A 115,343-nucleotide genomic window follows, 5' to 3' on the forward strand; every position below is an offset into this window, starting at 1 on the left:
GGCGACCGATACCTTCGGGTGTCGGTCGCCGTCGGTTTTCCGGGGCTAACCCTCGGCGAGATAGCGCTCTACGGTTTCGACCTTCGAGGTCATGCCGTCGGTGACGCCAGGACGGATGTCGGCCTTGAGCACGAGGCTGCAGCGCGGGGCGGCGGCGAGGACGGCGTCGGTGGCCTGTTTGACCACGGGCATCACCTCGTCCCATTCGCCCTCGATGGTGGTGAACATGGCGTCGGTGTGGTTGGGCAGGCCGCTGGCACGGACGACGCGGACCGCCTCGGCGACGGCACGGCCGACGTCGACGCCGGTGCCGAGTGGGGTCACGGAGAAAGCGATGATCATACGATCAATACTGCACATGTGATCGAGTGAATCGCGCGCCGACGCGCACGCGCGGAGCCGGGCCGATTACCCTCTATCGGGTGGCGATATCCAAGGTCGAGCGGCTGATGAATCTGGTCATCGCGCTGCTGTCGACCCGGCAGTTCCTGACCGCGGAGCGGATCCGGGACAGCGTCGCGGGATACGAGGATTCGGCCAGCGACGAGGCGTTCAGCCGAATGTTCGAACGAGACAAGAACGAGCTGCGTGACCTGGGCATACCCCTGGAGATCGGGCCGGTCGGCCGGTACTCGTCGGTCGAGGGTTACCGGATCAACCGCGACGCCTACGAGCTGCCCGAGATCGACCTGAGCGACGAGGAAGCCGCCGCGGTCGCGGTGGCCGTGCAGATGTGGGAATCGCCGGAACTGGCCGCCGCCGCGGACGGCGCCCTGCTCAAACTGCGTGCCGCCGGGATCCACGTGGAGACCGACGCCGCCGTCGCCTCGGTGCCCGCGGTTCCCGCGCGCACCCGCGGCTCGGAACCGGTGCTCGGCAAGCTGCTCGCCGCGATCGACGCCGGCCAGGCCGTGCGATTCGAGCATCGCGGCGCGATCAACGCCCCGTATCTGATGCGCGATGTCGAGCCGTGGGGCGTGGTGACCCGGCACGGCCGCTGGTACCTGGTCGGACACGACCGCGCCCGCGACGCGGTCCGCAGCTTCCGGCTGTCCCGGATCGGCGATGACGTGACCGCCTACGGGCCGGAGAACGCGGTCAGCAAACCGGACGGTATCGACTTGCGCAAGATCGTCGACCAGGTCACCAGCTCGGCCCCGGTCAGCGGCACCGCCACGGTCTGGGTGGCCGACGGCCGCGGCCGGGAACTGCGCCGCATCGGCCAGGTCACCGGCGAACGCACCATCGGCGGCCGGGTCGGCGCGGTGGTCGAGCTGCCGGTCCGCTCGCGCGACTGGATCGCCCGCCTGATCACCGGCCTCGGCCCGGACGCGGTCGTGCTCGCTCCGGAAGAGCTGCGCACCGATGTCGTCGCCCGGCTGCGCTCGGTCTTCGACCGGACGGAGGTCACGGCGTGAATTCCCGGCTCTCCGTTCGGCTTTCGCGCCTGCTGAACATGATCCCGTACTTCATCGCGCACCCGGGCATCAGCGCCGCCGAGGCCGCCGCAGATCTCGGCGTGACCAGCAAGCAGCTGATGAGCGACCTCAACCAGCTGTGGATGTGCGGCCTGCCCGGCTACGGCCCCGGCGACCTGATCGACCTGTCGTTCTCCGAGGAGAGCATCGAGGTCACCTTCTCCGCGGGCATCGACCGTCCGCTGCGCCTCACCTCCACCGAGGCGACCGCGCTGCTGGTGGCGCTGCGCTCGATCGTGGACATGCCCGGCATGGTCGACCCGACCGCCGCGCACGCCGCCATCGCGAAGATCGAATCGGCCATCGTCGGCGGTTCCGCCGCCGAACCCGACCACGCCCGGACCCCGCCGCCGGAGGCCCCGGCCGTCGCCACGGTGCGTTCGGCGCTGGCCAGGCAGCGCGCGCTGCGCCTGGTCTACTACTCGGCCAGCCGCGACGTCGTCACCGAACGCGTCGTCGATCCGATCCGGATCGTCCTGGTGGACAACATGAGTTACCTGCAGGCCTGGTGCAGGCAGGCCGAGGGCGTGCGCCTGTTCCGGTTCGACCGGATCGAGGCCGCCACCGAACTCGACGAACCGGCCCGCCCGCCCAGCCACGCCACCGAGGAGTCGGCCGCGCTCGACCTGTTTCAGGACGATCCCGCGGTTCCGTTGGCGCGCTTGCGCATTCACGGCGACTACGCTTGGGTTCTGGACCAGTACCCGATGCATCGGGTCGCGGTGAACGCCGACGGCAGTCTGGAGGCGACCATGCGGTTCGCCACCCTGGACTGGATGGCCCGGCTGCTACTCGGTTTCGGCGCGGGCGTCACCGTGCTCGGCCCGGCGGAACTGGTTGCCGCGGTGCGCGAACGCTCGAACGCCGCATTGGCCGCGTACGCCGCGGCCGGATTCGAGGAGGCCGGGTGAAGAGTCGGGTGATGGTGGTCGGCGCGGGCAGCATCGGCCTGTTCGTCGGCGGCAAACTGGCCGTGGCGGGCGCCGACGTGACCTTCGTCGGCCGGCCGCGGATGCTCGACGAGATCTCCGCGTCCGGCCTCCGGCTCACCGACCTCGACGGCGGCGACGACTCGCTGCCCACCGGTCGCTTCCACACCGCCACCGAACCCGACGATGTCGGCTCGGCCGATCTGGTCCTGGTCGCGGTGAAATCGGCGGCGACCGCGGACGCGGTGCGCGAGCTCACCGGCAAGATCCGCCCGGGCACGGTGGTGCTGAGCTTGCAGAACGGCATCGGCAACGACACGGTCATCCGGGAGATCCTGCCCAACTGCGTGGTGCTGGCCGGGATGGTCATGTTCAACGTGGTGCACCACCCGGGCGGCCGGTTCCACCGCGGCACCCAGGGCGGCCTCGCCGTGCAGGATGATCCTGGTCTCACCCCGTTCGCCGGAATCTTCGAGCAGGCCGGCCTCGCGCTGCGCCGCTACCCCGACCTGCGGCCCGTGCAGTGGGCCAAGCTGCTGCTGAACCTGAACAACCCGATCAACGCGCTGTCCGGGCGGCCGCTGCGCGAGGAACTCGCCGACCGCAACTATCGCCGCTGCCTGGCGCTGGCCCAGCGGGAAGCGCTCGCGGTGATGAACAAAGCGCGAATAACCCCCGCCCGCCTGACCCCGCTGCCGCCCGCCGTGATGGCCCGGCTGCTGACCGTGCCGGACGGCGTGTTCCGGCGCGTTTTCGGCCGGGTGCTGGCCGTCGACCCGATGGCCCGCTCGTCCATGGCCGATGATCTCGAACTCGGCCGCAAAACCGAAATCTCTTGGCTCTGTGGGGAAATCATCGGTCTGGGGACGATGGTCGGGTTGCCCACACCGGTGAATCAGCGGCTGATCGAACTGATCGTCGCTGCCGAGCAGGGCGACCGGCGGACCTGGACCGGAGCCGAACTGTACGAACAACTGCGGGCCGCGCACGCGAGCGCCCGTTGAGAGAGTCGTCACCACGCGGCGCAACGCCGGGCCAACCCGGCCGGAGGGTGCGTTCGCGCACGTCACCCTCCGGTAGCATCAGAACCATCACCAGTCTTGGGAGGTAATAATCATGGGCAGTCTGAGCATCTGGCACTGGCTGATCATTGCGGTCGTTTTCGTGATGTTCTTCGGTGCCAAGCGGATGCCCGACGCGGCCCGCAGCCTGGGTCGGTCGCTGCGCATCTTCAAGAGCGAGGTCAGTCAGATGCAGAACGAGGGCAAGGAGTCCGACCACGCGCCGGCCGCTCCGGTGCAGCAGCCCGCGCAGCAACTGCCTGCCGCACAGCCGGTGACCCCGTCGGTCACCCAGCAGCCCCAGCCGCAGGCCGAGCCGAAGACGCTCTGAGCGCGATGCTCGTCCCGGGGTGAGTAGGTTCTCACTCCGGTAGAAGTGCGGTCGCCGCGTGCGTCCGCCAGCGCGTTCAGTTGCCGAGCTTCCGACCCAGGGGCAATCACCAGCCATGCGAATCCCGTTCGATCCCCGGCAGAGCAAGCGCCGGACCAACCCCGACGGCACCATGTCGTTGGTCGAGCATCTCCAGGAACTGCGCTACCGGTTGCTGGTCTCGATCGCGGCGGTCATCGTCACCACCGTGCTGGGGTTCATCTGGTACGAGTACGGGTTCCTCGGCATCGAGAGCCTCGGCGACATCCTGCGCGGGCCCTACTGTTCGCTGCCGGACTCCGCGCGTGCCGCGATCAGCCCGGACGGCTCCTGCAAGCTGCTGGCCACCGCGCCGTTCGAGCAGTTCACCCTGCGCCTGAAGGTCGGCATGACCGCGGGCATCGTGCTCGCCGCGCCGATCTGGCTCTACCAGCTGTGGGCGTTCATCACCCCCGGCCTGTACGCGAAAGAGCGCAAGTACGCGGTCGGCTTCGTCTCGACCGGCACCGTGTTGTTCGCGACCGGCGCCGCGCTCGCGTATGTGGTTGTCGCCCACGCCTTGAGCTTCCTGCTCTCGATCGGCAACAACGTCCAGATCACCGCGCTGAGCGGTTCGCAGTACTTCGGCTTCATCATCCAGCTGCTGGTCATCTTCGGCGTCAGCTTCGAAACCCCGCTGCTGATCATCGGATTGAACCTGATCGGGGTGCTCACCTACGCCCGGCTCAAGGCGTGGCGGCGCGGAATCACCTTCGGGCTCTTCGTCTTCGCGGCGATCGTGACCCCGCAGGACCCGTTCTCCATGCTGGCGCTGGCGCTCGCGCTGACGGTGCTGTTCGAGGTGGCGATCCAGTTCTCCCGGATCAACGACATCCGCCGGGCGCGTAAGGAAGCCGAAGACCTGGCCGCGCTGTCCGACGAAGAGGCGTCCTCGATCACCGGCCCCGATCCGATCGACCCCGCCGACTCGCTGGTGACGCCCCCGGATAAAACCGGGCGCTCGATGTCGGACTACTCCGATACCCTCTGACGGTGACACATCACCGGTCGCATACGGGCGAGCTTGCCAAGTTTTCCACCGAGCTGAAGTTCAGCCTGGATCCCTTCCAGCGCACCGCCTGTACGGCACTCGAAGACGGACACAGCGTCCTGGTATGCGCGCCGACCGGAGCCGGTAAAACCGTCGTCGGCGAGTTCGCCGTGCACTTGGCGCTGGCCGCAGGCGGAAAATGCTTCTACACCACGCCGATCAAGGCGCTGTCGAACCAGAAGTTCGCCGACCTGACCGAGCGCTACGGGCGCGACAGCGTCGGCCTGCTCACCGGCGACCAGTCGATCAACCCCGGCGCGTCGGTGGTCGTGATGACCACCGAGGTGCTGCGCAACATGCTCTACGCGTCCTCGGACGCGTTGCAGGGGCTGTCGTTCGTGGTGATGGACGAGGTGCACTACCTCGCCGACCGGTTCCGCGGCGCGGTGTGGGAGGAAGTGATCCTGCACCTGCCGCAGGACGTGAAGCTGGTCAGCCTGTCGGCGACGGTCAGCAATGCCGAGGAGTTCGGCGCCTGGATGGAAACCGTGCGCGGCGACACCGCCGTGGTGGTGGACGAGACCAGGCCGGTGCCGCTGTGGCAGCACGTGATGGTCGGGCGGCGGATGTTCGACCTGTTCGACACCGATTCCACCGACCAGAAGGTGCTGGTCGACGAGGATCTGGTCCGGTTCATCCGGCAGCGGGAGGCCGCCGACCGGGCGAACAGCTGGGATCGGCCGCGGCACGGTCGCGGGGGACCGCGGCGCGACTTCCGGCCGCTGCCGCGACCCGAGGTGCTGGCCAAGCTGGACGAAGAGGGCCTGCTGCCCGCGATCACCTTCATCTTCAGTCGCGCGGGATGCGATGGTGCGCTGGCCCAGTGCCTGCGGGCGCGGCTGGATCTGAGCCGGCCGGAGGATCGCGACGAAATCGACGCGATCATCGAGAAGCACACCGGTGATCTGCCCAAGGCCGATCTGGAGGTGCTCGGCTTCTGGCAGTGGCGCGAGGCGGTGCATCGCGGATTGGCCGCACATCACGCGGGGATGCTGCCTGCGTTCCGGCACACCGTCGAGGAACTGTTCGTCAAGGGGCTGGTGCGGGCCGTATTCGCTACGGAGACACTGGCTCTCGGCATCAACATGCCCGCGCGGACCGTCGTGCTGGAGCGATTGGTCAAGTACAACGGCGAGTCGCATGCCGAGCTCACCCCCGGTGAGTACACCCAGCTGACCGGCCGGGCCGGACGTCGCGGCATCGACGTCGAGGGCCACGCGGTGGTGCTGTGGCAGCCGGAGGTCGACACCAGCGCGGTCGCCGGCCTGGCCTCTACCCGGACCTATCCGCTGCGCAGTTCGTTCAAGCCGGGCTACAACATGTCGATCAACTTGATCGACCGAATGGGTTCGACCGAATCCCGGGCGCTGCTGGAGCGTTCGTTCGCGCAGTTCCAGGCCGATCGCTCGGTGGTCGGGCTGGTGCGCGGCATCGAACGCAACGAGGCCCAGCTGCGCAAGCTGCGCAGCCAGCTCGGCGGCGCCGAAGGTGGCTTCCTGGAATACATTTCGCTGCGCGAGCGGATCAAGCAGCGGGAACGGCAGATCGAGCAGCAGGGCCGCTCGGATCGGCGCGGGGTCGCGGTCGCCGCGCTGACCGCGTTGCGCCGCGGTGACGTGGTGGCCATCCCGTCCGGCCGGCGCGCCGGGCTCGCGGTCATCCTGGAACCCGATGCGACGCCGGGGGATCCGCGGCCGCTGGTGCTCACCGAGGACAAGTGGGCCGGCCGGGTTTCGGTGGCCGACTTCCCGGTGCCCGCGGAGACGCTGGGGCACATGCGGTTGCCGCGCCGGGTCGACCACCGGACCGCGCAGACCCGTCGCGATCTGGCTTCGGCGTTGCGCAGCACCGGAATTTCCGCGCCGGGCCGCCAGCGCCGGGGCAAGCGGGCTGCCGCGGCCGACGATCGGGAATTGTCCACCTTGCGCCGCAGTCTGCGCTCGCATCCGGCGCACACCCGCGCCGATCGCGAGCAGATGTCGCGCATCGGCGAGCGCTACAACCGGCTCGAGCGCGAAACCGAGACCATGCGCCAGAAGGTTGCCGCCACCACGAACTCGCTGGCCCGCACCTTCGATCGGATCGTCGGGCTGCTGGAGGAGCGCGGGTTCGTGCACGAGTCCGAGGTGACCGCCGACGGACGCAGGCTCGCCCGGATCTACTCCGAGAGCGACCTGCTGGTCGCCGAATGCTTGCGCCAGGGGCTGTGGCGCGGGCTCGGACCGGCCGAATTGGCCGGTGTCGTCTCGATTCTCGTGTTCGAATCCCGCCAGGACGGTGGATATCTCGGCGTCACCGGCCCGACCGAACCGATCCGGCGGGCCATCGGCGAGACCATCCGGGCCTGGTCCGAACTGCGGACCGACGAGTCGCGGCACAAGCTGCCGCCGACCAGGGAACCGGACCTCGGCTTCGTCACCGGCGTGCACAAGTGGGCGCGCGGCGACGGGTTGGCCGAGTCGTTGCTCGCCAGCGGCGATCAGTCCGCGCCGCTGTCCGCGGGCGATTTCGTGCGCTGGTGCAGGCAGGTGATCGACCTGCTCGATCAGATCCACGGCAGCGCCGACGATCCGGAGGTCGCATCGACCGCCGCGAAGGCGGTGCGGGCGATCCGGCGGGGTGTCGTCGCGGTGGACGCCGCGTAGCGGATTCGATTGTGATTTGATTTCTTTCGCGTACCGACCGTGGCAGAGGACTCGAGTTATCCGACCGTTCCCACGCGGGGGCTACCGTGTGTACAACGATGCGAGTGGAGGCAACCAGATGAGCGGCCCGTTTGGACCCAGCGAACCCGGGGAGGGACGCAACGATCCCACCCAGCAGTGGGGTGGACAGCAGGCACCCGGCGGGACCCCTCAGTGGGGTGGTCAACCGCAGACCCCGGCGTCGGCGCAGCCGACCCAGCAGTGGGGCGGCGGTGACCAGCAGCCGCCGCAGCAGCCGTGGGGTGGTCAGCCGCAGCAGCCCGCGCAGCCGCAGTGGGGGCAGCAGCCCGCGCCGCAGTGGGGGCAGCAGCCCAGCCAGCCGAGCCAGCCGCAGTGGGGTCAGGCCCAGCAGCCGCAGGATTGGCAGCAGGGTCAGCAGCCGCAGTGGGGGCAGCAGCCGCAGTGGGGCGGGCAGCAGCAAGCGCCGCAGCAGGGTGGCGGCAAAGGAAAAGGCCTGCTCATCGGCCTGGTCGTGCTGGCCCTCGTGGTCATCGGCGCCGTCCTCGCCCTCGTGCTCCTGCTGACTTCCAAGGACAAGCTGGACCAGTCCGCCGTCCAGGACGGCGTCAAGAAGGTCCTCACCGACTCCTACGGCATCCAGGATGTCAGCGACGTCTCCTGCCCGTCCGGCCAGGAAGTCAAGGTCGACGCGACCTTCGACTGCAACCTCAAGGTCAGCGGCGAAGCCAAGAAGGTGACCATCAAGATCACCCGCGATGACGGCACCTACGAGGTCGGCCGCCCGAACTAGCCCCAGGCCTCGCTCGAACACTCCGGTCGGCCCACCTAGGTGGGCCGACCGTTGTTTTACCCGCGCGCCTGCCGCAGGACTCGCGCGCGGCGACGCTGCGCACGAGTCGTCTTGCCGCGCATGGAATTGCTGGCAATTTCAGCCGCGGCACGGCATTTTGGCCGCTGCCCGCGAAAAGGTGCGCGGGGTCAGGCGGTGCGCGTGGCGAGGGCCTTGATGAGGCGGGTGATGGGGCTTTCCGCGTTGTAGGCGGTGGCCAGTTCGCGGAGGCGGTCTTCGTCCGCGGGGGTGGTGGGGAGTGTGTCGGGGCGGGAGAGTTTCACGTCGGCGTCGCAGACCACCCGGACGACCGGAGCCGCGGCCTTCAAATACTCTTCTGCCGCACGGAGTTTCGCGCGGATGCCCTGGGCTAGGTCGGCCTCGGGGTCTTCGACGGCGGCGACAAGTGCTTCCAGGGAACCGAATCGGGTGATCAGCAGCGACGCGGACTTCTCGCCGATGCCCGCGACACCGGGCAGGCCGTCGGAGGCGTCGCCGCGGAGGGTGGCGAGGTCGGCGTAGGCGCGGCCCGCATTCTCCAGCGGCACACCGTATTTGGCAGACACCTCGGCCGGGCCGAACAGCTCGGCCTTGGCCAGTCCGCGGCCCGCGTAGAGCACGCGCACCGGCGGCTCGGGGGTATCGCGGACGAGTTGCAGCAGATCGCGATCGCCGCTGACGACCACCACTTCGTCGGTGCTCTCCCGGGTGGCGAGCGTGCCGAGCACGTCGTCGGCCTCCAGTCCGTCCGCGCCGCCGGTCGCGATCCCGGCCGCCTCGAGCACCTCGAGGATCATGTCGACCTGCGGGGTCAGCGTGTCCGGCACCGTCTCGGCACCCGGTCCGGCATCCGCGGAGGTGTCGAGCCGGTGCGCCTTGTACGACGGCACCAGTTCGACCCGGAAATCCGGCCGCCAGTTCAGATCGAGGCACACCACCAGCCGGCTCGGCGAATGCTTGGTGATCAGCGACGCGACCATGTCGGTGAACCCGCGCAGCGCGTTCACCGACCGCCCGTCCGGCGCGGTGATCTTCTCGGGGATCGCGTGGAAGGCACGGAACCACAGACTCGCCCCGTCGAGGAGCAACAGCGGTCCACCGGAAGTCGCAGCAGAAGTCACGGGCTGAGGCTACCTCCCGGCTCCGACAAACCCCGGACGATCTGCCCGAGGAGGGCGAGCCGTGGTGCGCACAGCTCGCGGCCGCCGCAGCAGCGCGGTGGGCGAAGACGGTGCGGATCTGCGAAGCGAAGTGGGGGCACTCGGGTTCGTCCGAGCGGGTCGGACAGGTAACGTCGGACGAATGAGCTCGCATACGGATTCCAGGTTCGCGGCGGACATTTACGGGGAGCGATTGGAACGGGCGGTGCAGCTGATGCGGGCCGCCCATCTGGACGCCCTGTTGATCACTCCGGGCCCGGATCTGCGCTATCTGATCGGGTCCGCCGCCGAGTCCTTCGAGCGGTTGACCTGCCTGGTTATCCCCGCCGACGGCGCGACGCCGTCGGTCGTCATCCCGAAGCTGGAGCTGGCCTCGCTGGCGGGTTCCGCGGCCGGTGAACTCGGCCTGCAGGTTCTGGACTGGGTCGACGGCGTCGATCCGTACGGCGTGGTGAAGTCCGCGCTGCACGTCGGCTCGCGCGTGGCCGTCGCCGACGCGATGCCCGCTCTGCACCTGATCCCGCTGGCCGAGTCGTTCACCGGTCTGCCCGCCTCCGCCACCCCCGTGCTGCGCGAGTTGCGCATGATCAAGGACGCCGCCGAGATCGACGCGCTGCGCCGGGCCGGCGCCGCGATCGACCGGGTGCACGCGCGGATGAGCGAGTTCCTCCAGGTCGGTCGCACCGAGGCCGAGGTCGGCGCGGACATCGCCGCCGCCATCGTCGAGGAGGGTCACACCGAGGCCGCGTTCGTCATCGTCGGCAGCGGCCCGCACGGCGCCGACCCGCACCACCACGACTCCGAGCGGCGGATCGAATCCGGCGACATCGTCGTCATCGACATCGGCGGACCGGTCAACCCCGGTTATTACTCCGACTCGACCCGCACCTACGCCCTCGGCGAGCCCGACCCGAAGCGGGCCGCCCGGTTCGCCGTGCTGGAGCAGGCCCAGGCCGCGTCGGTGGCCGCCGTCCGCCCCGGCGTCACCGCCGAGTCCGTCGACGCCGCCGCCCGAAACGTGTTGAAGGAGGCCGGTTTAGGCGAGGCCTTCGTGCACCGCACCGGACACGGCATCGGCCTGTCGGTGCACGAGGAGCCCTACATCGTCGAGGGCAACGACCTCGTCCTGCAACAGGGCATGGCGTTCAGCATCGAGCCCGGCATCTACTTCCGCGGCGACTGGGGCGCCCGCATCGAAGACATCGTCGTGGTCACCGAGGACGGATGTGAATCCATGAACCAGCGGCCGCACGGGCTGACGGTCCTGTAAGCCGAACCCGGAAACGCGCTCGCTCGAGTCCGAGCGGGCGCGTTTTCGCGTCTACTGCGGTTGAGCTGAGCCGTTGTCGGCCGGTGGCGCATTCAGGGTGGAGCTGGACAGGATCCGCTGGACCTGGATCGCGATGACCACCCGGGTCGGGTTCTCGCGGGGAACCCGGTAGCGCCCCGCGTAGCGCTCGACCGCCTCGGCGACGGAATCCGGATCATCGAGCACGGTGGCCGGTCCTTCGAGCGTGAGCCACCGCCGCCCCTCGACCTGACTGACAGCGGCATAACCACCTCGGCGCACATTGCGCACCTTCGTCGATCCGCCATCGGTGATCACCCGCGCAATCCCGGCCTCCGGATCCCACGTGAACCCCACCGCCACAACATGCGGTGTCCCATTGGCGCGCAACGTAGTCAACGTCGCAAGGTGCCGCTCGGTCACGAACTCGAGCGCACCGGTCGAAAGCTCCACGATCTGCGTCGGCATCCCCCGACCGTAGCGGTTGCCCGTTGCACACCCACAGGGACGCCGCGCCCGCCGCACCGGACGCCCCTGTATGGGCGGCAAATGTCGAACGAGTGGGACACCACGGTGGCAACGCCCGAGGATCCCGCAACGGTGTCCCGCTCGCTGAGTCGCGGCGTGCTCAACGGGACTTCACGGTGGTCGCACTCGCGTTTTGGCCCGGTGGTGTCCCGCTCGGTAAGTCGTGGTGTGGTCAAAGGGACTTCATCGTGGTTGCACTCGCGAAATGGCGCGGTGGTGTCCCGTTGGATCGCAGCGGTGGTTGCACTCGGGCGCAACGACTCCGGTCGCGGTGCCGCTTGTCGAGTCGGGAATGAGTGGCCCACGACAGTGACAAAGTGCGGGTGTCTCGCGGTGGCGTCCCGCTCGCTGAGTCGTGGCGCGTGCAACGGGACTTCACGATGGTGGCGCCTGGGGAATGGCTCGGTGATGGCCCACTCGGTGAATCGCGGCGTGCTCAACGGGACTTCACGGTGGTCGCACTCGCGATTTGGCTCGGTGGTGATCCAGTCGGCAGGGGACGGCGGTTGAACTCGGAAGCGATGACTCCCGTCTCGCTTGGTCGCGGCCGTTCTCGGTGCCGCCAGTCGGATCGGGAACGAGTGCCCACCGTGGCGGTAGAACGCGGGAGGTCCCGCTGTGGAGTCCCACTCGGTGAGCCGCGGTGTGGCTAACGGGACTTCACGGTGGTCGCACTCGTGTTTCGGCCCGGTATTGTCCCGTTCGGTGAATCGGGGCGTGGCCAACGGGGCTTCACGGTGGTCGTGCTCATGGTTTGGCTCTGTGGTGACCCGCTTGGTGAATCGTGGCGTGGTCATTGGGGCCTTCACGGAGGGTGCACTCGGGTAGGGGGCGGTGGGGTCCCGTTGGGCGTGGGGTGTGGTGGGTGGGCGGGGGTGGAATGACAGACTTAGGGCATGGGATTGCGCGGGATTGCGGAGGGGACGGTGCTGCTGCTCGGCGGGCGCAGCGAAATCGGGCTCGAGGTGGCGCGGCGGCTGGCGCCGGGGCAGGTGGTCATCCTCGCGGCGCGGCGTAGCGGGGACCTGAGCGAGCAGGTCGCGGCGTTGACCGAGGGCGGCGCGGCGGCCGTGCACTGCGTGGAGTTCGACGCCGACGACACCGCCGCCCATCCGGCCTTCCTGGAGAAGATCGCGTCCGAATACGGGCAGATCGGCGTGGCCGTGCTCGCGTTCGGCGTGCTCGGCGATCAGGCGCGGGCCGAACAGGACCCGGCGCACGCGATCGCCGTGGTGCAGACCGACTACGTAGCCCAGGTCAGCGTGCTCACCACCCTCGCGAATCTCCTTCGCGCGCAAGGAGAAGGACAGCTCGTCGTCTTCAGCTCGGTCGCCGGCGTGCGCGTCCGCCGAGCCAACTACGTCTACGGATCGGCGAAGGCCGGCCTCGACGGTTTCGCCAGCGGACTCGCGGATGCGTTGTACGGCACCGGCGTTCATCTCCTCCTGGTGCGCACCGGCTTCGTCATCGGCCGGATGACCGAGGGCATGGACCCGGCCCCGTTCTCCAGCACACCGGACCAAGTCGCCGCCGCCGTGGTCAAGGGACTGCACAAGCGCGCCGGAGTCGTCTGGACGCCCCGCATCCTCCGCCCGGTGTTCTTCGGCATGCGTCTACTGCCCCAAGCGATCTGGCGCCGGATGCCCCGGTGAGTGTCCGGCCGGGAGGTTCGGGCCGGGCAGGGCGCGAGTCTGCGCCGATGAACGGTGGGGCGCTGGACGCGCTCCGAGGTGGGTCGCGATGACGGGTTTGTGGTCCGGTCCGCCGGTCGTGGTGGTCGGGATCGGGGCTGACGGGTGGGAGGGGCTCGGACGGTCGGCGCGGGAAGCGATCGCTACTGCCGAGGTGGTTTTCGGGTCTGCGCGGCAGATTTCGCTTGTGCCGGAGCATGATTCGGTGGGGGAGCGGGTGCCGTGGCCGTCGCCGTTGGTGCCTGCGCTGCCTGGGTTGTTCGAGCGGTACGCCGGGGCGCGGGTGTGCGTGCTGGCCAGCGGGGATCCGATGTTCTATGGGATCGGGGTGACGTTGGCGCGGTTGCTGGGTGCGGAGTCGCTTCGGGTGTTGCCGCAACCGTCGTCGGTTTCGCTGGCGTGCGCCAGATTAGGGTGGGGAGTCGCGGAGACGCCGGTGGTCAGCGTGGTGGGACGCGCGTTGGAGACGGTGATTCCGGAGTTGGCCGATGGTCGGCGGGTCATGGTGCTCAGTGCCGATGAACAGACGCCGGGCCGGCTTGCGGAGTTGCTGGGGCGCAATGGGTTCGGCGGTTCGGCGCTGACCGTGCTGGAGCAGTTGGGTGGTCCGGCGGAGCGCGTCGAGGCGGGCATTGCCGAGCAGTGGCAGCGTCCGGCCGGCGATTCGCTGAACATCGTCGCGATCGAATGCGTCGCCGACCCGGACCACATTCGTGCGACGCGACTGCCCGGCCTGCCGGACGAACTGTTCGCCGGCGACGGTCAACTCACCAAGAACGAGGTGCGCGCCCTGACCCTGGCCGCGCTGGCCCCGGCCCCCGGCGAACTTTTGTGGGATATCGGCGGCGGCTCGGGCAGCATCGCCATCGAATGGTGCCGCACCCACCCCACCTGCCGCGCAATCACTTTCGAACGTCTCGAACACCGACGGCAGCAAATCATCGATAACGCGACCGCGCTCGGCGTCCCGAACATCGTGGTGCGCGGCGAGGCCGCCGCAGAGCTGAGTCAGGCGGTGGAATTGCCGCCCACCGAGTCCTCCGCTCCCGACGCCATTTTCATCGGCGGCGGACTCACCCAGCCTGGCCTATTCGAGACATGTTGGTCGCACCTGCGACAGGGCGGCCGGCTCGTGGTGAACGCGGTGACCGCGGAATCCGAATCACTGCTGCTCAGCTGGGCGGCCGCACACGGCGGCACATTGCGGAAATTCCAGATCTATCGCGCGGAGCCGCTGGGATCTTTCACGACCTGGCGCCCGCAACTGCCCGTCACGCAATTTTCAGTTGTGAAACTGCACAGTGCGGACCCCCGAAATGAGGTCCACGAATGAAACGGGTTCACTTCTGCGGGTAGGGTCGGGGCCGAGTTCCGGTCATGATCGGAGATCCGGTTCCTGATGGGGAGATAGATGAAATACAAGAAGTTCGCCGCCACCGCCCTTCTGGCCATCGCCGCCACCGGAGTCAGCGCGGGCACCGTGTACGCCGCGCCCACGCCGCCCGCCGCGCAGGATCAGACCGCCGCCGTCCCGTCCGTCAAGGGCGAGGACCAGGGCGTCAGCTACGCGTTGCAGCTGGCCGACGCGGGCAAGTCCGTCGTCACCAGCGTCACCGGCGGTGCGTTCAGCCTGGCCGCCGACAAGCAGTCGGTCACCCTGACCAACGCCGCGGGCCAGACCGTCACCAGCATCCCGCTGACCCAGCCGGTCAAGGGCGAGCAGGTGGAGATCGCCGCCGCCATCGCCGACGACGCCAAGCAGCTGACCCTGACCCCGAAGGTCGCGCCGAACGCGAACGCGCCGGTCGCCGCCGAGTTCATCGGCGCGCAGGACTGGTTCTTCGCCGAATTGCAGCGGGCCTCGCTCGGTGCGCTGGTCGGCGGATTGATCGGCGCCGCAGTCGGAATCCTGTTCTTCGGCGTCGGGATCCTGCCCGGTGCGGTGCTCGGCGCGATCATCGGCCTCGCCGTCGCGGGCGGGCCGTCGCTGCTGAACGCGGGCATCGCCTACTTCAGCGGCCAGCCCTGAAAACCCTGATTCTGGGCGGTACCCGGGAAGCCCGGGAACTGGCCGCCATCGCTGCCGGCGAGCGAGGATTCGATATCGTCTCCTCGCTCGCCGGTCGCGTTCGTGACCCCTTGCTGCCGGTCGGCGCGGTGCGCGTCGGCGGTTTCGGTGGGGTCGAGGGACTGCGGAAATGGCTGGTGGACAACGGGATCGACACCGTGGTCGACGCCACCCATCCGTTCGCGGGCATCATCAGCGCGAATGCCGCTGCGGCCGCGGCGGATCTGCGCTTGCCGCTCGTGCAGCTGCGGCGGCCCGGCTGGTTGGAGCAGCACGGCGATCGGTGGATTCGGGTACCCGATCTCGCCGCCGCGGCGAAGACCGTTGCGGAACTGGGGAATCGGATCTTCCTGACCATCGGCCGTCAGGGCGTCGGTACCTTCGCCGGACTGACCAGCCAGTGGTTTCTGATCCGCGCCATCGATCCACCAGCGGGCACGCTTCCGCCGCAGCACGAATTACTGCTTGCTCGTGGACCTTTCGCGATCGAGGAGGAGGTCCAGCTGCTGGTGGACCGCCGCATCGATGTGCTCGTCACCAAGGACAGCGGCGGCGATCAAACCGATGCCAAGCTGACCGCCGCCCGCCGGGCGGGACTGCCCGTCGTCATGATCGACCGCCCCCCGCTTCCCGAGGGTGCGGCGATCATGGAAAACGTTGCGCAGGTATGGGACTGGCTGAGCTCAGCTGCCGAGTAGCTCGGGCAGGCGATCGAACCAATCGAGCACCGCGCGTTCGTAGCCGATGCCGAAATCCAGGGTGGCGCGGGCGAAGGCGGGCAGGTCGGTGGGGTCCTCGTCGAGGTACTTGCTGAGCCGCGTCTGGTGAATCTCCCGGTTGGCGGCGATGATTCGATCGAGGTGCGGGCGATCGAGGTGGTCGCCGAAGGAGAGCGTCAACAGCAGTGGGAAGCGGATGTTCTCGCCGCCGGGGTCGCGAGCGATCCACTCCAGGAACACTTCTCGTCCGGCATCGGTGATCAGGTAGGGCGTGCGCTCGCGGGCGCCCGGCGCGCCCTTTTCGACCAGGCCGGCCGCGTCCATCGAGGCGAGTTCGCGGTAGACCTGGCTTTGCGTGATCGTCCAGAAGTCCCCGATGCGGTCCTGGGCCTTGGCCACCAGGTCCCAGCCGGACATCGGTCCTTCGTGCAGAAATCCGAGCAGCGACGCGGCCGTGGAGTTCAACGGCTTGCGGCTGGTCGCGGTGTTCGTCAACCGACTGCTCCCTTCGCCTTCAACCTTCCATAATGGAATGTTATACGAACGTGCGCCGGATCGGCGGCCGGCCTACTTTCCGGCCAGCTGGTCGAGACGGGCCAGCACCAGCGCCATGCCCTCTTCCAAGCGCGCCTGACCCAGGCGCAGTTCGACGAGGTCTTCCTCGATCTTCTCGGTCCGCTCCTCGATCCGGTCGATGCCGTCGAGCGCTTTCCTGGTGAGTGCCGCGAGTTCGCTGAGGACGTCACCCTGCTCGTCGAGTGCTTGTTCGCCGGCGGTGGCTCGGGCCTCCAGGGCTCGGGCGCGCAGCGTCAGCTCCGACAGTGTCGCGGCCAAGATCCCTCCAATCGTCAGTGCGTCAGGAGATCTTACGCGTCGGGCGAGGGTGCGTCGCCTGTGCGTGCGTAGCGTCGCGAGGTGTAAACGCGGACCCCCTGGTCGGTTTCCACTGCCGCCGTGGTCGACGCGCCGATGATCAGCAGGGTGCGCATGTCGACCTCGGCCGGGTCGAGTTCGCCGAGCTGCACCACCCGCACGGACTCGGTCGGGCCGCCCACGTCGCGGCCGACCACCACGGGCGTGTCCGGCTTGCGATGCTCGAGCAGCAGGTCACGCATGGCGCCGACCTGCCAGGTGCGCTGCGAGGAGGCGGGGTTGTAGATCGCGATCGCCATATCGGCGGCGGCCACGGCGGAAAGGCGTTGGGCGACAACCTCCCACGGCTTCAGGCGATCCGAGAGGGAGATCATCGCGTAGTCGTGTCCCAGCGGCGCGCCGACCCGGCTGGCCACCGCGTTGGCCGCGGTCATGCCCGGCAGCACCCGCACCGGCACGCCGCTCCACTGGGGATCCGTGGCCTCCTCGAGTACCGCCGCCGCCATCGCGAACACGCCGGGATCGCCTGATGAGACGACCACGACCCGCGCGCCTCGGCTGGCCAAGTCCAACGCCATGGCGGCGCGCTCGGACTCGACGCGGTTGTCGCTGGCGTGCCTGCGCTGGCCGGGGCGTTCGGGAACCCGGTTCAAGTAAGTCGTGTAACCGACGAGATCCGTTGCGTCAGCGAGTGCTTCGTGCACCTCAGTCGTCGTCCACTCGGTCGCACCGGGGCCGAGTCCGACGACGACGACCTGACCGGGAAGGTTGTCCGGTGCGGCTTTCCGGTCGGCAATGCTGCCTTGGGCGTCGGGCTGGTCGGCGGCACCGTTTTCTGGCTGTGTGGCGAGATGTTTTGCTGCTGAGCGGGATTCGTGGGTTTTCGAGTCCTGGTACACCGCAGTAGGTTCTGCTTTGGCGCGGGGGAGCGGGGTGGTCGGCGTCGGGCCGGGGACGAGCGTGATGGAGAAGTAAGGGACGTCCGCGTCGTCGACGTCGCCCGCGCGCATGACTCGCTGGCGAGTGCTGCTGGCGCGTTCGATGTAGTACGCGTCATCGAGCCGGCCGGAGTCCGAAAGAGCTTGGCGCACACCGGGGTAGGTGCGTCCGAGCTTCATGATGGCGGCGGCCTCGGTGTCGCGGAGCCGGCGGGTGAGTTCGTCGACGGGCATGGTGCCCGGCAGGATGGTCAGTACCTGTTCACCCTCGACCAGCGGGGTGCCGAGCGCCGCCGACGCCGCGCTCACCGAGGTGATGCCCGGAATGATCTCCGCCTCGAACCGATCGGCCAACCGCCGGTGCATGTGCATGTAGGAGCTGTAGAACAGCGGGTCACCCGCGGCGAGCAGCGCCACCGAACGCCCTGCCGCCAGGTGCCCGGCCAGTCGCTCGGCCGCCTGCTCATAGAACTCATCGATCGCACCCTGATAACCGCCGGGATGATCGGTGGTCTCGGTAGTCACCGGATAGACGAGGTGTTCCTCCAACTGCCCGGCTCGCATGTACGGCGCGGCAATCCCTTTGGAGATGCTCCGCCCATGCCGTGCGCTGTGGAACGCGATCACATCGGCCTGGCCGATGATCCGCGCCGCCTTCACCGTGACCAGCTCGGGATCGCCGGGGCCGAGCCCGACACCCCACAACTTCCCTGGCGCCGTTCGTGATTCGCTTGCCGCGGGCTCAGGAGTGTTCACCGGCAGCGCATCTGAACCGTCGATCGATGGCGCGATAATCGTGTCGTTCGTGCTGCTGTCAACGCGCACGGCGCGGTCAGCGCCAGACTGCATACCGTTCGTCATTCCTGTTCGCTCGCAATCGCATTCAGCGCCGACGCGGTGATCGCACTGCCACCCCGTCGGCCGCGAACGGTCAAATACTCGATAGCACCGAAATCGATCAGCGCATCCTTGGACTCCGCCGCACCGATGAAGCCGACCGGAATACCCAGGATGGCAGCGGGGCGAGGAGCGCCCGCGTCGATCATGTCGAGCAGATGGAACAACGCGGTCGGCGCGTTCCCGATGGCGACGACGGCACCGCCGAGATGTTCCCGCCACAGCTCTAGCGCCGCCGCGGAGCGCGTATTGCCCAGCGTCGCAGCGAGTTCCGGCACCCGCGGATCGGTGAGCGTGCAGAGCACCGGATTGTCGGCAGGCAACCGCTTACGCGTCACCCCGGAGGCGACCATGTTCGCATCACACAGAATCGGCGCCCCCGCCCGCAACGCCGCCCGCGCCGAAGCCACCACGCCCGGCGAAAACGCCACGTCCTCGGCCAGATCCACCTGACCGCAGCCGTGGATCATCCGCACCACCACCTGCGCCACGTCCGGCGGAAATCCGCTGAGATCCGCCTCGGCGCGGATCATCGCGAACGAGCGCCGATAGATCTCGGCCCCGTCGGTGAGGTAGCTGGCGCGCACGTCGGACATGCGCTCCACCCTAAGAGGTGGGTTCCCGGCCAGGTCGGCGCGGGTCGCCGGAGGATCCCGCCGGCGTTTGCGGCAGCGATCAGGTGCGGGGGCGTTCGAGGATGCGGGACATGACGATCGAGCTGCGGGTGCGGCCGACGCGGGCGTTCTCCCGGATGCGTTCGACGGTGACCTCGATTTCGGCCATGTCGGTGGCCATGACGTGCACCAGGGCATCGGCCTCGCCGGCGATCGTCCACACGCCGACGATCTGCGGGATCGGTTCCAGGGTGCGGCGCAGTTCGGCGGGGGAGATGTTGTCGCGGTAGTACACCTCGACGTACGCCTCGGTCTTCCAGCCCATCGCCGCCGGGTTCACCAGCGCGGTGAAACCGGTGATCTGCTTGCTCGCGACCATCTTGTCGACGCGCCGTTTGACCGCGGGTGCGGTGAGCCCGACCGCGCTGCCGATTTCCTGGAACGAGGCCCGTGCCTGTCTGAGCAGGTGCTCCAGAATCCGCCGGTCGATGTCGTCCACGTCACACCTTCCTCTGTGCTACGCAATGATTCGATGTTCCGGGGCCCAAATGCGCAACGATTCGTTGTTCCTGGCGCAATAGTAGGCGAATTACCGTCGTGTGAGCAGCAAGTTCGCGCCGACCCACCGGGAGACACGTTGACCTCCGTAGCCACGCTCCGCGCCGAGTCCACCACCCGTAAGCCGTCGCCGCGACGGTTCGTCATGTGCCGTCCGGACTACTTCGACGTCACCTACTGCATCAATCCGTGGATGGATCCGGACGCACCGGTCGATCCCGCCCTCGCCCTGTTGCAGTGGGAAACCCTGCGCGCGACCTACGAGGAGTACGGGCACAAGGTCGACGTGGTGCCCGGCGTCCCCGGCCTGCCCGACATGGTGTTCGCGGCCAACGGCGGCCTCATCGTCGGTGACCGCGCGATGTCGGCCCGGTTCACCCACGTCGAGCGGGCCGCCGAGGGCCCGGCCTATCACAACTGGTTCGCCCAGCACGGCCTCGCCGGACTGGTCGACGCCCAGGAGATCAACGAGGGCGAAGGCGACTTCCTCCTGGTCGGCGACCGGATGCTGGCCGGCATGGGCTTCCGCAGCTCGCCCGCCGCGCACCAGGAAGTGGCGCAACACTTTTCCCGCGAGGTGGTGTCCCTCGAGCTGGTCGACCCGCGCTTCTACCACCTCGACACCGTCCTGCTGCCCCTCGACCCGACCACCATCGCCTACTTCCCCCCGGCCTTCAGCCCCGCCAGCCAGGCCGTGCTCACCGACCTCTATCCCGACGCCATCGTCGCCACCGACGCCGACGCCGAGGTCCTCGGCTTGAACGGCGTCTCCGACGGCCTCAACGTCTTCCTCAGCGACAAGGCCACCGCCCTGTCCGAAGAACTGCGCGCCCGCGACTACAACCCCATCGGCATCGACATGTCCGAGCTCCTCAAGGCCGGCGGCAGCGTCAAGTGCTGCACCCTGGAAATCCACGAGTAGCCGCTTCTCCCAACGGGACACGGTCGCGGCGAGCCGCCACCTCCGCGACCGCATCCCGTTGATCACGGAAACGCCCGGTGGTGCGCAGCGTTTCCTGACCAACGGCACATGGTCGCGGCCCGCTGCCGGGCGCCGCCGCCACCATGTGCCGTTGACCATGAACACCGACGGATCCTGCGTCGCGCCGGACGGCGGCTCGCTCTTACGCGCGCTCGGCGTCAAAGCTGCGGAGCATGACTTGCCTTCGCGCCCTTTTCATTCCGCGTTCCGGTGGCGTGTCGAGCGCATGGCCACTTTCCGCCCGATGTCGGTCAGGTCGGTCGTTGACTTCAGAGACCGCCGGCGAGCACGACGTCGATCGGGGTGCCTCGGAGTGGTCGCAGCCGCTACCTTCGTGGGTTGTTGCTGCATATGCAGATCCGCCAAATTGGCTGCTCCACAGTCGGACTGGCAAGGTTAGGGCGTCTTCGTTGAGGGCTGGCGATGGTCAAATTCGGTGGCCACGACGTCAGCGACGGTGCCTGGGGGTGGTCGCAGCCTCTAACTTTCGTGGGCCGATGCTGTGTGCAGATGCGTCAAATCAGCGGCCCTGCAGTCGGGCTGGCGAAGGTCGGGTGTCTACGTCGAGGACTGGCGGTAGCCGGATTCGGTGGCTATGACGTCGGTGGCGGGGGTTTGGGGGCGGCCGCAGCGGCGGTCGCAGCCGGACCAGTGTTGGCGGCCTGCGACGGTTAGTTCGTTTGCGGGGAGTATTGGGATGTCTTGGTGGGTGCGGGGATTGGGGGTTGGGGGGAGGACTCGGCCGGATTCGACGGCGGCGGTTGCGTCGGCGCGGACGTCGGTGAGGGACTTCGCGCAGCCTGGGCGGCCTGCGCAGGCGCTGACCTGGAGCCAGGGGGAGTTGGCGTCGAAGATGAGGTCCATGGGGGCCAGTACTCGGACGACTTGTTCGGCGGTCCATTCGTCCAGGTCGGGGAGGACGAGGCTGCGCCAGGGGGTGATGAAGACGGGGCGTTCGACGGCGGCGATGAATTCGGCCGTGCGGGCGGGGAGGGAGCCGAGGCGGACACCGGCGCCCAGGGCGACCAAGCCGTTGTCCTGGTCCAGCCAGCCGATCGGAATATTCTGGGCCGCAGTGAGTTCCACACGATCGGCGGCGCGGTTGAGGCCGAGTAGTTCGGCGACCTGATCGGCCCCGTTCTCGATTTCGTGCAGCCGCCACCGGCCCGCCTCGTCACCGCGCAGGTCGAGGAATCCGTGTGCGGCGGCGAGCATGACATCCACCGCGTCGGCCGCCGAGATCCGAATACCGGAATCACGCCCGGCCAGTATCAGGGCGAATTCGTCTGTCCCCGTGGCATGTACGCCGATATCGCCGCCGAGACCACTGACGTCCCCGCGCCCGTCGTCCAGCGTGAACAACACCCGCCCAGGCAACTCGGCCAGTCGCGGACCGGCCAGCAACCCGGCATCGAGGACCGGAACCAGCCCGTGCACATCCGCCGAACCACCGATCCGTCCGGACAACGGCGACGCGACAATATTGCGCACCCGCTCGTGACTGTGGCTCGGCAGCAACCCCGCCGCCTCGAGCCGCCCCGTCAACTCACCCGCGTCCCGCACCTGCCGCAACTGAATGTTCCCGCGCGACGTCAGCTCGATATTCCCGTCCCCGAGCTCCCGCGCCGCCTCCGCCAACACCACCAACTGCCCCGGCTTCACCTGCCCACCGGGCACCCTGACCCGCGCCAACGGCCCATCAGCCGCCTCATGCAGCCGCAGCACACCGGGACAAGAATCCGGAACCCGTCGAGTCATAGTCCAACCAGGGTACGTACTGGCATCCGCGCACGTGTCAGCGCGGCGATTCGGTGTGCGGGAAATAAGAAGATGTGCGGCTGTGGGGCGATCGCTAATGTGAGACATATGTCTGAAATCTCTACCCTGGCAGATCGGCTCGCGATCATCGATGTGGTCACCCGGATGTTCGTCTACACCGATCAAGGCCGCTGGCAGGACCTGGTCGACGCGGTTTTCACGCCGAAGGTCGATTTCGACGGCGGGTTCGGCGGGCCGGTCGGCGAACGTGACGCCGCCGACATCGTCGAGGACTGGAAGGTCGGGCTCGGCGATCTGGACGAGGTCCATCATCAGTCCGGTAACCATCTGATCGATCTGGCCGACGACACGGCCACGGTGCACGCCGACGCGATCGCCGTGCACGTGAAGAACTCCGCTACCAACGGCAAGACCCGCACGTTCGTCGGCAGCTACGACATCGCCACCGAGCGTACCCCGAATGGTTGGCGGGTCAACAAGTTCCACTACCACCTCAAGGTCATCGACGGGAACGCCGACTTGACCTGACCTGGTCGCGGTCGCATCGGCACTCACTCCGGGCGCCGACGCGACCGCGCATTCGTCCGCTTTGATGCTACCGAACCTGCCGCGAGCCGATTCGACTCCGACTGTCGCGCAGGCTCATCCGAATCGAATTCCGACATGGGCCCTGACCGATCGGGTCAGCGCTCACCGGCCACGCTTGTCGCCGCCAGCTCCGGCGTCGGACCGTCATCCACGCTTCCCCGAGCCCGCCCCGGCACCCAAATACCAACGAGCACAGCCGCACCGAACGCCAAATACCCCAGCGCAAGGCAAGACTGCTGCGCACCATGAATGAACGCCCCTTTGGCGAACTCGACCAGCGGCTGCGCCTGCGGCCCCACCCGATCGGCGACTTGCAATGCCGCAGCGAGCGAATCGGACACCGGCCCACGCGCCGCCTCGGGCAGCCGGGGGAGCGCGGGCGCGATCCGATCGGAATATCCCGCGGCAAGAATGCTGCCCGCCACCGCAATCCCGATCGCGGCCCCGATCTCCCGAGCCGCATCGTTGACCGCCGCTGCGACACCGTGCTTTTCGACCGGCGTCCCCGCGATGATCGCGGCAGTCGCCGGGGCAGTGCACATTCCGAGCCCGGTGCTCATCACCAGCAACGGCCACAGCAGATCGAAATAACTACTGTCGACGGTCAGCCGGGACACCGCGATCAACCCGGCCCCGAGCACAACCAGCCCGGCGAACGTCGGCAACCGCAACCCGACCCGCTCGGCCACCCACGGCGCGACCGCCGAAATCGCCACCAGCGGAACAACCATCGGCGCCATCGCCAACGCCGACACCAACGGCCGATACCCGAGAATCAACTGCAAGAACTGCACCAGCAGCATGAAAACCCCGAAGGTGACCAGGAATTGGACGGTCACCGACATCGTCCCCGCCGCGAATCCACGCCTGGCGAACAGCCGGACATCCAAAAGCGGATGCGCGACCCGGAATTCGACCACGGTGAAGATCCCCGCCGCGACCACCCCGCCGACGAACGCCGCGATCACCAACGGATCCGCCCACCCCCGCGCGGGCGCTTCGATCGCCGCCACCACGATCAACCCGACCGCCGCCGCCGACGTCACCGCACCCCACAGATCCAGCGCAGGCCGCTCCTGATCGACCGATTCGGGAATCGTGCACCCGGCGATCATCAGCACCACCCCGGCCACCGCCATGGCAAGAAATATCGACACCCACGACCACCGCTCGAGCAGCAACCCCGATCCGACGATCCCGAGCACCGCGCCCGCCCCCGCGACCCCGGCCCACAGCCCAACCGCATTACCCCGCCGCGACTCCGGAAACCCAGCGGTCAGCAACGACAACGTCGACGGCATCACCAACGCCGCGCCCACCCCGGCAACCGCCCGCGACCCGATCAACCAGCTCGGACTGTCGAAAACCAGCGGCGCGGCCGAAGCCAACGCGAACACGAACAACCCGACGACCAGCACCACCCGCCGCCCATACCGATCCCCGAGCGCCCCCGCCGGCAACACCAGGCAGGCCAACGCCAACGTGTACCCGTCCACGATCCAGGTCAGCTGCTGCTGCGACGCACCGGTAGCCGTCGCGATCTCCGGCAACGCCGTATACAACGCCGCCATCGACGCGACCACCAACGCCACCGCGGAACAGGAGAGCCCCAGCATCCACCGCTGGGCCGCGGACAACCGCTCGGAATCCATCGAGCCCTCCTGACGTAACAGAACTACCAGTATCGCTACGCTACTATCAGTAGCATAAGTCTGGTGAGTGGCGATAGCCCCGGCAGAAAAGGAATGCTTCGACCCATGACCCCGACAGAGGACGTCGACCCGCGCAAGGTGCGTTCCCGCGCCCGGCTGCTCGACGCCGCGGCCGCGTTGCTGAAATCCGGTGGCGTCGAGGCGGTCACCATCGAGGCGGTGACCCGCGCCTCCAAGGTCGCCAAAACCACGCTGTACCGGCATTTCGACAACGCCATGCACCTGCGCGCCGCCACCCTCGAACGCCTGCTGCCGCCGGTCATCGACGCGCCGCCGGCCGGGCCGCTGCGCGACCGCCTGATCGAATTGCTCAGCAGGCAAGCCGAAGTCGTGAACGAGGCGCCGCTGCAACTGTCCACTCTCGCCTGGCTGGCCACCGGCACCGAGCACGGCGACACCGGTCCCGCGCTGTCGTCGCTGCGGCATCGACTGCTCCAGCAGTACCGCCAACCCTTCGACGACCTGCTCGACACCCCCGAAGTCCGCGCCCAGCTCGGCGAATTCGACCTCGAACTCGCACTCACCCAACTGGTCGGCCCGATCGTGTTCGCCAAACTGATCGGCATCGAGCACGCCACCCCCGCCGACTGCGTCCGCATCGTCGACGACTTCCTCGCGGCCCGCGCGGCGACCGCCTGAACCGACCCGCGCGGCACGGCAGGTAGCATCTGCATGCTCGGCGGGCGACGAGGAAACCGGTGGAAATCCGGTGCGGTCGCGCCACTGTGAAAAGCCAGACCCTCTCCGCTGAGCAGCAACCCCGATGGGCGCGTAACCCGAGGAAGGCCGTCACCTGTGATTCTGCTGCTGTCCACGTCCGACACCGATCTGCTGAGCGCCCGCGCGAGCGGCGCCGAGTACCGGTGGGGCAACCCCGCTCGACTGCTCGTGGACGACCTGCCCGCGCTGCTCGACGGCGCCGATCTGGTGATCGTGCGCATCCTCGGCGGCAAGCGCGCCTGGGAGGACGGTCTCGACGCGATCCGGGCCAGCGGCATCCCGATGGTCGCGCTCGGCGGCGAGATCGCGCCGGACGCCGAGCTGATGGAATGCTCGACCGTGCCCGGCGGTGTGGCCGCCGACGCGCACAACTACCTGGCCGCCGGCGGATCGGAAAACCTGCGGCAACTGCACAACTTCCTCTCCGACACGGTCCTGCTCACCGGCCACGGCTTCGAGCCGCCGGTGCAGCTGCCGAGCTGGGGTGTGCTGGAACGGGTTTCGGCCGAGCCGATCGCCGATCAGCCCACCGTCGCGGTGATCTACTACCGCGCACAGCATCTCGCCGGGAACACCGGCTACATCGACGCCCTCTGCCACGCGATCGAGGCCGCCGGCGCACGCGCACTGCCGCTGTACTGCGCCTCGCTGCGCACCGCCGAGCCGGAACTGCTTGCGACACTGCGCCAAGCCGACACCCTGGTGGTGACCGTGCTCGCCGCGGGCGGCACCAAGCCCGCCACCGCCTCGGCCGGCGGCGAGGACGAGGCCTGGGACGTCGGCGCGCTCGCCGACCTGGATGTGCCCATCCTGCAAGGCCTCTGCCTGACCAGCGGCCGCGCCCAGTGGGCGGCCAACGACGACGGCCTGTCCCCGCTCGACGTCGCGACCCAGGTCGCCGTCCCCGAGTTCGACGGCCGGATCATCACGGTCCCGTTCTCCTTCAAGGAGTTCGACGCCGACGGCCTGTCCACCTACGTCCCGGACGCCGAACGCGCGGCCAGGGTGGCCGGCATCGCGACCCGCTACGCCCGGCTGCGGCACATCCCCGCCGACCGCAAGCGCGTCGCGCTGATGCTGTCCGCCTACCCGACCAAGCACGCCCGCATCGGCAACGCGGTCGGCCTCGACACCCCCGCCAGCGCGATCCGCCTGCTCACCGAAATGCGCACCGCCGGTTACGACCTCGGCGCACCCGGCGAGATCCCCGGCCTGGACGAGCAGGACGGCGACGCGCTCATCCACGCGCTCATCGCCGCGGGCGGCCAGGATCCGGACTGGCTGACCGCGGAACAGCTGGAGGGCAACCCGATCCGGATCAGCGCGGCGGCCTACACCGCGTGGTTCGACACCCTGCCCGAGGATCTGCGCGAGGCCATCGTCGAGTCCTGGGGCCCGCCGCCGGGCGAGCTCTACGTGGACCGTTCCGCGGACCCGAAGGGCGAGATCGTCATCGCCGCACTGCGTTTCGGCAACGTCGTGCTGATGGTGCAGCCGCCCCGCGGATTCGGCGAGAACCCGGTCGCGATTTACCACGACCCGGATCTGCCGCCCAGCCATCATTACCTGGCGGCTTATCGGTGGCTCAGCGCCCCTGAAGGTTTCGGCGCCGACGCGATGGTGCACCTCGGCAAGCACGGCAACCTGGAGTGGCTGCCCGGCAAGACGCTCGGCATGTCCGCCTCCTGCGGCACCGACGCCGCCCTCGGCGACCTGCCGCTGATCTACCCGTTCCTGGTCAACGACCCGGGCGAAGGCACCCAGGCCAAGCGCCGCGCGCACGCCACCCTGGTCGACCACCTGATCCCGCCGATGGCCCGCGCCGAAAGCTACGGCGACATCTCGCGTTTGGAGCAGCTGCTCGACGAGCACGCCAACATCTCCACCCTCGACCCGGCCAAACTGCCCGCCATCCGCCAGCAGATCTGGACGCTGATGCGCGCGGCCAAGATGGACCACGACCTCGGTCTGGCCGAACGCCCGGATGAGGACGTCTTCGACGACATGCTGCTGCACGTCGACGGCTGGCTGTGCGAGATCAAGGATGTGCAGATCCGCGACGGCCTGCACATCCTCGGCCAGGCGCCGGCGGGTGAGAGCGAGGTCGACCTGGTGCTTGCCATGCTGCGCGCCCGCCAGCTGTGGGGCGGCGAGCGGAACGTGCCCGGCCTGCGTGAAGCGTTGGGGCTGGACGAATCCGGCACCGAGGTGCGCGGTCGAGTCGACGTCGTGGAGAGCCAGGCGCGGGGCCTCGTCGCCGCGCTCCAGGCGGCCGACTGGTCGGCGGAAGCGGTCGACCGACTCGTCGACGAGTTCGCCGGCGCACTCCTCGCCACGGCCGGCTCCGGATCCGCCGCACAGTCGTCCGCGGCCGCGCACGCCGACCTCGCCACCGCGGACGCGGTCCTGACCACCGACCCGCGGCTCGCCGACGTGCGCGCCGTACTCCGTTTCGCCGCAACCGAAGTCGTCCCGCGCCTGCGCCAGACCACGGTCGAGGTCGACCGCGTCCTGCACGCCCTCAACGGCGGCTTCATCCCCGCGGGCCCCAGCGGTTCACCGCTGCGCGGCCTGATCAACGTCCTGCCGACCGGCCGCAACTTCTACTCCGTCGACCCGAAGGCCGTCCCGTCGCGCCTGGCCTGGGAAACCGGTCAGGCCATGGCGGATTCGCTGCTGGAGCGGTATCTGGCCGATCACGGCGAGTACCCGCGCTCGGTGGGCCTGTCGGTGTGGGGCACCTCGGCGATGCGCACCTCCGGCGACGACATCGCCGAAGTTCTTGCGCTGCTGGGCGTCCGGCCGGTGTGGGACGAGGCGAGCCGCCGGGTCACCACCCTGGAAGTGATCTCGCTCGACGAATTGGCCCGTCCGCGTATCGATGTCACGGTGCGCATCAGCGGCTTCTTCCGTGACGCCTTCCCACATGTCCTCGCCCTGCTCGACGACGCGGTGCGGATGGTCGCCGAGCTCGACGAGCCCGCCGAGTCGAATTACGTTCGCGCGCATGCCGAGGCCGACCTGGCCGAGCACGGCGACGCCCGCCGCGCCACCACCCGCATCTTCGGTTCCAAGCCGGGCACCTACGGCGCGGGCCTGTTGCAGCTCATCGATTCGAAGAGCTGGCGCACCGACGACGACCTCGCGCAGGTCTACACCACCTGGGGCGGCTACGCCTACGGGCGCGACCTGGACGGCGCACCCGCCGCCGACGACATGCGCACCGCCTACCGCCGAATCGCGGTGGCGGCCAAGAACACCGACACCCGCGAACACGACATCGCCGACTCCGACGACTACTTCCAGTTCCACGGCGGCATGGTCGCCACCGTGCGCGCGCTCACCGGCAAGAACCCCGAGGCCTACATCGGCGACAGCACCCGCCCGGACGCGGTGCGCACGCGCACGCTCTCCGAGGAGACCTCCCGGGTCTTCCGTGCCCGCGTGGTGAACCCGCGCTGGCTCGAGGCCATGCGCAGGCACGGTTACAAGGGCGCGTTCGAGATGGCGGCGACGGTCGACTATCTGTTCGGCTACGACGCCACCACCAACGTGGTCGCCGACTGGATGTACGAGAAGCTCGCGGAGAGCTACGTTTTCGACGAGGTGAACCGCAAGTTCATGGAGCAGTCCAACCCGTGGGCGCTGCACGGCATTGCCGAGCGGCTGCTGGAGGCCGCCGAGCGGGACCTGTGGGAGCATCCGGAGCAGGCGACGCTGGATCGGTTGCGTCAGGTCTACTTGGAGACCGAAGGGGAATTGGAATAGCTCGAAAATCAACCCCCCAATTATTGGGGGAGTTCGAATTACCTGATCTTGCAAGGCAATTCGATCTACCGAATTCTCTCGACAACTCTCTCGCCAAGGGAGCATGATCGAGGGTGTTCCATGGCCGTTTTCGGGGAAACGCCAATCGAATCGGTTAGATGATTGGAAAGCCTTATGAATATCAGGAAATTCGTAGCAACCGCGGTGCTCACCATTGCCGCTACGGGCGTCGCGGCCGCCACCGCGCACGGTCAGGCCGAAGTGGCCGACGCCGCGTTCAACGGCGTCGATCACGGTGTCGCCTACACGGCGGCGGTCGCGCCCGACCACTCGAGCGCGACGCTCACGCTGGCCTCCGGCACGTTCGTGCTGACGCCCGATCAGGGCGTCTCCGTGCTGGCGCCGGACGGGTCGGTGGTCGCCACCGTGCCGACCACGATGCAATCGGTGTCCGGTCAGCAGGTGCGGGTCGCACCGGAAGTGAACGCCGCCGCAACCACTTTGACGTTGACGCCGGCCGGTGCGGCCAGCCCGGAGCCGGGTGCGCCGCAGTTCATCGGTGATGCGGGCACCACCGTGGCCGGGGTGTTGATCGGCTGTGCGATCGGGTTCTTGATCGGTCTGATCTTCGCCATTATCGGGGCCATCCCCGGCTGCATCATCGGCGGAATCATCGGTGGCATCGCGGGCGCCAACCAGCCCTAGCGGGGAATTACGAAAGTGACCGCCCGGCCGCGATCGGCGTATACCGCCGGTCCGGTCGGCTTTCGCTTTATCGGCGAATTATGCTGCGCCGGTGTTTCATCGAGGACCGGCCGCCCGGCGGAATCGCTCGGCGGTCGCCAGCAGCTGGTCGGCCAGTTCGGGGGCGTCCAGCACCTCGAACTCGACATCGGCCAGCGCGAGGTAGTACGTGAGCAGTTGCGGCGAATCCGAACCCACCTGCACCACACAGTGTTCCGGCCCGTCCGGCTCGACCGTCACCGCCGCCGGAAGCCGCGCCCGGATCTCCTCGGCCGGCGCGGCCATCCGCACCGCCGCACGATAACGCCAGGTCGCCGCGCCCACCCCGCGCTGCACCCGCTCGGCGATCTCCGCCTCCGGCACCTCGCGCGGCGTGAACCGCGGGCCGTTCGGCGTTTTCGGCGTGATCCGATCCACCCGGAACGTGCGCCAATCGCCGCGTCCGGGATCCCACGCCGCCAGATACCAGTGACCGCGCCAGTGCACCAACCGATGTGGCTCCACATCGCGACGCGCCGGTGTGCCGGAATGTGATTCGTAGTCGAACCGCAATCGCTCGCTCGCGCGGATCGCGCCGGCGACCGCGGTGAGCACGGCGGCGTCGACCGTCGGCTTGCCTACCCCGGGCACGTGCACGGTCGCGGAAGTCAACGCCTGCACCCGATTACGCAGTCGCGACGGCAACACCTGCTGCAACTTCACCAGCGCCCGCACCGAGGTCTCCTCGATCCCGGTGACCGCTCCGTTGGCGGCGGTGGCCAGCCCGACCGCCACCGCGACGGCCTCGTCGTCATCGAGCAGCAGCGGCGGCAACGCGGAGCCCGCGCCGAGCCGATAGCCGCCCGCCACACCGGGAGTGGCATGCACCGGGTAGCCGAGGGTCCGCAGTCGCTCTACATCGGTGCGCACGGTGCGGGTGGACACCCCGAGGCGCTCGGCCAGGACCGGCCCGGTCCAATCACGATGCAGTTGCAGCAGCGACAGCAGCCGGAGCAGTCGCGCGGAGGTCTCCAACATGCGTCGATCATCGCAGCAATCGCGGAAGAGAGCCTTCCGCGATGGTCCGGGGTGCCGGCTTCGCGCTCAGCCGACGACGGCGTTCATGATCGTGCCCGCGCTCGTGGCGACCACCCCGCCGATCATCGCCCCGGCGATCATCTTCGGCGAGTCCAGCGGGCCGCCCTGCCACTTCTCCCACGCGAAACGTCCACCGGCGTAGGTGATTCCGCAGACCCCGGACAACAGCACCAGCCAGGTGAGGTAGCGAACCATCTGCAAGATCTTGTCCGAGACCGGCGGCGCTTCCGGGGTCGGATTGCCGATCTGGGCGAGGAGGGCGTCGTGCACAGCGAAGATGACCATGAATACGCTCGCTTCGGGGTCGATGTGGCGGCCGCTCGAGCCGCCACTGGCGCGTTGTCTGGGTGATAGCCATGCTTGTACCGGACAGTATGTGCGGCGCCGACGATTTCGTGGAGCGTACGGAAGAACCTGTCTGGAATGTCCGATCAGCGGTGTGGGCGCACGGATTCCGGCCGCGCCGGGACGTTCACCGTGGCATCGGTGAGGTGCGCGAGCACGAACGGAACGGCCACCGTTTCGAATCCCTGCGGAACATCGAGCACGGGATGCACATTCACCTCGAACACCGCGCCGCCGCGTTCGGGCACCAGATCGACGCCGCCGAACGGTAGCCCGACCGATGCTGTCGCCCGCACCGCGAGTTCGCGGAGATGCTGGGGGAGGACGTCGGGCGCGAGCACGGTCGAGATCGCGCCGCGTGATTCGTTGCAGGGGGCGTCCGGGTCGGTCTGGACGTGCTCGCACACCCGCAGCACCCGCTCGCCGAGCACGACGACGCGGTATTGATGGCGTCGGCCGTGTTCGTCGAAGTTGTGCGCGTCGCGGGTGAGCAGCCAGCTGCTGCCGATGCGCCGGTAGTGCTCGCACGCCGCGTGCAGTCGGGCCGCGGTGGTGATGTGGAAGACGTCGCGTCCGCCGAAGCCGACGGCCGGCCGGGCCCACACGTTGCGGCCGAGCCGGTCGAAGGCGGTCAGGGCGGTGGCCAGGGTCGGGCGATCGAGCACGAGCGACTCCGCCTGGGCGATGCCCGCGGCGCGGAAGCGATCGACCGTGTGCCGCTTGTCGGTGGCATTTCGCCACGCCTGCGCGTCGGCGCCGAGGCAGGGAATGCCGCTACGGGCGACGTCGGCTTGAAAACGGGTGAATCGACTCCGATCGTGCGGCGGTATCTCGTAGACGATGAGCACGGACGGCTGCACGTCGAGCGCTTCGGACGGGATCACGAGCCGGCCGTCGAGTCGCAACGCGCCATCGCCGCCGTCGTAGAAATGTCGCGCGTCGAGAATCAGCGGTGCGGCGCCGGTGACCAGTTCGACGGCGCGGGCGAGCTGAGCCGAACTGCCTTCGGCGGAGCTCTGATCGGTCATCACCACGACGTCGCTGCTACTTGGCATCGTGCATCACGTCCTGCGGCCGGGGCGAATCCACTATCGAGACAGTGTCACTCCGCGACGCTGCGGTGACCACGGCCGATGCCACACCGGCCTGATCGTTACCATACCGGACCTTCGGCTTGCCGAAAGCTATTCGGCTGCAACCGAAGTCCGGGATCACCCCGGATCAGGAACGCGCCACCCGGAATCCGACGTCGTCCAGGCGCAGCGTCGGGTGACTGCGCCGGCGCACCGAGGCGCGGCAGCTCCAGTGCTCGTCGAACCAGCCGCCGCCGCGCAATACCCGGTAGGAGCCGTAGATTTCGGCGTCGTAGATGTCCCAGCACCAGTCCCAGGTGTTGCCGAGCATGTCGTGCAGGCCCCACGCATTGGGGCGCTTACCGCCGACCTCGTGCACGTGTTCGTCGGAATTTCCCCGGTACCAGGCGATTTCGTCGAGTTCGCCGTAGCGCGGTCCGGTGCTGCCCGCGCGGCACGCGTGCTCCCACTCGGCCTCGGTGGGGAGCCGGTAGCCGTCGGCGGCGTCGTCCCACGCGGCGTTCTCGTCGTCGAGCCGATACGCGGGTGTCAGGCCCTCCTGGGCCGACAGGGCATTGCAGAACCGCAGCGTGTCCCACCACGAGACGCTGTCGACCGGCAGCCGGTCGCCTCGGCTGCTGCTCGGCCGCTGCGCGGTGACCTGCTCGTACAGCTCCTGTGTGACCGGGACCGCCGCCATCCGGAAGGGCGCGACCTCGACCGTCCAACTGCGCTGGGTGCGCCGATCCGACAGCGTCACCGTTCCCGCCGGGATGGTGACCAGCATGGTCAGGCTCGCGTCTCGGAGACCGGCTCGTCGTGTTCCAGCACGGGCCGCACCGGATCGGGGAACACGAACTTGCGCATCGCCCACCAGCGGAAGACGGTGGCCAGCAGCGTGCCGATGATGGTCGCGCTGACGAAGTCGGCGATGTTCTCCACCACCACCGACACGTGCGGGGTGCGCAGCTGGAACAGGTAGCTCGACACGGCCAGCGGCAGCTGGTTGATCACCATGCCGATGCTCGCCACCAGGAAGAACAGCGCCGCTTCGTGACGGCGCTCACGTCCGCCGCGCGCGGTGAACGCCCACTCGCGGTTCAGCACGTAGGAGACCACGGTGGCGATCAATACCGCGACCACGTTCGCGGTGACCGGCTTGCCTTCCAGGACAGTCCATTTCAACCCGAAGAAGAGCACCATGGTGGTGACGAAGGCGATTGCTCCGACGGTCAGGAATTTCAGCAACTCCGCGTTCCGCACGAACACGGACAGCATCCGGCTCGGCACGCGAGCGGCGACGATCTGGGCCAAGAACATCGGGACAGGCTATCCGAGGGGCAACTCGGCAGTAGCGGGCGGACCGTTGCCGGGCGGCGGCCCGGCGGCGAATTCTTGGTGCGCGGCAGGTGACGACGAGCGGAACAGTTTGGGCACGTTCCGGCGGCGGCGTTGCTATTTCGTTATCTGCGAACGACTTTCGGACGGCGATTCCGGTGCAAGCAGGTCGGTTCACTGCTAGTACAGATGCACGGGCACGCATGCGCACCGTGCGCGGCGTTGCTCGGTGCGCCGAACGGCCGGAAGTATGAAAGCCTCATGTATCGAGGCCGGGGCCCAGAGGAAATCACTCGGACATCGGTCGGCACGACGGCAGGGGCTTCAGCTATCAGCTGAGGCCCCCGCAGTGTTCCAGGACACAGTTAAATGCCCGGCCCGCGCCAATATTCGGGGTCGCGTCCGTAATCGCGAGTGGTGTACGCGCGGTCCCAGGGTGCGTCCGGGGCGAGTAATTCACGCCACGGGGCCACTTCCACGTAGAGGACGCGCATGGCGTTCAGCGAGCCGTAGTGCAATGCGGGGCCGTCGGTGGTAACGGCGTCGTCCGGCACCGCGACCTCGAAGTTGCGTTCCAGGGCGGCGCGCACGGTCGCCTCGATGCAGACATTGGTTTGCACGCCCGCGACGACCAGCCGGTGCACGCCGAGGTTGCGCAGTAGCGGCTCCAGTTCGGTGTAGGCGAAGAAGCTGTGCCGGGTCTTGGTCAGGACCAGATCGCCCGGCTGGGGTGCGACGGCGTCCATGATCTGGGCCTTCCACGCCTGATGCTCGCCGGACAGCTTCGGCACCAGATGCCTGCGCTGCTGTAGATGGCGGCGCGGGCGTGGTCCGGTGCCGACCAAGCCGGTCTGAGCCGCGACCATGCGGGAGTAGATGACGGGGAAGTCGCTGCGCCGGGCCTGGGCGGCCAGCGCGGCACATTCGCGGACCACCTCGTCGAGGCGCCAGATCGGCGGCCAGCCGAGTGCGTCGCGGACGCCGTCGTCGGCGATGTAGGTGTTCTGGAGGTCGAGCATGAGGACCGCGGTCTCGATCATCGGTGTCCTCCGCGTGCGTCGAGGGAGCCCTTTCTTCGAGGGTAAGGACTGCGCGGTGGGTGAGGTCGGGAAACGGGGCGATCAGACGCCGGGCGGCGCTTGCGAAGGAGCGCACGGGATTTGGCGCGGTGTGCCCGGGTCGAGGGCGTGCAGGGCGAGCGCGGTGACGGTGGGGTCGACCGAGACGGAGAGGTGGCCGGCTCGGTTCACCGGGCAGATGTCCTGCAGGACAATATTTGTCGCGTTCGGGGCCGGGCGCATGCCGCTGGTGTAGGGCTGGACCTGGATGTCGGTGGTGGTGACGATGTTGGTGTAGAGCACATTCGGTGCGTAGACGTCGCTGGCCTGGAGCCGGTTGATGAAGTCGGAGCCGGTGCGCAGGTCCGCGCAGGCGGCGCAGGTGGGATCGAGTGCCTGGTAGACGTCGCCGGGTACGCCCAGGATCGACAGCGGGGAATCGAGCGGTTCGGTGATCGCCGTGCCGTTCCAGATCGGCGCCAGATTGATCGACTGGTCGACGGCCGAGGCGCCGCCGCGGAACTGGAGATAACCGGCGCTGACCAACGTTCCCTCGGACCAGCTGAGCAGGTCCACTCGCTCGGTACTTGTCGCGGCACGTACTCGATCGGCGAATTGCTTCAATTCCGAACTGGATTCGTCGATCGGCGCGCGACCGCCGATGCCCGCGGCGATTCCGCGGTCGGTCGGATAGACGCCGTAGGTGAGCGCGAAGACGCAATAGCCTTCGTTCGCGAGCAGGGGAGCGAAGGTCTGCCAACTGTTTTCGCCGTTGCCGCTGAGGCCGTGCACCAGCACGACCGGTCGCGGGTGCGCGGCCGACGGGACGCAATTCCAATTGTTCGCTCCCGGTGGTGCGCCGGGCGGTGCGGTGGTCACGCTCGCGGAAACCATGGCGGCCAACGAATATGGGACCGGTAGTGGGTCGGCGGACGCGTTGCCGAGGGCCAGTGGGAGGGTGGCGACCACCGCCGCGGTGACGACCATTGTTCGACGCAGCACTGCTTACTTCCTTCGGTAGCGATTTCGGGATCGTTGGCGCTCAGGCGTATTCGACGGGTGCGCCGATTTCGACGATCACGCCGTTCGGGTCGCGGACCACGGCGACTCGTTGTCCCCATGGACGGGTCGTCGGCGCCAGCGCGCTGTGCGCGCCCGCCGCGAGTGCGTTCCGATAGGCGTCGTCGACGTCGGCCGTTTCGAGGAACACCCGAAAAGCGTTGGCGGGCCCTGGTTCCGCGAAGTCCTCGATCTTCCTCCAGTGTTCGATGGTGAGGCTCGGCGCCGAGGGACCCGGCGTCCACACACCCCGCCCGAGCACCACGAACGTGCCGTCCGGATCCGCGAACACCGGCCCCAATCCGAACGCCTTTTCATAGAACGCCGCCGTCACATCCACGTCGTCCACCATCAGCGTCACTCCACCGAAGTGCATAGGTCTGCTCCTCTAGAGAATCTTCAGCTATTTGGTAAGAATGATTACCATATAGTAGCTGTGATGGATTTCCCAGAGTTTCGGCGAACAGATCGAGAAGGGCGGATCGCGCGGGGGGTTACCCGATCGGCAGGTTCGCCAGCGCGGCGCCCATGCCCAAGATTCCGGCACCGAGCAGGGTGCTGACCACGCCTCGGCGCAGGCCGAGTAGCCAGCCTGCCGCGAGGGTGAGCACGCCGAACTGCCACATGTGGGTGAGTGCCGCCGCCAAGAGAACGGTCGACCCGCCGATTGCGCCGATCACCGCCGGCCCCGCCCCGTCGAAGAATGCCTGAACCGTTGCGCTGGATCGCAGCCGCTGAAAATGCGGCGCACCGACGACCACGAAAAGAAACGAGGGCGTGAACGCGAGCACGGCCGCCAGCAATCCGCCGGCGATTCCGCCTGCGGCGTAGCCGACGACCGCGACGGTCTGCACTACCGGACCCGGCGTGATCTGCCCCAACGCCACCGCATTGAGGAACTGGGCGTTGGTCATCCAGTGATAGTGATTCACCGCGTCGGCCTGCATGAGTGGGATGATCACAAACCCGCCGCCGTAGGACAGCGCACCGACTTTCACCGCCACCCACGCCAGCGCCCCCATGCCGGTCAGGCTCACCGGCGCGAACGTGAGCAGGGCCGGCAGTTGCGGAGCGCGGTCGGACCGCAAACGAGTTCGGACCCAGACCTCGATCGCCCCGCAGCCGATCAGCACCAGCACCAGCCATGGACCGAGCACAATCGTTGCGGCGCCGCCGAATACGAGATAGGCGGTCCATCGCAGCCGTTGACCGGGCCGGTCGGCGCGGGCCCGGCTGGCCGGGATCAGCCCGATGGCGGCGTGCGCGGCCACCGCCGCGACCGCAGCCCCCGCTCCGGCGGCCGCGCCGGTCACCCACCGCGGCGGAGTGCCGGACAGGAACAGTGTGGCCAACCCGAGGATCAGCACGAGCCCGGGAACGATGAAGCACAACGCGCCGACGACCGCCCCGGACACGCCCCGCAGGCGCCACGCGCAAAAGATCGCCAACTGGGTGGACGCCGGACCGGGCAGCAGATTCGTCGCCGCGATGCCGTCCTCGAATTCCGTTGCGCTGAGCCACTTCCGCTCGGTCACGCACAGCCTGCGCAGGAGCAGGATATGGGTGGGTGGCCCGCCGAATCCGATGCACCCGATCCGGGTCCACTCCCGTGCGATCGTGCCCAGCCCCACGCGTTGCGGCCGGTCGTCGACCGGGCGATCGGGATCGGTGCTGTTCATCCGATCCCGTCCGCTGATTCCATCAGGCCTCCTTGGCGGCGACGTCGAGGTAGCGCTGAAGATACAGCGGCCAGCCCGCCTCGTTGTCGACGCCGGAGCGGACCGCCTCCCATCCCTCGCCGTGGCGTTCGATGTTGCGGTGTTCGAGGTCGACGCGGGTGCGGTCCGGGCCTTCGGCGGTGAACGTGACTTCCACCTCGCTGGTCTTGTCCGGATCGGTCTCGATCTCCCAGCGGGCGTTGATATCCCAGCTGAACACCAGTCGATTCGGTGGGTCGTAGGCGAGCACCCGGGCCCAGCGACACTCGCTGCCGTCCTCGCCGCGGTCGTAGATGTGTCCGCCGACGCGCGGCTCGAACACCGTCTCGGCGATCGGGGAGGAGAGCAGGTTGTGCTCGCGCGGCTTGATCGCGTCGAACCGTTCGACGAACACCGCGAACGCGCGCTCCAATGGCGCGTTGACCATGACCTGCTGGTGCACCGGTTCGGCTTGGATATGAGTCATGACTTCTCCTGAATGTTGCTCGACCGCCTGTTGATACGTTTCGAGGGCGCGTCCCCAGAACCGGTCGAGCTGAGCGCGCAACGCGCCCATTCCCGCCGGATTCAGGTAGTAGATCCGCCGAGTACCGACGGCCTGGTCCAGAACCAACCCCGCGTTCTTGAGCACCTTCAAATGCTGCGAAACCGCAGGCCGGCTGATCGGCAACGCACCAGCGAGCTCCCCAAACGCCTGCGGCCTCTCCGCCAGGCGCTCCAAAATCGTGCGCCGCATCCGATCAGCAAGCGCACCCCATTCATCTCCTGCTCGGTAAGTATCTACGAACCGTAAGCCAACGCTTACCGAATGAGGTTGTCAAGACTTCCGGGGCCTGGAATGGGCAATTTGCAGGAGGTTCTGTATTGCGGAAGGAAATCTTCCGCAATGCCCTGGAGGGTGTTTCTCATGACGAACACAGCGATCCGCCCCTTCCGTATCGACATCCCGCAGGCCGAGATCGATGAGCTGCGTGCGCGATTGGCGCATGCTCGGCTGCCGCACGTGGTGCCGGGGACCGAAGACGATTGGGGGCGTGGCATTGCGCCCGGGTACCTCGCGGAGTTGGCGGAGTATTGGCGCGACGGGTTCGACTGGCGGGTGCAGGAGGCGAAGCTGAATGCCTATGACCAGTTCGTGACCGAAAGCGATGGGCAGGCAATTCATTTCTTTCATGTGCGGTCGGCGGAGGTGGGGGCGGTGCCGCTGTTGATCACGCACGGGTATCCGGGGTCGGTGGTCGAGTTTCTCGAGCTGATCGGGCCGTTGACGGATCCGGTTGCGTACGGGGGTGATTCGGCGGATGCGTTCCATGTGGTGATTCCGTCGCTGCCGGGGTTCGGGTTCTCCACGCCGTTGGCGTCGACCGGGTGGGAGCTGGCGCGGACGACGGATGCGTTCGCGGAGTTGATGACTCGGCTGGGGTACGAGAAGTTCGTGGCGCAGGGCGGGGATGTCGGCGCGGGGGTGACCGGGCGGTTGGCGGCGGTGTATCCGGAGCGGGTGATCGCGACGCACGTCAACAGTGATCGAGGCACGCTCGGGTTGGTGGGGGAGCAGTTGCCGATGCCGGACGGGCTGACCGACGAGGAGTTGGCGGCGATCAAGGAGGCGCAGGTGCGGTGGTCGGACCAGAAGGGTTATCTGGTGCTCCAGACGACGCAACCCAACGCGATCGCCGCCGCGTTGACCGACTCGCCGATCGCGCAGTTGGCGTGGATCGCGGAGAAGTTCCAGGTCTGGACCGATCCGGCGCGGACGGGCGGTGAAGCGGTGGATCGCGACGTCCTGCTGACCAATATCAGCATCTACTGGTTCACCCGCAGTGGTGCCTCGGCCGCCCAGTTCCTCTGGGAGACAGCTCATTCGGGTATGGACTGGGTCATGCCCTCCGGAGTGCCGCAAGGGTGGGCGGTGTTCAATACGAGCCCGCTCATGCGCCGGGTGATGAACCCCGGCGGGTCCATCGAGCACTTCACGGAGTACGCCGAGGGTGGGCACTTCGCCGCGTTGGAGACGCCGCGACTGTTCCTCGAGGATGTCCGGACGTTCTTCCGCGCGCATCGAGGTTGAGTCACGAAGGACGCACTACGCGCCGCGAATACGCCGCGGCGCGTAGCCCGCATTTGTGCCCACGGACGGATGTCCGGCCGCATTCCGCGGCCTACCGTTCTCGCTATGACATGGAATGAGCTGGGCGCGAGCAAATTCGTGCTGCTGACGACCTACAAGAAGGACGGCACACCGGTGGGCACGCCGGTCTGGGTCGCGCCGGACGGCGACCGGATCGTCGTGTGGACCAACCCGACGACCTGGAAGGTCAAGCGCATCCGCCGCAACTCCGACGTGACGCTGCAATCCTCCGATGCCCGTGGTCGTCCCAAGGCCGGCGAAGCGTTCACCGGCACCGCGATGGTGCTCGACGCGGACGGCACGCAGCGAGTGCGCGACCTGGTCTCGCGCAAGTACGGAATCATCGGAACGTCACTCATCAAGCTGCACAAGCTGTTCCGCGGCGCCGACGGCTCCATCGGCCTCGCCATTACCCAACAGCTGGACTCCGTCGAGTAGCGACCCACTCCCACGAGTCCATCGCGTCGAAAACCTGCACCCACTCGGGGATCTGCACTCGCTTCAGGAGCCTAGAGGCAGTGCAGATCCCGAGAGTGGTTGCGGCTCAGGCGGATTCGGCGAGGCTGGCGGCGCGCCAGGTGTCGGCGAGGTCTTGGAGGGGGAGGTCGAGGGTGAGGCTCAGGGCGACGACCGTGCCGAAGGCGGGGGAGGGGAGGCGGCCGGTCTCGATCTTGCGCAGGGTCTCCGGAGAAATGCCTGCCGAGCGGGCGACCTCGATGAGGTCGCGGTCGGCGCGGGCGGCACGCAGGGCGGCGCCGAGGCGGCGGCCGGCGTCGATCTGAGCCGGGGTCAACGGGAGACGGACCATGCGATCAGGGTATTGGCGGTATTTAAATACCGCAAGCTAGCAGATAAACATGGGCATACGTAGATATGCGCATCAATCTATGCGCTCGAAATCGATCTCAACGCGCCGCACCCGTTGAGCGGGCTGAACTACCTGCCAGGATGGCCCGGGTTGGTATTAAAATACCGAATCGGCTACGTTGGTATTTTAATACCGAGATGGGAGTGGTCACATGGTGGAACTGAAGACGCCGGCCGAGATCGAACGAATGCGGATCACGGGCCAGTTCGTGGGCGAGGTGCTGGGGGAGTTGCGCGAACTCGCCCGCATCGGCGTGAACCTGCTGGAGCTGGAAGCGCACGTGCGCGAACGGATCAAGCAACGCGGCGCGCAATCCTGCTACTGGGACTACTCGCCGTCCTTCGGCCGCGGACCCTTCCGTAACACCGTCTGCCTCTCGGTCAACGACGCTGTCCTGCACGGCCTTCCGTTCGACTACGCCCTGCGCGACGGTGACGTGCTGACCATGGACCTGGCCGTCGGCATCGATGGCTGGGTCGCCGACGCGGCCACCACCATCGTGGTCGGCACCGCTGCGGAAGAAGACCTCCGCCTGATCCGCGCGACCGAGGAAGCGCTCGCCGCCGCGATCGCGGTCGCGGTGCCCGGCAACCACATCGGCGACATCTCCGCCGCGATCTCCGCCGTCGCCCGCGACTACGGCTACCCGGTGAACATGGAATTCGGCGGGCACGGACTGGGCCGCACCATGCACGAGGACCCGCACGTCGCCAACCACGGCCGCCCGGGCCGCGGTTACCGCCTGCGCCCCGGCCTGGCCATCGCCATCGAACCCTGGTTCGCCCGCACCACCGACCGCATCGTCACCGACCCCGACGGCTGGACCCTGCGCTCCGCCGACGGCTCCCGCACCGCCCACTCCGAACACACCGTCGCCATCACCGACGACGGCCCCCAGGTACTGACCAAGGTGGGATGAGTTCCGAATGTCCGAATAACCGACACCCGGATACGCTGACCTCATGACGAACACACTGGGGGCAATCGGCAAGGCCGATTACGTTCTGCTGACCACCTTCCGGAAAGACGGCACCCCCGTCGGCACCCCGGTCTGGGCCGTCGCGAACGCCGACAAGCTCTACGTGTGGACCGTCACCGACAGCTGGAAGGTCAAGCGCCTGCGCCGCAACCCCGACGTCACCGTGCAACCCTGCAACGTCACCGGCAAAACCCGCGGCGAAGTCGTCGCCGGCACCGGCCAGATCCTCGACCAGGCCGGCACCGACCGCGTCCGCAAACTCCTCATGCGCAAATACTGGCTCATGGGCCCCATCACGATCCTCGGCAGCAACCTCCGCCGCGGTAAAAAGGGCACCATCGCCATCGAGATCACCCTCGCCGCTTGACCTAGGTCGCCTGGCTCACCGAGGACATGTGGAAATCGGGGATGCGCAAGGGCGGCATAGCGGTTCGGGTGAACCAGTCTTTCCACTCGCGGGGGAGGGTGGTCTGGGTGGCGCCTGCTTCGGTGACTCGGCGGAGCAGGTCCAGGGGGCTCTCGTTGAAGCGGAAGTTGTTGACCGCGCCGGTGACTTCACCGTTTTCGATGAGGTAGACGCCGTCGCGGGTGAGGCCGGTGAGCAGCAGACTGGCGGGGTCGACCTCGCGGATGTACCAGAGCGTGGTGAGGAGTAAGCCGCGTTCGGTGCGGGCGATCATGTCGTCGAGGGTGGCGTCGGAGCCGCCGGCGAGCAGCAGGTTGCCGCCGGGAACCGTTGCGGTGGCACCGAATTCGGCGGCGGTGGCGCGAGGGTAGACGAGCGACTCGATGACGCCATCGCGTACCCAGTCGACGCGCTCGGCGGACAGTCCGTTGTCGAACACCGACATCGCTTGCGACGACGCGGATGTCGCGACGAACGGACGGTACTCGAGCCCGGCCGCGGTCGGGTCGGAGTACAGCGTCAGCGGAATGTCGGTGAGCCGCTCGCCGATTCGAGTGCCGCCGGCCCGGGAGAACGCGGTGTGCCCTTCGTGCGCGCCGCGCCCCTCCATCTCCCAGTGCAGGTAGATCATGAGATCGGCGACGGTCGAAGGCGGCATGAGGGTTTCGTACCGGCCTGCGGGCAGCTCGACCTTTCGCTTCGCCCAGTCCAGACGCCGGGACAGTTCGGTGAGCAGCCCGGGCACGTCGACATCGGCGAAGTCGCTGGTGCCTACGCCGACCCACGCGCTGGCGAGATCGCTTCCCGCGCCGCGCTTTCCGTTGATCTCCACCGAACCGGTGGGCTGCACGAACCGACGCCGCAGTCCCGTGGAGGTACCGAGCCAGGTGGTGTGCACGGTGTGATGCGCGAACCCGTAGAGCCGATCACTGCCGTCGAATCCGGTGGACAGCCCGCTGGCGAGATCGGTGAACACCTCGATCCCGGTGCTCCCCGGCGCGGCCGCCCAATCGTCAACGGGCGCATCCGGTTCCAGCAGCGGCATCGCGTCCCTGGCGGGTTCGGCGGTGCGCGCCGCCTCCTCGCTGCGCCGCACCACCGCCTCGATCTCGGTGGGATCGACGCTGGTGGACCCGATGGTTCCGACCCGCGCCGAATTCGGCCCGTCCCGGAAGATCGAGACAACGGCCCAGTCCCGCGACACCGACGACCCGTTGGTGGTCATCGAATTCCCGGCCCACCGCAGCGACGCGTCGTGCGCGTCGGTGACGATCACGATCGCCTCATCGGCCCGGGACAGCGCGAGCGCCCGCTCGACGACCTCGCCCGCAGCAATAACGGTCTGCACGGTCACTGGCCCGCCTCCGTCCGCGTGTTGAGAATGTTGATGCCGCGTACCAGCACCGACGGGCACCCGTGACTGACCGCCGCGACCTGCCCGGGTTGCGCCTTGCCGCAATTGAACGCGCCGCCGAGCTGCCAAGTCGACGGTCCGCCAACGGCTTCCATCGCGCCCCAGAAGTCGGTGGTCGTCGCCTGATACGCCACGTCGCGCAGCTGACCGTCCAGCTTCCCGTCCCGAATCCGGAAGAACCGCTGCCCGGTGAACTGGAAGTTGTAGCGCTGCATGTCGATCGACCACGACTTGTCGCCGACGATGTAGATCCCGTTGTCCACCCGCGCGATGAGTTCCGCGGTGCTGGTGTCGTTTTCGGGATCGGGTTGCAGCGAGACGTTCGCCATCCGCTGGATCGGCACGTGGTGCGGGGAGTCCGCGTAGGAGCATCCGTTGGACCGATCGAGGCCGAGCCGCGGCGCGAACACCCGATCGAGCTGGTAGCCGACCAGAATGCCGTCGCGCACCAGGTCCCAGCGCTGCCCGGCGACGCCCTCGTCGTCGTAGCCGACGCTGGCCAGCCCGTGCTCCTGGGTGCGATCACCCGTGACGTGCATGACCGGCGTGCCGTACTTCAGCGTCCCCAGCTTGTCCGGAGTCGCGAACGAGGTACCGGCATAGGCGGATTCGTAGCCGATGGCGCGGTCGTACTCGGTGGCGTGGCCGATGGATTCGTGGATGGTCAACCACAGGTTGGTCGGATCGATCACCAGGTCGGTCGGGCCGGGGGTGACGGTGGGCGCCTTGACCTTCTCGGCGAGCCACTCGGGGATCTGCGCGAGTTCGCCCTGCCAATCCCAGGTTCCGTCGGCGCCGGTGACGAACTCCCACCCGCGCCCGACCGGCGGCGCCAGCGTGCGCATGGTCTCGAACACGCCTGCCGAGGAATCGACCGTGGTCGCCTCGAGGATCGGGTGCAGCCGGACGCGCTGCTGGGTGATCGACGAACCCGCGGTGTCGGCGTAGAAGGTCTGCTCCTTCACCTGCAACACCGACGCGGTCACGTGATCCACCCCGTCGGACCCGGCCAGTCGTCCCGAATAATCCTGGAGCAGGGCGACCTTGTCGCTGGTCGACACGGTGAACGGGTCCAGGTCATAGGCCGAGACCCAGCGCACGTTGTCGTAGATCGGCTCGTCGGCGAGTTGTACCCGCTCGCGGTTGAGCGCGCGCAAGGTCGTCGCCACCGTCACCGCGCTGCGCGCCACCTCGACCGCGGTCTCCGGCGTCAGCGCGGCGTGCGAGGCGAAGCCCCAGGTGCCGTCGACGATCACCCGGACCGCGAAGCCGAGCTCCACGTTGTCGCTGATCGACTCGACCCGCCCGTCGCGCAGCCGGATCGACTGGGTGACCAGCCGATGCACCCGCAGGTCGGCATGTTCGGCGCCCGCCGCCCGCGCCGCGGTCAACGCGGCTTCGGCGAGCGCGGCCAGTGGGAGGTCGAGGAACTCGGCGTCCACATCCTTCGAAGTCGCGATGCTCACCCGGTCCAAACTAGTCGGTTCCGTCGAGCGCGGTTGCGCCCGCCCGCATTACACGCCGTGCGAGTTTGCACCGTCTGCAATCCCGCATGAAATGCCCAGCGGCACAGGGTGAAAGACCCGTGACGGGCCCCGGGAACGGCACGCGCGAAACCGCCGCCTACCGCGTCTGCCTCGCGAAATGCCGTACTGTGCCCGCCGTGCCGCCATCCGCCCTTCGTGACCGCAAACGCGAACGTACCCGCCGAGCCCTGCTCCAGGCAGCCGTAGAGCTTTTCGAGACGAGAGGCTACGAAGAGACCACGGTGGCCGACATCGCCGCGGTGGCCGATGTGGGGACTCGCACCTTCTTCAACTACTTCGCCAGCAAGGAAGAGCTACTTTTTCCGGAGACCGACGAGCGGGTGCGGGCCGCGGTGGCCGCGATCGGCAGCCGGCGACCGGGGGAGCGGCCGGTCGAGGTGCTGCTCCGGGCGTTGCGCGCGGCCGGCGACAATCCCGGTGAGCATCTCGTCGACGATCTGAACGCGCGGATCGCCGCGTTGCGCGCGCAGGTTTCGCGCACGGTGCCGTCGGTGAGTGGCCGGGCCGCGCACGCGCAGCTGGTCGCGCAGCGCGAGATCGCCCGTCAGCTGCACATCGCGTTCCCGAACGAGCTGGACGAGGTCGGCGCCGCGGCGCTGGTCGGTGCGGTCGTCGGCGCGGTGTCGGGCGCGCTGACCGTGTTGTTCCAGCAGCCGATCAACGGCGCGGAGGACGGGGAGCGGCTGCACCGGCGCATCCACGAGACCACCTCGCGGGTGCTGAAGCCGTGGCTGGCCTCGCAGGTCGAGACCCGCGGCTGATCAGCCGAACTGCTGCCAGCCCAGCCGCAGCACCATCCCGATGACCACCACCAGCAACACGACGCGCACGAACTTCGCGCCGTTGCGCAATGCCATGTGCGAGCCGACGATCGCGCCGGCGATGTTGCCGACCGCCATGGCCGCGCCGAGCGCCCAGATGATGTGGCCGGTCGCGCCGAAGAAGATGAGCGCGCCGATATTGGAGCCGCAGTTGATCACCTTCGCCATCGCCGCCGCGCGGACGAACTCGGTGCCGAGCAGAGTGGCGAAGGTGATGATCAGGAAGGTGCCGGTGCCCGGGCCGAGCAGTCCGTCGTAGAGGCCGATCAGGCCCGCGGCCAGCGCGATGGTGAGGATGAACTTGCGCCGCGTCGGCGGGTGCGTGGCCAGGGTGACGCCGATCGACGGCCGCAGCGTGACGAACACCGCGACCGAGACCAGCACCACCATCACGATCGGGACGAACAGCTCGCGATCGATCAAAGACACTGCCGCAGCGCCGATTCCGGCCGTGACCGCCGCGATCGCCGCCGCCGGCAGCAGGACCCGCCAGCGCAGCGGCACTTTCCGGGCGAAGGTCACCACCGAGGCGCCGGTGCCCGCGACCGCGGCCAGCTTGTTGGTGCCGAGCGCGGTCTGCGGCGCGATCGTCGGCGCGACCAGGAACAGCGTCGGCAGAATGATCAATCCGCCGCCCCCGACCACCGCGTCCACCCAGCCCGCGGCCGTCGCCGCGGTCAACAACACCACCCAATCACCGATCTGCACACCGGCCACCCAACCAGACTGGATGTCCGATACCAGACAGCAGTCCAGTATCGCCGCACCACTTCTGATTTCCCGCACCGAAAATCGCATGCAAATTTCGGTGCGGGAACTCAGAAGTGGTGCGGCTGCGTGGGTGTTGTCGCTGGTCGCTTTAGGGTGGTCGACATGCGTCGGTTCAGTTTGTGGCTTCGGGGGAAGCCCATCGTTGCGGATTCGATGCTGGCGCTTGTTTTGCTGGTGCTCGAGGTGCTCGGGCTGACCAATGCGGAGAACAAGGCTGCGGCGGCGGCGATCGGGATCTTCATTCCGTTGCCGATCGTGTTCCGGCGGGTGTATCCGCGGGCGATGGCGGTGGCCACGCTGCTGCTGTCGTTCACCGTGACCGCGGTGCAGTATGTGGTGGACGACGAGAAGGTCGAGCACATCACGCTGTTCAGCCTCGGCATCATGCTGTACACGCTGGTCGCCTATGTCGGGCGGCGCGAGGGGCTGTGGTTCGGGGCGGGGCTGGTGGCCGACAGTGGGCTGTCGACGGCGGCTGGCGTGGTCAGCCCCAGCGATCTCATCTTCACCGCGATGTTCTTCGCCCTGTGCTGGACGCTGGCCGAATTCATCGGCGCGCGACACGCTTACGACACCGAGGTCGCGGCCCGGCTCGCGGTCGCCGACTACGACAAGGAGCGGCGCGCGCACGACGCGGTCTCCGCCGAACGCACCCGCATCGCGCGTGAGTTGCACGACGTGGTCGCGCACGCGGTCAGCGTCATCATCGTGCAGGCCGACGGCGCGCGCTACGCGTTGCGCCGCGACCCCGATGCCGCCGAACAGGCGCTCGGCACGATCGCCGGCACCGGCCGCGAGGCGCTGCGCGAACTGCGCCGGACCGTCGCGCTGCTGCGCACCGAACACGCCGCCGACCAACTGCCGCAGCACGGCACCGCCGGTCTGGCCAAGGTGGTCGAGATGATGCGCGGCACCGGCCTGGCCGTCGAACTGGAACTGACCGGCGAACTGGACGACATCGCCCCCGAGGTCAGCCTCGGCGTGCACCGCATCGTGCAGGAATCGCTCACCAACACCCTGCGCCACGCGGGACCGCACCCGAAGGCGTGGGTGCAGGTCCGTCGGCGCGACACCGACGTCACCATCGACATCACCGACACCGGCGGCGTCCCCCTCGACGAACCCGCCGTCCGCATCAAGGGCGGCGGCATGGGCCTGGTCGGCATGCGCGAACGCATCGCGGTCCTCGGCGGCACCCTGGAAACCGGCCGTTCACCCGACGGTGCCTGGCGCGTCCAAGCCACCATCCCCTTGGAGCCTGGTCTCCCGGAGTAGGCGCTCCGCGCGTGTAGCGCATGTATTTGCCTGGTGCGTACGAAATTGTCGGCTGGTTCGTGCGCGGCTGGCGAAATGGTGCGCGGCGGGCCGGGTGAGGCGCGGGGGCGGGCACGTTAGATTAGGGGCGTGCCGATCACCGTTCTCGTTGTGGATGACCAGGAACTCATGCGTATGGGGCTGAAGATGGTCCTCGGAGCGCACCCGGACATCGAGGTGATCGGGGAGGCGGCGAACGGGGCGGCCGCGGTCAGCCGGGCGGCGGAGTTGCGGCCGGACGTGGTGTTGATGGACGTGCGGATGCCCGTGGTGGACGGGGTCACCGCGACCATGCGGATCGTCGAGGCCGGGCACGGCTGCCGGGTTCTGGTGATGACCACGTTCGATCTCGACGAGCACGCGCTCGGCGCGTTGCGGGCCGGTGCGAGCGGGTTCCTGTTGAAGGACACGCCGCCGGAGGATCTGATCTCCGCTATCCGCAGCGTCGCGGCGGGGGATGCGGTGGTGTCGCCGAAGGTGACCAAGCGGCTGCTGGATCGTCTCATTGCCGAGGATCCGGCGCGGATGCGTGATCCGGGGGTGCTCGATGTGCTCACCGCGCGCGAACGGGAAGTGCTGGAGCAGATCGCCGCTGGTCGTTCGAATGCCGAAATCGCCGAGCAGCTCTACCTTTCCGAGGCGACGGTGAAGACACATGTGGGCCGGGTGCTGACGAAACTCGGTCTGCGCGACCGGGTTCAGGCCGTGGTGCTGGCGTATGAGACCGGGCTGGTCCGTCCCGGCGGCTGAGCTACCGCTCGAGCCAGATCTGAGGTCGCATCCGCTTGGTGCGGCCTCTTTCGTTGATTGGCCAGCCGATAAATCGCCCTGAACAGGGGTTTCTGCACGTTGTGACCCAACGAACATGTTCGTAACGAACATGTTCGTTATAGTGAACTCATGCCGACAGAGCCACAGAAACCGCGTAGCCGCCGTGAACGACCGGCGAAACCCGCGCTGACCCGGCCCGGCATCATCGCGACGGCCATTCGGTTGATGCGGGCCGAAGGTCTGGAGCGAGTCACCATGCGCCGCCTCGCGGCCGAGTTGGATACCGGACCCGCCTCGCTCTACGTGTACGTCCGCAACACCGCCGAACTGCACGCCGCGGTCCTCGACGACATGCTCGCCGCCGTCGATCTCGCTCCGGTCGACGCCCCGGGCGACTGGCAGGGCCGGCTGGTCCAGTTGCTCACCTCGTACACGATGGTGCTCTACGAGAACCCCGGCCTCGGGCAATCCGCGCTGGTCGCCCGCCCGTCCGGCCCCGGCTACCTGAACCTGCTCGAAGCGATCCTCGCGCTGCTGAACCAGGGCGGCCTGCCCGACGACCGCGCGGCCTGGCTCTGCGACGTCCTGTTGCAGTACGCCACCGCGAACGCCGCCGAACACGCCACCCGGGACCGCGGCACCGACCTCGAACGCGACACCGACGCACTCGTCGCCGCCATTCGCACCGCCTCGGCCGAAACCCACCCCAGGATCGCCACTTTGGGCGACGAACTGCTGTCCGGCCCCGGCTCGGACCGCCTCGCCTGGGGCTTCCATCTACTCATCAACGGCGCAGTACACACACCGCGCCCCACCCGTTAGGGGAATGCCATGTCGCAACACCATCCCATCGCCGTGATCGGCGCCGGCCTCAGCGGTCTCGTGCTCGCCCGCATCCTGCACGTGCACGGAATATCAACGGCCGTCTACGAACTCGACGCCGCACCGGACGCCCGCAACCAAGGCGGCATGCTCGACATGCATGTCGAATCGGGTCAGGCCGCACTGCGTGCCGCGGGCCTGTTCCAGGAATTCCGCGCGCTCGTGCATGTCGGCGGCGAGGAAATGCACATCATCGACAAGCACGGCAACGTCCGCATGCAGGCAGACGGCGGCGACGGCGACCGGCCCGAGATCGACCGCAACGACCTGCGTCGCTTGCTGCTGAACTCGTTGCCCGACAATACGATTCGCTGGGGCGCAAAGGTAGTCGACGCGCGTGCCCTGGGCGACGGACGGCACGAAGTCACCCTCGCCGACGGCACCACCTTCACCACCGACCTGCTGATCGGCGCGGACGGCGCCTGGTCCAAGATCCGCCCGCTGCTGTCCACTGCCACCCCGGCCTACACCGGCATCTCCTTCGTCGAGTGCGACTTCCCCGACGCCGCCACCCGGAACCCGGCCGTGGCCGAATTGGCCGGCGGCGGAATGATGTTCGCCCTCGCCGATCGCAAAGGCATGCTCGGCCACCGGGAAACCGACGGTTCCGTGCACACCTACGTCGCCTTCGCCGCGCCGGCGGACTGGCTGGACAGCATCGACTTCACCGATACACCGGCGGCCAAAGCCCAAGTCCTGCAACACTTCCAGGACTGGGACGACCGACTCCGCGCGCTGATCGCCGACGCCGAGGGCCCACTCGTTCCGCGCCTGATCCACGCCCTGCCGATCGGCCACAGCTGGGACCGCGTCCGCGGCGTGACCCTGATCGGCGACGCCGCCCACCTCATGTCACCGTTCGCGGGCGAAGGCGCCAACCTCGCCATGCTCGACGCCGCCGAACTCGCCGCTGCGCTCGTGAACTATCCCGATCTCGAGCAGGCCCTGCGTGCCTACGAAGAACCCCTCTTCCCCCGCAGCGCCGAACTGGCCACCGAATCCGCCGCCAACCAGGACCTGATGTTCGGCCCGGACGCGCTGGACAAGCTGCTGGCCCAGATGAGTTCCTACGGTGAACCGGCGGCCTGAGCAGGATCTCAGCGGGCTCTCAGGCGGATTCGGGAGAAAATTCGCGCCGCCGGGCGTTGCACAGGGTAGATCGTCCGAAAGGATCGCCATGCCCGCCCTAGTATTCGTCCTGTACGTGATCACCGAGATCATCGCACTGGTCGCCGTCGGCCAGTGGCTCGGTGTGATTCCCGCCATCCTGCTGCTGATCGCCGGATCCGCCGCGGGCATGCTGCTGATCGGTTCGCAGGGCCGGCGCGTGTTCGAGCAGTTCCGCCGCGCCGGCCGCGGCGAGATCCCGCCGGGCACCGCGGTCGCCGACGGCGCGCTGGTCGCCGCGGGCGGGTTCCTGATGTTCGTGCCCGGCTTGGTCACCTCGCTGTTCGGCCTGTTGCTGCTGTTGCCGCCGACGCGGATGCTGGTGCGGCCGGTGGTGGCCGCGTTCGCCGCGCGCCGGATCGGCAAGATGGCCGCGGCGATGCCGTATCGCGGCGTGGTGATCGACGGTGGCGAAGTCGTCGACGGTGTCGTCGTGCAGCAGTGGTACGACGACGGCCAGGGCAACGCTCGCCGCGCGATTACCAAGCCATAGTTTCGCTATTACCAACGGGTAGTAAAGGCGCGCGGGCGCGCTAGGGATTCCGTGCGAAACAGGGCTATGGTGGCGCGATGGCCACCGAGCAACTCACCATCACGGTGAGCGAGGAGCTAGCCGCAGCGGTCAAGAAAGCCGCGGCAGCTGCCGGACAGTCGATTTCTGGTTTCACCGCGGCGGCGCTGCGGTTGGAGCTCATCGCCGTCGAAGCAGGTTGTCGGTCCGGCTCGCACCTAGGTGCGAGCCAGTTCGCCGAAGTGATGACGGTGCTGGCGTGCCTTGAGGACACGGCCCCGTATCCGGTATTGAACGGCTGACCTGAAAGCCTGAATCCGGCATACGGCAGACTGGTCTCTCGTGAGAACCCAGTTGCTGATCGGCGGTCGTTTCTACAGTTCCAGTTCCCCCGACGCGACAGCGATGGCGGTGACCGACGGAACCGTGGTGTGGCTGGGCGCCGAGCAACCGGGGCGTGCGCTGCATCCGGATGCCGAGATCATCGAACTGGACGGCGCGTTCGTCGCGCCGGCCTTCGTAGATCCGCACGTGCACGTCACCGCGCTGGGACTGAAACTCACCGGACTCGACCTGTCCGTGGCGCGTTCGCTCGAGCATTGCCTGACGCTGCTGCGCGACTTCGCCGCGGCCCGCCCCGACGGCGCCATCCTCGGTGACGGCTGGGACGAGACCACCTGGCCCGAAGGCCGCCCGCCCACGATCGAAGAGATCGACAAGGCCGCGGGCGGTCGGCACGTGTACCTGTCCCGGGTGGACGCGCACTCGGCCGTGGTGTCCTCGGCCCTGCTCGACGCCATGCCGCAGGTAACCACCGCCGACGGCTACACCCGCGGCGAACCGGTCCGCGCCACCGCGCACCACCTGGTCCGCACCACCGTGCTCGCGGAACTCGATCGGGCACAACGGGATCGAGCCAGAACCGCCGCGCTGGACCACGCCGCCGCGCACGGCATCGTCGCGGTGCACGAATGCGCGGGCCCGGAAATCTCCGGCCGCACCGACATTCGCGAACTGCTCGACTTCCGGCACGGCGTCGAGGTGCGCGCCTACTGGGGCGAGGCGGTCGGCAGCGCTGAGGAAGCCCGCGCCCTGATCGCCGAACTCGGCGTGCACGCGCTCGGCGGCGACCTGTTCGTCGACGGCTCCATCGGCTCCCACACCGCGTGGCTGCGCGACCACTACGCCGACGCACCGGGCACCGGCCGCGCCTACCTCGACGCCGACGCCATCGCCGCGCACGTCCGCGCCTGCACCGAAGCCGGCATCCAGGCCGGCTTCCACGTGATCGGCGACGCCGCCATGGACGCGATCATCGCCGGATTCGACCGGGTGGTCGGCGAATTCGGCGGCCCCGCCGTCGCCGCCCGCGGCCACCGCGTCGAACACGCCGAACTCCTCGACGCCGACCAGATCGCCAAACTGGCCTCCTGGGGTGTAATCGCCAGCGTCCAACCGGGATTCGACGCGGCCTGGGGCGGACCCGACGGCATGTACGCCGCCCGCCTCGGCGCCGACCGTGCCGCCACCCTGAATCCCTTCGCCGCCATGGCCTCCGCGGGCATCTCCCTGGCCATCGGCTCCGACGCCCCGGTCACCCCGCTCGACCCGTGGTCCGCCGTCCGCGCCGCTGCCAACCACCACACCCCCGGCCATTCCCTCTCCCCGCGTGCCGCTTTCGCCGCCGCCACCCGAGGGGCCTGGCGTGCAGGCGGCGTCCGCGACGGCATCGCCGGCACCCTCGTCCCCGGCGCCCCCGCCTCCTACGCCATCTGGGACGCCGACGACCTAGTCGTCGCAGCAGCAGCCGACACCGTCCAACGCTGGTCCACCGACCCCCGCTCCCGCGTCCCCGGACTCCCTCCGCTGACACCGGATTCAGCCCTGCCTGCTTGCCTGCGCACCGTCCACCGGGGAACCACCATCTATGAAGCGTGACCGCTCCGCCCAGCTGCCTGGGGTGCGTCGCGAACCTCCGGCCTTCGGCAATGTTCCGACGGGACGCGAGTGGGCCATTGCGGACACTGGTGGGCAGGCCGCAGCACGCCCGAACGAAAACAGCGGAGGGTTGACCGCGTGGGTGTCGGACTTACCGCGGCATAGCGATGCGACCGAATTCGTCGGTGCGACAACGGTCATCGTCAGCGCTGGTTCGACGGACCTCGGGGAAGCCAGTGCTGGTGGGCACGCCGATGGAAGCTCGAGCGAGGGCCGTGCGGGGTTGAGCGCGTGGGCGCGGGATATACCGCGGCACAGCGGTGCGGCCGAATTCGTCAGCGTGACACCGGTCGTCGTCGGCGATGTGTCGATGGGCCGTGCGGCGGCCGTTGTGAGTGCTGGTGGACAAGCCGAGAGCTCGGGCGAAGGCCGTGCAGAGTTGAGCGCGTGGGCGCGGGACTTATCGCAGGGTAGTGGTGCGGCCAAATTCCTGGTCGTCGTCGGCGGAGTGTCGACCAGTCGTGTGTGGACCATTTCGGGCGGCGATAGGCGTTCGGGAGCGGCATCGATGCGAGGGCGAGTTGGGCTGCGCGGCTATCGAATTCGCCGGGATCGGCGTGACATTGCAACACCGGGGAATCGCGGCGGACGCCGCTCTATCGCATGGGAAGGCGACCACTCGTGGTGCGTGAACGACTCTCGGCTGTGGTGAGCCGGTATCCGGTGCTGTGGCGATCTGTCGCGGCGATTGTGGCCGGGCTCTTGCTGTTCGGGAGTTTCCCGCCGCGGCCGTGGTGGTTCCTTGCGCCAGTGGGGATTACGGTACTCACGCTGATCGTGCGGGACTGCGGGCGGTTGCGCAGTGGGTTCGGGTATGGATTCCTAGCTGGGCTGGCGTTTTTCGTTCCGTTGTTGCCGTGGACCGGGATCTATGTCGGGCCGGTACCGTGGCTGGCGTTGTCCACGGTATGCGCGGTGTACATCGGGCTGTTCGGGCTGATGTCGCGGCTGGTGGGCCGGTTGCCCGGTTGGCCGCTGTGGGTGGCTTTGGCGTGGGCGACGGCCGAATGGGTGCGGTCGAGTTTTCCGTTCGGCGGATTTCCGTGGGGCCGTTTGGCATTCGGGCAAGCCGACGGATGGTTCCTCTCGCTGGCCTCGATCGGTGGCGCACCGATGGTCAGTTTCGCCGTGGCGCTCACCGGAACCGGTGCGGCGGCACTGATTCTGGCCGTGCGATCGGCGCGCGCGGGTGCGTCCGCGACTACGCCAGTCAGCTCGGATGGCGTCGGCCAGAAGCCGCACGGTGCCGCTTCGACGGAAGACGCATCGATGCGGGGTAGCGCCGCCGAGAGTGTGGACAACCCCTCGGCAGCGGCCGATCGCGATTCATCGGATGCGCGTCGCGCCGTGGCCGATCAACGGCGCGCGTCCACTCCGCGAACCGCGTTCGCCACCGCCGCAGCGGCTTTGATCATCATGCCGATCGCCGGTCTGCTCCTGAGCACGACGCTGCCCGACCCGGACCAGGGCGACCGCACGATCACCGTCGCCGCGATCCAGGGCAGCGTTCCGCGTCTCGGTCTCGACTTCAATGCTCAACGCCGTGCCGTCCTGGACAACCACGTCCGCCGCACCAAGGAACTGGCCCGCGCGGTGGAAGCGGGCCAGGCGAAGAAGCCGGATGTGGTGATCTGGCCGGAGAATTCGTCCGATATCGATCCCCTGCGCAACGCCGACGCCGCCGCGATCATCACCGAGGCTTCCGAGCAGATCGGCGCGCCCATCCTGGTCGGTGCGGTGCTGGTGAACAGCGATCGCACCACCACCAACTCCGTCATCGTCTGGAACGGCGCGGCGGGTCCGGGGGAGCGGCACGACAAGAAGATCATCCAGCCGTTCGGCGAGTACCTGCCGATGCGCTCCTTCTTCCGCCTGTTCTCCGAATACGCCGATCGCGCCGGATATTTCGTGCCCGGCCACGGCGACGGCGTGGTGCGCGCCGACGGCGTCGACATCGGCGTCGCGACCTGCTACGAGGTCGCCTTCGACCGCGCCTTCGAGGACGCGATGCGCGCGGGCGCCCAGCTGCTCACCGTGCCGACGAACAACGCGACCTTCGGCGACAGCGAGATGACCTATCAGCAGCTGGCCATGTCCCGGATCCGGGCGGTCGAACACGGCCGCGCCCTCGTCGTCGCGGCCACCTCCGGGGTGAGTGCGATCATCGCCGCCGACGGCAGCGTGGAGCAGGAGACGCCGCAGTTCATCCCCGCCGCTTTGGTCGCCGATCTGCCCCTGCGAACCAGCAACACCGTCGCGACTCGGGTCGGTCCGGCGCCGGAGCGCGTCTTCGTCGCGCTGACCGTCGCAGCGTTGGTGGCCGGGGTGGTGGTCCGGCGTCGGCGCTCTCGAACCGAGGAGACGACCGACCGGAACGCCGAGATCGGACAATCCGTCTCCTGACGGCGGCGATACCAGACCGGACACCCGGTATTTTCTGTGGCATCTGTAGCCGAATTGTGATGTAGCGCAATATTCGCCGAGTCGCGTGGGGTACGCGGGCGTTTTCTTGTCGCGTCACCTATCTTCCTGGCGTTTCCCTCGTGCAATGCGCCCAAATCGCCCAGTTCGCGACGATGTAGCTGCCAAAATCACGACCCGCCAACGGCGTTGGATGTGAAACAAATCCAACTCGTCGGCAATCCGCCCGTTCTAACGCTCCGAATCTAAAGGCGTAGATCACGTCCGTGGTCGGCGCCTGCGCGCCGGCCGTGTGGCGATGCACGTGGAGTTGCTTCAACAGCTGCGGAACGGAGTGATTGATGAGTTCATTGGCCACGGATCGCGTCGACCAATGTTCATCCGGCGAATTTTCGGCACAACCGTTCGTTTTGTCGCCGGCGCAAACGGCGCTCTGGTACGCGCAGCGGATTCGCCCGGATGTGCCCTTGACCATCGCCCAGTACGTGGAGATCCACGGCGACCTGGATGTCGGGCGGCTGCTCTACGCCATCGAACGGTTCGGCGCGGAGACCCAGGTCGGGCAGGTGCGCCTGCGCGAGATCGACGGAATCCCGCATCAGCTGGTCGATTCCACCCGCAGGCCCGGCTGGGCGCGGGTCGATCTGCGCCACGAGGCCGACCCGCACGCGGCGGCGATGCGCTGGATGCACGAGCACGCCAGCACACCGACCGATCTGGAACGCGACCCGCTCAGCACGAATGTGGTGCTGCGGACCGGGGATTCGGACTACATCTGGTACGCCCGTGCCCATCACATCGTGATCGACGGCTACGGCGCGATGAACGCGCTCACCCGCACCGCCGAGATCTACACCGCCCTGGAGAACCACACCGAGCCGGTCGCTTCCCGGGCGATGCCGCTCACCGAGATCTACGCCGACGAGGTGCGCTACCGCGACACCAGCCGGTTCCGCGCGGACCGCGACTACTGGCTCGAGCAGCTGGCCGGAGCCGGCGAGCCGATGAGCCTCAGCGGCGTCACCGTCACCGCGGCCAGCCACGACGTGGGCCGGCGCACCGCCACCGCGGTGCTCGACGACCGCGCCCAGTCCGCGGTGGACACCGCGACCGCCGAGTTCGGCACCGCCAACTCGGCGCTGTTCGTCGCGGCGCTGGGCGCGTATGTGCGCTCGGTGACCGGCAATCCGGATGTCGTGCTCAGCCTGCCGGTCTCCGCGCGCACCACGGTCTCGCTGCGCCGCTCCGCGGGCGTGATCTCCAACGTGGTGCCGATCCGGTTGCGGTTCACCCCCGAGACCACCGTCGCCGACGTGGTCAAGGCCGCCGAACTCCAGATCACCGGCGCGCTGCGCCACCAGCGCTACCGCCACGACGACATCCGCCGCGACTGTGGCTACTCCCGCGACGCCCGCGGCTTCTTCGGCCCGATGGTCAACATCATGCTGTTCCACAACGAGCTGAAGTTCGGCAACCTGGTCGGCTCGCTCAACGTGCTGGCCACCGGTCCCGTCGAGGACCTGTCGGTCAACCTGTACAACGGCGTCGGCAACCGCATCCACGTCGACTTCGAGGCCAACCCGCGGCTCTACAGCGAGACCGAGGTGACCACCCACCACGACCGCTACCTCGATTTCCTCACCCGCTTCCTGACCGCCGCGCCGGACACCCGCGCGGAGACGCTCACCGCCATCACCGCGGCCGAACGCACCCGGGTCCTGCACGACTGGAACGCGACCGAGACCCCGCCGCACACCGGCACCCTCGCGAGCCTGTTCGCCGAGCGCGTCGCGAGCTGCCCCGACACCATCGCCCTCGAATTCGGCGACGAGGCACTGGCCCTCCCGTCGCCCGACCACCACCCCTCGATGAGTCCCTGCGGGACGCTGACATATCGCGAACTCGACGACCGCGCGAACCGCCTCGCCCGCCTGCTCATCACCCGCGGCGCGGGCCCGGAGCGGGTGGTCGCGCTGTGCCTGCGCCGCAGCCTCGATCTCGTCGTCGGCATGTACGCGATCGTCAAGACGGGCGCGGCCTACCTGCCGCTGGATCCCGAGCATCCGGCCGAGCGGATCGAGCAGATCGTGCGCCAGGCGGCACCGGTCTGCGTGCTGACCGCCGACCGCGACGAGCTCACCCTGCCGGTGAACCGGCTCGCCGTCGACACCGTCGACCTGTCCGGCCACTCCGGCGCCCCGATCACCGACGCCGACCGCACCTGCGCGCTGCGCGCCGACCACCTCGCCTACGTGATCTTCACCTCCGGCTCGACCGGCAAGCCGAAGGGCGTCGGCGTCACGCACGCCGCGATCGTCAACCGGCTGCGCTGGATGCAGCACGAATACCCGCTCGACCACACCGACGCGGTCTTGCAGAAGACCCCGGCCACCTTCGACGTGTCGGTCTGGGAGTTCTTCTGGCCCTTGCAGATCGGTGCGCGCCTGGTCGTCGCCGAGCACGACGGCCACCGCGACCCCGGCTACCTCGCCCGGCTGATCACCGAAAAGCGGATCACCACGGCGCATTTCGTGCCGTCCATGCTGTCGGTCTTCGTCACCGACACCGACGTGCGCGGCTGCACCGCACTGCGCCAGGTGTTCTGCAGCGGCGAAGCACTGCCCGCCGCGACGGTCCGCGACTTCCATGCCGCGTTGCACGCCCCCGCCTTGCACAACCTGTACGGCCCGACCGAGGCCGCGGTCGACGTCACCTACTGGCCGTGCCCGGCCGATCCGACGAGCGTGCCGATCGGCTCGCCGGTGTGGAATACCCAGACCTACGTGCTGGATTCGCACCTGCGCCCGGTTCCGCCCGGCGTCGTGGGTGAGCTGTACCTGGCCGGTGTGCAACTGGCTCGCGGCTACCTCGGCCAGCCGAGGCTGACCGCGGATCGCTTCGTGGCCAACCCCTTTGCGCCCGGCGTCCGCATGTACCGCACCGGCGACCTGGCTCGCTGGCAGCTCGCGACCGGCCGCCCCGGCGTGCTGGAATACATGGGCCGCAGCGACTTCCAGGTCAAGATCCGCGGCCTGCGCATCGAGCTCGGCGAGATCGAGGCGGCGCTGCTGGCCGACGATCGGGTGGCCAGGGCGGTCTGCGTGGCCCACACCGGACGCAACGGCGACGAACTGGTCGCCTACGTCGTCGCGGTGCCCGACGCCGAGGAGTACCGCCCGGCGGTGCCCTCGGCCGGCGCCCCGCACCCGGTGTCCCGGATCGACACGGCCGCCCTGCTGAACACGCTGCGCCGCACCCTGCCCGCCTACATGGTGCCGTCCGCGCTGATGGAACTCGACGAGCTGCCGCTCAGCGCCAACGGCAAGATCGACCGCAAGGCGCTGCCCGCGCCCGCGGTGGGCGCCCGCTCGAACAACAGATCGACGGCCGAGCCGCGCACCGAGGTGGAGCGCGTGCTCGCCCGCATCTTCGCCGAGGTGCTCGGCACCGACGACATCGGCGTCGAGGACAGCTTCTTCGACCTCGGCGGCAACTCGCTCATCGCCGCCCGCGCGGTGGCCAGGATCAACGCCGCCCTCGGCACCGGACTGACCATCCGCGACCTGTTCGAGGCGTCCACCATCGCCGCGCTCACCCAGTGCTTCGCCACCCACACCACCGACGTCGCCTCGCCGAAACTCGTTGCGGCCGAACGCCCGGAGCGGATTCCGCTCTCGCTCGCCCAGCAGCGGCTGTGGATCCTCAACCGATTCGCCGAACACGCGGCCGCCTACAACATGCCGCTGGCCGTGCGGATCGAGGGTGCGCTCGACGTCGAGGCGCTGCGCGCCGGCCTGGTCGACGTGATCGAACGGCACGAGAGCCTGCGCACCACCTTCCCGGAGTTCGCGGACGGTCCGTGCCAGCTGATCCACCCGGCCGCCGAGATCCCGCTCACCCTCGATCCGATCGACGCCACCGGCGCGGACGTGGCCGCGCTGGCCACCGAATTCGCCGGGTACGGTTTCGATCTGCGCATCCAGGCCCCGGTCCGGGTGGCGCTCTACACCACCGGACCGGACAGCTGGGTCTTCCTGCTGGTGCTGCACCACATCTGCGGTGACGGCTGGTCGATCGCCCCGCTGGCCAGGGACCTGATGACCGCGGTGTCCGCGCGCACCGAGGGCGGCGCACCGCAGTGGACCCCGCTGCCGGTGCAGTACGCGGACTTCGCGCTGTGGCAGCGCGAGCTGCTCGGCAACGAATCCGATCCGGCCAGCGCGCTGAGTGGTCAACTGACGCACTGGCGTTCGGCGCTGGCCGGGCTGCCCGACCAGCTCGACTTGCCGCTGGACCGCCCGCGCCCGCTGCGCCGCGCCACCACCGGCGGCCGGGTCGAATTCACCATCGCCCCGGAAATCCGCCGCGCCGCAGGCGAACTGGCCGCCACCCGGGGCGTGAGCATGTTCATGGTGCTGCACGCCGCGCTGGCCACGCTGCTGTCCCGGTTGTGCGCGAGCACCGACATCGCCATCGGCACGCCGATCGCGGGCCGCTCCGATCCGGCGCTGGACGAGCTGGTCGGCATGTTCGTCAACACGCTGGTGCTGCGCACCGAGGTCGATCCCGCCGCCGGCTTCGACCGCATGCTCGATGTGGCCCGCGAGACCGATCTCAACGCCTTCGCCAACGCCGATGTGCCGTTCGAGCGGCTGGTCGAGGTGGTCAACCCGGAGCGCTCCGCCGCCCGGCATCCGCTGTTCCAGGTGATGCTGTCCTACGATCGCGCGCCCGACCTGCGGGTCGAGCTGTCCGGCGTGCAGGCCGAGGTGCTGCCGATCGTCTCCGACATCGCCAAGTTCGACCTGCAACTGGTCGTGCACGACGACACCTCCGACGGTCCGCTGACCGCCGAATTCGGCTATGCCACCGATATTTTCGACAGCTCGACGGTCGAGTCGTTCGCCCGCCGGTTCGTCGCCGTGCTGAACGCGGTGGTCGCCGCGCCGAGCATGCCGATCGGCGATCTGACCATCCTGGACCGCCGCGAACTCGCCAACCTGGTGCCGATCGCGGGTTCCCCGGCCGAGCCGTTCAACACCCTGGCCCGGCTGCTCACCGACACCGCCGAGCGGCTGCCGGACGCGATCGCGGTGCGCTACCTCGGCATCGACACCAGCTACCGCGAGCTCGACGAGACGTCGAACAAGCTGGCCCGCGCGCTGATCGAGCACGGCGCGGGCCCCGAGGTGGTCGTCGCCATCGCGCTGCCCCGCGGCCTGGACGCCATCACCGCGGTCTGGGCGGTCGCGAAAACCGGTGCGGCGTATGTGCCGATCGATCCGGGCTACCCGGGCGAGCGGATCGCGCACATGATCACCGACTCCGGCGCGCTGCTCGGCCTGACCGACGCGGAATGCCTTGCGGCCATGCCGGAATGGCCCGCGCCGCGCGGCAGGCACCGCAAGCATCAGGTCGACTGGCTGGTGCTCGGTTCCGACGAACTGGCCGCCGAATGCGTTGCCTACTCGACCGATCCCATCACCGATGCCGACCGGCACCATCCGCTGTGCACGGTGCACCCGGCGTACCTGATCTACACCTCGGGTTCGACCGGCACCCCGAAGGCGGTGATCATCACCCACGCCGGGCTCGCGTCCCTGGCGCACGAGCAGATGCACCTGTTCGGCGTCTCGGATTCGGCTCGGACACTGCACTTCTCGTCGCCGAGCTTCGACGCGTCGGTGCTGGAACTGCTGCTCGGTTTCGCCGCGGGCGCGACCATCGTCGTGGCTCCGGCCGGCCTCTACGGCGGCACCGAACTCGCCGCGTTCCTGCGCGACGAACGAGTCACCCACGCGTTCGTCACCCCCGCCGCGCTGGCCACCGTGCCGACCGCGGGGCTCGACGAGCTCGAGGCGGTCATCGTCGGTGGCGAGGCGTGCTCGGAGGAACTGGTCGAGACCTGGTCGGTCCAGCACCGCATGCACAACATGTACGGCCCGTCCGAGGCGACCGTCGCGGCCACCGCCACCGGTCCGATGGTGCCGGGCCGCCCGGTGCCGCTGGGCAGGCCGATCCGCGGCATGCGGCTGTTCGTGCTGGACGGGCGGCTGCATCCGGTGCCGCCGGGCACGCCGGGCGAGCTGTACCTGTCCGGCCCCGGCCTGGCGCGCGGCTATCACGGCCGATACGGCCTTACCGCGCAACGGTTCCCGGCCAACCCGCACGGCCGGCGCGGCGAGCGCATGTACCGCACCGGCGACCTGGTGGTCGTCGAAACCGGCGGACAGTTGCGCTTCCTCGGCCGGGCCGACGATCAGATCAAGATCCGCGGGTTCCGCATCGAACTGCGCGAGATCGACCACGTGCTGCGCGAGCATCCGGGCGTGAGCTTCGCGCTGACCATCGTGCACACCGACGAGCAGGGCCAGCCGCGGCTCGCCTCGTATGTCACCGCGGACCAGCCGGTGGAGGCCGCGGCGATCATCGAGACCGCGCGGCAGCGGCTGCCCGGATACATGGTGCCCGCCTCGGTCATCGTGCTGGACGAGCTGCCGGTCACGCCGGCGGGCAAGCTGGATCGAAAGGCGTTCCCGGAACCCGTTTTCGCCGCTCTCGGTTCGTCGCGCGCGCCGGGCACCGATCTGGAGTTGCGCGTCGCGGGCGTGTTCGGCGACATCCTCGGCCGCCCGATCACCGGCGCGGAGGACAGCTTCTTCGACGTCGGCGGTAACTCGCTGCTTGCCACCCGGCTCGCCGCGGCGCTGCACGCGGAGTTCGGGGTGGACCTGCCGGTACGGGTGATCTTCGAGGCGCCCACCATCGCCGGCGTCGCCGAGCGGCTCACGGAAGCGCCCCGGACGCAGCGGTTGGCGCTGGCTGTGCAGACCACGCGTCCGGGACGCATTCCATTGTCGCTGCCGCAGCAGCGACTGTGGTTCCTCAATCGATATTCTCCCGAATCGAGCGCATATAACATCGCTTTCGTTATCCGAATCGCGGGTGATCTGGATGTCGCGGCCCTGCGGGCGGCGCTCACCGACGTGGTCGAGCGGCACGAGGTGTTGCGCACGGTCTTTCCGGAGGACAACAACGGGGCCCAGCAGTCGGTGCTGCCGACCTCGCGCGCGCTGCCGACGATCGATCCGATCGACATCGACGACGCGGGCGCGGCGGCCGCACTGCGCACCCTCGCGCACACCGGCTTCGATCTCGTGCGCGATACTCCGCTGCGAACGACGTTGCTGCGCACCGGATCCGAGCGCTACCTGCTCGGCATCGTGGTGCACCACATCGCCGCCGACGGCTGGTCGCTCGGCCCGCTGACCCGGGACCTGGCCGCCGCGTACGTGGCGCGGCACGAGAGCGCCGCACCCGCCTGGGCGCCACTTCCGGTGCAGTACGCCGACTTCGGGCTCTGGCAGCGCGCCGTCCTCGGCGACGAGAACGACCCGGGCAGCCTCGCGGGCAACCAGCTGGCCTACTGGCGCACCGCGCTGGCGGACCTGCCCGACGAACTGCCCCTGCCCTACGATCGGCCGCGCCCCGCGGAACCGACGCAGCGGGCGGGCACGGTGAAATTCACGGTGCCAGAACCTGTCCAGCGCGCGCTGGCCGACCTGGGCAAAGAGCAGGGCGTCAGCATGTTCATGGTGCTGCGCTCGGCGCTTGCCGTGCTGTTGCGCACCGTGACCGGCGGCCGCGACATCGTGATCGGCACGCCGGTCGCGGGTCGCACCGACACCAAGCTCGACGAGCTGGTCGGCATGTTCGTCAACACGCTGGTGCTGCGTTCGGACGTCGATCCGGACCGCACCTTCGCGGGCCTGCTGCGCGCCGATCGGGACACCGAGCTGGCCGCGATGGCGCACGCGGACATCCCGTTCGAGCGCATCGTCGAGGAATTGGGCCGCGAGGCACGCAGTTTCGGCCGCCATCCGCTGTTCCAGGTGGCGTTGAGCGTGCAGGACGGACCCGTCCCGGTGCTGGAACTGCCGGATCTGGCGTTGCGCGCCGAGGAACTCGACATCGCGCTGGCCAAGTTCGACCTGGAGCTGCGGGTCGCGCACATCGGCTGCGACGCCGGGCCGGGCGAACCCGGTCAAGCCTTCGAATTCGTTTACGCCGCCGAGCTTTTCGACGAGTCGACGATCCACACCCTGGCCGACCGGTTCCTCCGGGTGCTCGCGGCGGTCACCGCCGATCCGCGAGTCCTGGTGCGCGACATCGACGCTCGCACCGAGCGGGAGCGGCGCCTGTTCGCCCCGGCGACCGGCGGCGCGACCATGCCGCAGTGCACGTTGTCCGCGTACTTCACCGCCACCGCGCACATGCATCCGCAGCGCACCGCGGTGCAGTCGGGCACGACAACGCTGACCTACGCGGAAGTGGATCGCCGCTCGAATCGGCTGGCCCGGGCCCTGCTCGCGCGGGACATCGGCATCGGCGACCGGGTCGCGCTGGGACTCACCCGATCCGTCGAGTCCGTCGTCACGCTGCTCGCGGTGGTCAAGTCCGGCGCCGCGTTCGTGCCGGTCGACCCGAACTACCCGGCCGACCGAATCCGGCACATGCTCAGCGACGCGGGCTGCTGGGTCGGCGTCACCGTCACCGAGCACGCCGACCGGCTGTACGCGGCCGCCCTCGACGGCCCGTCGACCGACTGGCTGCTGCTCGACGAACCCGGCTTCGTCACCGAACTCGACACCTACGACGACGCACTGGTCGACGATCTCGACCGGCTGTGCACCATCGAGGCCGCCGATCTCGCGTACCTGATCTACACCTCCGGCTCCACCGGAAAGCCCAAGGGCGTCGCGGTCACCCACGCCGGACTGTCCAACTTCGCCGACGAGCTGCGCGACCGCATGCGGGTCGACCGCGAGTCGCGCACGCTGCACTTCTCCTCGCCGAGCTTCGACGCGGCCATGCTCGACCTGCTGCTCGCGGTGGGTTCCGGCGCGGCCATGGTGATCTGCCCGCCGGAGGTCTACGGCGGCGACGAGCTGGCCGCGCTGCTGGAACGGGAGCGGATCACCCACACCTTCCTGACCCCGGCCGCGCTGTCCACCATCGACCACGAACGCTGGCCGTTGCCGCACCTGCGGGCGCTGATGGTCGGCGGCGAGGCGTGCGCGCCCGACCTGGTGGCCCGCTGGGCGCCGGGACGGGCCATGTTCAACGGGTACGGGCCGACCGAGACGACCGTCGTCGCCACCATCGCGACGCTGACCGCGGACCGGCCGGTCACCATCGGCACCCTGGTCCGCGGCGCGCGGGCGCTGGTATTGGACGAGCGGTTGCGTCCGGTGCCGGTCGGCGTGCCCGGCGATCTGTACCTCGGCGGACACGGCGTGGCGCGCGGGTACTTCGACCGATTCGGGCTCACCGCACTGCGTTTCGTCGCCGACCCGTACGGACCGGCGGGCGCCCGGCTGTACCGCACCGGTGACGTGGTGCGCTGGAACGGGGCCGGCGAACTCTGCTACCTCGGCCGCAGCGACCATCAGGTGAAGGTGCGCGGCTTCCGCATCGAGCTCGGCGAGATCACCGCCGCGCTCGGCGAGCATCCCGGAGTGCGGTTCGCGCACACCGAGGTTCGCCAGATCGCGGGCGCGGATCGGATCGTGTCCTTCGTCCAAGCCGCCGACGAGCACGCGGGTGTGGATGTGGAGGCGGTGCGCGCCCATCTGGGCGCGCAGTTGCCGTCGCACATGGTGCCCACGAGTATCACTGTGCTGGAACAGATTCCGCTCACCCCGGTCGGCAAGCTGGACACCGCCGCGCTGCCCGAACCGCAGCTCGTCGCCGACGTCGCCGCGCGGGCGCCGCGGACCGAGTCCGAACGGCTGGTCGCCCGGGTGATGGCGGATCTGGTCGGCGTCGATGCGGTCAACGCCGACGACAGCTTCTTCGACATCGGCGGAAACTCGCTGCTGGCAACGCAACTCGTCGCCCGGCTGGCCGCGGCGACGAATATCCGCCTCGAAGTGCGCACCGTGTTCGCCGCGCCGAAGGTGGCCGCGCTCGCCGCGCTGCTCGACTCCGGCCCGGCCGGCGCGGACGCGCGTCCGGCGCTGGTGCGCCGCCACCGGCCCGAGCGGATTCCGTTGTCGGCGGCCCAGCGCCGGCTGTGGTTCCTCAACCGGTTCAACGGATCCGGCGACGCGGCCGAGCAGACGGCGGGCGCCTACAACGTGCCGGTCGTGCTGCGGATGAACGGCAAGCTCGACGTCGACGCGCTGGTCATGGCGCTGCACGCGGTGCAGGCCAGGCACGAGACCCTGCGGACGGTGTTCCCCGAGACCAACGGCGAACCGGCCCAGCAGGTGCTCGATCTGGCCGCCGCGGCAATCACGCTGTTCGTCGCGACGGTCACCCCGGCCGAGGTGGACGATGCCGTACGCCGGTTCGCCGCACCGGGATTCGACCTCGCGGGCATGGTGCCGATCCGGGCCGCGCTGATCTCGGTCTCGCCCGACGGCGACACCGGCGTGCAGAACCCGGCCGAGGTGTCCGACGAGCACGTGCTGGTCCTGGTGGTGCACCACATCGCCATGGACGGCTGGTCGCTCGAGCCGATGGCGCTCGACGTGGCCACCGCCTACCGGGCGGCCTGCGCCGGACGGACGCCGGAGTGGTCCGAGCTCACCGTCCAGTACGCGGATTACACGCTGTGGCAACAGGACACGCTCGGCGCCGAGAACGACGCCGACTCGGTGCTGAGCCGGCAGCTCGCCTACTGGCGGCGCACCCTGGACGGCAGCCCCGAACTGCTCACCGTGCCCGCCGACCGGCGGCGTCCGCCGCTGCCGTCCTACCGCGGCGGACTGGTCGAATGCGCGGTCGACGCGGCGACCCACCGGGAGCTGCACACCGTCGCGACCAGCAACAACGTCAGCATGTTCATGGTGCTGCACGCCGCCTTGGCGGTGCTGCTGCACCGGATGACCGCGACCGACGACATCACCGTCGGCACGCCCATCGCCGGGCGCGGGCACCCCGCGCTGGACCGGCTGATCGGCATGTTCGTCAACACGCTGGTGCTGCGCACCCGGATCGATCCGGACGCCAGGTTCACCGACCTGCTGCACACCGTCCGCGACACCGACCTGGACGCGTTCGCGCACGCCGACGTGCCGTTCGAGCGGCTCGTCGAGGTGCTGAATCCGGCTCGCTCGCAAGCACATCACCCGATGTTCCAGGTGATGCTCTCGGTGCAGAACCAGCCGGTGCGCGGCCTCGATCTGCCCGATCTGCGGATCGAGGCCGCCGATGTGGACACCGGGATCGCCAAGTTCGACCTGCAATTCACCCTCACCGAATCGCAGACGCCGGAACGCGATCCGGCCGGCATCACGCTGTCGGTGAACTACGCGAGCGATCTGTTCGACGAGCAGACCGCGCTGCTGCTGGGCACGCGACTGGTCCGGCTGCTCACCGCCGTCGCCACGAATCCGACCACCGCGGTGGGGGACCTGGAGCTGCTCGATCCCGCCGAATGGTCCGGGCTGGCTCCGGTGCGCGGTGCGGAGGCCGATCGTCCGGTCGCCTTCGCGGAGGTGTTCGAGGCGGCGGTGAACGTCGACCGCAAGGCGATCGCGTTGCGCACGCACGACACTCAGGTCAGCTACGACGCGCTCGACCGGTGGACGAACCGGCTGGCGCGGGTGCTGATCGGGCGCGGCGTCGGGCCGGAAACGCTGGTGGCGCTGGGCATTCCGCGCTCGGTCGAATCGGTGGCGACGGTGCTCGCGGTGGCCAAGGCCGGCGCCGCGTTCGTGCCCGTCGACCCGCTGTACCCGGCCCACCGGATCGAGCACATGCTGTCGGATTCCGGTGCGGCACTGGGCATCACGCTCGGCGACTACCGTGCCGAGCTGCCCGGCGGCGTCGAGTGGATCGTGCTGGACGACGTGCGCTTCCGCGGGCTGGTGCTCGACTCGTCCGACGCGCCGATCGCCGCCGCGGAGCGCAACGCACCGCTGCGGATGGACAACCCGGCCTACGTGATCTACACCTCCGGCTCGACCGGCACGCCGAAGGGCGTGGTGGTCACCCACGGTGGCCTGTCCAACTTCGCCGCCGAGACCGCGCAGCGCTTCGACGTCCGGCCGGGTAGCCGCGTATTGCATTTCGCGACACCGAGTTTCGACGCGGCGATGCTCGACCTGCTGTTCGCACTCGGCGGCGCGGCGACCCTGGTGATCACGCCGCCCGGCGTGGTCGGCGGGGACGATCTGGGCCGGGTGTTCATCGACGAGCGGATCACGCACGCGTTCATCACCACCTCCGCGCTCGGCACGGTCGACCCGTCCGGGGTCACCGAGCTGCGGCACGTGCTGGTCGGCGGCGAGGCGCTGCCGCCGGATCTGGTCACCCGCTGGGCGCCGAACCGCAACCTGTACAACGTGTACGGGCCCACCGAGACGACCATCGTCACGGTGATCGGCCAGCCCCTGACACCGGGTGGTCCGATCACCATCGGCGGCCCGATCCGCGGGGTCAGCGCGACCATCCTGGACACGCGCCTGCACCCCGCACCGGTCGGCGTCACCGGCGAGCTGCATCTGTCCGGTGCCGCGCTGGCTCGGGGCTATCACAATCGGCCGGGTCTCACGGCGCAGCGGTTCGTCGCGAACCCGTACGGCAAGCCGGGAGAGCGAATGTACCGCACCGGCGACCTCGTGCGCTGGTGGTCCGGGACGGGTTCGCTGGCCGCGGGGCGCAGCACGGGCTCCGGACGCGAGATCGAGTACGTCGGCCGCACCGACCATCAGGTCAAGATCCGTGGCTTCCGTATCGAACTCGGCGAGATCGACGCGGCGCTGTCCAGGCACGGCGCGGTCGAGTTCGCCACCACCATCGGGCATCGCACACCGGCCGGAACCACCGCGCTGGTGTCGTATGTGAAGGCGCGCAACGGGGTCACCGCGGCCGAGCTGACCGAGCACGTGGCCGAGCTGGTGCCGAATTACATGGTGCCGCAATCGATCATGCTGCTCGATCGGGTGCCGCTCAGCCCGGTCGGCAAGCTGGACCGAAAGGCGTTGCCGGAACCGGTGTTCGCCGCCGCCGAGGGCTACCGGGCGCCGTCCACGCCGACCGAGTCGGCGCTGTGCGCGGCGTTCGCCGCGGTGCTCGGCCTGGAATCGGTGGGTGCCGACGACGGGTTCTTCGAGCTCGGCGGCAACTCGCTGCTGGCCACGAAAGTGGTTGCGCAGGTGCGGGCCAACGGTCTGGACCTGCCGGTGCAGCTGATGTTCGGCGAGGCGACCCCGGCCGCCATCGCCGCCCGGCTCGACGGTGCCGGCGCGGGCATCGCGGCGGCGCTGGGTCCGGTGCTGCCCATCCGTCCCAATGGTGCTGCGGCGCCGCTGTTCTGCATCCATCCCGCGATCGGGCTGGCCTGGTGCTACTCGGGTCTGCTCGCGCACCTCGCGCCGGACCGTCCGGTGTACGGGTTGCAGGCGCCGCACGTCGCGGGGGAGGACGGCTTCGCCTCTATCGCCGAGGCCGCCGGACAGTATGTGGCCCATATCAAGTCGATCCAGCCGGTCGGGCCCTACCATCTGCTCGGCTGGTCGCTCGGCGGGCTGATCGCGCACGAGGTCGCGGTGCGCTTGCAGGACGCCGGCGACGAGGTCGCGCTGCTGTCGATGATGGACAGCTACCGGCTTTCCGATGCCTGGCTCGAGCACGCGATCCCGAGCGTGGCCGAGATCATCGAGGAGTTCGGCGGCGGCCGGCTCGACACCCCGATCGACCCGGCGATGAACCTGCGCGACGCGGCGGAACTGCTGCGTTCGCGGCCGGGACCGTTCGCGGCGCTCACCGTCGAGCACCTCGAACGGCTCTACGCCGGCTACACCAACGGCACCCTGCTCGCGCACGGTTTCCGGCCTCGGGTTTTCGACGGTGACGTGCTGTTCTTCACCGCCGCCGCGGACGAGATCAACCGGGCCGATCCGGAACGCCGCGCGGCCGCGTGGCAACCGTTCGTCACCGGCGCGATTGATGATCATGAGCTGCCGTGCAGGCACTCGGCGATGACCGCACCCGAATCGCTGGCCGCGATCGGTTCGGTCTTACGCCGCCGGCTCGACGGTGATCCCGAGCTGCCGACGATCAAGCGGAGCAAGAACGGCTCGCGATCCGACAAGCCTGCCATCGGGATCAGGAAGAAGGAGAAGCAAAGGTGATGCAGGGGTCCGCCGACAGACCGGCCGCGACAGCGGCGCTCGGGGAGGTAAACCAGTGAGCTTGGCAGTAGAGGTCCACGGCCTGGTGAAGAGCTACGGCAAGATCCGGGTACTGGACAACATCGACCTGCACATTCCGACCGGCACCGTAATGGGTCTGCTCGGGCCCAACGGTGCGGGCAAGACGACGACGGTTCGCATCGTTACCACGCTGCTCAGCCCGGACGCCGGCTCGGTCCGGGTGGCCGGGGTGGACGTGTTGCGCAATCCGGGTGCGGCGCGGCGACGGATCGGGCTCTCCGGTCAGTACGCCGCGGTGGACGCGAACCTGTCCGGATACGAGAACCTGCGCATGGTGGCCCGGCTGTACGGGATGTCGCCGCGGCAGTCCACCGTGCGCGCGGTGGAGTTGTTGAGCGCGTTCGGCTTGGAGCACGCCGCAGACCGCCGGGCGGGTACCTACTCCGGCGGTATGGCGCGACGGCTCGACCTGGCCGGCGCGCTCGTCGCCCGGCCCGCCGTGGTGGTGCTGGACGAGCCGACCACCGGGCTCGACCCGCGCGGGCGGCTCGACATGTGGCGCGTCATCGGCGAACTCGTCGACGACGGCACCACCGTGCTGCTGACCACGCAGTACCTGGAGGAAGCCGATCTGCTCGCGGATCGGATCACGGTGATCGACCGCGGCCGGGTGATCGCGCGCGGATCCGCGGACGAGCTGAAGATGTCCATCGGCGGTGACCGGCTCACCGTCACCCTCGCCGCCGGGCAGGACGTGAAACCGGCGCTGACCGTGCTCGCCCAGATCGGCATCGGCGAGCCGAGCCACGAGGCGGACACCAACGAGGCGTCGATCGTGGTCGGCGACGGCTCGCGCACCATGGTCGAGGCGCTGCGCCGGCTCGACGACGCAGGCGTGTGCGTGGTGGACGCGAACGTCCATCGCCCGAGCCTCGACGACGTATTCCTTTCGCTCACCGGCACTTCGGCCCGTGATTCGGCCGAGCGCCAGCCAGAAACCGATGATGTAACAGAGGAGATTCTCTCGTGACTGCCGTGGTCGAAGCGCCGAAAAAGCAAGTGGCTCAGCTGGATTCCGGGCCACAGTTTCGGATCTTCCGGGACAGCGCGATTGTCGCGCATCGGAACCTGCTGACCATTCTGCGGGTGCCGACGTTGCTGGTGACCGCGACGATCCAGCCGCTGATGTTCGTGTTCTTGTTCGCGTATATCTTCGGTGGGTCCTTGGGCGGTAGCCAGTATCGCGAGTTCCTGCTGGCCGGAATCTTCACGCAGACAGTGGCTTTCAACGCGGCCTTCACCACCGTCGGGCTGGCCAGTGACTTGCAGAAGGGCATCATCGATCGGATGCGCACGCTGCCGATGTCGCGGCTGGCGGTGCTGATGGGGCGCACGTTGTCCGATCTGGTGGTGAATGTGCTCAGCGTCGCCGTCATGGTCGGCTGCGGGTATGTGGTCGGCTGGCGGATCAACGGCGGAATCGGCGACGCCGCACTGGCTTTCGGGGTGATCCTGCTGTTCGCCTTCGCGATGTCCTGGGTCGGTGCGCTGACCGGTCTGCTGTCGCCGAATGTCGAAGTGGCGCAGAGTGCGGGCCTGATCTGGCTGTTCCCGCTGTCGTTCATCTCGTCGGCGTTCATTCCGGGCCAAACCCTTCCGGGTCCGCTGCGCACGATCGCCGAGTGGAATCCGATCACCGCCGTTTCCGCCGCGGGGCGCAAGCTGTTCGACAACGACGCCCCGCCCGCGTTCGCGCACCCGACCGGGTGGGCGGCCGATCACTGTGTCGGATATGCGATCGGCTGCTCACTCGTCATTCTGGCGGTCGCCGTTCCGTTGGCGTTGCTGCGCTACCGGAAGGTGGCCAGCCACTAACCCCGGATCGCCCGGAACAGCGTTTCCCGTGCGGCCTGTCCCTCGGGTATCGGTGCGGCCATCCAGATGTGGATCATCTGCGGGGCCTCGTGGTACTCGAGCCGGGTGCCGGTGAACGACATGGCCGCGAATTTGCGAGCCTGGCAGTTCAGGATGTCGTGGGTGCCGCTGAACATGAGGATGTGGCCGAGGTTGTCGTTGTCGCCGAGCATCGGGCTCACGCGGGCGTCGGTCACGTCCAGATCGCCGCAGTACAGGCTGCCGAAGTAGCGGCACCCCTCCGGGCTGAGGAACGGGTCGAGCGCATCGATCTCCGCCATCTCCGGGTCGCGGTAGCGGTTGTCGAGCACCGGCACGATCAGCGCGGTCAGGTGCGGATTCGGCACCCCGCGATCGCGCAGGATCTGCGCCGCCGACAGCGTGATCGTCGCGCCGACGGAGGTGCCGAGCAGCGTCACCCGCTCGGGACCCTCGTCGGCGATCAGCTTCGCCGCGATGTCCGCGATCATGTCCGGGATGACCTCGCCGGTGCCCTCGGGCGCCAGCGGATACAGCGGAATGACCAGGCGCGCCCTGGTTTCGGTGATCACCTCCGCGCATTCTCGCCAGCTGTCCGGCGACATCCGCAGCACGAAACCACCGCCGTGGGTGTATAGGACGGTCCGTTCGGGCTCCCGATCCCGCTCGGTCGCCGTGTACACGACCCAGACATTGCCGCGCACATCGGTGCTGACCTCGGTACCGACCGCGAACTGCTCGGTGAACTCCGCCGGGGGTTCCTTCGCCATCGGAAACTGCCGCGTCATCTCCACCGCGGCCGTCGCCGCCTCGACCGTCACCACCAGCTGCTTCACCCCCGACTGCCAGGTCTGCTCGGCGAACTCCCGAGCCTCCGGGCTCACATCTATCTCCTGCGCCATTCCCTTGCCTCCCCACGCGTACTGCGACGATCCGGTTGGTCGCGCCAGACCCTTAGTACCCCGGCCGATCTCACCCGAACCCCCGGGCCGCCGACCGGGTACGCGAAAGGCCGCCGGCATCTTTCGATGCGGGCGGCCTTTTCGGCTGTGCGACCTAGACGCGGCGGCGGGTCTTGAGCAGGTCGAGGCGCTCCTTGAGCAGCTCCTCGAGCTCTTCCTTGCTGCGGCGCTCCAGGAGCATGTCCCAGTGGGTGCGCGGGGGCTTGACCTTCTTCGTCTCGACGGTGGTGCCCTCGATCAGCATGCCTTCCTGACCGTTGCGGCAAAGCCACGTCGGAGGGATTTCGGCGTCGTCGGCGAACGGGACGTCGAACTCTTCACCGTTGTCGGTGCGGTACCGGGCGATCCGACGTGGAGCCAGGTCGTGGTCGCGATCGGTCTCGTAGCTCACCGCTCCGAGCCGACTGCCCCGGAGTACGCGATCTGCCATGGTGTGCCTCTCCCTGTGTGCTCGAGTCTTGTTGCTGCGACCGTACGAGCGATTGCTGCTCGCTGGACCTTATGTGCAACGAACGGGCCTGCGCCGATAGTTCCCGACGGGCCGCGGAACCGTTCCATTGTAGTGCCAACGGCGCGCCGACCTCGCCGCGCCCGGCGTCGGGCGGTTCCCGGGGTCGCTGAGCGGGTTCCGGGCGGCGAGCGATTAAGGTTCTGCGTCATGTCGCGCCGCTTGCTGTCCCGCTAGGGGGTGTGTTCCATCTCTGATCGTCGTCACTCTCGCCAGCTGTCCTGCCTGTGGTGCGGGCGGGAGATCGTGGAGTCCGAGGCCGGGCGTCGTCGCCGGTACTGCCGTCAATCCTGTCGCCAACGCGCCTACGAGCACCGCAACAGTCTGAAGGGGACCGGCATCCCCGACGACTCCGTCGTGCTCAGCGCCCAGGAGGCCGCCGACCTGGCCGACCGCTGGTTCGCCGCCCGCTGCGCCGCGGAGGATGTCGCCATCGCCATCGAGGAGGGCGCGAGCCCGGATGAGCTGGCGATGCTGGGCAAAACGTTGCTCGAGCTGACCAGGGACGCCGAACGCCTACGTTGATCGGCGTGTGCGGACCGGGTCGGCTCGGTGCAGGGGAGTGGGCTCTCGGTGGAGGATCGGGTCTGCGGTGATCGGCTCGCGGTCCATGGTTGTGCGGGCTCGCCAGTAGACGAGGCCGAGCAGTGCCACGACGCCTGCGGTGAGACCGGCGAAGGCGGTCAGCGTGGTGGCGTCGGGGTGGACCAGCGACTGGGCGCGCATTGCCTGGGTGAACACGATGGCCAGCAGGCCGGTGTAGCCGAGGGCGAGGACGCCGATCACCGCGGCGCGGGTGCGTTCGGCTCGCAGCCAGGGGTAGCGCGGGGCCAGCCAGGCCAGGACGACGACGGCGAGCAGCAGCACCTGGATGCCGTGCAAGCCGATGAAGTGCGGGACGCGCAGGTCGCCGCCGATGGTGCTCCAGTGCGTGATCGGCATGCCCGGAGCGGCGTCACGGGGCGACAAATCGCGGCCGGCCTGGTCGATCACGGTATGCCCGGCGACCAGCTCGACCACATTGCCGTCGGCGTCGCGAACCAGTTGCTTGCCGGTGAAGCCCATCAGATACCCGAGCATCATCCCGACAACCGCCAGGAACAGTCCGGCGTGGATCGCCCGCGCGGTCGGCCGATCCACCAGCCGCTGCCAGGACAGGATCAGCACGATGACCAGGTTCGCCAGGAACAGCCCCGGCACGCCGGACTGGAACACCTGCTGCCCGATCTCGTTCCACGCATCGGTCTCGTTGTTGAAATGGCTGAACGTGCCGCGCGCGGCCTGCACCGCGATGAACCCGACATCGAGGATGCCGGTCACCGCGAACACCGTCCCGAGCCACCAGGTCACGCGACTTCCCTTGTGCGGCAACGACAGCAGCCAAGCGAGCGTGAGCCCGTACAAAGCGAACGCGAGCCCGAACTTCATCGGCTTCAACCAGACCGACTCACCGAGCAGCATACGATCGTCGACCACCATCGCCACCAGCGAGAACACGACCAGCCCGGCCATCGTGAACGACATCCACTTCAACGGCCGATGCAACCGCGAGGCAGCCCCAGCGACCGCGCCGCTGCGGCGATGCCGCGCCGAAGACCGATTCTCGAGCGCGGCGAAATGTGTTGTAGGCATGCTCCGAAGGTAGAAATCCGAACCCCCGGAACACGTCCCGCCGCAGCGCTATTCGCGTCTAGTACCGGAGTACTGAGCCGCCGCCGGTCTCGTCCGACGAACCGAGATCCCCCACCTCGCCGACGCGCCCCATACAGCCGCACGCCTTCTGACCCTTCGCACCCCGACGCGCCGGACTGACACGCGTGCGTATGTCAAAACCCGTGCGGCTGTCGACCGATCAGATGGCGGGGAGGCTGGTGTCCGGGAACGAGTGGTGTTCGTGGGAGACGGTCCAGCGGCCGTTTTCTTTGCGGAGGCCGAGGGTGAGGCGGAGGCGGCGGGCCGGGTTCTTGGCGAAGTCTTCGGCGGTTCCGCAGAGGAGCAGGGCGTGGGCGAAGGCGACGTCGGTGCCTGCGGTGACGTCGAGCGAGACGATCTCGAAGGTCGCGCCCTGCGCCTGCCACTCGAAGAAGCCGGGCCAGGCGGCCTGGTAGGCGTCGATGCCGCGCAGGCCCTCGTCCGGCGGCGGCACATCGAACATCACGATGTCAGGGGCGTGATCGGCGAGGACGGCGGCCAGGTCGCCCGCGTGCACGGCGGCGGCCCACCGCTCGATCAGAACCCGGATCGTCTTCTCGTCGTCCGACATCGTTCATCGTCCCTTCATCTGGCGCCTCACCAGTACGTTCGGCATCTAGTGAGCCTGCCGAAAACGCGCATGGGGCGCAATGGATTCCGCATCATGTGTGATTTATCCCGATGATTACCCGCCATCTGGGCTCGCGTCGGCCCCGAATCCGCAGGTCGCGACTCGATCCCGGCGTTCGCCGCAACGCCGGGAACTTCGCCGGACGAGAGGATTCGCCGAGAAGGCCGGAGGGATTCGCCGAGGAGACGGGCGATTCGCCGGGAAGGCCGGGGCAGTGGGTCAGGCGCGCACGGGAGCCGGGGCGAGCGTGGAGCGCTTACGGCTGTACCCGAAGTACACGATCAGCCCGACCGCCACCCACACCGCGAACCGCACCCAGGTCAACCCGTCCAACGTCGTCGCGAGCAGCACGCACCCGACGAGCGCGAGCACCGGAACCACCGGCACGAACGGCGTCCGGAACGGCCGCTCCCGCTCCGGCTCGGCCCGGCGCAACACCAGCACGCCGACGCACACCACCGCGAACGCGGACAGCGCCCCGATGTTCACCAGCTCCACCACGATGTCGATCGGCAGCAACCCGGCGATGGTCGCGCAGAACACCCCGAGCAGCAGCGTCAGCCGGACCGGCGTGGACCGCTTGCCGGTCTGCGCGAAACCGTAGGGCAGCAATCGATCCCGGCACATCGCGAACGCCAGCCGCACCTGTGCGTAGACGATCATCAGCAGCCCCTTGGTCAACGCGATGACCGAGGCGATCACGATGACATTGCCGATCCAGCCGATCTTCAGCCCGCCGAACGCGGTCGCGATCGGCGCCCCGTTGTTCAGCGACGCGAACGGCGCGATCCCGGTGAGCACGGCGCTGACCAGCGCGTAGAGCACGGTCGCGATGAGCACCGTGCCGATGATGGCGAACGGCACGTCCTTGCGCGGGTTGCGCGCCTCCTCGGCCGAGGCCGCGACGACGTCGAAGCCGAGGAACGCGAAGAACGCGATGGCCGCGCCGCCGACGATTCCGCCGAATCCGAAGGGCGCGAACGGAGTCCAGTTGTTCACGTCGATATGCGGCGCACCGACCGCGACCACCAGCACCAGCACGCCGATCGTCACCCCGACGAGCACCTTGGTGATCCGCGCGGTCAGTGACACCTCGAACACCAGCACGGCGACGATCACGCAGATGATCAGCACCGCAGGCAGATTCACGATCCCGCCCTCGCTCGGACCCGCCGCGATGGCCTTGGGCACGGTGATCCCGAAGATCGAATCCAGCGCCGACACCGTCGTCCCGGACCAGCCGATCGCGACCGCGGCGCCCGCGATCACGAACTCCAGCAACAGATTCCACCCGACCAGGAACGCGGGCCCCTCACCGAGCGTGGCATAGGTATAGGTATAGGCGCTGCCGGACACCGGCACCATCGCCGCGAGCTCGCTGTAGCAGAGCGCGACCAGCACGCACACCGTTCCGGCCAGCAGGAACGACAGCACGATCGACGGCCCGGCCTTCTCCGCCGCGGCCACGCCGGTGATCACGAAGATGCCCGCGCCGACAATCGTGCCGACCCCCATCGCCGTGAGGTCGATGCGCCCGAGTCTGCGCGCCAGCTGGGGCGCTCCGTCGGTGGTCGCGGTGTCGGGCAGGCGGCGACGCCATCGCTGGGCGGCTGGGGTGGTCATGACTCCCTTATGAGCTCGACTAGAGGGCCGGCCGGGGAGCCGGACCACTAGATCATTCTCATCGAAGTGAGTCAGTCACCGTTAACTGGGTGCAACTGGGTATCGCGCACCGTCCGCGTTCCCGCACCCGAACTCGCAGGTGAAGCCGTGTGCGGGAACCCGAAGGCACATCTGGGTCAGCTGCTCGACGACGCCGCGAAGGGGGTCGCGACCGGCGCGGCGGCCGGTCGGGACGGGTGACTCCACAGCCCCTTGCGCTCCAGGATCGGCAGCACACCCTCGCCGAACCAGTACGCCTCTTCCAGGTGCGGATACCCCGACAGAATGAAGTGCTGGATGCCGAGCTTCGAGTACTCGATCAGCCGCTCGGCCACCTCGGCGTGCGACCCGACCAGCGCGGTGCCGGCCCCGCCGCGCACCAGCCCGACCCCGGCCCACAGGTTCGGCGCGATCTCCAGCCGATCGGTGCTGCCGCCGTGCAGCTCCGACATCCGCCGCTGCCCTTCCGACTCGCTGCGCGCCAGGCTCGCCTGCACCCGCTCGACATCGGCCGGGTCGATGCCCTGCAACAGCCGATCCGCCTCGGCCCACGCCTCCTCGGAGGTGTCGCGGCTGATCACGTGGATGCGCAGGCCGTAATCGAGGACGCGGCCCTGGTCGACGGCCAGCCGCCGAATCCACTCCAGCTTCCGGCTCACCGCGAGCAGCGGCTCGCCCCAGGTGAGGTAGGTGTCGGCGTAGCGGGCCGCGACCGGTCCGGCCGGCGCGGACGAACCGCCGAAGAACACCGGCGGAATCGGATCGGGCCGGTTGCTCAGCAGCGCGTCGCGGACGTGAATGTGCTCACCCTCGAAGGTGATCGGCTCGTGCGAGTTCCACAGCTCCTTCACCACGTGCAGGAACTCGCCGGTGCGCGCGTAGCGCTGTTCCTTGTCCAGGAAGTCGCCGTAGGCCTGCTGCTCGTGCGGCTCGCCGCCGGTCACCACGTTCAGCAGCAGCCTGCCCTGCGAATGCCGCTGGAAGGTGCCCGCCATCTGTGCCGCCAGCGTCGGGCTGACCAGGCCGGGGCGCAGCGCGACCAGGAACTTCAGCGTCTCGGTGGTGTCCACCATCATCGCCGTGGTGAGCCAGGCGTCCTCGCACCAGGCGCCGGTCGGGGTGAGCACCGCCTCGAAGCCGTTGTCCTCGGCGGCCGCGCCGATCTGGTTCAGGTAGCGCAGCGTCGCGGGCCGGTCACCGGACATGAAGGTGCCGTGCCCGCCCGCGACCAGGCCGCGCGAATCGCCGTAGGTGGGCAGGAACCAGTGGAAGGACAAAGTCATGAAGCCAACTCCTTAGGCCGGGGGATACAGGTCGTTGAAGCGGGTGTCGGTGTAGTCCTTGATGTCGACCTTGCGCGGGATGAGCCCGGCGTCGGCGAACGCGTCCGCGACGCCCTGCTCGGCGGTGATGGTGGCGGCGTCGAGCGGATGGTCTTGGTACGGGCCACGTTTGACGACGGTGAGGATGACGTCGTAGGGGAGTCCGGTCAGCTCGGCGTAGGTCTTCGCCCACTGCTCGGGGTGCGCGTTGACCCAGACGTGCGCCCGGGCGATGCGGGCGAGCAGGTCACGCAGGGCGGCGGAGGTCGCCTTGTTCTCCAGCGCCTTGGCGCCGGCCACATAGAAGGCATCGCCGGTGACATACCCGTTGCCGTTCACCAGGATTCGCGCGTTCGCCTGCTGCTCGGCCTGCGCGGTGTAGGGGTCCCAGATGGCCCAGGCGTCGACCCGGCCGGTGGACAGCGCGGCCAGCGCGTCCGGCGGCTGCAAGTACTGCGGTTCGATCTGATCCCACTTGATGCCCGCCTTGTTCAGCACCGCGAGCAGGTGATGGTGCGCCGAACTGCCCTTGGCCACGGCAATCTTCTTGCCGCGCAACTCTTCCGGGCTGCGCAGCGGCGAATCCTTGGGCACCACGACGGCTTGTCCCTCGATGCCGGCCCGGTAGCCGCTGACGATCTTGATCTGCGACTTGGCCGCGGCCGCGAACACCGGCGGGGCATTGCCGACGCCGCCGATATCGACCGCGCCGGCGTTGATCGCCTCCAGCATCGGCGGGCCGGACGGGTACTGCGACCAGGTGATCTTGTACGGCGTCTTGTCCAGCTCGCCCGCGGCGGTGAGCAGCGCTTGCAGCCCGGTGCCCTTCTGATCGCCCGCGTGCAATGTCACCTGGGACAGGTCGATCGAACCGTCGGGGCGGACCGCCGCGTCCTCGGCCTTGTCCGACCCGCAGGCCGTGCCGACCGCCACGACCAGTGCGAGAGTCGTTGCGAGCAGCAGCCTTCTGGCTTTCATTCGGTTCCTTCCGGTGCTACGCCCAGTTCGGCGAGCAGTGTGTTGCGCAGGGAGAGCAGTTGGGCATGGTCGTTGCGGCGCGGCCGCGGCAGGTCGATGCGCGACTCGTGGGCGATCCGGCCGTCGCCGAGCACCAGCACCCGGTCGGCCAGCCGCAGCGCCTCGTCGACGTCGTGGGTGACCAGCAGGACGCCGGGTTCGCGGCGCTGCCACAGATCGATGACGAGACGGTGAATGGTGATGCGGGTCAACGCATCCAGGGCGCTGAACGGCTCGTCGAGCAGCAGCAGATCCGGCTCGCGGACCAGCGCGCGGGCGAGGCTGGCGCGTTGCGCCTCGCCGCCGGAGAGGGTGAGCGGCCAGGCATTCGCGCGCTCGGCGAGGCCGACCTCGGCGAGCACGGCACGGGCGGCGGCCTTCGGATCGTCGTGGCGCAGACCGAGAAATACGTTGGCCAGCACGCGTTTCCACGGTACGAGGCGCGGTTCCTGGAAGGCGACGGCGATGGTGCCTTGCGTGTCGAGCTCGCCTCGAACGCCACGATCGAGACCGGCCAGCGCGCGCAGCAAGGTGGACTTGCCCGACCCGCTGCGACCGAGCAACGCGACGAATTCGCCTGGCGCGATGTCGAGATCGAGTCCGTCGAGCACGCGGCGACCGTCGAACTCGCGGACCAATCCGCGTACGCGCGCGACCGGCGTGATCGGCTCATCGGTCGAAGTTGTTGCGGCCGGACGACCCTCGACCCGGTTCGCGGAAGTCGCCACGACCGAGCCGTTTTTCGCCGCGGCGGCCCGCGTCTCCGCCCGGTCGTCGATCAGCTCTTCGGTAATCACTGTCCCAGGAATCCGCGTCGCCATGCCAGCGCCTTCCTCTCGATCAATCGAACGAACGCATCGGTCAGCAGACCGAGCACGCAGTACACGAGCAGGCCGACCACGATGACGTCGGTGCGCAGGAACTCGCGGGCGTCGTTGATCAGAAAACCGAGCCCCGCATCGGCATTGACCTGCTCGGCCACGATCAACGCCAGCCAGGCGATGCCGAGCGACTGGCGCAGGCCGACCAGGATCTGCGGCAGCGCGCCCGGCAGCACAATGTGCCCGATCACGGCGATCCGGCCGAGCTGCTGCACCTGCGCGAGCTCGGCGAGTTTGCCGTCCACGCCGCGGATTCCGGCGAAGGTATTGAGATACAACGGAATCGCCACGCCGAACGCGACCAGCACCACCTTCGGCAGCTCGCCGATGCCGAACCACAGGATCAGCAACGGAATCAGGCCGTAGAACGGCACGGTCCGCAGCATCTGCATCGGCGGATCGACGACGTACTCACCGATCGTGCTCAGTCCGGCGAGAATCGCCAGCCCGATGCCCAGCGCGGCGCCGATCACGAACCCGGTCGCCGCCCGGCCCAGCGACACCGTGATCGCTTCCTGCAACGTGCCTGCGCGCAGCAGGTCACCCGTGGTCTGGACAATCGTGATGGGCGAAGCCAGAAGTCGTTCCGGCAGTACGCCGGTCGCGCTGGCCACCTGCCACGCGATCACCAGGACCAGCGGGCTGACCACCCGTAACCACGATTTGCGCGGCCGCCACCGAGCCGCCGACCGAACCCGAATCGGTGTCGGCTCCACAACAATTGATGACACGCGACACCTCGGGTTGGGGACAGATCTGCGCAGCGCCAGCGAGCACGCCGCAGTCCTCCATGCTGTGCGCCCGGCGCGGTGGAGTCACCGTTTCAAACCAGCACGGTTTTAATTGGGTGTTCGCCCGTCAGCATGTTTCCAGCAACCGGGACTAGACGTAACCTCGGATAACACGTAACCTCGACAGGAGTTCTCGGTCGAAGGTGATCGAGGCGTGACCAGACGAAACGGATTCCTCAATGACGCGGCATGTCGACGTACTGATCATCGGCGCCGGCCTCTCCGGTATCGGCATGGCCTGCCACCTCACCCGCGAGCAAACCGGGCGCAGTTACGCGATCCTGGAGCGCCGCACCGCGATCGGCGGCACCTGGGACCTGTTCCGGTACCCCGGCATTCGCTCCGACTCGGACATGCTCACCTTCGGCTACGGCTTCCGCCCCTGGATCGGCACCAAGGTGCTCGCCGACGGCCCGCACATCCGCCAGTACGTCGAGGACACCGCCGTCGAATACGGCGTCAAGGAGCACATCCACTTCGGCCGCAAGGTCACCACCGCCCGCTGGTCGAGCGAGGCGGGCAGCTGGACGGTCGAGGCGCTCGACGAGCAGACCGGCGCCGTCGAGACCTTCACCAGCAACTTCCTCGTCGGTTGTACCGGCTACTACGACTACGACAACGGCTTCCGCCCGGAATTCCCCGGCGAGGCCGACTTCGGCGGGCAGATCGTGCACCCGCAGCACTGGCCCGAGGGGCTCGACTACCGCGGCAAGCGGGTCGTGGTGATCGGCAGCGGCGCCACCGCGATCACCCTGGTTCCCGCGATGAGCGAGGACGCCGCGCACGTCACCATGCTGCAACGCTCGCCCACCTACATCACCGCGCTGCCCGCCGACGACCCGGTCGCGGTCGGCCTGAAGCTGGCCCGGGTGCCCGCCAAGCTGGCTTACCGGACCGGTCGTGCGCGCAATATCGCGTTGCAGCGCGCCAGTTTTCAGCTCTCCCGCACCAACCCCGCCGCGTCGAAGAAGGTGCTGCTCGGCGCGGTGCGGATGTGGCTCGGCTCCGATGTCGACATGAAGCACTTCACCCCGTCCTACGATCCGTGGGATCAGCGGTTGTGCGTGGTGCCCAGCGGCGACCTGTTCAAGGTGCTGCGCAGCGGCAAGGCGTCCATCGTCACCGACCGCATCGAGTCCTTCACCGAGACCGGCATCCGCCTCGCCTCGGGCGAGGAACTGCCCGCCGACCTGGTGATCAGCGCGACCGGCCTGCGCGTGCAGATGCTCGGCGGCGCGACCCTGGAGGTGGACGGCGAGCCGGTGGTCACCCGCGACCGGGTCGTCTACAAGGGCGCGATGCTCGACGGCGTGCCGAACGCGATGATGGTGCTCGGCTACACCAACGCCTCCTGGACACTCAAGGCCGACCTCGCCGCCGAATACTTCTGCCGCGTGCTCAACCACATGAAGTCGGGCGGCTTCACGAAAGTCGTTGCGGTGGCTGAAGAAGGCGACAAGGCCGCCGAGTCGGTCATGGGCGGCGCGCTCACCTCCGGCTACATCCAGCGCGGCGACGCGGTCATGCCCCGGCAGGGCACCCGCGGGCCGTGGCAGGTCATCAACAACTACTTCCGTGACCGGAAGATGCTCCGCAAGGGCCCGATCGAGGACGGCGTACTGAGCTTCACCCGGACCGCCGACGGATCCAAGGATCGCCCGCTGGCCGAGACCCGCACCGCCTGAGCCGCACACTGCCTGATTTCCCGCACACGTAATCGCATGCGATTACGTGTGCGGGAAATCAAAGGGCGTGCAGGTTCAGGTAGAGGTTGAGCTGGGTGGCGGCGTTGAGCATGGCCAGGCCCTGCTGGGTGAGTTTTCGCTGCCAGTCCGTCAGCGCTGCGGCCAATGCGTCTGTGCCGCCGGCGGTTCGGATCTGCTGGATCACCGTGCGGATGTGTCCCAGGGGGTAGCCGCCGCGCCGGAGTAGGTCGGTGAGGTGGGCGTCGCGGAGATCGCTTGCGCTGTAACGGCGATAACCGGTGGCTGGGTCGCGTGCGGGGGCGAGGATGCCTGCGTTCTCCCAGTTGCGCAGGGTTGCCGGGGTTACCCGGAGTTGGTGCGCGAGTTCGCCGATGGTTCGCGTTTCGCCGGATGAGTCTGCGACGGTGGGGGATTCGGCCGTCAGGTGCGCGACCGCTTTCCGCACCGTATCGAGAGTCTCTCTGTCCCGCAGTAATTGGCTGTGGCCGCGATCGATGGTCACCAGCACGCCCTCGACTCCGTTGTCGTGGAGTGCGTTCATGATCTGGCCGCTCGCTGCGTGCCCATAGGCCGGGATCAGTGCGAGGTAGGTCCGTAGCGCCGCCGCATGCGCCTCGGTGTAGATCCGGTAGCCGCTCGCGGTGCGTTCGGCGGGTGGGATGCATCCGTCCTGCTCATAATTGCGTACGGCTTGGGTCGAGAGGCCGTGCTCGCGCGCTAGGTCGGCTGGTCGCAGGGTATTCACTGGTTTGAGACTTTACCGGAGCGTTGAGCGGTCAGTATGCACGAAAGTCTCAACCGTTCTTTCAACGATATGATTCAGACACATGAGTCAGAACATTCGAGACTTCGTGCCCACACCATGTGACCTGGTAGCTCTGGGCGAACCCACGCACCAGGAACCGGCTTTCCAACTGGTCCGCAACGAACTGTTCGCGCAACTGGCCGACCTCGGCTTCCGCTCGATCGCCTTGGAAATCGACCGGGTCGCCGCGCTCGCCGTGAACGATTTCGTCCAGGCGGGCATCGGCACCTTCGAGACCGTGATGAGCGAGGGCTTCTCGCACGGCTGGGGAAAGCTGGAAGGCAACCGGCAGTTGGTCGGCTGGATGCGCGACTACAACGAGCACCGACCGCCGGAAGAGCAACTGACCTTCCACGGCTTCGACGGGCAAACCGAGAACACCACCGCTCAAAGCCCGCGACGCTACCTCGAATACGCCCGCGACTACCTGCAATCCGACGTCGACTTCGCGAGTCTGCTTGGTGACGACGAACTCTGGCAGCGCGAGGAGGCAATCCTGGACGCCACCAAGTCGATCGGCGCTACGCCCGAGGCCGGCCAATTGCGTTCGATCGCGTACGACCTGCTCGGCTCGCTCGAACGACGCGCACCAGAACTGATCGACAGCACGTCACACGCCGAGTGGCAAAGGGCCAGAACGTATCTCACCGCGGGCATCGGTCTGCTCCGCTACCATCGGCAGGCCGCCCGGCAACTCGACCTGGACGCCCGGATATCGCTGCTGTCGTCCACCCGGGACGCGATCATGGCCCGGAACCTCCTCGACATCCGCGGGCTCGAGGCCGGTCGCGGCGGGACGCTGGCGCACGCGCACAACTTCCACCTGCGGCGGCACCCCGGCACCATGGAGGTCGCCGGCATGGTCCTCGACTGGGTCGGCGTCGGCGCCATCGTCGGCGCGCTGTGGGGTGAGCAGTACACCTTCATCGCGGGCAGCCTGGGGCGCAGTGCAGGTCTGGAGCTGTCGGCGCCCGAGCCGGATACGTATGAGGGTTCGCTGCAAAGTCGAATCAGCACTTGGGGTTTGGCGTCCGCCGCCACGCTCGAAGGCGCTCGGATGCGGACCGGCACCACCCCGGAGAAGGGATACTTCCCGCTCGATCGCGCGACGCTAGATACCGCGGACACGGTCCTGCACATCGGCGACAGCTCGACTGTCGCGCCTAGTCGGATTGCGGGTTGACCTGAAGTCCATCGACAATGAGATCGAGGATGCGGGCGGCCCGTTCGGCGCCGCCGTTCTCGGGATTGATCCGCCAGAGAACGCTGAGCTGGAGCAGTACATCCTCGGGATCGAGGTCGGGTTTGAGTGTGCCTGCGGCGACACCTTGTTCGAGCAGCGCGCCGATCGCCCCCACGAACGGCCGGTAGTACTCGTCGTCGAGCCCCCCGTTGGTCGCCGCGTGAATGACCTCGGCGACACCGTATTTCAGCTGTCCGTATCGAGCGACTTCGTCCAACCATAGTCGCAACGCGGTCAGCGGCGGATGTCTGTCCCGTAGCGTCGGCGCCAGATCGATGAGTTCCTGGATGTCGTGCCGGTAGAGCGCGACTATCAGTGATTCCCGATTCGGGAAGTGCCGGTACAGCGTCCCGATGCCCACCCCGGCCTGCTTGGCGATCGCCGTCAGGGACGTGCCGCCGGACACGGTGAACGCGTCCCTGGCGGCGACGAGGACGCGTTCGCGATTAGTTCGGGCATCAACTCTGGCCTGCTTCGGCGTGTCCACCAATGTCGGCGCTCCATCCATACACACTGTGCCCATACCCAAACTTTGCTAAACGGAGGGCCCTCCGGTACGCTCTCGGGCAATACCGGAGGGGTCTCCGTTTCATTCTCGCACAAGCGTTCCGAACACATTGGAGGACGACGATGGGTGAGTTGGTTCTGGTAACCGGGGGGAGTGGCTACGTAGCGGGCTGGTGCATCGTCGAGCTGCTCGAACGCGGTTACGACGTGCGCACGACCGTGCGTGGCAGAGACAAGGAGGCGGCCGTCATCTCGGCCGTGTCCACCGCGGTAGACCCGGCCGGCCGGTTGACCTTCGCCATCGCCGACCTGACCTCGGACGACGGCTGGGACGCCGCGGTCAAGGACGTCGACTACGTGCTGCACGTCGCCTCGCCGCTCGGCCGCAACGCCGACGACGTGGACGCGCTGATCGACGCGGCCCGCGGCGGCGCGCTACGCGTGTTGCGCGCGGCCACCGCGGGCGGGGTCAAGCGCGTGGTGCTGACCTCGGCGGCGAACGCCTCCAGCCCGTCGTCCTACGCGACCGACGGCATCACCGACGAGACGCTGTGGACCGACCCCGAGGATCCGACGCTGATCCCGTACCGCCGGTCCAAGACCCTCGCCGAGCGCGCGGCCTGGGATTTCATGGCCGACTACGACGGCCCGACCGAGCTGACCACCATCCTGCCCGGCGCGGTCTTCGGCCCCATCCTGACCACCAGCACCACCGGATCCGTCGACATCGTCGCCCGCATGGTCGGCGGCAAGCTGCCCGGCGTCCCGCGCATCGGACTGGAAATCGTGGACGTCCGCGACCTCGCCGACATCCACATCCGGGCGATGACCGAACCCGCCGCCGCTGGCGAACGCTTCCTTGCCACCGGCGAATTCATGTGGATGCGCGACATGGCCCGCACCCTGCGCGAGGGCCTCGGCCAACGTGGCAAGCAGGTCTCCACCCGCCAGCTGCCCGACTTCGCGGTCAAGCTCGCCGCCCGGCTCAGCGACGCGTCCCTCGGCGAGATCGCCCCCGCCCTGGGCCGGCGCAACCGGCACAGCACCGACAAGGCCAAACGCATCCTCGGCTGGGCCCCCCGTCCCGCCGACCAGGCCGTCCTCGACTGCGCCAACAGCCTGATCGAACACGCCGCAGCCTGATCACCGCCCCCGCTCACCTCGTAGCCGCCCCTACCTGACATCGCCTGCAGTGTTGACAGTTTCGGGCGGCTCCCGTGGAGCGCTGATGCGCTGATACGCGCCGCGCAGATCGACCAGTGTGATGAGATCGCTGGCAAGCAGCCGATTGGTCACCGTGATGATGCGCCCATTGACATGCGGGCGACGGTTGAACTCCGCTTCGACCGTCGCCCGCGTCAGGGTGAAACACTCAGTGAGATCAAAGTTTTCATCGAACGTAACCACCAGCACAATGTCGTAGTCGCTGTCCCGAATCGCACTCAGATTCCGCCGCCGACCAGCAGTCCGCCGCGTGCCCTTCACCTGAATCCGCTCCCCACCAGGCGTGCGGATATCCCACCCTTTCTGACTGAATGATCCCCGCTCGCCACCGTAATGTTCGTACGCGATGGACTCCGCAAGATCCCCCACCGGATTGTTGTTCGTCCGCACCAGACCGCGCGCATTCAACTCCGCCATGGTCCCCGCCCACAGCCGAAGCAACTCCGGCACAGCACATCCGGTGAGATCGACATCCACCCCGGAAGTCTAGATACCACCCACCCCGACCCGGTCCATCAAAGACCACCCCCGAACGGGACTCGGCCGACCACCCCTCTCCGACTCGCCTCCATCATGTCCCGCTCGATGCCACATCGTCCGCCGAGCGGGACATGACGGAGGGCCTTCGCGCGATTCGCTTCAACTATGTCCCATTCGGTGCTGCATGCCTCCCCGAGCGGGACCTGGCTGAGGACCCTCTCGGGATCGCCGCACCGACGTCCCGTTCGGTGCAGCGCGCTTCCGCGATCGGGACCCGGCGGAGTGCATTCTTGCGATTCGGCTCAGCGGGGTCCCGTTTGGTGTTCGCCCGGGTTCCGAGCGGGACTTGGTGGAGCGCCTCTTGCGATTCGCATCCGCCCCGTTCCCTTCGATGCCCCAAGCTCCGGTGAGCGGGACCTGGCGGCGGGGACTCCTGCGATTCGTCGCAGCCACGTCCCGTCCGGTGTTCAGTCTGGACGCGACTTCCTTCTGGCGGGACGTAGTCGAGGGCGGTTGGCTTACTCCAATTCTGTTCGACGCGCGGCTGAAATGCGGGAGAAAGTGTTGGCAACGCACGTTTTCTGACACTCCGTCCGTCGACCGCGTGCCCTCGATCGGGGACCTGGCCGAGCGTCCGTCGTGACTAGCCTCAACGGCTTCCCGTTCGATGCCGCAAGCTCCGCCGAGCAGGACGTGTCGGAGGGTATTCGTGCGATTTGCCTCAGCGAGGTCCCGTTCGACGCCGCATGTCTCCGTGAACGGGACCTGGTGGAGCGCCCACCCGGGATTCGGATCGGCGAGGTCCCGTTCGGTGCCGCGTGCCTCCGTGAGCGGGACGTGGTGGAGTGCATTCCTGCGATTCGCCTCAGCTATGTCCCATTTGTTGTTCGCTGGGTTCCGAGCAGGACCTGGAGGAGTGGGGCTATGCGATTCGCTCGAGGGAAGGTCCCGTTCGGTGTTCGGCCGGGCTGTCCGTTCGTCGGGCGGGATATGGCGGGAGTGCGCCCTCCTGATTCGGCTAGGGGATATCCACCCCGCGCAGTCGGCATGCGGGTGCAAGGTGTGGGTGCAGCACTTTCTCCGATACTCCCTTCCGTCGACCGAATGCCCTCGAGTGGGACCTGACTGAGCGCCTGCTCGCGAAGCTCCGCCGAGCGGGACATGGTGGCGGAGACTCCTGTAATTCGCCTCAGTTAGGTCCCGTTCGGTGTCCAGTCGCGTCCCGAGCGGGACATGGCCGGGCGTTCTTTCGCTATTCGCCTCCGCCAAGTCCGTTTGGTGTTCCGGCGGTCGGTCGAGCGGGACTTGGCTGAGTATCCTCGCCCGATTCGTCTAAGGGATGTCCCACTTGACGCGCAGTGGACATGCGGGAGAGGCGTAGGTACCGCACAGTCTCCGACCCTCCAGCCGTCGACCGGGCACTCTCGAGTGGGACCTGGCTGAGCGTCTGCTCAGGCTTCGCCTCCACCGTGTCCCGTTCGATGCCCAGTCGCGGCCCGGTCGGGACCTGGCTGAGCGGCGTCTCGTGATTCGCCGCAACCATGTCCCGTGCGATGCCGAGTGCCTTCGCGGGCGGGACTTGGCGGAGGGCATTCTCGGGATTCAGCTCAGCGAGGTCCCGTTTGGGGTTCGCTCGGGTTCCGAGCGGGACGTGGTGGAGGGCTCTCTTGGGATTCGTTTCAGCCATGTCCCGTTCGGTGGTGCGCGCTTCGCCGAGCGGGGCTTGGGTGAGCGCTCTTTCGCGAATTGCTTCAGGTGTGGCCCGTTTGGTGTTTGGGAGGCTGGCTGTTCGGTGAGGGGCGTGGTGGAGGGGGTTCTGTGGGTCGGGTCGGGGATGTGCTGGGGGATGGGTGGGTGGGATGCGGGAGACTGGCGGGATGCGCGTGGTGGTGGTTAATCGGGGTGAGGTGGCGGTTCGGGTTTTGCGGGCTGCGCGGGAGTTGGGGTGGGGGACGTTGGCGGTGTTCACTGCTGAGGAGCGGGACGCACTGCATGTTCGGTTGGCGGATGACGCGGTGCAGCTTTCCGGGGTGGGGGCCGCGGCTTATCTGGATGTCGCAGCCGTGGTGGCGGCTGCGCGGAAGGCCGGGCCGGGGGCGTTGGTGCATCCGGGGTATGGGTTTCTGAGTGAGAGTGCCGAGCTTGCTTCTGCTTGTGCGGCGGCTGAACTCGTGTTCGTGGGGCCGGCGCCGGATGTGTTGCGGACCTTCGGCGACAAGATTGCGGCGCGGGCGGCGGCGGAACGCGCGGGGGTGCGGGTGTTGGCGGCTACCTCGAGTGGTGCGGGGGTTGCCGAGATCGCGGAATTGTTTACCGCGCATCCGGATGGGGTGATGGTGAAGGCGGCTGCCGGGGGTGGTGGGCGTGGGATGCGGGAGGTGCGGGAAGCGGGATCGCTGGAGGAGGCGTATGAGCGGTGCCGGGCGGAAGCATTGGTGGGGTTCGGGGATGACACCGTCTATGCGGAAGCACTGGTGGCGGATGCGCGGCATATCGAGGTGCAGGTGGTGGCGGATGGGGAACGTGCCATTGCGCTCGGCGACCGGGATTGCAGCGTGCAGCGGCGGCATCAGAAGCTGATCGAAGTGGCGCCCGCGCCCGATCTTGCTGCGGCGCTTCGGGAACGGCTGCACGATGACGCGGTACGTCTCGCGGAATCAGTGGGGTGTCGCGGCGTGATCACCGTCGAGTTTCTCGTGCGCGGTGGCGAGGCGTGGTTCCTCGAGGTGAACCCGCGACTACAGGTCGAGCACACCGTCACCGAAGAGGTGATGGGTGTGGATCTAGTCGCGATCCAACTGGATCTGGCCCAAGGACGCACTCTCGCGGAACTCGAATTGCCCGCAGGCACACCACGTGGCTACGCCGTGCAGGCGCGAGTGAACGCCGAAATCGTCACTGCGGGTGGTGATGTGTTGCCCAGCACCGGCACTGTCACGCAGTTCGCCGCACCGACCGGCGTCGGCGTGCGCGTCGATACCGCCGCTTACACCGGTATGCGGCAAGGGGCACAGTTCGATTCGCTGCTGGCCAAGGTGATCGCCCGCGGCCCCTCGTACTCCGCCGCACTGCGCCGTTGTTCGGACGCGTTGGCCGAAACCGTGGTCGTCGGAATCGATACGAACGCGGCACTGCTGCGGGCGGCACTGGACGAGCTGTCCACCGGGACTACTATCTCGACCGAGTGGTTCGAACAGAATCTGCACGAACTCGTCACCCGGGCAATCGATTACGCGCCCGCACCGCACCTCGAACCGGCCACCGCCGCGGTCCCGGAATCCATCGACCTCCAAGACGATGAACAGACCCTCCGCTCGCCCATGGGCGGCACCGTGGTCAGCCTCGTCGAACCCGGCACCGTCGTAGCGGCGGGCGCCGAGGTCGCCGTCCTGGAAGCCATGAAGATGCAGCACGTGCTGCGCGCCGAACAACCACTGCTCATCCGGCGGCACGTCGCGGCACCCGGCGCAACGGTGGATCCGCATGCGCCCCTGCTGATCTGGACCGAGGCGGACCACGACGGAACCGTCGCCGATATCGCGGCCGTCGACCTCGACGCCGTCCGCCCGGACCTGGCCGAGGTGCGCGACCGCCATCGCATCGGCCTGGACGAGGCCCGCCCCACCGCCGTCGCCAAACGCCACCGGCTGGGCCGGCGCACCGCCCGCGAGAACATCACCGACCTCGTCGACGACGACAGCTTCGTCGAATACGGCGCCCTCGCCGTCGCCGCCCAGCGCCTGCGCCGCAGTCCGGAAGACCTGATCGCGAACACCCCCGCCGACGGCCTGATCGGCGGCGTCGCCACCGTCAACGCCGACCGTTTCGGCCCCGACCACACCCGGGTGGTCGTGCTCTCCTACGACTACACCGTCATGGCAGGCACCCAGGGCTACCGCGGTCACGCCAAGACCGACCGCATGCTGGAAATGGCTGCCACCCAATGCCTTCCGGTGATCTTCTTTACCGAGGGCGGCGGCGGTCGCCCCGGCGACACCGACACCGGCGGCATCTCCGGCCTCGATTTCACCACCTTCCACACCATGGGCGCACTGTCCGGCCGAGTCCCGTTGATCGGCATCGTGTCCGGCCGCTGCTTCGCGGGCAACGCCGCCCTGCTCGGCATGTGCGACGTCGTGATCGCCACCCCCGACGCCAACATCGGCATGGGCGGCCCCGCCATGATCGAAGGCGGCGGACTCGGCGTCTATGCCCCCGAGGACATCGGCCCGATCGAGGTCCAGCGCCGCAACGGCGTCGTGCACATCGTCGCCACCGACGAAGCCGAGGCGGTTCGCATCGCCAAGCGCTATCTGGCGTATTTCCAAGGCCCGGTGGACGATTGGACCGCGCCGGACCCGCGCCTCGCCCGCCACGTGATCCCGGAGAACCGGCTGCACGCCTTCGACATCCACGCCGCCATCGAAGCCGTCGCCGACGTCGATTCGGTGCTCGAACTACGCCCCGACTGGGCCGTCGGCATCGTCACCGCCCTGATCCGCGTCGAGGGTCACCCCTACGGCCTCATCGCCAACAACTGCCACCACCTCGGCGGCGCCATCGACGCCCCCGCATCCGAGAAACTCGGCAGCTTCCTGCGCCTGTGCGGAGCACACGATCTGCCGATCGTCTCCCTCTGCGACACACCGGGTTTCATGGTCGGCCCGGACGCCGAAAAAGACGCCACCGTCACCAAGTTCAGCCGCCTCTTCATCGACGCCGCCGCACTCTCCGTCCCCTGGGGCACCGTCATCCTGCGCAAGGGCTACGGCCTCGGCGCCCAAGCCATGGCCGCCGGCTCCTTCCGCGCGCCCCGTTTCGTCATCGCCTGGCCCACCGGCGAAATCGGCGGCATGGGCTTGGAAGGCGCTGTCCGCCTTGGCTTCGCGAAGGAACTCGCCGCCATCGAGGACCCGGTCAAACGCCAGGAGGCCTTCGACAACATGGTCGCCCTCGCCTACACCACCGGCAAAGCCCTGACCGCCGCCACGTTGCTGGAACTGGACGACGTCATCGACCCGGCCGACACCCGCCGTTGGATCCGCACCCTCCGCTGACTACTGAAGCGCAGTTTCCAAGGCGTCCACCAGGTTTCGGGCACGGAGGTCCACCGCACCTTCGACGATGTAGTTGGTGACGTAAGCGAAGGCGAGGTTGCGTTCGGGATCGGCGTAGCCGAGTGAACCGCCGCGCCCGGGGTGGCCGAAGGTGTTCGGGCCGCCGAGGGTGAGGTCGGCGATGGGCAGCATGAATCCGGTGGCGTAGCGGTCGGGGAGCATGATGACCCGGTCGATGCCGCTGGTCTGTTCGCGGATGGCGGCGGTGAGGGTTTCGACGGTGAGCAAACGCTTTCCGTCGACCTCGCCGACCAGTGACGCATACAACCGGGCCAACCCGCGAGCGGTGCCGATACCGTTGCTCGCCGGTATTTCCGCGGCATGCACTGCGGGCGAATTGAAGTCGATGTCCGGCGGGTCGGTGATCTGAAAGGCCCGGTTCGCCAACGACTCCGGGTCCCGCATCGCCGCGACCATCGGCCGCAACTGCTCCGGGATCAGCTTATCCGGCACCGAATCCAGGTCCGGCTTCGGCGCGAACACCAACCGGCTGACCCGATCCCGTTGCGCCGCAGGCAAACCGATGAAGAAGTCGACGTCATACGGCCCGGCGATCTCCTCGGCCAGGAACTGCCCGACCGTCCGCCCGGTGATCCGGCGGATCACCTCGCCGACCAGCCAGCCGAAGGTACGACCGTGATAACCGTGATCGGTGCCGGGCGTCCAGTTCGGCGTCTGCGCGGCGAGCGCGTCGACCATGGGCGTCCACGCCAGCGCGTCGGCCAGCGGCACCGGCTTGTCGATCGCCGCGAGCCCCGCCTGATGCGTCAGCAACCAGCGCACCGGAATCTCGCCCTTACCCGCGGCCGCGAACTCCGGCCAGTACCGTGCGACGGGCGCATCCAGGTCGAGCAGCCCGCGCTCGACCAGCAGCTGCGTCGCCGCCGCGACCACCCCTTTGGTCGCCGAGTAGACCAGTTGAAGCGTGTCGCGCTCCCACGGCCGCCCGGCGTCCGGATCAGCGAGCCCACCCCACAGATCGACCACCGGCCGCCCGTCCAGATACACGCACACGGCCGCCCCGATATCGCCCTGATCTGCGAAGTTCGCGGCAAACGCGCCCCGTACCGCCTCGAATCCAGGTGCCACCGTTCCGTCGATCGTCATGAACCCCAGCATGTCATGCGCCCACCCGGCGTCGCATCGAACTTTTTTCCGGATGTCCGAGAATGGTCAGCAGCGCCGACGTTCCTGATGAGCGCCACCACCGCGGTGCCGCCAACCCAGAGGAGTTGCGATGAAATACATGATCCTGAGCTTCGGCTCGCAGCAGGACTACGACGGCATGGCAGGCAAAGCCACCGGCAAACCCGCGTGGACCGCCGACGAATTCACCGCGATGGTCCAGTTCATGACCGACTTCAACAAGAGCCTCGAGGAGTCCGGCGAACTGGTCGAGACCCGCGGACTGGCCGAGCCGGTGCACACCCGGCGGATCGGCGGCAAGGGCGGCGCGTTCGTGACCGACGGACCGTACGCGGAGACCCAGGAGGTGCTCGCCGGCTACTGGATCGTCGAGTGCGAAAGCTTCGACCGCGCCACCGAGATCGCGGCCCGGCTCGGCACATGCCCCGCGCCCGCCCACCTCGCCGACACGGCCTACGCGGATGTGCGGCCGATCGCCGAGGCGGCGGCCCCCGAGTTCGGCTGAGATGCCGAATCACCCGGTGGCGGACCTGCTGCGCGTTTCCGCGCCGCAGGTCCTCGCCGCGCTCGTGCGCCGCTACGGCCACTTCGACACCGCCGAGGACGCGGTGCAGGAAGCACTGCTCGCCGCTGCCACGCAATGGCCCGGCCAAGGCATCCCCGACAACCCGCGCGCCTGGCTGATCACGGTCGCGTCCCGCCGACTGACCGACCTGCTGCGCAGCGAGCAGGCCCGCAAGCAGCGCGAGGAGACGGCCGCTCGATGGGTGCTCCCGCAGGACTGGCTGACCCCGCCCGCCGACCGGCAGCCGACGGACTCCGACGACACCCTGATCCTGCTGTTCCTGTGCTGCCACCCGGCATTGTCGCCGCCGTCGCAGGTCGCGCTCACCTTGCGCGCGGTCGGCGGCCTGACCACCGCCGAGATCGCCCGCGCCTTCCTGGTCCCCGAACCGACCATGACCAAGCGCATCAGCCGAGCGAAGAAAACGATCAAGGACAGCGGCATCCCGTTCGCGCCGCCCGCCCTCGGCGACCGCGACGCCCGCCTCGCCGCGGTGCTGCACGTGCTCTACCTGATCTTCACCGAGGGCTACGCCGCCACCTCCGGAACGAGCCTGCACCGCGGCGAATTGTCCACGGAGGCAATCCGGCTCACCCGTCTGGTGCATCGGCTGCTGCCCGACGACGCCGAGGTGGCCGGCCTGCTCGCGCTGCTGCTGCTCACCGACGCCCGCCGCGAGGCGCGCACCGGACCCGGCGGTGAACTCGTCTCGATGGAAGACCAGGATCGCAGCCGCTGGCACGCCGAGTTCATCACCGAGGGCGTCGCACTGATCACCGCGTCGCTGCCGCGCGGCGTCCCCGGCCCGTACCAACTCCAGGCCGCGATCGCCGCGCTGCACGACGAGGCGCCGAGCTACCCGGACACCGACTGGCCGCAGATCATGCTGCTCTACGAACGCCTGCTCGCCCTCGTCGACAATCCGATGATCGCGCTCAACCACGCCGTCGCGGTATCGATGGTCCGCGGACCGCACGCGGCAATGAAACTCGTCGACGACCTGGCAGCCGACGGCCGCCTCGCCGACGACCACCGCCTGCACGCGGTACGCGCCCACCTGCTGGAAACCACCGGCGACACCGCGTCCGCCCGCGCCGCGTATCTGCTTGCCGCGCAGCACACCACGAGCATCCCGCAGCAGCGTTACCTGCGCGCCCGCGCCGCCCGCCTGCCGGGGGAGACCTGCGGCTGAACCTGTCGGTGCCGCCCGGAATACTCGACCGCGGTCGCCCCACGAATCGTCACCAGGAGGATCCGCATGCCCCGCGAGCTCGAAGACCTGCCCTACGCGCGCCACCTCGCGGCTTGGGAGGGTGAGCTCGAGCCCGAGGGTGACTACGACTGCGTGCACCTCGACGGCGCCGAACTTGACGACGTCGACCTGCAGAACGCCCGCTTCAGCGAATCCGCCCTGACCGCACTGGCCTTCAATCGAGGCAGCCTGCGGCACACCAGATTCGTCGACGTCTGGCTGCGCAACGTCCGCTGGATCGGCACCGAACTCGCCGACACCGGCTGGCAGGACGGCGAGGTCATCGCCGGCGCCATGTCCGGCGTCGACCTGGCGGGCTCCCGCCTGCGCCGCGTACGTTTCGAAGGCTGCAAATTCGACTCGGTCAACTTCCGTACCGCCCAGCTCCGCGACGTCACCTTCGTCGAATGCGTCCTGCGCGACTGCGATTTCGGCGACGCCACCCTCACCAACGTCACCTTCCCTGGCTCGACCTTGGAAAGCATGATCATGAACCGGGTGAAGCTCACCAAGGTAGACCTCCGCGGCGCCCGAGCCCTCGACATCACCGACGGCCTCGACTCCCTCCGCGGCGCCACCATCGACAACGGTCAACTCATGGAACTGGCCCCCGCCTTCGCCCGCCACCTCGGCATCGTCGTCCGAAACTCTTGATGACCTGGGGTAATGTTTCGCTGAGCGTCGAGTTCGATCGTCCGGCTCCGAGCAGCGAGGAGACCGACCCGTGCAAGCTCTGCGAATGCCGGCCCTGGTCGCCGCGGCGGCCCTGCTGGTCGGTGGATGCTCCGATGACGAGTTCGACTATCCAGGCAACGGTCAGCGCGACGCGTTCTATGCCCAACCGGTCGAGTGGCTACCCTGCGTGGAAAGTGAACCGAGCGACTGGTTCCCGGACGTACGCGCGGACGACCGCAGGTGTGCCCGCATACTCGCGCCGTTGAGCTATCGCGCCGCCGGCCGGTTGGCTCCGGATGCGGGGTTGACGGTCTCCCTCGCTGTCGCCCGGCAGCCCGCCGAGGCCGCGAAACACGGCACGCTGCTGCTGATCAGCGGTGGCCCCGGCGGACCCGGGCTATCGATGCTGGACATGGCGTTCCCGGAACAGATCCGCCGCCACTACGACATCGTCTCCTACGACCCGCGCGGCGTCGGTCGCTCGGCACCGCAGATCAGATGCGACCCCACCGAGGTCGACCTCACGGAGGAACAGGATTCGCCGGCTGCCACCGAAGCGGCGCGGAGCGAGTTCGTCTCCTCGTGTGTGCGCGGCACCGCCCCGGAAGTGCTGGCGCACATCGGTTCCGACGAGGCCGCCGATGACATCGACATCCTGCGTGGCGTACTCGGTGAGCCGCAGCTGAATATCCTTGCGGCGTCTTACGGCACGCAGGTCGCGGCGATGTACATCGACCGCTACCCGAACGGCTATCGCGCCGCCGTGCTCGACGGCGTTGTCGATGTCACCGAGAACAGCACCCAGATGCGCGTAGGACAGGAGAAGGGCTATCAGGAGACCTTCGATCGGGTGGCCGCCTTCTGCGTCGACCGCTATCGCGCGGAAGGGCACCCGGAATGCCCGTTCGGGGACGATCCGGCTCAGGCGGAGAACGTCTTTCGGGGCGTTCTCCGCGACGTGAAGGAACACCCGGTCGCCGCAGGCGCGGCACCGGCGGTGGAACCGAGCGACATCCTGCGGGCATTGATTGCGAGCTACCTCTGGCCCGAAGGGTGGGCACCCTACCTCGATGCCCTGGGTGCGGTCCGGCACGGTGACGGCGCACCGATGCGCCGACTGGCCGACGCGGAGACCGGATTGAATTATTGGACCTCGGGCATGGAGGAAAATGCGCTCGCGGCGATCACCTGCGCCGACGTCGCGGACCCGACCGACGACCGGGCATCGCGGCAAGCCGACGAGGCGGCCATGTACGACGCCGCGACCTACGACGACTACACGCCGCGTCCCGCCGAGTTTCCCCTCGGCACCTGCGATTTCTGGCCGTTCGCGGGGACGGCCAAGGCCTTCCGGCCGCATCGCGCCAACGGTTCGGCGCCGGTGCTGTTCGTCGGCACCAGGCACGACCCGACCACTCCGCTGCGCAATGCCGAGCGCATGGCGAACTATCTCGACAGCCCGCTGCTGACGCGCGAGGGTGACGGGCACACCTTCGTCTTCAATGACGTCAACCAGTGCATCGACGGCCTTGTTGTGCGCTACCTCGGCGATCCGTTCTCGGCGCGAAATGCAGTGTGCCAGTAGCGGTCAAGCGCCGGCGCGGGCGATCGTTGCGGCTACACCGTCGAGGACCAGATCCAAGCCGAACTCGAAATCATCCTGGCTGGGGTCGGGTGTGGCGGGTGGCGGCGCGGATTCGAAGAGGCCGGAGCCGAAGAGTTCGGCGGCGTCCGGAAACAGTTCGGGGTCGACCAGGCGCGCCATGTGCCGGGCGTAGTTGCGGTTGGTTTCGGATTCGTCGAGACCGGTTGTGCGCCTGCCCTGTTCGAGTTGCTGGGCGAGGAGGTCGGCTTGACGGACGTAGCCGCTGACCACCATGACGACGCCGACCTTCGTGCCCGGATCGAGGCCGGTGGGACGGAGGGCGCGTAAGCCCGCGTCCATCCAGCAGATGGTGCTGGGTCCGCTCGGCGGGCCGGAGATGGGCAGCTGGGTCAGCCAGGGGCGCTGCCGGTGTACCGACCAGAGGGCGACGGCCCACTCGCGCAATGCGGTACGCCAATCGCCCACGGGGGCAGGGAAATTCGGGGCAGGGCCGGTGGCGGCGTCGCCCATGAGGACGAGCAGTTCTTCCTTCGAGCCGATGTGGCGGTAGAGCGACATCGGTGTGACGCCGAGGGTTTCGGCGATCTTCGGCAGGGTGGCGCCGGAGAGCCCGTCTCGATCGGCCAGCTGCACGGCGGTGCGCACGACCTGCTCGACGTCGAGCCCGGCGGGCCGACCGAGTCGCGAACCGGTGGGCAGGCGCCACAGGCGGATCAGCTCGTTCGGCGGGGTGTCGTCGGCCATCGTGCGGTTCGCCTCCTCAGCGCTTGTGCTCGATCGGCGGGAAGGTTAGCATGCGTCTTATAGTATAAGATATATACTAATGAGGAAAGAGCCTGGTCGCCGCGCATCGAGCGGGGATGGATCAGCGAAAGCGAGAGTCCATGGACAGCACCGTCATCAGACGAATCACCGGCGCGGCAGGGCTGGTCGCCACGATCCTGATGCTCGTCGAGCTACCGCTCTACTTCGTCTACTCCGGCCCGCCGCTGGACTGGAACATCCTCACCCGCAGCATGTTCGGGCTCATCGGCAACATCCTGCTGGTGGTGTTCATGATCGGGCTCCCGCAGCTGCTGAAGGAACGCGGCCCGCAGTACGCGTGGATCGGCTCGATCAGCGCGGCCGCGGGACTGATGTGGCTCACGGTCACCAGCGTCGCCACCTGCCTCGAGGTCGGCGCGGCCATCGCCGCGCCCGACCCGATCGATCCGACCATCGCGGTGACGGGCACCTACCTGCTCTACGGCTCGCTGTCCAAGCTGCTGATCGCGTTGTTCCTGACCGCCTTCGGCTTCGCGATCGCGGGCACCGCGCTGCTGCCCCGCTGGACCAGGTGGACGGCGTTCGGCCTGGCCGTCATCCACCTGATCTTCGTGCCGTCCCTGTTCTGCGGAAACGACCCGGCGAACTTCTACGCGGCCAACGGCTGGGGCACCACGGCGTCGACCGGCGGCCTGACCATCCTCTGGCTGCTCGCGGTGAGCGCCACCCTGCTGCGCGCGCCGAAGCTGCGGACTACTTGAGCGGCAACGCCTGATTCATCCCGCCGACCTCGGTGATCTGCCACCCGGAGTGCTGGTCGACCGTCACCGTGTAGGTGGCGGTCACCTGACCGGCCTGCGGATTCTGCACATTCGAGATGGTCAGGCTCACGAACGCGTTCACCGTGTACACCCCGTTGTTCCGCGCGGTCACCTTGGCCGCCACCGGCGTCGCGGTCGAGGTCCACTTCAGCGGGGTGAGCAGCTCGCCCATCTTCGGGCCGACCGTATCGAACTTGCCGGCCAGCGCGGGCGCGGTGTTGGCCTTCAACTTGCCGATCCAGGTGTTGATGTCGGCGTAGTTGATGGTCGACGCGCCGACCGCGTAATCGGTGGCGACCTGCTCGGCGTGCCGGTCGTCGGCCGCCGCGGCCCGGTCGTCGGCCAGCTCGCCGCGGGCGAGTACGAGGAAGACGGACAGCACGACCACCGCCAGGACGAGCACCGTGATGACCGCGCCCCGGATGAGCGTCGGTATCTCGATGCTCACCGACCGGTCGCGGGTAGAGGTCGTGGGCGCGGTGTCGGATTCGGGGGTCTTGGTCAGCGTTAGCATGGGTGGCAGCTCCTATTTGACGGTGATCTGGAGACTGAGCGCGCCGTCCGGACCGGTGGCGTGCAGGGCCTGGGAAATGAGGTCGCCGAGGTCGATTCCGCGCACCAACCCGGTGGTCGTGGCGACCAGCGGCTCGAACACCGGCAGCAGGGTCCGCAGGTCCGGCCCGAGCCGCTCGATCTTCGCGGCGATCTCCTTCAGCAGCGGGATCAGGCCGATCGTGTTGTCGGTGTCGATGAGATAGTCGCCCGGAATGTCACCCGAGCGCGCGATCCGCGCGATCGAGTCGGCCACCTGAGCGACCCGCGGCCCGAATTCGGCCCACGGCCCCGACGCCCGCTCCAACTCGGTTCCGGCCCAAGACAACTCGGTTGCCCGCGATTGCATGGCGACGAGCATCTCGCGAATCACCTCGGTGCGGCTGAGCAGCGTGGCCGCGAGCAGATCGGTGGACCGGGACAGCTGCGGAATGACGGATTCGGTTCCCGCGAAACCCTTTTCGAACGTCTCGACGATCCCCGCGATCGCCTGCGGATCGATCTGCTCGAGCAGCCGCGTCGCGGTGCGCGCGACCTCGGGGATCGAGACCGGCGCGGCGATCGTCTTCGCGTCGACCCGCTGCCCGTCCTGAAGGTACGGCCCGCCCGCCGCGGTCGGCCGGAACTCCAGATACGGCTCGCCGAGCCCCGAAAGCGCCTCTATCCGTGCCGAACTCGCGATCGGCACCCGGTACTCGGCATCGAACCGGAACGCCACCTCGACCGACCGCCCCTGGTGCGCCACGGACGTCACCTGGCCGATCTCGATGCCGGACAGCAACACCTTGGACCGTGGAATGAGCCCGCCGGAGTCCGCGAGCAGCATGGTCGCCTCGGTGCTGTCGCGGAACCAATCGACCCGCACCACACCGAAGGTGAGATACGAACTGACCACGACCAGGATGACGCCGATGGAGCCCAGCGATGCGATCGAGCCCAGATGCCTGCCCGCGAACCTCATCGGACGACTCCGATCATCCGCAGCGCGTCGAGCATTCGCGCGACCTGTTCGTCGGTGTCCATCGGATTCGCCGCTCCCTCGATCTCGACGCGGGTGACATTGACCTTCGGTCCATGCTCGGCGAACGGAATCACCCTGTCCCGCAACAGCGCGACCACCCGGTTGAGATTGGACGGCGCGTTCAGGTCGAGCGGGCGACCCGTGAACAGCAGCGGCACCAGGGCTTTGGCCGTCGCGTCGCCGGCCTCCAGCAGCGGCGCCAGCCACTGCACCGCGTGCCCGATGACGCCGAGCCCGCCGACGATGCCCAGCGTCAACACCAGCGACTGCGCGTCCGCGGGGATCTCCACGGCGCCGCGTTCGCTGAGCAGCGCGTCCAGCTGGGTCGGATTGTCCAGCACCGCAGCGAGATCCCGCTCGATCGCGTCCAGCATCCGATCCACCGAACCGGTGTCGGCGGCAACATCCTGGGCGTCACGGCCGAGTGCCGCGAAGATCCGCGCGGTCTCGGCCGGCTGCTCCGGCAGCACCGCGTTCACCCGGTTGACGATGTCCTGGGCCTGTTGCAGCGCGCCGCCGCCGACGAAGGTCGACAGGCCGGCCAGCAGGTCCTCCACCTGGAGGGCGGCCTTGGTCTGGCGCAGCGGGATGGTGCCGCCATCGGGGATCAGCTCCGCGGAACCTGTTGGCGGAGTGGTGAGTCCGATATAGATGTCACCGAGAAAGGTGTTCTGCCGCAGCTGCGCCGTCGTGGTGGTCGGCAGCTTCACCGAGTTCGAGATCTCGACGACGGCGTCGACGCGGCCGCTGCTGGTCGCGGTCGGGTCCACCACGTGCACCGAGCGCAGGCTGCCGATCTGCGCGCCGTTGGCCACCACTTTCGCCTGGGTGGGCAGGTTGAGCGCGCTGGCGAGCTCGATCCGCACCTGATAGGTCGGCCCGGACACCGAAGCGCCCGGCACCGGCACCTCGGCGGGATCGAACGCGCAGCCCGACGCGGTCAGCAGCACCGCCGCCGCGGCCGCGACGACTCCGGATCGGAGACTGGACCTGGTCATCGCGCGCCCACCGAGCCGAGGATCAACGGCACGAGATTCGTTGCCGTGAGGCCGTTCTCGCCCTGGCACCGGCCGGGGTTCACCGCATTGATCACCCCGCAGATCTGATCCGCCTGCTCCTGCGGCAGCGCCACCCGCGGTGGCGCGTAGGTGATCCGCGGCCAGCCGGTCGCCGGATCTATGGTCTGCTGGAAGGCGTCCACGATCGAGGGGATCATGTCGACCACCTGTTGCAGCGACCCGACATTCGCGGCCAGCAGCCGCAACCCGGGCACCGCACCGTCGAGCGCGCCGAGCAGCGGTCTGCCGTAGTCCCGGGCCAGGCGATTGAGCCAGGGCAGCAGCACCAGCAGCGAATCGGCGATCTGGACGACCCGCCCCCACAGATCGTTGATGAACGCGATACCCGTGTTGGCCCGGACCAGCACCGTGGCGATGTCGTCCCAGTTGATCGAGATGCTCGCCGTGATCGAGGCGAACGCGTCGATCAGGTGCCCGATGTTGCCGATCGCCGCATCGGGCCGGCGCAGTGCGGTGGCCAGATCCTTGATCAGTGCGTTGAGCCGCGGCCCGGTGTCGGCGGTCGCCGCCCGAAACGCGTTGACGCCGTCCCGGATCCGGGTCTGCTCCGCGGGGTTGTCGCCGCCGCCGAGCTGGGATGCCAGCTGGGAGAAGCCATCCAGGGTCTGACTGATGCTCTTCGGCGTGAAGGTCTTGGTCAGGCAACGGCTCCGGTCCCAGTCGGCCTGCGCCGCCGGCTCGCCGAAGACGGCGAGGGTGCGGTCGGCGACCAGGCTGTCCGACAGGGTGGTCGCGGTCGGCTGCCCGCGCAGCGGATGATCTGCCGCCACCTCGAAGTCGACCCGCACGGCGGTGCCCTCCGGCCGGATCGCGGTGACCGTGCCGACCGGAATGCCCAGGGTGGTCACCTGATTGCCGGTGTACAGGCCGACCGCGTCCGGCATCAGCGCGCAGTAACTCAGCGTCTTCTTGTTCGGTTCGAACGCGATGAGATAGCCCGCGACCGCGACCACGGCGAGCACCAGCGCGCCGACGACGGTCACGAAACCCGGTGCGGCCAAGAGACGTTTCATCAGCATCCCCGTCCCGGCACCGGCACGCACCATTGCGGCGTCAGCGCGGCCTGGTCGATCGTGACCCCGTCCTGCCCGGCCGTCGCCGCGACCAGCCGATCGCGCAACTCCCGCCATGCCGGAATCGCGACATCCAGTTGCGCTCCCAGCTCGGACAGCTGGGGCAGCGTCTCGCGCAGCTTGCCGGCCAGCGGCTCCAGCACCTCCCGCGACGACGGTTCCAGCGCGGCGAGCCGGGACAGCAGCTGTGCGGTGATCCGCAGCGCTACTTCGATTTCCGCCCGCTTGTCCAGCCCGGTGACCATCAGCATCCCGATCTGCCGAACGAACTCACCGACCAGCGACTTGTTCTGATCGATGGTGCCGAGGAACTCGGTCATCACGGTCAGCGCCCGGGACACCTCGGTGTTCTGCCGATTGAGGATGTCCACGAACGATTGCACCGCGGTACCCATCTGCCGCAGCGCGTCCGGACTCTGATCGAGCGAATCCTGGAGGGCCGCCAGGTTTTTCCGCAGCGTCGCGCCGTCGACCTCGCGGGTCGGTTGCGCCGCGTCCTGCAAGGTACGGATCAGGCTGTAGGGCAGGCGGGCCCGATCGATCGGGATGGGCTTGTCGCCGAGCGGTTTCGCGCCCGCCGGGAACAGCGCCACATAATGACCGCCGACCGCGGTGAGCATGCGCAACTCCAAAGATGTCGCATCACCGACGAACACGCCCCGCTTGACGGTGAAGCTCATGCGTACCCGATCCGGCTTCAACTCCAGCCCGGTAACGGCGCCGACGGTGATTCCGGCGACGCGCACCTGATCACCCACCTTCACCGACTGCGCCTCGGCCAATTCGGCCGTGTAGGCGGACTTTCCGATCGGCACGAGGTAGATCGCGGCCGTGATCACCAGCAGTACCGCGACGAACCCCGCCCCCAGCACGCCCAGCCGCAGTTCGCGCCGGTTCTTCGCCGCCTCGTGCCGATCGACGTGATCCGGAATCAGCTTGTGCAGCAGATCGGTTGGCTTCACCCGTTGCATATCGTCACCCGCTGCCCGGCGATCAGCACCTTCATCACCTCGGGGAGTTCAGCGGCGCCCTTCGAACAGGTCAGGTTCACCTCGTTCGCCGCGGCCCCCGCGGGCGGCAGCACCGCGCTGAGCGCTTGCAGCAGTCCGGGCAATCTGCCGAGCGTGTCCAGCGCGGCCTGCGGGTCCGGAAACAGCAGGCGCAGATCGGTCATCAGATCCGGATTGGTGTTCTCGGTGAAGCCGAGGGTGTCCAGCAGGCTGTTGAGCGGCCCGAGCGCGGACGGCGCGACGGCCGCGAAATCCAGCAGCCCGTCCAGCTTTTCGCGGAACGCGGTGAACACGTCCGCGATGCCGCGCAGCAGCGTGACCAGATGTGGTGAGCGGCCGCCGATCTGGCTGGAGATGGTGCTGAGGTTGGCCACGATCGTGCTGATCACCGCCTGCCGGTCGGTGGCGAATCGGCTGAGCTTGTCCAGGGATTCCAGCGCGGGCCCGATGCCGGAACCGTTGCCGTCGATCACCGCCAGGACGTTCTCGGTGAACTGGTTGAGCGCACCGGGGGAGAACTGCGCGATCACCGGCTGCAACCCGTTGAACAGCTGGGTGACATCGAACGACGGAATCGTATTCGCCTCGGCGATGGTCGATTCCGGCCGTAGCCGAGCGGCCGGCCGGTCCGGCTGCTTGATGTCGACGTAGCGCTGCCCGGTCAGCGATTGATAGCGGATGGCGAGCACGCTGGTGTCGTACACCGGCCGATCCCGCTGTACGGAGAACCGGACCACCGCGGTCGCGCCGTCGAGGTCGATCGCGGTGACCTTGCCGACCTGCACGCCGAACACGCGCACGTCGTCGCCGGTCTTCAAGCCGCTGACATCGGTGAATCGCGCCCGGAAGTCGTCGGTGTCGCCGGCGATCGGCCGGGTGATCGCCTGCGCGACCACCACCAGCAGCACGATCATCGCCACCGCGAAGATGCTGAGCCGCAACACGATCGAGCGGATCGGCAACTGCTTCATCGGACACCCCCGAGGCCTGCCTGGCCGAACAGCGGCCCGGCGATCGCCGGTATGCCGCGCAGCACCACCGCCACGTTCACCGCCGGCCCCTCCGGCGTATCGGCGAACATCCGGTTCAGCCGGTCGAGCAGTTCGGTGCTCTCGGCTTGGGACCGTTGCGGATCGGTCACCGTCGCGGCCATGGATTCCAGTAGGGGAGTGAGCATTTGGGTATAACCGGAGAGCTGGCCGCGCGCCGCCGCGCCGACCTCACCGACCGCGGGGAACACGTCGCCGACCACCATGCCGATGAACGCGTCGTACTTCGGCCGATCGTGCACGAACACGTCGATATTCATGATCGCGTCCAGCAGCCGGAAGGTCGACGAGGTGAACGTGCCGATCCCGCCGAACAGCGCCGCGTACTGATCGAGCAGGTACGGCGTCGGATACCGCTGGGTGTCCGCGATCACCCGGTTGAGCGTGACGATGGCCTCCAGTAACGGTGTGAACGCGTGCAAGTCGCCGTTGAACCGGGTGATCAGCTCGGTGAGCTTGGGCGTGAGCACCTCGGTGGAGGTACCGGTGAGCGAGCGCAGCAGGCTGCCCAGCGTCACATCGGTCACCTTGCCTGCGTTCGGGCCGGCCAGGTCGACCACCGCGCCCTCGCGCAGCGCGCCGCCGCCGGTGGCGGCCCGGCGCAGGGTGAGCGCGCTGATCCCGAACAGGTTGTCCGGTGCGTAGTCGACGGTGAAAGCGTCGGTGAGCGAGGCGGTCTCGGCGCGGTCGAGATCCAGGGTGATCAGCTGACGCCCCTGTTCCGCGCCGGTGATGGCGGCGATCTCGCCGACCGTCACGCCGTCCATGCGCACCTTGGTGCCCGGGATGACCCCTTCGCCGATCTGCTCGGTATGCAGTTGGATACGCACCCGGCCGGGGTCCGCATCGTCGAAAATCCCACGCCAGCCCAGGGTTACGACGGTGGCGGCGACGATGGCGACCGCGCCGAGGACGAGCGAGCCGCGACGGGTCATGGGCACGCCGGGCATGCTGTAGTTCGGCATCAGCTCACCCCGGGAATTCGATGGCGGAGTTGACGCCCCACAGCAGGACCGACAGCACCATGTCCAGCCCGACGATCGCGACGAAGCTCGCCCGCACCGCCCGCCCCGACGCGATGCCGACACCCTCCGGGCCGCCGGAGGCGAAAAAGCCGTAGTAGCAATGGATCAGGATCACCGCGACCCCGAAGACCAGGATCTTCACCACCGCGGCCAGCACGTCGTAGCCGCTGGTGAACTGGAAGAAATAGTGGTCGTACACGCCGCCCGACTGGCCGTGCAGCAGCACCACCACCGTCGAGCAGGCCACATAGCTGAGCACCAGCGCGATCAAGAACGTCGGCACGATCGCCACCGCGCCCGCGATCACCCGGGTGGTGACCACGAACGGAATCGACCGGAGTCCAAGGGATTCCAGCGCGTCGATCTCCTCGGAGATGCGCATCGAGCCGATCTCCGCGGTCATCCGGCAGCCCGCCTGCGCGGCGAATCCGACCGCCGCCGCGATCGGCGCCAGCTCCCTGGTGTTCGCGAACGCGGACACCACGCCGGTCACCGGCCCGAGCCCGAGCAGATCCAGCGCCGCGAACGACTGGATGCCGACCCCGGCGCCCATCGCGATGCCGAGCACCACCAGCATCGGCACCGTCCCGCCGCCCACCAGCACGGACCCGCGGCCCCAGGTCATGTCGGTGATGGTGCGCATGGTCTGCGCCCGGTAGCGGCGCAACGTGAGCGGAATGGCCCAGAGCGCTTGGAAGACGAAGCCGAGCATGAAGCCGGTGGTCTCGATCGGCGCGAACACCCGGCCACGTTGCCGGACAACGCGATACACCCAGCCCAGCCCCTTCGGGGCATACGGTGTCGCGGTCATCAGGCCACCCGCAGCGGCAGGAACATCGCCACCACCTGGGTGATCACCAGGTTCACCAGGATGATCCCGGCGACCGACACCACCACCGCGGCGTTCACCCCGTCGGCCACCCCGCGCGGGCCGCCCTTGGCCTCCAGCCCGCGCTGGCAGGCGACGATCACCACCAGGAAGCCGAACAGCATCGCCTTGCCCAGCGAGATCCACACGTCGGCCAGCACGGAGAAGGACCCGAACGTCGCCCAGTAGCTGCCTGGCGTCACGTTCTGCGCGCCGATCGCGACCGCGTACCCGGAGACGATGCCGACGAAGATGATCAGGATGTTGAGCAGCGGCGCGACCAGCAGCATGGCCGTCACCCGCGGAATGACCAGGCGATGCACCGGGCTGATGCCCATGGTGCGTAGCGCGTCGATCTCCTCGCGCACCGTGCGCGCGCCGAGGTCGGCGGCGATCGCGGAAGCGCCCGCGCCGCCGAGCAACAGCCCGGTGGCGATGGGTGCGCCCTGCTGGATTACCCCGAGACCGCCCGCGGCGCCGATCATCGAGTCGGCACCGAGCTGGTGAATCAGGTTGCCCACCTGCACCGAGACGACCACCCCGAACGGAATGGCCATCAGCACCGCGGGTATCGCGGTGACGGTGATCAGATACCAGGCCTGGCGCAGCATTTCCGACCATTGGAAGCGCAGGCCGAGCACGTCGGTGACGGTGCCGCGCACCGATTCTAGGCCGAGGTCTACCGCGCGCCCGAACGTGCGCAGGCTGGAAAGCACGGTGCCGGTGAGGTTCTCGCGAACGATCCGGCCGGCCGGGGTGGAGTCCACCGGCTCCGCGAGCGGGGGAGCGCCCTGCATAAATCCTCCTACCGCCTTGTATACGCGTTCGTACACAAGGTCTCTCCGCACGGTAGGTCGTTCCGGCGGAGTTGCTCGTGGCTCAGCTGGCCAGGGTGTTGACAGTTTTCGACAACCGCGTCGGTGAGGTCGCGTGATCGTGCGCCGACGGATGCGGCCGGTTGCCCAACTGTGACCCGCCCCACCAACGCTCGGCACACGGTAACACCGGTCCCGCCCGAGTACAACAGTGTCAATTTCGCTGCCGGACTTGCTCTCAGCACGTAGTATCCGACGTCCGGCCAGTAGTGGCGGCTTCCGATACTGCCGACGCAGTTATAGCCGATGCGTACACTGGCGCCACCGGATGAGCGGTCGACAGACCCGGCTGATCATCGATCGAGCACCGCAGGAGGAGACCGTGTCGGCGCGACGCGAGCGCATCCTCGATGCGGCGCGGGGGGTCATCGTCCGGGAGGGGTACGCGGGCGTCAGCATGCACGCGATCGCGCGTGCCGCGGGTGTCACCCGGCCCGGGCTCTACGCCGAATTCGGTGACCGCGACGAGGTTTTCGCGGCACTGCTCGACCGGGAGAAGGCCAAGGTGGTGCAGATGGCGTCCACCGCGACGCCGATGATCGCCCCCGGCGCCGATCCGGCCGACATGGTCGTCGGCCTCGCGATGGACGCGGTCGATATCTATCTGGACCTGGTGCTGTCCGCCCCGCAGACCTGGCAGCTGGTGCTGATGACCGGCGACGGCCTGCCCGCGGCGGCGCACGACCGAATCGAGAACGGCAGGAACGAGATTCGCCAGCAGCTCGAGGCCGCGATCAGCGCGCTCGCCGCGCTGCGCGAGCAGCAGATCGACGCGGAACTGCTGAGCCACGCGGTGCTCAGCGCCGGCGAGACCGGCGCCCGCCTGGCGCTCGCCGACGGCGGCGCACAGCGCGACGCGGTGGCGCGGACCCTACGCTGGATGGTGCGCCGGATGACCGAGGCGGCGCTCGCGATGGAGGCGTAGTGGCCGTGCCGAGCACGAAACCCGAAGGGCCACAGCGCCGTCGCTACGCCAAGCGGCTCCCGCCGGCCGATCGCAAGGAGCAATTGCTCGACGCCGCGCTGGCCATCATCACCGAGGGCGGCTTCGCCGACGTCAGCATCGCCGCGGTCGCCGAGCGGGCCGGCGTCACCCGTCCGGTGGTCTACGACTCGTTCGCCGGCCGCGACGACCTGCTGCACGAGCTGATCGAACGCGAGAGCGCCCGCATGCGCGCGGCCGTCGACCGCTCGATGGCCGGCCTGGAATCGGCAGTGCCGCAAGCGGATCAAGCGGCTGTGCTGTCGGCGGCGCTGGCCCGGTTCCTCGCCGAGGTGCGCGCCGTGCCCGCAAGCTGGCGGCTGGTCTACTTCCCGATCGACGGTGTCCCGCCGATGCTGCGCGCCCGCCTCGAGCAGTCCCGCGACGATCTGCGCACCCCGCTGAGTTGCCAGCTCGGCCAATGGCTTTCCGGCAAACGCGGCGCCGAGGACGTCGATGTCGACGTCCTCGTCCGGGTCATCCAGGGCATCATCCACACCGCCGCCCAGTTGGTGCTCGACGACCCGGACCGATTCGACATCGACCGAATCATCACCATGCTGAACGAAATGCTGCTGCGCGCGCCCTGAGCAGTTTGTCGTTTCGCACCACAGATCGCCCGCGCATTGATAGATTTCGCCAAGCCGTCCGGTACGGCGAATTCGATGAGGAATGCGAGTACATGTTCGACCGGGAATTTCGCCGCAGCACTTCGAGCGTTCGCGTGCTGATCGCGCTCGCGGAAGAGCGCGGAATGTCCATTACCGAATGCCTGTCCGGCAGCACGCTGTCGGCCACCGATATCGAGTGCACGGCGCGGCAGGAACTAGTGGTCGTGCGTAATCTACTCCGCCGCTTCGGCGCCGAGGCGGCACTCGGCGCGGAAGCGGGGCGCAGAGCCGATATTCCACTGACCGGCCCGTGGGGGCTCGCGCTGCTCAGCAGCCGGACAACGCGGGACGCGATCGACGTAATGGTGCGCTATCTCGACCGCGCGTTCGTTTCCGGCCGGTTCCTCGCCGAGGAATCCGCCGGTGTGCTCCGATTGCGCTTCGACGATTCCGAATGCCCACCGGACCTGCGCGTATTTCTGGCCGAGCGAATCATCGCCGGACTCGGCGCAATCGGCGGCGAGCTGTTCGACTCCGGAATTCCGCCCGCCCGAATCGAATTCCGCCGCCCGGCCCCGGGCGACCTCGGCCGTTATCGCGAGATCTACGGGACCGAACCGATTTTCGGCGCGGAGACCGACACGGTGACGTTCGACGGTCGCTGCCTCGACCGGCCGGTGCCGGCCACGAATGAACGCGCGCGCGGTGCGTGCGCGCAGCTGTGCCGCGATCTGCTGGACCGGCATCACACCCGCTCCGGCGTCGCGGGCGCGGTCCGCGACCTGCTGGTGCGCAACCCCGGCGACATCCCCGACCAGATCGCGGTCGCCAACGAGCTGTTCATGAGTCCGCGCACGCTGTCGCGGCGACTCAACGAAGAGGATGCGTCGTTCCGCGGTCTGCTCGACGAGGTCCGGCAATTGATGTCCGAGCAGCTGCTCGCCTACACCGACCTGACCACCGAGCAGGTCGCCGCCCGCCTCGGCTACGCCGAAGCCGCGTCCTTCATCCGCGCCTTCCGCCGCTGGAAAGGCTGCCCGCCGCAGGAGTTCCGATTGCACGGGGGTCGCGCGCTCGCGCCGGCCCGCGCGCCCGTTGCCGTGGGCGTCCACTAGCCCGTGCACGTGGAGTTCCAAGTGGAACGAAGCGGACCGCACGGTGTGTTGCAAGTGGCAGACGGGTTGGATGCTGCCAGTATGCTGCCATGTCGATCAGCGCCCCGGTTGCGCCGAGTGTTCCCAAGACGATGCGGCAGGCCACGGTGCTGGCGGTCTGCTGCGCCGCCGTGGTGATGGCGAACGTGGACACCACCGCGGTCAACGTCGCGCTACCCGCGATCGGTCATGGGCTCGACGGTTCGGTGGCCGGCGCGCAGTGGGTGGTCGCCGCCTACACGCTGACCCTGGCCTGCCTGTTGACGCTGTCCGGCTCGCTGGCCGACCGAATCGGTCGGCGGACCATTTTCCAGCTCGGCCTGGCCATATTCGCCATGAGTTCGCTGGCCTGTAGTCTCGCGCCCTCGATCGGCTGGCTCATCGCGTTCCGGGTGGTGCAGGCGGTCGGTGGCTCGATGCTGACTCCGGTGGCGATGGCGATCATTTCGGCGATGTTCACCGAGCCGGGGCAGCGGGTCCGGGCGATCGGGATCTGGAGCGGGTCGATCGGCATCGGCATGGCGGCCGGCCCGGTGATCGGCGGCTTCCTGGTCGACTCGATCGGCTGGGAATCGGTGTTCTGGATCAATGTGCCGATCGCGGCGGTCGCGCTGGCGCTCAGCTTCCTGGTCGTGCCGCAGTCGAAATCCGAGCAGCCGCGCGCGCTCGATCCGCTGGGGCAGCTGCTGGTGATCGGCGTGCTCGGGCTGCTGGTGTTCGCGATAATCGAAGGGCCGCACCGGGGTTGGCTCGCGCCGGTGACGGTGGGCTGCTTCGCCGGGGCGGCGGCCTGCCTCGCCGTGCTGCTGCGGTACGCGCCGCGGCACCCGCATCCGCTGATCGATCTGCGGGTGTTCCGGTCGGCCCCGTTCGCCGGCGCGTTCGTGATCGCCATCCTGGCGTTCGCCGCACTGGGCGGGTTCCTGTTCCTGAATACCTTCTATCTCCAGGAGATTCGGCACGATTCGCCGCTGGCGGCCGGGCTGGCGCTGGTGCCGATGGCGGTGGCCATGTTCGTCTTCGGGCCGATGTCCGGCCGGCTCGTCGCGCACCGCGGCGCCCGCAGCGCGCTGAGCGCCGGGGCCGTGCTGGCGACCGCCGCGGCGGCGGTCCTGACCGCGACGTTCGACGGCGGCGGAAACCTGTTGCTGCTCATCGGTTACGCGATGTTCGGCGCGGGCATCGGCCTGATCTACACGCCGATCACGGCGACCGCGGTGGCCGGGCTGCCCGCCGCGCAGGCCGGGGTCGCGGCCAGCCTGGCAACCACGTCCCGGCAGATCGGTCAGTCGCTCGGCGTCGCGGTCATCGGGTCGCTGATCGCCAGTCACCCCGACGCGCTGACCTCGGCCGCCGCCTTCCGGCCGCCGGCCCATCTCGGCTGGCTGACCATCACCGGGCTGTGCTTCGCGGCCCTGATCGTCGCCCGAATCAGCACCGCCCCCAGGCTGGTTCGCGCCGAGGTCTGAAACCGCGATTGTCCACTACCTGGGTAATCGGTCGGCACACCGTTTCCTCCTCCCGTACTATCGCGATCGAATACACCGGCCGGGGAGATGTAAGGAGGACGGTGTGGGACCTCGCATCCGCAACGGGACCCTGTGGTTGCGACGCTTCGCCGGAACGACGCCGGGGGTGATCGCCGTCGTTGTCGTCGTTTCCGTCGTGCTGTGCCTGCTCGCCGGTTTCACCGGCGCGAACCAGATGAGCGGTAAGAGCGCGCGCCGGGACGTCGCGCTGCAACACACCGAACCGCTCGCGTTCGCGGCGCAGCGGTTGTATGTCGCGCTGTCGGCCGCGGACGCCGCGGCGGCGACCGCCTTCCTGGCCGTCGGCATCGAGGCGCCCGCGGTCCGGCAGCAGTACCAGCAGTCGCTGGCCGATGCGGCGGTCGCGCTGGCGGACGCCACCGCGGGCGCCTCCGACGAGCAGACCCGGCAGATCGTGGCCAGGATCGCCGCCGACCTGCCCGCCTACACCGGGCTGGTCGAGACCGCGCGGGCGAACAACCGGCAGGGCTTCCCGGTGGGCTCGTCCTATCTGAGCGCGGCCTCGGAGGTGATGCAGAAGTCGTTGCTGCCCAACGCCGAACGGCTCACCGCCGACCGGTTCGCCGCGGTCCGCGAGGACCAGCGGGCCATCGCGAAGCTGCCGTTGCTGACCATCACGCTGATCGTCCTGGTGTTGCTCACCTGTGCGGTGGGCTCGTGGATTCTGTTGCGGCGCACCAACCGGCTGGCCAACCTCGGCGTGCTGGCCGCGGCGGGCGCGGCGGCGCTGGCGCTGCTGTGGGTGATCGCGGCGACCGGACTCGCGGGGAACTCCTTGGACACCGGTCCGTCGGGGGCGAGCAAGCGCTTCGAAACCCTGGCCAAGGCGCGCATCTCGGCGCAGCAGGCGCGCACCGACGAGACGTTGCAGTTGATCACCCGCGGCGACATCGCGGCCGGTGAGGACTCCTACAACCGGCACGCCACCGATCTGCGCGGCCAGCTCGGCGCCGTGGTCGGCCCGGATTCGGTTGCGGTGCAACAGCTCACGAAGTGGTCGGCCGGTCACAAGGCGCAGATCGAGGCATACCAGTCGGCGAACTATCCGGCGGCGCTCGCGCAGGCGATCGGCAACACACCGGATTCGTCGGCCACTCAATTCGCGGCGCTGGACCGTTCTCTGAACGACAACCTCGCCCAAGCTCGCCGCGATCTGCGCGGCGGGCTGGAGACCGCGGGCAACGCACTCGTCCTCAGCCCGTTCGGCACGCTGGTGCTGCTGGTGCTGGCCGCGGCTGCCGTGGTGACCGGGGTGTGGCCGCGGCTGAAGGAGTTCCTGTGAGTACACGCGTGCTGTTCGCGGCGCTGCTGGTCGGCGCGGCCGTTCTGGTGACGGGTTGCGGGTCCGGCGAGCTGCCCCCGACGCACACCCTCGACGCGGTGAATCCGCAACCCGCGGGCGCGGCGGAGATCACCACACCACCGCAGGCCGAAACGGACGGGACCTGCGACACGGAGGCCTCGCTGCGGCCCGGCGGACTGCCGAATGCCGGTGCGATGCCCGCCGGTTCGTCGATGGCGGCGATCGTGGCGCGCGGCCGGCTGCGGGTCGGCGTGGACCAGAACACCTATCTGTTCGGCTTCCGCGATCCGGGCACCGGTCAGCTCCAGGGCTTCGACATCGACATCGCGCACGAGATCGCCCGCGCGCTGTTCGGCGACCCGGACCGGATCGAGCTGCGCTCGGTGACCGCCGCCGAACGCATCCCCGCGCTGCGGGACAAGAAGGTCGACATGATCGTGCGCACCTTCTCCGCGACCTGCGAGCGGCGCCGGGACGTCGACTTCTCGGCCGTGTATTACCGTGCGGCGCAACGCATCCTGGCGCCGCGCGAGTCCGGCATCCGATCCGGCGCCGACCTGGCGGGCAAGCGGGTCTGCGTGGCCCGCGGCACCACGGCCCCCGCCCCGCTGTTCGCCCTGCCCAAGCGCCCCACCGTCATCGGCGTGACCACCTGGACCGACTGCCTGGTCGCGCTGCAACAGGGACAGGTGGACGCGATCAGCGGCGACGACCCGATCCTGTTCGGCCTGGTCGCCCAGGACCACAACTTCGAGGTGGTCGGCCAGCCGGTGGGCACCGGCGCGTACGCGGTCGGCATGTCCAAGGGCAGCGACGATCTGGTCCGCTTCGTCAACGGCGTGCTCGAGCGGATGCGCGCCGACGGCACCTGGAAGCGGATCTCCGCGGCCCAGCTCGGTGCGCTCGGGCAGGCGCAGGATCCGCCCGAGCCCCGGTACGTGGGATGAGTTCGATCAGCATGCAACCGCTCACCCTGCTCGAGATCGACCGCGAATTGGCCGGTCGCGCACGCGAAGCCGATTCGATCGTGGCCACTCTGCTGGAGCTCGACAAGCATCCCGGGCTCGAGCTGGTGCGCCGGTTCCCGCCGTCCGGGGTGACCGAGGCGCGCTGGCTGCCGGTCCGGGACGCGCTCGCGCTGATGTGGGAGGACTTCGGCCGGATGCGGGCCATCCTGGATTCGGCGAGCGCCGTCCGCGGCACCCGCGGCAAGCTGGACGACGGCCAGCGCGCGGAACTGACCGAGCTGCTGCGCGGCCGGCCGCACGAGGTGTCGCGCACCCCGATTCCGCTGGCCGAGCGCTCGCTGACCGGACCGAGCGAACACGTGCTGTTCGTCGGCCTCGCCGATACGCTGGATCGCATGCGGGCGACCTTCCCGGTGATCGCCGAATTCCTCGACGCGGTGGACAAGGTGAACACCCGCGTGATGTCGGGGCTCGCGCCGTTGCAGGACAAACTGGACAAGGCCGGGGCGGTGACGCCGGAGCTGCGCGCGATCAGCGACGGCATCGCCGAACTGCTGCGCCGCTCCGCCACCGATCCGCTCGCCCTGACCGCCGCCGAGATCGACGCGCGCCTGGCCGAACTGTCCGATGCCATGCGCCGCGAGGCGGCCGTGCTCGCCGAACTCGCCGCGGTAGCCGCGAATTGGCCCGCCGCGATCGTGAGCGCGCACAAGCGCCTGGACGCGTTGCAGGAGACCCGGGAACGGGCCGAACAGGCCCGGCTCGAGGTCGAGCAGACCATCGTGTCCGGTCCGCTGCCGGTCCTCGCGGAGGACATCGGCCTCTATCGCGCGCAGCTCGATGCCATTCCGGCCGATCCCGGTGCGGCAGCGGTGCTGCTGGAATTCGGCCGGCGCATCGATACGGCGGTCGCGGTCGCGGTCGCCGCGGAGAACCTGGCGCAGGGCCTGCTGGACCGGCGCGGCGAACTGCGCGGCCGGCTGGCCGCCTACCAGGCCAAGGCCGCGCGACTCGGCGTCGGCGAGGACCGCGATCTGCTCGCCTCTTACCAGATCGCCGCCGGGCTGC

The 115,343-nt window shown here is 68.5% G+C and carries 97 protein-coding genes and 1 pseudogene (1 of these 98 only partly in view); 50 read left to right on the forward strand and 48 right to left on the reverse strand.

The window, feature by feature from the left end; all coding sequences use genetic code 11:
- Nucleotides 1-45 precede the first annotated feature (45 nt).
- Nucleotides 46-342 (reverse strand): MTH1187 family thiamine-binding protein, encoded by a 297-nt coding sequence (locus F3087_RS25750; protein ID WP_150404598.1) that lies wholly within the window; start codon nucleotides 340-342, stop codon nucleotides 46-48.
- 80 nt (nucleotides 343-422) lie between these two features.
- Between F3087_RS25750 and F3087_RS25755 the strand changes: the two genes are divergently transcribed.
- The 7 genes from F3087_RS25755 to F3087_RS25785 all read left to right on the forward strand — a co-directional run bounded on the left by F3087_RS25755 (nucleotide 423) and on the right by F3087_RS25785 (nucleotide 8,384).
- Nucleotides 423-1,418, forward strand: coding sequence for a helix-turn-helix transcriptional regulator (locus tag F3087_RS25755; RefSeq protein WP_150404599.1), 996 nt, complete (start codon nucleotides 423-425; stop codon nucleotides 1,416-1,418).
- Complete coding sequence (locus F3087_RS25760) at nucleotides 1,415-2,389, forward strand: helix-turn-helix transcriptional regulator (RefSeq protein ID WP_150404600.1); 975 nt, start codon at nucleotides 1,415-1,417, stop codon at nucleotides 2,387-2,389. Before F3087_RS25755 ends, F3087_RS25760 begins: the two co-directional genes overlap by 4 nt.
- Nucleotides 2,386-3,411 (forward strand): 2-dehydropantoate 2-reductase, encoded by a 1,026-nt coding sequence (locus F3087_RS25765; protein WP_191094135.1) that lies wholly within the window; start codon nucleotides 2,386-2,388, stop codon nucleotides 3,409-3,411. Before F3087_RS25760 ends, F3087_RS25765 begins: the two co-directional genes overlap by 4 nt.
- A 112-nt stretch (nucleotides 3,412-3,523) precedes the next feature.
- On the forward strand, nucleotides 3,524-3,799 hold the full coding sequence (tatA, locus tag F3087_RS25770; protein ID WP_150404601.1) for a Sec-independent protein translocase subunit TatA: 276 nt from the start codon (nucleotides 3,524-3,526) through the stop codon (nucleotides 3,797-3,799).
- Between the two features lie 115 nt (nucleotides 3,800-3,914).
- Nucleotides 3,915-4,868, forward strand: coding sequence for a twin-arginine translocase subunit TatC (gene tatC, locus F3087_RS25775; RefSeq protein WP_150404602.1), 954 nt, complete (start codon nucleotides 3,915-3,917; stop codon nucleotides 4,866-4,868).
- Between the two features lie 2 nt (nucleotides 4,869-4,870).
- Entirely contained in the window at nucleotides 4,871-7,573 is a 2,703-nt protein-coding gene (locus F3087_RS25780; RefSeq protein ID WP_150404603.1) for a DEAD/DEAH box helicase, read from the forward strand.
- 118 nt (nucleotides 7,574-7,691) lie between these two features.
- Nucleotides 7,692-8,384 carry a DUF4333 domain-containing protein gene (locus F3087_RS25785; protein ID WP_150404604.1) on the forward strand — a complete coding sequence of 231 codons (693 nt, stop codon included), beginning with the start codon at nucleotides 7,692-7,694 and terminating at the stop codon, nucleotides 8,382-8,384.
- A 188-nt stretch (nucleotides 8,385-8,572) separates the two neighbouring features.
- On the opposite strand, the gene F3087_RS25790 is transcribed toward F3087_RS25785, so the two are convergent.
- Complete coding sequence (locus tag F3087_RS25790; protein WP_150404605.1) at nucleotides 8,573-9,544, reverse strand: 5'-3' exonuclease; 972 nt, start codon at nucleotides 9,542-9,544, stop codon at nucleotides 8,573-8,575.
- Nucleotides 9,545-9,725: 181 nt separating this feature from the next.
- Here F3087_RS25790 and F3087_RS25795 point away from each other — a divergent pair, with 181 nt between their 5' ends.
- Nucleotides 9,726-10,853 (forward strand): M24 family metallopeptidase, encoded by a 1,128-nt coding sequence (locus F3087_RS25795; protein WP_150404606.1) that lies wholly within the window; start codon nucleotides 9,726-9,728, stop codon nucleotides 10,851-10,853.
- Between the two features lie 51 nt (nucleotides 10,854-10,904).
- Here the strand turns inward: F3087_RS25795 and F3087_RS25800 are convergent, their stop codons facing one another.
- A complete protein-coding gene (locus tag F3087_RS25800; RefSeq protein WP_150404607.1) occupies nucleotides 10,905-11,339 on the reverse strand; it encodes a PPOX class F420-dependent oxidoreductase in 435 nt (144 codons plus the stop codon).
- Nucleotides 11,340-12,295: 956 nt separating this feature from the next.
- On the opposite strand from F3087_RS25800, the gene F3087_RS25805 reads away from it, so the two are divergent.
- The 4 genes from F3087_RS25805 to F3087_RS46725 all read left to right on the forward strand — a co-directional run bounded on the left by F3087_RS25805 (nucleotide 12,296) and on the right by F3087_RS46725 (nucleotide 15,856).
- Nucleotides 12,296-13,051 (forward strand): SDR family NAD(P)-dependent oxidoreductase, encoded by a 756-nt coding sequence (locus tag F3087_RS25805; RefSeq protein ID WP_150404608.1) that lies wholly within the window; start codon nucleotides 12,296-12,298, stop codon nucleotides 13,049-13,051.
- Between the two features lie 88 nt (nucleotides 13,052-13,139).
- Nucleotides 13,140-14,423: a precorrin-6y C5,15-methyltransferase (decarboxylating) subunit CbiE gene (cbiE, locus tag F3087_RS25810; RefSeq protein ID WP_150404609.1), complete on the forward strand. Its 1,284-nt coding sequence runs from the start codon at nucleotides 13,140-13,142 to the stop codon at nucleotides 14,421-14,423.
- Nucleotides 14,424-14,501: 78 nt separating this feature from the next.
- Nucleotides 14,502-15,119, forward strand: a complete 618-nt coding sequence (locus F3087_RS46720; RefSeq protein ID WP_223885331.1) for a hypothetical protein — start codon at nucleotides 14,502-14,504, stop codon at nucleotides 15,117-15,119.
- Nucleotides 15,116-15,856, forward strand: coding sequence for a cobalt-precorrin-6A reductase (locus F3087_RS46725; RefSeq protein WP_223885363.1), 741 nt, complete (start codon nucleotides 15,116-15,118; stop codon nucleotides 15,854-15,856). The genes F3087_RS46720 and F3087_RS46725 overlap by 4 nt, the downstream gene beginning before the upstream one ends.
- Here F3087_RS46725 and F3087_RS25820 read toward each other — a convergent pair.
- The 5 genes from F3087_RS25820 to F3087_RS25840 form a co-directional block, all read right to left on the reverse strand.
- A complete protein-coding gene (locus F3087_RS25820; protein ID WP_150404610.1) occupies nucleotides 15,842-16,372 on the reverse strand; it encodes a PadR family transcriptional regulator in 531 nt (176 codons plus the stop codon). The genes F3087_RS46725 and F3087_RS25820 overlap by 15 nt on opposite strands.
- 72 nt (nucleotides 16,373-16,444) lie before the next feature.
- On the reverse strand, nucleotides 16,445-16,711 hold the full coding sequence (locus F3087_RS25825; RefSeq protein WP_150404611.1) for a hypothetical protein: 267 nt from the start codon (nucleotides 16,709-16,711) through the stop codon (nucleotides 16,445-16,447).
- 32 nt (nucleotides 16,712-16,743) lie between these two features.
- Nucleotides 16,744-18,537, reverse strand: a complete 1,794-nt coding sequence (gene cobJ, locus F3087_RS25830; protein WP_150404612.1) for a precorrin-3B C(17)-methyltransferase — start codon at nucleotides 18,535-18,537, stop codon at nucleotides 16,744-16,746.
- A gap of 8 nt (nucleotides 18,538-18,545) precedes the next feature.
- A complete protein-coding gene (locus tag F3087_RS25835; protein ID WP_150404613.1) occupies nucleotides 18,546-19,181 on the reverse strand; it encodes a precorrin-8X methylmutase in 636 nt (211 codons plus the stop codon).
- Nucleotides 19,182-19,260: 79 nt separating this feature from the next.
- On the reverse strand, nucleotides 19,261-19,698 hold the full coding sequence (locus F3087_RS25840; protein ID WP_150404614.1) for an Lrp/AsnC family transcriptional regulator: 438 nt from the start codon (nucleotides 19,696-19,698) through the stop codon (nucleotides 19,261-19,263).
- A 138-nt stretch (nucleotides 19,699-19,836) separates the two neighbouring features.
- On the opposite strand from F3087_RS25840, the gene ddaH reads away from it, so the two are divergent.
- The gene (gene ddaH, locus F3087_RS25845; protein ID WP_223885333.1) at nucleotides 19,837-20,679 is read left to right on the forward strand and encodes a dimethylargininase; all 843 of its coding nucleotides are present in this window, start codon (nucleotides 19,837-19,839) and stop codon (nucleotides 20,677-20,679) included.
- 618 nt (nucleotides 20,680-21,297) lie between these two features.
- On the opposite strand, the gene cobG is transcribed toward ddaH, so the two are convergent.
- Complete coding sequence (cobG, locus tag F3087_RS25850; protein ID WP_150404615.1) at nucleotides 21,298-22,497, reverse strand: precorrin-3B synthase; 1,200 nt, start codon at nucleotides 22,495-22,497, stop codon at nucleotides 21,298-21,300.
- 108 nt (nucleotides 22,498-22,605) lie between these two features.
- On the opposite strand from cobG, the gene F3087_RS25855 reads away from it, so the two are divergent.
- Complete coding sequence (locus tag F3087_RS25855; protein WP_150404616.1) at nucleotides 22,606-23,046, forward strand: nuclear transport factor 2 family protein; 441 nt, start codon at nucleotides 22,606-22,608, stop codon at nucleotides 23,044-23,046.
- 155 nt (nucleotides 23,047-23,201) lie between these two features.
- Here F3087_RS25855 and F3087_RS25860 read toward each other — a convergent pair whose 3' ends face one another.
- Nucleotides 23,202-24,758 (reverse strand): MFS transporter, encoded by a 1,557-nt coding sequence (locus F3087_RS25860; RefSeq protein WP_150404617.1) that lies wholly within the window; start codon nucleotides 24,756-24,758, stop codon nucleotides 23,202-23,204.
- A 105-nt stretch (nucleotides 24,759-24,863) separates the two neighbouring features.
- Here F3087_RS25860 and F3087_RS25865 point away from each other — a divergent pair, with 105 nt between their 5' ends.
- The 3 genes from F3087_RS25865 to F3087_RS25875 all read left to right on the forward strand — a co-directional run bounded on the left by F3087_RS25865 (nucleotide 24,864) and on the right by F3087_RS25875 (nucleotide 30,011).
- Nucleotides 24,864-25,457, forward strand: coding sequence for a TetR/AcrR family transcriptional regulator (locus F3087_RS25865; protein WP_223885334.1), 594 nt, complete (start codon nucleotides 24,864-24,866; stop codon nucleotides 25,455-25,457).
- Nucleotides 25,458-25,613: 156 nt separating this feature from the next.
- The gene (gene cobN / locus F3087_RS25870; protein WP_150404618.1) at nucleotides 25,614-29,306 is read left to right on the forward strand and encodes a cobaltochelatase subunit CobN; all 3,693 of its coding nucleotides are present in this window, start codon (nucleotides 25,614-25,616) and stop codon (nucleotides 29,304-29,306) included.
- A 174-nt stretch (nucleotides 29,307-29,480) separates the two neighbouring features.
- Nucleotides 29,481-30,011 (forward strand): hypothetical protein, encoded by a 531-nt coding sequence (locus F3087_RS25875; RefSeq protein WP_150404619.1) that lies wholly within the window; start codon nucleotides 29,481-29,483, stop codon nucleotides 30,009-30,011.
- A gap of 96 nt (nucleotides 30,012-30,107) precedes the next feature.
- On the opposite strand, the gene F3087_RS25880 is transcribed toward F3087_RS25875, so the two are convergent.
- From F3087_RS25880 to F3087_RS46070, 11 genes and pseudogenes are all read right to left on the reverse strand, one after another.
- Complete coding sequence (locus F3087_RS25880) at nucleotides 30,108-31,067, reverse strand: helix-turn-helix transcriptional regulator (RefSeq protein ID WP_150404620.1); 960 nt, start codon at nucleotides 31,065-31,067, stop codon at nucleotides 30,108-30,110.
- 66 nt (nucleotides 31,068-31,133) lie between these two features.
- A complete protein-coding gene (locus F3087_RS25885) occupies nucleotides 31,134-31,412 on the reverse strand; it encodes a hypothetical protein (protein ID WP_150404621.1) in 279 nt (92 codons plus the stop codon).
- A 146-nt stretch (nucleotides 31,413-31,558) separates the two neighbouring features.
- Nucleotides 31,559-32,527 carry an ATP-grasp domain-containing protein gene (locus F3087_RS25890; protein WP_150404622.1) on the reverse strand — a complete coding sequence of 323 codons (969 nt, stop codon included), beginning with the start codon at nucleotides 32,525-32,527 and terminating at the stop codon, nucleotides 31,559-31,561.
- 166 nt (nucleotides 32,528-32,693) lie between these two features.
- Complete coding sequence (locus tag F3087_RS25895) at nucleotides 32,694-33,329, reverse strand: formylglycine-generating enzyme family protein (RefSeq protein ID WP_223885364.1); 636 nt, start codon at nucleotides 33,327-33,329, stop codon at nucleotides 32,694-32,696.
- A gap of 5 nt (nucleotides 33,330-33,334) precedes the next feature.
- The gene (locus F3087_RS25900) at nucleotides 33,335-33,865 is read right to left on the reverse strand and encodes a GtrA family protein (RefSeq protein WP_150404624.1); all 531 of its coding nucleotides are present in this window, start codon (nucleotides 33,863-33,865) and stop codon (nucleotides 33,335-33,337) included.
- A gap of 383 nt (nucleotides 33,866-34,248) precedes the next feature.
- The gene (locus tag F3087_RS25905) at nucleotides 34,249-34,923 is read right to left on the reverse strand and encodes a cysteine hydrolase family protein (RefSeq protein ID WP_150404625.1); all 675 of its coding nucleotides are present in this window, start codon (nucleotides 34,921-34,923) and stop codon (nucleotides 34,249-34,251) included.
- An 81-nt stretch (nucleotides 34,924-35,004) separates the two neighbouring features.
- A complete protein-coding gene (locus F3087_RS25910; protein WP_150404626.1) occupies nucleotides 35,005-35,943 on the reverse strand; it encodes an esterase/lipase family protein in 939 nt (312 codons plus the stop codon).
- A gap of 40 nt (nucleotides 35,944-35,983) precedes the next feature.
- Entirely contained in the window at nucleotides 35,984-36,376 is a 393-nt protein-coding gene (locus F3087_RS25915; protein WP_150404627.1) for a VOC family protein, read from the reverse strand.
- Between the two features lie 118 nt (nucleotides 36,377-36,494).
- The gene (chrA, locus tag F3087_RS25920) at nucleotides 36,495-37,679 is read right to left on the reverse strand and encodes a chromate efflux transporter (RefSeq protein ID WP_150404628.1); all 1,185 of its coding nucleotides are present in this window, start codon (nucleotides 37,677-37,679) and stop codon (nucleotides 36,495-36,497) included.
- Nucleotides 37,680-37,701: 22 nt separating this feature from the next.
- The gene (locus F3087_RS46065; RefSeq protein ID WP_191094157.1) at nucleotides 37,702-38,184 is read right to left on the reverse strand and encodes an SRPBCC family protein; all 483 of its coding nucleotides are present in this window, start codon (nucleotides 38,182-38,184) and stop codon (nucleotides 37,702-37,704) included.
- 3 nt (nucleotides 38,185-38,187) lie between these two features.
- A pseudogene (locus tag F3087_RS46070) lies at nucleotides 38,188-38,502 on the reverse strand (ArsR/SmtB family transcription factor); the annotation flags it as partial.
- 123 nt (nucleotides 38,503-38,625) lie between these two features.
- Between F3087_RS46070 and F3087_RS25930 the strand changes: the two are divergent.
- Nucleotides 38,626-39,789 (forward strand): epoxide hydrolase family protein, encoded by a 1,164-nt coding sequence (locus tag F3087_RS25930; protein WP_150404630.1) that lies wholly within the window; start codon nucleotides 38,626-38,628, stop codon nucleotides 39,787-39,789.
- Nucleotides 39,790-39,894: 105 nt separating this feature from the next.
- Nucleotides 39,895-40,287, forward strand: coding sequence for a PPOX class F420-dependent oxidoreductase (locus F3087_RS25935; RefSeq protein ID WP_150404631.1), 393 nt, complete (start codon nucleotides 39,895-39,897; stop codon nucleotides 40,285-40,287).
- Between the two features lie 106 nt (nucleotides 40,288-40,393).
- Here F3087_RS25935 and F3087_RS25940 read toward each other — a convergent pair whose 3' ends face one another.
- Nucleotides 40,394-40,657, reverse strand: coding sequence for a helix-turn-helix domain-containing protein (locus F3087_RS25940; RefSeq protein ID WP_150404632.1), 264 nt, complete (start codon nucleotides 40,655-40,657; stop codon nucleotides 40,394-40,396).
- A 211-nt stretch (nucleotides 40,658-40,868) separates the two neighbouring features.
- Between F3087_RS25940 and map the strand changes: the two genes are divergently transcribed.
- Both map and F3087_RS25950 read left to right on the forward strand, forming a co-directional pair.
- Nucleotides 40,869-41,636 carry a type I methionyl aminopeptidase gene (gene map / locus F3087_RS25945; RefSeq protein WP_150404633.1) on the forward strand — a complete coding sequence of 256 codons (768 nt, stop codon included), beginning with the start codon at nucleotides 40,869-40,871 and terminating at the stop codon, nucleotides 41,634-41,636.
- 43 nt (nucleotides 41,637-41,679) lie between these two features.
- Nucleotides 41,680-42,063, forward strand: coding sequence for a PPOX class F420-dependent oxidoreductase (locus F3087_RS25950; RefSeq protein ID WP_150404634.1), 384 nt, complete (start codon nucleotides 41,680-41,682; stop codon nucleotides 42,061-42,063).
- Nucleotide 42,064: 1 nt separating this feature from the next.
- On the opposite strand, the gene F3087_RS25955 is transcribed toward F3087_RS25950, so the two are convergent.
- Both F3087_RS25955 and F3087_RS25960 read right to left on the reverse strand, forming a co-directional pair.
- Nucleotides 42,065-43,456 (reverse strand): metallopeptidase TldD-related protein, encoded by a 1,392-nt coding sequence (locus F3087_RS25955; protein WP_150404635.1) that lies wholly within the window; start codon nucleotides 43,454-43,456, stop codon nucleotides 42,065-42,067.
- Nucleotides 43,453-44,982 carry a TldD/PmbA family protein gene (locus F3087_RS25960; protein ID WP_150404636.1) on the reverse strand — a complete coding sequence of 510 codons (1,530 nt, stop codon included), beginning with the start codon at nucleotides 44,980-44,982 and terminating at the stop codon, nucleotides 43,453-43,455. The genes F3087_RS25955 and F3087_RS25960 overlap by 4 nt, the downstream gene beginning before the upstream one ends.
- Before the next feature lie 197 nt (nucleotides 44,983-45,179).
- Here F3087_RS25960 and F3087_RS25965 point away from each other — a divergent pair, with 197 nt between their 5' ends.
- Nucleotides 45,180-45,824, forward strand: a complete 645-nt coding sequence (locus F3087_RS25965; protein ID WP_223885335.1) for a TetR/AcrR family transcriptional regulator — start codon at nucleotides 45,180-45,182, stop codon at nucleotides 45,822-45,824.
- Here the strand turns inward: F3087_RS25965 and F3087_RS25970 are convergent, their stop codons facing one another.
- Entirely contained in the window at nucleotides 45,825-46,592 is a 768-nt protein-coding gene (locus F3087_RS25970) for a TSUP family transporter (protein WP_150404857.1), read from the reverse strand.
- 165 nt (nucleotides 46,593-46,757) lie between these two features.
- Between F3087_RS25970 and F3087_RS25975 the strand changes: the two genes are divergently transcribed.
- The 11 genes from F3087_RS25975 to F3087_RS26025 all read left to right on the forward strand — a co-directional run bounded on the left by F3087_RS25975 (nucleotide 46,758) and on the right by F3087_RS26025 (nucleotide 71,759).
- On the forward strand, nucleotides 46,758-47,930 hold the full coding sequence (locus tag F3087_RS25975; protein ID WP_150404637.1) for a sensor histidine kinase: 1,173 nt from the start codon (nucleotides 46,758-46,760) through the stop codon (nucleotides 47,928-47,930).
- A gap of 129 nt (nucleotides 47,931-48,059) precedes the next feature.
- Nucleotides 48,060-48,719, forward strand: a complete 660-nt coding sequence (locus tag F3087_RS25980) for a response regulator (RefSeq protein ID WP_150404638.1) — start codon at nucleotides 48,060-48,062, stop codon at nucleotides 48,717-48,719.
- 150 nt (nucleotides 48,720-48,869) lie between these two features.
- Nucleotides 48,870-49,562: a TetR/AcrR family transcriptional regulator gene (locus F3087_RS25985; protein ID WP_150404639.1), complete on the forward strand. Its 693-nt coding sequence runs from the start codon at nucleotides 48,870-48,872 to the stop codon at nucleotides 49,560-49,562.
- A 9-nt stretch (nucleotides 49,563-49,571) separates the two neighbouring features.
- Nucleotides 49,572-50,711, forward strand: coding sequence for an FAD-dependent oxidoreductase (locus tag F3087_RS25990; RefSeq protein WP_150404640.1), 1,140 nt, complete (start codon nucleotides 49,572-49,574; stop codon nucleotides 50,709-50,711).
- A gap of 88 nt (nucleotides 50,712-50,799) precedes the next feature.
- Entirely contained in the window at nucleotides 50,800-51,282 is a 483-nt protein-coding gene (locus tag F3087_RS25995; protein WP_150404641.1) for an FxsA family protein, read from the forward strand.
- A gap of 77 nt (nucleotides 51,283-51,359) precedes the next feature.
- The gene (locus F3087_RS26000; protein ID WP_150404642.1) at nucleotides 51,360-51,602 is read left to right on the forward strand and encodes a ribbon-helix-helix protein, CopG family; all 243 of its coding nucleotides are present in this window, start codon (nucleotides 51,360-51,362) and stop codon (nucleotides 51,600-51,602) included.
- Nucleotides 51,603-51,642: 40 nt separating this feature from the next.
- Nucleotides 51,643-53,238 carry an amidohydrolase gene (locus F3087_RS26005; RefSeq protein WP_150404643.1) on the forward strand — a complete coding sequence of 532 codons (1,596 nt, stop codon included), beginning with the start codon at nucleotides 51,643-51,645 and terminating at the stop codon, nucleotides 53,236-53,238.
- 663 nt (nucleotides 53,239-53,901) lie between these two features.
- The gene (gene lnt / locus F3087_RS26010) at nucleotides 53,902-55,701 is read left to right on the forward strand and encodes an apolipoprotein N-acyltransferase (RefSeq protein ID WP_150404644.1); all 1,800 of its coding nucleotides are present in this window, start codon (nucleotides 53,902-53,904) and stop codon (nucleotides 55,699-55,701) included.
- Nucleotides 55,702-56,180: 479 nt separating this feature from the next.
- Nucleotides 56,181-69,863 carry an amino acid adenylation domain-containing protein gene (locus F3087_RS26015; RefSeq protein WP_449583794.1) on the forward strand — a complete coding sequence of 4,561 codons (13,683 nt, stop codon included), beginning with the start codon at nucleotides 56,181-56,183 and terminating at the stop codon, nucleotides 69,861-69,863.
- 55 nt (nucleotides 69,864-69,918) lie between these two features.
- Complete coding sequence (locus F3087_RS26020) at nucleotides 69,919-70,914, forward strand: ATP-binding cassette domain-containing protein (RefSeq protein ID WP_150404646.1); 996 nt, start codon at nucleotides 69,919-69,921, stop codon at nucleotides 70,912-70,914.
- A 62-nt stretch (nucleotides 70,915-70,976) separates the two neighbouring features.
- Complete coding sequence (locus F3087_RS26025; RefSeq protein WP_150404858.1) at nucleotides 70,977-71,759, forward strand: ABC transporter permease; 783 nt, start codon at nucleotides 70,977-70,979, stop codon at nucleotides 71,757-71,759.
- On the opposite strand, the gene F3087_RS26030 is transcribed toward F3087_RS26025, so the two are convergent.
- Nucleotides 71,756-72,679 (reverse strand): alpha/beta hydrolase fold domain-containing protein, encoded by a 924-nt coding sequence (locus F3087_RS26030; RefSeq protein ID WP_191094136.1) that lies wholly within the window; start codon nucleotides 72,677-72,679, stop codon nucleotides 71,756-71,758. The genes F3087_RS26025 and F3087_RS26030 overlap by 4 nt on opposite strands.
- Before the next feature lie 154 nt (nucleotides 72,680-72,833).
- Entirely contained in the window at nucleotides 72,834-73,169 is a 336-nt protein-coding gene (locus F3087_RS26035) for an RNA polymerase-binding protein RbpA (protein WP_040731279.1), read from the reverse strand.
- A 267-nt stretch (nucleotides 73,170-73,436) separates the two neighbouring features.
- Here F3087_RS26035 and F3087_RS26040 point away from each other — a divergent pair, with 267 nt between their 5' ends.
- Nucleotides 73,437-73,772, forward strand: coding sequence for a hypothetical protein (locus F3087_RS26040; RefSeq protein ID WP_150404859.1), 336 nt, complete (start codon nucleotides 73,437-73,439; stop codon nucleotides 73,770-73,772).
- Here F3087_RS26040 and F3087_RS26045 read toward each other — a convergent pair.
- The 7 genes from F3087_RS26045 to F3087_RS26075 form a co-directional block, all read right to left on the reverse strand.
- Nucleotides 73,764-74,879 (reverse strand): hypothetical protein, encoded by a 1,116-nt coding sequence (locus tag F3087_RS26045; protein ID WP_317983934.1) that lies wholly within the window; start codon nucleotides 74,877-74,879, stop codon nucleotides 73,764-73,766. The genes F3087_RS26040 and F3087_RS26045 overlap by 9 nt on opposite strands.
- Before the next feature lie 220 nt (nucleotides 74,880-75,099).
- A complete protein-coding gene (locus F3087_RS26050) occupies nucleotides 75,100-75,510 on the reverse strand; it encodes a YybH family protein (protein WP_150404648.1) in 411 nt (136 codons plus the stop codon).
- 279 nt (nucleotides 75,511-75,789) lie between these two features.
- On the reverse strand, nucleotides 75,790-77,193 hold the full coding sequence (locus F3087_RS26055; RefSeq protein ID WP_150404649.1) for an APC family permease: 1,404 nt from the start codon (nucleotides 77,191-77,193) through the stop codon (nucleotides 75,790-75,792).
- A 176-nt stretch (nucleotides 77,194-77,369) separates the two neighbouring features.
- Nucleotides 77,370-78,515, reverse strand: a complete 1,146-nt coding sequence (locus F3087_RS26060) for an LLM class flavin-dependent oxidoreductase (RefSeq protein WP_150404650.1) — start codon at nucleotides 78,513-78,515, stop codon at nucleotides 77,370-77,372.
- 12 nt (nucleotides 78,516-78,527) lie between these two features.
- A complete protein-coding gene (locus F3087_RS26065; protein WP_150404651.1) occupies nucleotides 78,528-79,532 on the reverse strand; it encodes an ABC transporter substrate-binding protein in 1,005 nt (334 codons plus the stop codon).
- Nucleotides 79,529-80,236, reverse strand: coding sequence for an ABC transporter ATP-binding protein (locus tag F3087_RS26070; protein WP_223885366.1), 708 nt, complete (start codon nucleotides 80,234-80,236; stop codon nucleotides 79,529-79,531). The genes F3087_RS26065 and F3087_RS26070 overlap by 4 nt, the downstream gene beginning before the upstream one ends.
- Before the next feature lie 128 nt (nucleotides 80,237-80,364).
- Nucleotides 80,365-81,102: an ABC transporter permease gene (locus F3087_RS26075; RefSeq protein WP_150404860.1), complete on the reverse strand. Its 738-nt coding sequence runs from the start codon at nucleotides 81,100-81,102 to the stop codon at nucleotides 80,365-80,367.
- Between the two features lie 320 nt (nucleotides 81,103-81,422).
- Here F3087_RS26075 and F3087_RS26080 point away from each other — a divergent pair, with 320 nt between their 5' ends.
- The gene (locus F3087_RS26080; RefSeq protein ID WP_150404653.1) at nucleotides 81,423-82,928 is read left to right on the forward strand and encodes a flavin-containing monooxygenase; all 1,506 of its coding nucleotides are present in this window, start codon (nucleotides 81,423-81,425) and stop codon (nucleotides 82,926-82,928) included.
- Nucleotides 82,929-82,986: 58 nt separating this feature from the next.
- Here the strand turns inward: F3087_RS26080 and F3087_RS26085 are convergent, their stop codons facing one another.
- Nucleotides 82,987-83,694, reverse strand: a complete 708-nt coding sequence (locus tag F3087_RS26085) for a TioE family transcriptional regulator (protein ID WP_150404654.1) — start codon at nucleotides 83,692-83,694, stop codon at nucleotides 82,987-82,989.
- 82 nt (nucleotides 83,695-83,776) lie between these two features.
- Between F3087_RS26085 and F3087_RS26090 the strand changes: the two genes are divergently transcribed.
- Nucleotides 83,777-84,937 carry an erythromycin esterase family protein gene (locus tag F3087_RS26090; protein ID WP_150404655.1) on the forward strand — a complete coding sequence of 387 codons (1,161 nt, stop codon included), beginning with the start codon at nucleotides 83,777-83,779 and terminating at the stop codon, nucleotides 84,935-84,937.
- On the opposite strand, the gene F3087_RS26095 is transcribed toward F3087_RS26090, so the two are convergent.
- On the reverse strand, nucleotides 84,918-85,520 hold the full coding sequence (locus F3087_RS26095) for a TetR/AcrR family transcriptional regulator (protein ID WP_223885337.1): 603 nt from the start codon (nucleotides 85,518-85,520) through the stop codon (nucleotides 84,918-84,920). The two genes, F3087_RS26090 and F3087_RS26095, sit on opposite strands and share 20 nt — an antisense overlap.
- A 107-nt stretch (nucleotides 85,521-85,627) precedes the next feature.
- On the opposite strand from F3087_RS26095, the gene F3087_RS26100 reads away from it, so the two are divergent.
- Complete coding sequence (locus tag F3087_RS26100) at nucleotides 85,628-86,647, forward strand: NAD-dependent epimerase/dehydratase family protein (protein ID WP_150404656.1); 1,020 nt, start codon at nucleotides 85,628-85,630, stop codon at nucleotides 86,645-86,647.
- Nucleotides 86,648-86,677: 30 nt separating this feature from the next.
- On the opposite strand, the gene F3087_RS26105 is transcribed toward F3087_RS26100, so the two are convergent.
- Nucleotides 86,678-87,205, reverse strand: coding sequence for a DUF6998 domain-containing protein (locus tag F3087_RS26105; protein ID WP_150404657.1), 528 nt, complete (start codon nucleotides 87,203-87,205; stop codon nucleotides 86,678-86,680).
- Between the two features lie 1,880 nt (nucleotides 87,206-89,085).
- Between F3087_RS26105 and F3087_RS26110 the strand changes: the two genes are divergently transcribed.
- On the forward strand, nucleotides 89,086-92,265 hold the full coding sequence (locus F3087_RS26110) for an acetyl-CoA carboxylase family protein (protein WP_150404862.1): 3,180 nt from the start codon (nucleotides 89,086-89,088) through the stop codon (nucleotides 92,263-92,265).
- Here F3087_RS26110 and F3087_RS26115 read toward each other — a convergent pair whose 3' ends face one another.
- Entirely contained in the window at nucleotides 92,266-93,432 is a 1,167-nt protein-coding gene (locus F3087_RS26115; protein ID WP_150404658.1) for a serine hydrolase domain-containing protein, read from the reverse strand.
- A 130-nt stretch (nucleotides 93,433-93,562) separates the two neighbouring features.
- On the opposite strand from F3087_RS26115, the gene F3087_RS26120 reads away from it, so the two are divergent.
- From F3087_RS26120 to F3087_RS26135, 4 genes are all read left to right on the forward strand, one after another.
- Complete coding sequence (locus F3087_RS26120) at nucleotides 93,563-93,976, forward strand: YciI family protein (RefSeq protein ID WP_150404659.1); 414 nt, start codon at nucleotides 93,563-93,565, stop codon at nucleotides 93,974-93,976.
- A 16-nt stretch (nucleotides 93,977-93,992) separates the two neighbouring features.
- Complete coding sequence (locus F3087_RS26125) at nucleotides 93,993-95,228, forward strand: sigma-70 family RNA polymerase sigma factor (RefSeq protein ID WP_223885338.1); 1,236 nt, start codon at nucleotides 93,993-93,995, stop codon at nucleotides 95,226-95,228.
- A 66-nt stretch (nucleotides 95,229-95,294) separates the two neighbouring features.
- Nucleotides 95,295-95,942, forward strand: a complete 648-nt coding sequence (locus tag F3087_RS26130; RefSeq protein WP_150404661.1) for a pentapeptide repeat-containing protein — start codon at nucleotides 95,295-95,297, stop codon at nucleotides 95,940-95,942.
- A gap of 70 nt (nucleotides 95,943-96,012) precedes the next feature.
- The gene (locus F3087_RS26135; protein ID WP_150404662.1) at nucleotides 96,013-97,548 is read left to right on the forward strand and encodes an alpha/beta hydrolase; all 1,536 of its coding nucleotides are present in this window, start codon (nucleotides 96,013-96,015) and stop codon (nucleotides 97,546-97,548) included.
- Nucleotides 97,549-97,551: 3 nt separating this feature from the next.
- Here the strand turns inward: F3087_RS26135 and F3087_RS26140 are convergent, their stop codons facing one another.
- A complete protein-coding gene (locus F3087_RS26140; protein WP_150404663.1) occupies nucleotides 97,552-98,313 on the reverse strand; it encodes a TetR/AcrR family transcriptional regulator in 762 nt (253 codons plus the stop codon).
- Nucleotides 98,314-98,453: 140 nt separating this feature from the next.
- On the opposite strand from F3087_RS26140, the gene F3087_RS26145 reads away from it, so the two are divergent.
- Nucleotides 98,454-99,095 (forward strand): hypothetical protein, encoded by a 642-nt coding sequence (locus F3087_RS26145; protein WP_150404664.1) that lies wholly within the window; start codon nucleotides 98,454-98,456, stop codon nucleotides 99,093-99,095.
- Here the strand turns inward: F3087_RS26145 and F3087_RS26150 are convergent.
- The 9 genes from F3087_RS26150 to F3087_RS26190 are packed head-to-tail and all read right to left on the reverse strand — an operon-like array spanning nucleotide 99,088 to nucleotide 107,629.
- A complete protein-coding gene (locus F3087_RS26150) occupies nucleotides 99,088-99,669 on the reverse strand; it encodes a hypothetical protein (protein WP_150404665.1) in 582 nt (193 codons plus the stop codon). The genes F3087_RS26145 and F3087_RS26150 overlap by 8 nt on opposite strands.
- Before the next feature lie 12 nt (nucleotides 99,670-99,681).
- The gene (locus F3087_RS26155) at nucleotides 99,682-100,668 is read right to left on the reverse strand and encodes an MlaD family protein (RefSeq protein ID WP_150404666.1); all 987 of its coding nucleotides are present in this window, start codon (nucleotides 100,666-100,668) and stop codon (nucleotides 99,682-99,684) included.
- Entirely contained in the window at nucleotides 100,665-101,726 is a 1,062-nt protein-coding gene (locus F3087_RS26160; RefSeq protein WP_223885339.1) for an MlaD family protein, read from the reverse strand. Before F3087_RS26160 ends, F3087_RS26155 begins: the two co-directional genes overlap by 4 nt.
- Complete coding sequence (locus tag F3087_RS26165) at nucleotides 101,723-102,820, reverse strand: MlaD family protein (RefSeq protein ID WP_191094137.1); 1,098 nt, start codon at nucleotides 102,818-102,820, stop codon at nucleotides 101,723-101,725. The genes F3087_RS26160 and F3087_RS26165 overlap by 4 nt, the downstream gene beginning before the upstream one ends.
- Entirely contained in the window at nucleotides 102,820-103,842 is a 1,023-nt protein-coding gene (locus F3087_RS26170; protein WP_223885340.1) for an MlaD family protein, read from the reverse strand. Before F3087_RS26170 ends, F3087_RS26165 begins: the two co-directional genes overlap by 1 nt.
- On the reverse strand, nucleotides 103,839-104,861 hold the full coding sequence (locus F3087_RS26175; RefSeq protein WP_223885341.1) for an MCE family protein: 1,023 nt from the start codon (nucleotides 104,859-104,861) through the stop codon (nucleotides 103,839-103,841). The genes F3087_RS26170 and F3087_RS26175 overlap by 4 nt, the downstream gene beginning before the upstream one ends.
- The gene (locus F3087_RS26180) at nucleotides 104,858-105,904 is read right to left on the reverse strand and encodes an MlaD family protein (protein WP_150404669.1); all 1,047 of its coding nucleotides are present in this window, start codon (nucleotides 105,902-105,904) and stop codon (nucleotides 104,858-104,860) included. The genes F3087_RS26175 and F3087_RS26180 overlap by 4 nt, the downstream gene beginning before the upstream one ends.
- A 4-nt stretch (nucleotides 105,905-105,908) precedes the next feature.
- On the reverse strand, nucleotides 105,909-106,775 hold the full coding sequence (locus tag F3087_RS26185) for an ABC transporter permease (RefSeq protein WP_150404670.1): 867 nt from the start codon (nucleotides 106,773-106,775) through the stop codon (nucleotides 105,909-105,911).
- Nucleotides 106,775-107,629, reverse strand: a complete 855-nt coding sequence (locus F3087_RS26190; RefSeq protein ID WP_150404671.1) for an MlaE family ABC transporter permease — start codon at nucleotides 107,627-107,629, stop codon at nucleotides 106,775-106,777. The genes F3087_RS26185 and F3087_RS26190 overlap by 1 nt, the downstream gene beginning before the upstream one ends.
- Before the next feature lie 346 nt (nucleotides 107,630-107,975).
- On the opposite strand from F3087_RS26190, the gene F3087_RS26195 reads away from it, so the two are divergent.
- From F3087_RS26195 to F3087_RS26225, 7 genes are all read left to right on the forward strand, one after another.
- Complete coding sequence (locus F3087_RS26195) at nucleotides 107,976-108,632, forward strand: TetR/AcrR family transcriptional regulator (RefSeq protein WP_150404672.1); 657 nt, start codon at nucleotides 107,976-107,978, stop codon at nucleotides 108,630-108,632.
- Nucleotides 108,632-109,279 (forward strand): TetR/AcrR family transcriptional regulator, encoded by a 648-nt coding sequence (locus F3087_RS26200; protein WP_191094138.1) that lies wholly within the window; start codon nucleotides 108,632-108,634, stop codon nucleotides 109,277-109,279. The genes F3087_RS26195 and F3087_RS26200 overlap by 1 nt, the downstream gene beginning before the upstream one ends.
- 92 nt (nucleotides 109,280-109,371) lie before the next feature.
- On the forward strand, nucleotides 109,372-110,415 hold the full coding sequence (locus tag F3087_RS26205; RefSeq protein ID WP_191094139.1) for an AraC family transcriptional regulator: 1,044 nt from the start codon (nucleotides 109,372-109,374) through the stop codon (nucleotides 110,413-110,415).
- Nucleotides 110,416-110,504: 89 nt separating this feature from the next.
- The gene (locus F3087_RS26210; protein WP_150404675.1) at nucleotides 110,505-111,923 is read left to right on the forward strand and encodes an MFS transporter; all 1,419 of its coding nucleotides are present in this window, start codon (nucleotides 110,505-110,507) and stop codon (nucleotides 111,921-111,923) included.
- Between the two features lie 103 nt (nucleotides 111,924-112,026).
- Nucleotides 112,027-113,286, forward strand: coding sequence for a hypothetical protein (locus F3087_RS26215; protein WP_223885342.1), 1,260 nt, complete (start codon nucleotides 112,027-112,029; stop codon nucleotides 113,284-113,286).
- Nucleotides 113,283-114,254: a glutamate ABC transporter substrate-binding protein gene (locus F3087_RS26220; protein WP_150404676.1), complete on the forward strand. Its 972-nt coding sequence runs from the start codon at nucleotides 113,283-113,285 to the stop codon at nucleotides 114,252-114,254. Before F3087_RS26215 ends, F3087_RS26220 begins: the two co-directional genes overlap by 4 nt.
- Nucleotides 114,251-115,343 carry the 5' portion of a hypothetical protein gene (locus F3087_RS26225; RefSeq protein WP_223885343.1) on the forward strand. 92 nt of this gene lie beyond the right edge of the window, so only the first 1,093 of its 1,185 coding nucleotides appear in the window; the start codon lies at nucleotides 114,251-114,253; its stop codon lies off the right edge, out of view. Before F3087_RS26220 ends, F3087_RS26225 begins: the two co-directional genes overlap by 4 nt.

The organism is Nocardia colli, assembly GCF_008704205.1.
Lineage (GTDB): Bacteria > Actinomycetota > Actinomycetes > Mycobacteriales > Mycobacteriaceae > Nocardia > Nocardia colli.

What these genes read in the sequence shown, in the direction of transcription:
- F3087_RS26155 (WP_150404666.1), bottom strand. Translation starts at nt 100,668, where the DNA reads ATGAGGTTCGCGGGCAGGCATCTGGGCTCGATCGCATCGCTGGGCTCC.
- F3087_RS26150 (WP_150404665.1), bottom strand. Translation starts at nt 99,669, where the DNA reads ATGCTAACGCTGACCAAGACCCCCGAATCCGACACCGCGCCCACGACC.
- F3087_RS25875 (WP_150404619.1), top strand. Translation starts at nt 29,481, where the DNA reads ATGAATATCAGGAAATTCGTAGCAACCGCGGTGCTCACCATTGCCGCT.
- F3087_RS26175 (WP_223885341.1), bottom strand. Translation starts at nt 104,861, where the DNA reads ATGAAGCAGTTGCCGATCCGCTCGATCGTGTTGCGGCTCAGCATCTTC.
- F3087_RS26145 (WP_150404664.1), top strand. Translation starts at nt 98,454, where the DNA reads ATGGACAGCACCGTCATCAGACGAATCACCGGCGCGGCAGGGCTGGTC.
- lnt (WP_150404644.1), top strand. Translation starts at nt 53,902, where the DNA reads ATGGGAAGGCGACCACTCGTGGTGCGTGAACGACTCTCGGCTGTGGTG.
- cobJ (WP_150404612.1), bottom strand. Translation starts at nt 18,537, where the DNA reads ATGCAGTCTGGCGCTGACCGCGCCGTGCGCGTTGACAGCAGCACGAAC.
- F3087_RS26000 (WP_150404642.1), top strand. Translation starts at nt 51,360, where the DNA reads ATGGCCACCGAGCAACTCACCATCACGGTGAGCGAGGAGCTAGCCGCA.
- F3087_RS26195 (WP_150404672.1), top strand. Translation starts at nt 107,976, where the DNA reads ATGAGCGGTCGACAGACCCGGCTGATCATCGATCGAGCACCGCAGGAG.
- F3087_RS26160 (WP_223885339.1), bottom strand. Translation starts at nt 101,726, where the DNA reads ATGACCAGGTCCAGTCTCCGATCCGGAGTCGTCGCGGCCGCGGCGGCG.
- F3087_RS26060 (WP_150404650.1), bottom strand. Translation starts at nt 78,515, where the DNA reads ATGACTTTGTCCTTCCACTGGTTCCTGCCCACCTACGGCGATTCGCGC.
- F3087_RS25750 (WP_150404598.1), bottom strand. Translation starts at nt 342, where the DNA reads ATGATCATCGCTTTCTCCGTGACCCCACTCGGCACCGGCGTCGACGTC.
- F3087_RS26045 (WP_317983934.1), bottom strand. Translation starts at nt 74,879, where the DNA reads ATGCCTACAACACATTTCGCCGCGCTCGAGAATCGGTCTTCGGCGCGG.
- F3087_RS26080 (WP_150404653.1), top strand. Translation starts at nt 81,423, where the DNA reads ATGACGCGGCATGTCGACGTACTGATCATCGGCGCCGGCCTCTCCGGT.
- F3087_RS25805 (WP_150404608.1), top strand. Translation starts at nt 12,296, where the DNA reads ATGGGATTGCGCGGGATTGCGGAGGGGACGGTGCTGCTGCTCGGCGGG.
- F3087_RS25880 (WP_150404620.1), bottom strand. Translation starts at nt 31,067, where the DNA reads ATGTTGGAGACCTCCGCGCGACTGCTCCGGCTGCTGTCGCTGCTGCAA.
- chrA (WP_150404628.1), bottom strand. Translation starts at nt 37,679, where the DNA reads ATGAACAGCACCGATCCCGATCGCCCGGTCGACGACCGGCCGCAACGC.
- F3087_RS26090 (WP_150404655.1), top strand. Translation starts at nt 83,777, where the DNA reads ATGAGTCAGAACATTCGAGACTTCGTGCCCACACCATGTGACCTGGTA.
- F3087_RS26095 (WP_223885337.1), bottom strand. Translation starts at nt 85,520, where the DNA reads ATGGGCACAGTGTGTATGGATGGAGCGCCGACATTGGTGGACACGCCG.
- cobG (WP_150404615.1), bottom strand. Translation starts at nt 22,497, where the DNA reads ATGACTCGACGGGTTCCGGATTCTTGTCCCGGTGTGCTGCGGCTGCAT.
- F3087_RS46065 (WP_191094157.1), bottom strand. Translation starts at nt 38,184, where the DNA reads ATGACTCATATCCAAGCCGAACCGGTGCACCAGCAGGTCATGGTCAAC.
- tatC (WP_150404602.1), top strand. Translation starts at nt 3,915, where the DNA reads ATGCGAATCCCGTTCGATCCCCGGCAGAGCAAGCGCCGGACCAACCCC.
- F3087_RS25855 (WP_150404616.1), top strand. Translation starts at nt 22,606, where the DNA reads ATGTCTGAAATCTCTACCCTGGCAGATCGGCTCGCGATCATCGATGTG.
- F3087_RS26030 (WP_191094136.1), bottom strand. Translation starts at nt 72,679, where the DNA reads ATGGCGCAGGAGATAGATGTGAGCCCGGAGGCTCGGGAGTTCGCCGAG.
- F3087_RS25785 (WP_150404604.1), top strand. Translation starts at nt 7,692, where the DNA reads ATGAGCGGCCCGTTTGGACCCAGCGAACCCGGGGAGGGACGCAACGAT.
- F3087_RS25995 (WP_150404641.1), top strand. Translation starts at nt 50,800, where the DNA reads ATGCCCGCCCTAGTATTCGTCCTGTACGTGATCACCGAGATCATCGCA.
- F3087_RS26190 (WP_150404671.1), bottom strand. Translation starts at nt 107,629, where the DNA reads ATGCAGGGCGCTCCCCCGCTCGCGGAGCCGGTGGACTCCACCCCGGCC.
- F3087_RS25795 (WP_150404606.1), top strand. Translation starts at nt 9,726, where the DNA reads ATGAGCTCGCATACGGATTCCAGGTTCGCGGCGGACATTTACGGGGAG.
- F3087_RS25990 (WP_150404640.1), top strand. Translation starts at nt 49,572, where the DNA reads ATGTCGCAACACCATCCCATCGCCGTGATCGGCGCCGGCCTCAGCGGT.
- F3087_RS26205 (WP_191094139.1), top strand. Translation starts at nt 109,372, where the DNA reads ATGTTCGACCGGGAATTTCGCCGCAGCACTTCGAGCGTTCGCGTGCTG.
- F3087_RS26065 (WP_150404651.1), bottom strand. Translation starts at nt 79,532, where the DNA reads ATGAAAGCCAGAAGGCTGCTGCTCGCAACGACTCTCGCACTGGTCGTG.
- F3087_RS25950 (WP_150404634.1), top strand. Translation starts at nt 41,680, where the DNA reads ATGACGAACACACTGGGGGCAATCGGCAAGGCCGATTACGTTCTGCTG.
- cbiE (WP_150404609.1), top strand. Translation starts at nt 13,140, where the DNA reads ATGACGGGTTTGTGGTCCGGTCCGCCGGTCGTGGTGGTCGGGATCGGG.
- F3087_RS26185 (WP_150404670.1), bottom strand. Translation starts at nt 106,775, where the DNA reads ATGACCGCGACACCGTATGCCCCGAAGGGGCTGGGCTGGGTGTATCGC.
- F3087_RS26165 (WP_191094137.1), bottom strand. Translation starts at nt 102,820, where the DNA reads ATGAAACGTCTCTTGGCCGCACCGGGTTTCGTGACCGTCGTCGGCGCG.
- F3087_RS26100 (WP_150404656.1), top strand. Translation starts at nt 85,628, where the DNA reads ATGGGTGAGTTGGTTCTGGTAACCGGGGGGAGTGGCTACGTAGCGGGC.
- F3087_RS25985 (WP_150404639.1), top strand. Translation starts at nt 48,870, where the DNA reads ATGCCGACAGAGCCACAGAAACCGCGTAGCCGCCGTGAACGACCGGCG.
- map (WP_150404633.1), top strand. Translation starts at nt 40,869, where the DNA reads ATGGTGGAACTGAAGACGCCGGCCGAGATCGAACGAATGCGGATCACG.
- F3087_RS26130 (WP_150404661.1), top strand. Translation starts at nt 95,295, where the DNA reads ATGCCCCGCGAGCTCGAAGACCTGCCCTACGCGCGCCACCTCGCGGCT.
- F3087_RS25900 (WP_150404624.1), bottom strand. Translation starts at nt 33,865, where the DNA reads ATGTTCTTGGCCCAGATCGTCGCCGCTCGCGTGCCGAGCCGGATGCTG.
- F3087_RS25935 (WP_150404631.1), top strand. Translation starts at nt 39,895, where the DNA reads ATGACATGGAATGAGCTGGGCGCGAGCAAATTCGTGCTGCTGACGACC.
- F3087_RS25860 (WP_150404617.1), bottom strand. Translation starts at nt 24,758, where the DNA reads ATGGATTCCGAGCGGTTGTCCGCGGCCCAGCGGTGGATGCTGGGGCTC.
- F3087_RS25800 (WP_150404607.1), bottom strand. Translation starts at nt 11,339, where the DNA reads ATGCCGACGCAGATCGTGGAGCTTTCGACCGGTGCGCTCGAGTTCGTG.
- F3087_RS26210 (WP_150404675.1), top strand. Translation starts at nt 110,505, where the DNA reads ATGTCGATCAGCGCCCCGGTTGCGCCGAGTGTTCCCAAGACGATGCGG.
- F3087_RS25890 (WP_150404622.1), bottom strand. Translation starts at nt 32,527, where the DNA reads ATGCCAAGTAGCAGCGACGTCGTGGTGATGACCGATCAGAGCTCCGCC.
- F3087_RS26140 (WP_150404663.1), bottom strand. Translation starts at nt 98,313, where the DNA reads ATGGCCGACGACACCCCGCCGAACGAGCTGATCCGCCTGTGGCGCCTG.
- F3087_RS25835 (WP_150404613.1), bottom strand. Translation starts at nt 19,181, where the DNA reads ATGTCCGACGTGCGCGCCAGCTACCTCACCGACGGGGCCGAGATCTAT.
- F3087_RS25975 (WP_150404637.1), top strand. Translation starts at nt 46,758, where the DNA reads ATGCGTCGGTTCAGTTTGTGGCTTCGGGGGAAGCCCATCGTTGCGGAT.
- F3087_RS26035 (WP_040731279.1), bottom strand. Translation starts at nt 73,169, where the DNA reads ATGGCAGATCGCGTACTCCGGGGCAGTCGGCTCGGAGCGGTGAGCTAC.
- tatA (WP_150404601.1), top strand. Translation starts at nt 3,524, where the DNA reads ATGGGCAGTCTGAGCATCTGGCACTGGCTGATCATTGCGGTCGTTTTC.
- F3087_RS25915 (WP_150404627.1), bottom strand. Translation starts at nt 36,376, where the DNA reads ATGCACTTCGGTGGAGTGACGCTGATGGTGGACGACGTGGATGTGACG.
- F3087_RS25940 (WP_150404632.1), bottom strand. Translation starts at nt 40,657, where the DNA reads ATGGTCCGTCTCCCGTTGACCCCGGCTCAGATCGACGCCGGCCGCCGC.
- F3087_RS26050 (WP_150404648.1), bottom strand. Translation starts at nt 75,510, where the DNA reads ATGTCGGACGACGAGAAGACGATCCGGGTTCTGATCGAGCGGTGGGCC.
- F3087_RS46720 (WP_223885331.1), top strand. Translation starts at nt 14,502, where the DNA reads ATGAAATACAAGAAGTTCGCCGCCACCGCCCTTCTGGCCATCGCCGCC.
- F3087_RS25930 (WP_150404630.1), top strand. Translation starts at nt 38,626, where the DNA reads ATGACGAACACAGCGATCCGCCCCTTCCGTATCGACATCCCGCAGGCC.
- F3087_RS25905 (WP_150404625.1), bottom strand. Translation starts at nt 34,923, where the DNA reads ATGATCGAGACCGCGGTCCTCATGCTCGACCTCCAGAACACCTACATC.
- F3087_RS26110 (WP_150404862.1), top strand. Translation starts at nt 89,086, where the DNA reads ATGCGCGTGGTGGTGGTTAATCGGGGTGAGGTGGCGGTTCGGGTTTTG.
- F3087_RS26115 (WP_150404658.1), bottom strand. Translation starts at nt 93,432, where the DNA reads ATGACGATCGACGGAACGGTGGCACCTGGATTCGAGGCGGTACGGGGC.
- F3087_RS26120 (WP_150404659.1), top strand. Translation starts at nt 93,563, where the DNA reads ATGAAATACATGATCCTGAGCTTCGGCTCGCAGCAGGACTACGACGGC.
- F3087_RS25885 (WP_150404621.1), bottom strand. Translation starts at nt 31,412, where the DNA reads ATGGTCATCTTCGCTGTGCACGACGCCCTCCTCGCCCAGATCGGCAAT.
- F3087_RS26055 (WP_150404649.1), bottom strand. Translation starts at nt 77,193, where the DNA reads ATGACCACCCCAGCCGCCCAGCGATGGCGTCGCCGCCTGCCCGACACC.
- F3087_RS26180 (WP_150404669.1), bottom strand. Translation starts at nt 105,904, where the DNA reads ATGCCGAACTACAGCATGCCCGGCGTGCCCATGACCCGTCGCGGCTCG.
- F3087_RS25865 (WP_223885334.1), top strand. Translation starts at nt 24,864, where the DNA reads ATGACCCCGACAGAGGACGTCGACCCGCGCAAGGTGCGTTCCCGCGCC.